110 protein-coding genes and 1 pseudogene (2 of these 111 cut by a window edge) are annotated in these 115343 nt (G+C 70.6%); 55 read left to right on the top strand and 56 right to left on the bottom strand.

Annotated elements, in window-relative coordinates; translation table 11 throughout:
- Positions 1–67, bottom strand: partial view of an MtrAB system histidine kinase MtrB gene (gene mtrB / locus MBA17_RS34920; protein ID WP_238501677.1) — the start only. The gene continues 1676 nt to the left of window position 1, outside the view; 67 of the gene's 1743 nt are visible here — the first part of the coding sequence; its start codon is at positions 65–67; the stop codon falls past the left edge of the window.
- A 26-nt stretch (positions 68–93) separates the two neighbouring features.
- The gene (mtrA, locus tag MBA17_RS34915) at positions 94–771 is read right to left on the bottom strand and encodes an MtrAB system response regulator MtrA (RefSeq protein WP_238501676.1); all 678 of its coding nucleotides are present in this window, start codon (positions 769–771) and stop codon (positions 94–96) included.
- Between the two features lie 309 nt (positions 772–1080).
- On the opposite strand from mtrA, the gene MBA17_RS34910 reads away from it, so the two are divergent.
- The 5 genes from MBA17_RS34910 to MBA17_RS34890 are packed head-to-tail and all read left to right on the top strand — an operon-like array spanning position 1081 to position 6406.
- A complete protein-coding gene (locus MBA17_RS34910; RefSeq protein WP_238501675.1) occupies positions 1081–2331 on the top strand; it encodes a DUF7544 domain-containing protein in 1251 nt (416 codons plus the stop codon).
- Positions 2328–2945 (top strand): DUF4129 domain-containing protein, encoded by a 618-nt coding sequence (locus MBA17_RS34905; RefSeq protein WP_238501674.1) that lies wholly within the window; start codon positions 2328–2330, stop codon positions 2943–2945. Before MBA17_RS34910 ends, MBA17_RS34905 begins: the two co-directional genes overlap by 4 nt.
- Positions 2942–4093, top strand: a complete 1152-nt coding sequence (locus tag MBA17_RS34900; protein WP_238501673.1) for a DUF4350 domain-containing protein — start codon at positions 2942–2944, stop codon at positions 4091–4093. Before MBA17_RS34905 ends, MBA17_RS34900 begins: the two co-directional genes overlap by 4 nt.
- The gene (locus tag MBA17_RS34895; protein WP_238501672.1) at positions 4090–5055 is read left to right on the top strand and encodes an AAA family ATPase; all 966 of its coding nucleotides are present in this window, start codon (positions 4090–4092) and stop codon (positions 5053–5055) included. Before MBA17_RS34900 ends, MBA17_RS34895 begins: the two co-directional genes overlap by 4 nt.
- Before the next feature lie 7 nt (positions 5056–5062).
- Positions 5063–6406 (top strand): DUF58 domain-containing protein, encoded by a 1344-nt coding sequence (locus tag MBA17_RS34890; protein ID WP_238501671.1) that lies wholly within the window; start codon positions 5063–5065, stop codon positions 6404–6406.
- 125 nt (positions 6407–6531) lie between these two features.
- Here MBA17_RS34890 and MBA17_RS34885 read toward each other — a convergent pair whose 3' ends face one another.
- Positions 6532–7527: a stage II sporulation protein M gene (locus tag MBA17_RS34885; protein ID WP_238501670.1), complete on the bottom strand. Its 996-nt coding sequence runs from the start codon at positions 7525–7527 to the stop codon at positions 6532–6534.
- Positions 7528–7801: 274 nt separating this feature from the next.
- Between MBA17_RS34885 and MBA17_RS49845 the strand changes: the two genes are divergently transcribed.
- Positions 7802–8995, top strand: coding sequence for an RDD family protein (locus tag MBA17_RS49845; RefSeq protein WP_455432919.1), 1194 nt, complete (start codon positions 7802–7804; stop codon positions 8993–8995).
- 449 nt (positions 8996–9444) lie between these two features.
- On the opposite strand, the gene MBA17_RS34875 is transcribed toward MBA17_RS49845, so the two are convergent.
- On the bottom strand, positions 9445–10836 hold the full coding sequence (locus MBA17_RS34875) for an LVIVD repeat-containing protein (protein ID WP_455432918.1): 1392 nt from the start codon (positions 10834–10836) through the stop codon (positions 9445–9447).
- A 183-nt stretch (positions 10837–11019) separates the two neighbouring features.
- Between MBA17_RS34875 and MBA17_RS34870 the strand changes: the two genes are divergently transcribed.
- On the top strand, positions 11020–11640 hold the full coding sequence (locus MBA17_RS34870) for a DUF305 domain-containing protein (RefSeq protein ID WP_238501668.1): 621 nt from the start codon (positions 11020–11022) through the stop codon (positions 11638–11640).
- Between the two features lie 231 nt (positions 11641–11871).
- Here the strand turns inward: MBA17_RS34870 and MBA17_RS34865 are convergent, their stop codons facing one another.
- The gene (locus MBA17_RS34865; RefSeq protein WP_238501666.1) at positions 11872–12465 is read right to left on the bottom strand and encodes an NADPH-dependent FMN reductase; all 594 of its coding nucleotides are present in this window, start codon (positions 12463–12465) and stop codon (positions 11872–11874) included.
- Between the two features lie 192 nt (positions 12466–12657).
- Positions 12658–13863, bottom strand: coding sequence for a hypothetical protein (locus MBA17_RS34860; protein ID WP_238501664.1), 1206 nt, complete (start codon positions 13861–13863; stop codon positions 12658–12660).
- 85 nt (positions 13864–13948) lie between these two features.
- Here MBA17_RS34860 and MBA17_RS34855 point away from each other — a divergent pair, with 85 nt between their 5' ends.
- From MBA17_RS34855 to MBA17_RS34830, 7 genes and pseudogenes are all read left to right on the top strand, one after another.
- Entirely contained in the window at positions 13949–14209 is a 261-nt protein-coding gene (locus MBA17_RS34855; RefSeq protein ID WP_238501662.1) for a DegT/DnrJ/EryC1/StrS family aminotransferase, read from the top strand.
- 14 nt (positions 14210–14223) lie between these two features.
- Positions 14224–14277: pseudogene (locus tag MBA17_RS50670) on the top strand (hypothetical protein); the annotation flags it as partial.
- A gap of 64 nt (positions 14278–14341) precedes the next feature.
- Complete coding sequence (locus tag MBA17_RS34850; RefSeq protein WP_238501660.1) at positions 14342–14545, top strand: DegT/DnrJ/EryC1/StrS family aminotransferase; 204 nt, start codon at positions 14342–14344, stop codon at positions 14543–14545.
- Positions 14542–14928 (top strand): hypothetical protein, encoded by a 387-nt coding sequence (locus MBA17_RS34845; protein WP_238501658.1) that lies wholly within the window; start codon positions 14542–14544, stop codon positions 14926–14928. Before MBA17_RS34850 ends, MBA17_RS34845 begins: the two co-directional genes overlap by 4 nt.
- Positions 14929–15084: 156 nt before the next feature.
- A complete protein-coding gene (locus MBA17_RS34840; RefSeq protein WP_238501656.1) occupies positions 15085–15990 on the top strand; it encodes an amidohydrolase family protein in 906 nt (301 codons plus the stop codon).
- A complete protein-coding gene (locus MBA17_RS34835) occupies positions 15987–16742 on the top strand; it encodes an amidohydrolase family protein (RefSeq protein WP_238501654.1) in 756 nt (251 codons plus the stop codon). The genes MBA17_RS34840 and MBA17_RS34835 overlap by 4 nt, the downstream gene beginning before the upstream one ends.
- Positions 16739–17890 carry a DegT/DnrJ/EryC1/StrS family aminotransferase gene (locus tag MBA17_RS34830; RefSeq protein ID WP_238501652.1) on the top strand — a complete coding sequence of 384 codons (1152 nt, stop codon included), beginning with the start codon at positions 16739–16741 and terminating at the stop codon, positions 17888–17890. Before MBA17_RS34835 ends, MBA17_RS34830 begins: the two co-directional genes overlap by 4 nt.
- Positions 17891–17941: 51 nt before the next feature.
- On the opposite strand, the gene MBA17_RS34825 is transcribed toward MBA17_RS34830, so the two are convergent.
- Positions 17942–18913, bottom strand: a complete 972-nt coding sequence (locus tag MBA17_RS34825) for an acetylxylan esterase (RefSeq protein ID WP_238501650.1) — start codon at positions 18911–18913, stop codon at positions 17942–17944.
- Positions 18913–19722, bottom strand: coding sequence for an NAD-dependent epimerase/dehydratase family protein (locus MBA17_RS34820; RefSeq protein ID WP_238501648.1), 810 nt, complete (start codon positions 19720–19722; stop codon positions 18913–18915). Before MBA17_RS34820 ends, MBA17_RS34825 begins: the two co-directional genes overlap by 1 nt.
- A 133-nt stretch (positions 19723–19855) precedes the next feature.
- Here MBA17_RS34820 and MBA17_RS34815 point away from each other — a divergent pair, with 133 nt between their 5' ends.
- Positions 19856–21817 carry an NHL repeat-containing protein gene (locus MBA17_RS34815; protein ID WP_238501646.1) on the top strand — a complete coding sequence of 654 codons (1962 nt, stop codon included), beginning with the start codon at positions 19856–19858 and terminating at the stop codon, positions 21815–21817.
- 58 nt (positions 21818–21875) lie between these two features.
- Positions 21876–22670 (top strand): SDR family NAD(P)-dependent oxidoreductase, encoded by a 795-nt coding sequence (locus tag MBA17_RS34810; RefSeq protein ID WP_238501645.1) that lies wholly within the window; start codon positions 21876–21878, stop codon positions 22668–22670.
- Positions 22671–22706: 36 nt separating this feature from the next.
- Here MBA17_RS34810 and MBA17_RS34805 read toward each other — a convergent pair whose 3' ends face one another.
- The 3 genes from MBA17_RS34805 to MBA17_RS34795 are packed head-to-tail and all read right to left on the bottom strand — an operon-like array spanning position 22707 to position 25356.
- The gene (locus MBA17_RS34805; RefSeq protein WP_238501644.1) at positions 22707–23912 is read right to left on the bottom strand and encodes a 50S ribosomal protein L11 methyltransferase; all 1206 of its coding nucleotides are present in this window, start codon (positions 23910–23912) and stop codon (positions 22707–22709) included.
- Positions 23906–24514: a flavoprotein gene (locus tag MBA17_RS34800; protein ID WP_238501643.1), complete on the bottom strand. Its 609-nt coding sequence runs from the start codon at positions 24512–24514 to the stop codon at positions 23906–23908. The genes MBA17_RS34805 and MBA17_RS34800 overlap by 7 nt, the downstream gene beginning before the upstream one ends.
- Positions 24511–25356, bottom strand: a complete 846-nt coding sequence (locus MBA17_RS34795; RefSeq protein WP_238501642.1) for a protein kinase family protein — start codon at positions 25354–25356, stop codon at positions 24511–24513. The genes MBA17_RS34800 and MBA17_RS34795 overlap by 4 nt, the downstream gene beginning before the upstream one ends.
- A gap of 293 nt (positions 25357–25649) precedes the next feature.
- On the opposite strand from MBA17_RS34795, the gene tvaA reads away from it, so the two are divergent.
- The 7 genes from tvaA to MBA17_RS34760 all read left to right on the top strand — a co-directional run bounded on the left by tvaA (position 25650) and on the right by MBA17_RS34760 (position 31760).
- Positions 25650–25883 (top strand): thioviridamide family RiPP peptide, encoded by a 234-nt coding sequence (gene tvaA, locus MBA17_RS34790; RefSeq protein ID WP_238501641.1) that lies wholly within the window; start codon positions 25650–25652, stop codon positions 25881–25883.
- Between the two features lie 183 nt (positions 25884–26066).
- A complete protein-coding gene (locus MBA17_RS34785; protein WP_238501640.1) occupies positions 26067–27047 on the top strand; it encodes an aminoglycoside phosphotransferase family protein in 981 nt (326 codons plus the stop codon).
- The gene (locus MBA17_RS34780) at positions 27044–28057 is read left to right on the top strand and encodes a T3SS effector HopA1 family protein (RefSeq protein WP_238501639.1); all 1014 of its coding nucleotides are present in this window, start codon (positions 27044–27046) and stop codon (positions 28055–28057) included. The genes MBA17_RS34785 and MBA17_RS34780 overlap by 4 nt, the downstream gene beginning before the upstream one ends.
- A 20-nt stretch (positions 28058–28077) precedes the next feature.
- Positions 28078–29424: a YcaO-like family protein gene (locus tag MBA17_RS34775; RefSeq protein WP_274386405.1), complete on the top strand. Its 1347-nt coding sequence runs from the start codon at positions 28078–28080 to the stop codon at positions 29422–29424.
- Positions 29425–29440: 16 nt separating this feature from the next.
- Positions 29441–30127, top strand: a complete 687-nt coding sequence (locus MBA17_RS34770; protein ID WP_238501637.1) for a TfuA-like protein — start codon at positions 29441–29443, stop codon at positions 30125–30127.
- Entirely contained in the window at positions 30124–30984 is an 861-nt protein-coding gene (locus MBA17_RS34765; RefSeq protein ID WP_238501636.1) for a phytanoyl-CoA dioxygenase family protein, read from the top strand. Before MBA17_RS34770 ends, MBA17_RS34765 begins: the two co-directional genes overlap by 4 nt.
- A gap of 125 nt (positions 30985–31109) precedes the next feature.
- On the top strand, positions 31110–31760 hold the full coding sequence (locus MBA17_RS34760; protein WP_238501635.1) for a C1 family peptidase: 651 nt from the start codon (positions 31110–31112) through the stop codon (positions 31758–31760).
- Positions 31761–31781: 21 nt separating this feature from the next.
- On the opposite strand, the gene MBA17_RS34755 is transcribed toward MBA17_RS34760, so the two are convergent.
- On the bottom strand, positions 31782–32357 hold the full coding sequence (locus tag MBA17_RS34755) for a TetR/AcrR family transcriptional regulator (RefSeq protein WP_238501633.1): 576 nt from the start codon (positions 32355–32357) through the stop codon (positions 31782–31784).
- A 390-nt stretch (positions 32358–32747) separates the two neighbouring features.
- Entirely contained in the window at positions 32748–33323 is a 576-nt protein-coding gene (locus tag MBA17_RS34750; RefSeq protein WP_238501631.1) for a TetR/AcrR family transcriptional regulator, read from the bottom strand.
- Positions 33324–33493: 170 nt separating this feature from the next.
- Here MBA17_RS34750 and MBA17_RS34745 point away from each other — a divergent pair, with 170 nt between their 5' ends.
- Positions 33494–34333 carry an ergot alkaloid biosynthesis protein gene (locus MBA17_RS34745; RefSeq protein WP_238501629.1) on the top strand — a complete coding sequence of 280 codons (840 nt, stop codon included), beginning with the start codon at positions 33494–33496 and terminating at the stop codon, positions 34331–34333.
- Between the two features lie 23 nt (positions 34334–34356).
- Here the strand turns inward: MBA17_RS34745 and MBA17_RS34740 are convergent, their stop codons facing one another.
- On the bottom strand, positions 34357–35079 hold the full coding sequence (locus tag MBA17_RS34740; protein ID WP_238501627.1) for an NIPSNAP family protein: 723 nt from the start codon (positions 35077–35079) through the stop codon (positions 34357–34359).
- Between the two features lie 124 nt (positions 35080–35203).
- On the opposite strand from MBA17_RS34740, the gene MBA17_RS34735 reads away from it, so the two are divergent.
- A complete protein-coding gene (locus MBA17_RS34735) occupies positions 35204–36145 on the top strand; it encodes a helix-turn-helix domain-containing protein (protein ID WP_274386437.1) in 942 nt (313 codons plus the stop codon).
- Between the two features lie 83 nt (positions 36146–36228).
- On the top strand, positions 36229–36924 hold the full coding sequence (locus tag MBA17_RS34730) for a sulfotransferase family protein (RefSeq protein WP_238501624.1): 696 nt from the start codon (positions 36229–36231) through the stop codon (positions 36922–36924).
- A 22-nt stretch (positions 36925–36946) separates the two neighbouring features.
- Here the strand turns inward: MBA17_RS34730 and MBA17_RS34725 are convergent, their stop codons facing one another.
- The 3 genes from MBA17_RS34725 to ahcY form a co-directional block, all read right to left on the bottom strand.
- Positions 36947–37396, bottom strand: coding sequence for a hypothetical protein (locus MBA17_RS34725; protein WP_238501623.1), 450 nt, complete (start codon positions 37394–37396; stop codon positions 36947–36949).
- A 94-nt stretch (positions 37397–37490) separates the two neighbouring features.
- The gene (locus tag MBA17_RS34720; protein ID WP_238501622.1) at positions 37491–38744 is read right to left on the bottom strand and encodes an adenosylhomocysteinase; all 1254 of its coding nucleotides are present in this window, start codon (positions 38742–38744) and stop codon (positions 37491–37493) included.
- Positions 38745–38764: 20 nt separating this feature from the next.
- Entirely contained in the window at positions 38765–40195 is a 1431-nt protein-coding gene (gene ahcY, locus MBA17_RS34715; RefSeq protein ID WP_238501621.1) for an adenosylhomocysteinase, read from the bottom strand.
- A 99-nt stretch (positions 40196–40294) separates the two neighbouring features.
- Here ahcY and MBA17_RS34710 point away from each other — a divergent pair, with 99 nt between their 5' ends.
- Positions 40295–40636: a MerR family transcriptional regulator gene (locus tag MBA17_RS34710; RefSeq protein ID WP_238501620.1), complete on the top strand. Its 342-nt coding sequence runs from the start codon at positions 40295–40297 to the stop codon at positions 40634–40636.
- 61 nt (positions 40637–40697) lie between these two features.
- On the opposite strand, the gene MBA17_RS34705 is transcribed toward MBA17_RS34710, so the two are convergent.
- Complete coding sequence (locus MBA17_RS34705) at positions 40698–42560, bottom strand: glycoside hydrolase family 15 protein (protein ID WP_238501619.1); 1863 nt, start codon at positions 42558–42560, stop codon at positions 40698–40700.
- Positions 42561–42779: 219 nt separating this feature from the next.
- On the opposite strand from MBA17_RS34705, the gene MBA17_RS34700 reads away from it, so the two are divergent.
- A complete protein-coding gene (locus MBA17_RS34700) occupies positions 42780–43349 on the top strand; it encodes a hypothetical protein (RefSeq protein WP_238501618.1) in 570 nt (189 codons plus the stop codon).
- Positions 43334–43534, top strand: coding sequence for a hypothetical protein (locus tag MBA17_RS34695; RefSeq protein ID WP_238501617.1), 201 nt, complete (start codon positions 43334–43336; stop codon positions 43532–43534). The genes MBA17_RS34700 and MBA17_RS34695 overlap by 16 nt, the downstream gene beginning before the upstream one ends.
- Positions 43535–43547: 13 nt before the next feature.
- Here the strand turns inward: MBA17_RS34695 and MBA17_RS34690 are convergent, their stop codons facing one another.
- The 5 genes from MBA17_RS34690 to MBA17_RS34670 are packed head-to-tail and all read right to left on the bottom strand — an operon-like array spanning position 43548 to position 47585.
- A complete protein-coding gene (locus tag MBA17_RS34690; protein ID WP_238501616.1) occupies positions 43548–44480 on the bottom strand; it encodes a cation diffusion facilitator family transporter in 933 nt (310 codons plus the stop codon).
- 41 nt (positions 44481–44521) lie between these two features.
- Entirely contained in the window at positions 44522–45646 is a 1125-nt protein-coding gene (locus MBA17_RS34685; protein WP_238501614.1) for an SIS domain-containing protein, read from the bottom strand.
- A complete protein-coding gene (locus MBA17_RS34680) occupies positions 45643–45816 on the bottom strand; it encodes a Trm112 family protein (protein WP_238501612.1) in 174 nt (57 codons plus the stop codon). The genes MBA17_RS34685 and MBA17_RS34680 overlap by 4 nt, the downstream gene beginning before the upstream one ends.
- Positions 45813–47171, bottom strand: a complete 1359-nt coding sequence (locus tag MBA17_RS34675; protein WP_238501611.1) for a phosphomannomutase/phosphoglucomutase — start codon at positions 47169–47171, stop codon at positions 45813–45815. Before MBA17_RS34675 ends, MBA17_RS34680 begins: the two co-directional genes overlap by 4 nt.
- 45 nt (positions 47172–47216) lie before the next feature.
- Positions 47217–47585, bottom strand: a complete 369-nt coding sequence (locus tag MBA17_RS34670) for a DUF3499 domain-containing protein (protein WP_238501610.1) — start codon at positions 47583–47585, stop codon at positions 47217–47219.
- A gap of 190 nt (positions 47586–47775) precedes the next feature.
- Between MBA17_RS34670 and MBA17_RS34665 the strand changes: the two genes are divergently transcribed.
- A complete protein-coding gene (locus MBA17_RS34665; RefSeq protein WP_238501609.1) occupies positions 47776–48171 on the top strand; it encodes a metallopeptidase family protein in 396 nt (131 codons plus the stop codon).
- A gap of 232 nt (positions 48172–48403) precedes the next feature.
- Here the strand turns inward: MBA17_RS34665 and MBA17_RS34660 are convergent, their stop codons facing one another.
- The 4 genes from MBA17_RS34660 to MBA17_RS34645 all read right to left on the bottom strand — a co-directional run bounded on the left by MBA17_RS34660 (position 48404) and on the right by MBA17_RS34645 (position 56086).
- Positions 48404–49822 carry a DUF5719 family protein gene (locus MBA17_RS34660; protein ID WP_238501608.1) on the bottom strand — a complete coding sequence of 473 codons (1419 nt, stop codon included), beginning with the start codon at positions 49820–49822 and terminating at the stop codon, positions 48404–48406.
- Positions 49819–52962 (bottom strand): glycosyltransferase, encoded by a 3144-nt coding sequence (locus MBA17_RS34655; RefSeq protein ID WP_238501607.1) that lies wholly within the window; start codon positions 52960–52962, stop codon positions 49819–49821. Before MBA17_RS34655 ends, MBA17_RS34660 begins: the two co-directional genes overlap by 4 nt.
- Before the next feature lie 440 nt (positions 52963–53402).
- Entirely contained in the window at positions 53403–53660 is a 258-nt protein-coding gene (locus MBA17_RS34650) for a WhiB family transcriptional regulator (RefSeq protein WP_238501606.1), read from the bottom strand.
- A gap of 314 nt (positions 53661–53974) precedes the next feature.
- Positions 53975–56086, bottom strand: a complete 2112-nt coding sequence (locus tag MBA17_RS34645; RefSeq protein WP_238501605.1) for a hypothetical protein — start codon at positions 56084–56086, stop codon at positions 53975–53977.
- 194 nt (positions 56087–56280) lie between these two features.
- On the opposite strand from MBA17_RS34645, the gene cofD reads away from it, so the two are divergent.
- Both cofD and MBA17_RS34635 read left to right on the top strand, forming a co-directional pair.
- Positions 56281–57216: a 2-phospho-L-lactate transferase gene (gene cofD, locus MBA17_RS34640; RefSeq protein WP_238501604.1), complete on the top strand. Its 936-nt coding sequence runs from the start codon at positions 56281–56283 to the stop codon at positions 57214–57216.
- Entirely contained in the window at positions 57213–58490 is a 1278-nt protein-coding gene (locus MBA17_RS34635) for a coenzyme F420-0:L-glutamate ligase (protein ID WP_238501603.1), read from the top strand. Before cofD ends, MBA17_RS34635 begins: the two co-directional genes overlap by 4 nt.
- A gap of 97 nt (positions 58491–58587) precedes the next feature.
- Here MBA17_RS34635 and MBA17_RS34630 read toward each other — a convergent pair whose 3' ends face one another.
- The 4 genes from MBA17_RS34630 to MBA17_RS34615 form a co-directional block, all read right to left on the bottom strand.
- A complete protein-coding gene (locus MBA17_RS34630) occupies positions 58588–60345 on the bottom strand; it encodes a substrate-binding and VWA domain-containing protein (protein WP_238501602.1) in 1758 nt (585 codons plus the stop codon).
- Between the two features lie 108 nt (positions 60346–60453).
- A complete protein-coding gene (locus tag MBA17_RS34625; protein ID WP_238501601.1) occupies positions 60454–63051 on the bottom strand; it encodes a bifunctional FO biosynthesis protein CofGH in 2598 nt (865 codons plus the stop codon).
- A gap of 74 nt (positions 63052–63125) precedes the next feature.
- Positions 63126–64079, bottom strand: coding sequence for a DNA-3-methyladenine glycosylase family protein (locus MBA17_RS34620; protein WP_238501599.1), 954 nt, complete (start codon positions 64077–64079; stop codon positions 63126–63128).
- 463 nt (positions 64080–64542) lie between these two features.
- Positions 64543–65529 (bottom strand): LacI family DNA-binding transcriptional regulator, encoded by a 987-nt coding sequence (locus tag MBA17_RS34615; RefSeq protein WP_238501598.1) that lies wholly within the window; start codon positions 65527–65529, stop codon positions 64543–64545.
- Positions 65530–65684: 155 nt separating this feature from the next.
- Between MBA17_RS34615 and MBA17_RS34610 the strand changes: the two genes are divergently transcribed.
- Genes MBA17_RS34610 through MBA17_RS34565 form a run of 10 tightly spaced genes read left to right on the top strand, consistent with a single transcriptional unit; the run spans position 65685 to position 76960 of the window.
- Positions 65685–67616, top strand: a complete 1932-nt coding sequence (locus MBA17_RS34610) for a primary-amine oxidase (RefSeq protein WP_238501597.1) — start codon at positions 65685–65687, stop codon at positions 67614–67616.
- Positions 67617–67636: 20 nt separating this feature from the next.
- Positions 67637–69253: an ABC transporter substrate-binding protein gene (locus tag MBA17_RS34605; RefSeq protein ID WP_238501596.1), complete on the top strand. Its 1617-nt coding sequence runs from the start codon at positions 67637–67639 to the stop codon at positions 69251–69253.
- 4 nt (positions 69254–69257) lie between these two features.
- Complete coding sequence (locus MBA17_RS34600) at positions 69258–70229, top strand: ABC transporter permease (protein WP_238501595.1); 972 nt, start codon at positions 69258–69260, stop codon at positions 70227–70229.
- A complete protein-coding gene (locus MBA17_RS34595; RefSeq protein WP_238501594.1) occupies positions 70226–71047 on the top strand; it encodes an ABC transporter permease in 822 nt (273 codons plus the stop codon). The genes MBA17_RS34600 and MBA17_RS34595 overlap by 4 nt, the downstream gene beginning before the upstream one ends.
- Positions 71044–72012, top strand: coding sequence for an ABC transporter ATP-binding protein (locus tag MBA17_RS34590; protein ID WP_238501593.1), 969 nt, complete (start codon positions 71044–71046; stop codon positions 72010–72012). The genes MBA17_RS34595 and MBA17_RS34590 overlap by 4 nt, the downstream gene beginning before the upstream one ends.
- Complete coding sequence (locus MBA17_RS34585; protein ID WP_238501592.1) at positions 72009–72746, top strand: ATP-binding cassette domain-containing protein; 738 nt, start codon at positions 72009–72011, stop codon at positions 72744–72746. The genes MBA17_RS34590 and MBA17_RS34585 overlap by 4 nt, the downstream gene beginning before the upstream one ends.
- A 29-nt stretch (positions 72747–72775) precedes the next feature.
- Positions 72776–73762 (top strand): P1 family peptidase, encoded by a 987-nt coding sequence (locus MBA17_RS34580; RefSeq protein WP_238501591.1) that lies wholly within the window; start codon positions 72776–72778, stop codon positions 73760–73762.
- On the top strand, positions 73759–74412 hold the full coding sequence (locus MBA17_RS34575; protein WP_238501589.1) for an FMN-binding negative transcriptional regulator: 654 nt from the start codon (positions 73759–73761) through the stop codon (positions 74410–74412). Before MBA17_RS34580 ends, MBA17_RS34575 begins: the two co-directional genes overlap by 4 nt.
- Complete coding sequence (locus MBA17_RS34570; protein ID WP_238501587.1) at positions 74409–75476, top strand: C45 family autoproteolytic acyltransferase/hydrolase; 1068 nt, start codon at positions 74409–74411, stop codon at positions 75474–75476. The genes MBA17_RS34575 and MBA17_RS34570 overlap by 4 nt, the downstream gene beginning before the upstream one ends.
- Positions 75461–76960 (top strand): aldehyde dehydrogenase family protein, encoded by a 1500-nt coding sequence (locus tag MBA17_RS34565; protein WP_238501585.1) that lies wholly within the window; start codon positions 75461–75463, stop codon positions 76958–76960. Before MBA17_RS34570 ends, MBA17_RS34565 begins: the two co-directional genes overlap by 16 nt.
- Positions 76961–77164: 204 nt before the next feature.
- On the opposite strand, the gene MBA17_RS34560 is transcribed toward MBA17_RS34565, so the two are convergent.
- The 3 genes from MBA17_RS34560 to MBA17_RS34550 are packed head-to-tail and all read right to left on the bottom strand — an operon-like array spanning position 77165 to position 79046.
- Positions 77165–77959 carry an ABC transporter permease gene (locus MBA17_RS34560; RefSeq protein WP_238501584.1) on the bottom strand — a complete coding sequence of 265 codons (795 nt, stop codon included), beginning with the start codon at positions 77957–77959 and terminating at the stop codon, positions 77165–77167.
- A complete protein-coding gene (locus MBA17_RS34555; protein ID WP_238501583.1) occupies positions 77956–78687 on the bottom strand; it encodes an ABC transporter ATP-binding protein in 732 nt (243 codons plus the stop codon). The genes MBA17_RS34560 and MBA17_RS34555 overlap by 4 nt, the downstream gene beginning before the upstream one ends.
- Positions 78684–79046, bottom strand: coding sequence for a hypothetical protein (locus tag MBA17_RS34550; protein WP_238501582.1), 363 nt, complete (start codon positions 79044–79046; stop codon positions 78684–78686). The genes MBA17_RS34555 and MBA17_RS34550 overlap by 4 nt, the downstream gene beginning before the upstream one ends.
- A 55-nt stretch (positions 79047–79101) precedes the next feature.
- Here MBA17_RS34550 and MBA17_RS34545 point away from each other — a divergent pair, with 55 nt between their 5' ends.
- Positions 79102–79503: a GntR family transcriptional regulator gene (locus MBA17_RS34545; protein WP_238501581.1), complete on the top strand. Its 402-nt coding sequence runs from the start codon at positions 79102–79104 to the stop codon at positions 79501–79503.
- Positions 79500–80567, top strand: coding sequence for a DUF1648 domain-containing protein (locus tag MBA17_RS34540; RefSeq protein ID WP_238501580.1), 1068 nt, complete (start codon positions 79500–79502; stop codon positions 80565–80567). Before MBA17_RS34545 ends, MBA17_RS34540 begins: the two co-directional genes overlap by 4 nt.
- 151 nt (positions 80568–80718) lie before the next feature.
- On the opposite strand, the gene manB is transcribed toward MBA17_RS34540, so the two are convergent.
- The 4 genes from manB to MBA17_RS34520 form a co-directional block, all read right to left on the bottom strand.
- Positions 80719–81822 carry a mannose-1-phosphate guanylyltransferase gene (manB, locus tag MBA17_RS34535; RefSeq protein ID WP_238501579.1) on the bottom strand — a complete coding sequence of 368 codons (1104 nt, stop codon included), beginning with the start codon at positions 81820–81822 and terminating at the stop codon, positions 80719–80721.
- A gap of 17 nt (positions 81823–81839) precedes the next feature.
- Positions 81840–82961 (bottom strand): glycosyltransferase family 4 protein, encoded by a 1122-nt coding sequence (locus MBA17_RS34530; RefSeq protein ID WP_238501578.1) that lies wholly within the window; start codon positions 82959–82961, stop codon positions 81840–81842.
- 101 nt (positions 82962–83062) lie between these two features.
- A complete protein-coding gene (locus MBA17_RS34525) occupies positions 83063–83995 on the bottom strand; it encodes a lysylphosphatidylglycerol synthase domain-containing protein (RefSeq protein WP_238501577.1) in 933 nt (310 codons plus the stop codon).
- The gene (locus MBA17_RS34520; RefSeq protein ID WP_238501576.1) at positions 83992–84828 is read right to left on the bottom strand and encodes a class I SAM-dependent methyltransferase; all 837 of its coding nucleotides are present in this window, start codon (positions 84826–84828) and stop codon (positions 83992–83994) included. The genes MBA17_RS34525 and MBA17_RS34520 overlap by 4 nt, the downstream gene beginning before the upstream one ends.
- Before the next feature lie 410 nt (positions 84829–85238).
- Here MBA17_RS34520 and MBA17_RS34515 point away from each other — a divergent pair, with 410 nt between their 5' ends.
- A complete protein-coding gene (locus tag MBA17_RS34515) occupies positions 85239–86207 on the top strand; it encodes a lysylphosphatidylglycerol synthase transmembrane domain-containing protein (RefSeq protein ID WP_238501575.1) in 969 nt (322 codons plus the stop codon).
- On the opposite strand, the gene MBA17_RS34510 is transcribed toward MBA17_RS34515, so the two are convergent.
- The 7 genes from MBA17_RS34510 to MBA17_RS34480 form a co-directional block, all read right to left on the bottom strand.
- Positions 86111–87172, bottom strand: coding sequence for a glycosyltransferase family 4 protein (locus MBA17_RS34510; protein ID WP_238501573.1), 1062 nt, complete (start codon positions 87170–87172; stop codon positions 86111–86113). The two genes, MBA17_RS34515 and MBA17_RS34510, sit on opposite strands and share 97 nt — an antisense overlap.
- 3 nt (positions 87173–87175) lie before the next feature.
- Positions 87176–88069, bottom strand: a complete 894-nt coding sequence (locus MBA17_RS34505) for a glycosyltransferase family 2 protein (protein ID WP_238501571.1) — start codon at positions 88067–88069, stop codon at positions 87176–87178.
- 136 nt (positions 88070–88205) lie between these two features.
- Positions 88206–88511 carry a hypothetical protein gene (locus tag MBA17_RS34500; protein ID WP_238501569.1) on the bottom strand — a complete coding sequence of 102 codons (306 nt, stop codon included), beginning with the start codon at positions 88509–88511 and terminating at the stop codon, positions 88206–88208.
- A 210-nt stretch (positions 88512–88721) separates the two neighbouring features.
- Positions 88722–89930, bottom strand: a complete 1209-nt coding sequence (locus MBA17_RS34495; protein ID WP_238501568.1) for a cytochrome P450 — start codon at positions 89928–89930, stop codon at positions 88722–88724.
- A 20-nt stretch (positions 89931–89950) separates the two neighbouring features.
- A complete protein-coding gene (locus tag MBA17_RS34490; RefSeq protein WP_238501567.1) occupies positions 89951–90535 on the bottom strand; it encodes an isochorismatase family protein in 585 nt (194 codons plus the stop codon).
- 154 nt (positions 90536–90689) lie between these two features.
- Positions 90690–91448 (bottom strand): SDR family oxidoreductase, encoded by a 759-nt coding sequence (locus MBA17_RS34485; RefSeq protein WP_238501566.1) that lies wholly within the window; start codon positions 91446–91448, stop codon positions 90690–90692.
- Between the two features lie 14 nt (positions 91449–91462).
- Positions 91463–91960, bottom strand: a complete 498-nt coding sequence (locus MBA17_RS34480; RefSeq protein ID WP_238501565.1) for a carboxymuconolactone decarboxylase family protein — start codon at positions 91958–91960, stop codon at positions 91463–91465.
- Between the two features lie 173 nt (positions 91961–92133).
- Between MBA17_RS34480 and MBA17_RS34475 the strand changes: the two genes are divergently transcribed.
- Positions 92134–93060, top strand: coding sequence for an RNA polymerase sigma-70 factor (locus tag MBA17_RS34475; protein WP_238501564.1), 927 nt, complete (start codon positions 92134–92136; stop codon positions 93058–93060).
- Positions 93061–93235: 175 nt separating this feature from the next.
- Here the strand turns inward: MBA17_RS34475 and MBA17_RS34470 are convergent, their stop codons facing one another.
- Positions 93236–93703, bottom strand: coding sequence for a peroxiredoxin family protein (locus MBA17_RS34470; protein WP_238501563.1), 468 nt, complete (start codon positions 93701–93703; stop codon positions 93236–93238).
- Between the two features lie 48 nt (positions 93704–93751).
- A complete protein-coding gene (locus tag MBA17_RS34465) occupies positions 93752–94333 on the bottom strand; it encodes an RNA polymerase sigma factor (RefSeq protein ID WP_238501562.1) in 582 nt (193 codons plus the stop codon).
- Positions 94334–94745: 412 nt separating this feature from the next.
- On the opposite strand from MBA17_RS34465, the gene MBA17_RS34460 reads away from it, so the two are divergent.
- A complete protein-coding gene (locus MBA17_RS34460) occupies positions 94746–95126 on the top strand; it encodes a hypothetical protein (RefSeq protein ID WP_238501561.1) in 381 nt (126 codons plus the stop codon).
- Between the two features lie 104 nt (positions 95127–95230).
- Here MBA17_RS34460 and MBA17_RS34455 read toward each other — a convergent pair whose 3' ends face one another.
- Positions 95231–97366: a hypothetical protein gene (locus tag MBA17_RS34455; protein ID WP_238501560.1), complete on the bottom strand. Its 2136-nt coding sequence runs from the start codon at positions 97364–97366 to the stop codon at positions 95231–95233.
- Positions 97367–97806: 440 nt separating this feature from the next.
- Here MBA17_RS34455 and MBA17_RS34450 point away from each other — a divergent pair, with 440 nt between their 5' ends.
- From MBA17_RS34450 to MBA17_RS34430, 5 genes are all read left to right on the top strand, one after another.
- Positions 97807–99255 carry a hypothetical protein gene (locus MBA17_RS34450; RefSeq protein ID WP_238501559.1) on the top strand — a complete coding sequence of 483 codons (1449 nt, stop codon included), beginning with the start codon at positions 97807–97809 and terminating at the stop codon, positions 99253–99255.
- Positions 99256–99539: 284 nt separating this feature from the next.
- A complete protein-coding gene (locus MBA17_RS34445) occupies positions 99540–101240 on the top strand; it encodes an LCP family protein (protein WP_238501557.1) in 1701 nt (566 codons plus the stop codon).
- Between the two features lie 168 nt (positions 101241–101408).
- Positions 101409–103343 (top strand): acyltransferase family protein, encoded by a 1935-nt coding sequence (locus MBA17_RS34440; RefSeq protein WP_238501556.1) that lies wholly within the window; start codon positions 101409–101411, stop codon positions 103341–103343.
- 68 nt (positions 103344–103411) lie between these two features.
- Complete coding sequence (locus MBA17_RS34435; RefSeq protein ID WP_238501555.1) at positions 103412–104539, top strand: glycosyltransferase family 4 protein; 1128 nt, start codon at positions 103412–103414, stop codon at positions 104537–104539.
- Between the two features lie 35 nt (positions 104540–104574).
- The gene (locus tag MBA17_RS34430; RefSeq protein ID WP_238501554.1) at positions 104575–105312 is read left to right on the top strand and encodes an acetoacetate decarboxylase family protein; all 738 of its coding nucleotides are present in this window, start codon (positions 104575–104577) and stop codon (positions 105310–105312) included.
- 94 nt (positions 105313–105406) lie between these two features.
- Here MBA17_RS34430 and MBA17_RS34425 read toward each other — a convergent pair whose 3' ends face one another.
- The 6 genes from MBA17_RS34425 to MBA17_RS49835 form a co-directional block, all read right to left on the bottom strand.
- On the bottom strand, positions 105407–106282 hold the full coding sequence (locus tag MBA17_RS34425) for a glycosyltransferase family 2 protein (protein ID WP_238501553.1): 876 nt from the start codon (positions 106280–106282) through the stop codon (positions 105407–105409).
- Between the two features lie 196 nt (positions 106283–106478).
- Positions 106479–107246: a CDP-alcohol phosphatidyltransferase family protein gene (locus MBA17_RS34420; RefSeq protein WP_238501552.1), complete on the bottom strand. Its 768-nt coding sequence runs from the start codon at positions 107244–107246 to the stop codon at positions 106479–106481.
- Complete coding sequence (locus tag MBA17_RS34415) at positions 107224–108264, bottom strand: iron-containing alcohol dehydrogenase family protein (protein ID WP_238501750.1); 1041 nt, start codon at positions 108262–108264, stop codon at positions 107224–107226. The genes MBA17_RS34420 and MBA17_RS34415 overlap by 23 nt, the downstream gene beginning before the upstream one ends.
- Before the next feature lie 5 nt (positions 108265–108269).
- Positions 108270–109004 (bottom strand): phosphocholine cytidylyltransferase family protein, encoded by a 735-nt coding sequence (locus tag MBA17_RS34410; protein ID WP_238501551.1) that lies wholly within the window; start codon positions 109002–109004, stop codon positions 108270–108272.
- Positions 109005–109103: 99 nt separating this feature from the next.
- Positions 109104–109733 (bottom strand): DUF5941 domain-containing protein, encoded by a 630-nt coding sequence (locus MBA17_RS49840; protein ID WP_455432916.1) that lies wholly within the window; start codon positions 109731–109733, stop codon positions 109104–109106.
- 16 nt (positions 109734–109749) lie between these two features.
- Positions 109750–111246, bottom strand: a complete 1497-nt coding sequence (locus tag MBA17_RS49835) for a CDP-alcohol phosphatidyltransferase family protein (RefSeq protein ID WP_274386400.1) — start codon at positions 111244–111246, stop codon at positions 109750–109752.
- 118 nt (positions 111247–111364) lie between these two features.
- Between MBA17_RS49835 and MBA17_RS34400 the strand changes: the two genes are divergently transcribed.
- Positions 111365–112096, top strand: coding sequence for an IspD/TarI family cytidylyltransferase (locus tag MBA17_RS34400; RefSeq protein WP_238501550.1), 732 nt, complete (start codon positions 111365–111367; stop codon positions 112094–112096).
- Here MBA17_RS34400 and MBA17_RS34395 read toward each other — a convergent pair.
- Complete coding sequence (locus tag MBA17_RS34395; RefSeq protein ID WP_238501549.1) at positions 112080–113099, bottom strand: glycosyltransferase family 2 protein; 1020 nt, start codon at positions 113097–113099, stop codon at positions 112080–112082. The two genes, MBA17_RS34400 and MBA17_RS34395, sit on opposite strands and share 17 nt — an antisense overlap.
- A 60-nt stretch (positions 113100–113159) precedes the next feature.
- Between MBA17_RS34395 and MBA17_RS34390 the strand changes: the two genes are divergently transcribed.
- On the top strand, positions 113160–114635 hold the full coding sequence (locus MBA17_RS34390) for an LCP family protein (protein WP_238501547.1): 1476 nt from the start codon (positions 113160–113162) through the stop codon (positions 114633–114635).
- 59 nt (positions 114636–114694) lie between these two features.
- Positions 114695–115042 (top strand): STAS domain-containing protein, encoded by a 348-nt coding sequence (locus MBA17_RS34385; RefSeq protein ID WP_238501546.1) that lies wholly within the window; start codon positions 114695–114697, stop codon positions 115040–115042.
- A gap of 145 nt (positions 115043–115187) precedes the next feature.
- Here MBA17_RS34385 and MBA17_RS34380 read toward each other — a convergent pair whose 3' ends face one another.
- Positions 115188–115343, bottom strand: partial view of a cold-shock protein gene (locus MBA17_RS34380; protein ID WP_238501543.1) — the 3' portion only. 48 nt of this gene lie beyond the right edge of the window; 156 of the gene's 204 nt are visible here — the last part of the coding sequence; the start codon falls outside the window, past its right edge — the gene reads right to left on this strand; its stop codon occupies positions 115188–115190.

Here is a 115343-nt window from a genome sequence, read left to right as displayed (position 1 = left end):
TCCTGCGGACGCCGCGCACGATCTGCATCGGCGTCCGGCGCTTCGGCTTTCCCTTCGGCGGTGGCATGTCGGGGTCCAGGGGGGGACCGGCCGTCAGGCCGGGCCTGCCTTGTAACCCACGCCGCGCACGGTCACCACGATCTCCGGATGCTCCGGGTCCTTCTCGATCTTGGCGCGCAACCGCTGGACGTGCACGTTGACCAGCCGGGTGTCGGCCGCGTGCCGGTAGCCCCAGACCTGTTCGAGCAGGACCTCGCGGGTGAACACCTGCCGCGGCTTGCGGGCCAGCGCGACCAGCAGGTCGAACTCCAGCGGAGTGAGGTTGATGGTCTCCTCGCCGCGTTTCACCGAGTGCCCCGCGACGTCGATGGTGACGTCGCCGATCTGCAGTATCTCGGGCGTCGGCTCGTCCGTACGGCGGAGCCGCGCGCGCACCCTGGCCACGAGCTCCTTCGGCTTGAACGGCTTGACGATGTAGTCGTCGGCGCCGGATTCCAGGCCGAGCACCACGTCGATGGTGTCGCTCTTGGCGGTCAGCATCACGATCGGCACACCGGACTCGGCGCGGATGCGGCGGCACACGTCGATGCCGTCGGCGCCGGGCAGCATCAGGTCGAGCAGTACGAGATCCGGACGGGTGTCGCGGAACGCGTCGAGCGCCTTGTCACCGTCGGAGACGAAGGATGGTTCGAAACCCTCCCCGCGCAACACGATGCCGAGCATCTCAGCGAGAGCGGCGTCGTCGTCGACGACCAGCACGCGTCCTTTCATGGCCCCTCATTCGTTTTATGCAGTTTGGGAGACTTTGGGCGAACCCGTACGATCGTCGAAGGTTACCCTTGTCCAGCGGCCGGGCGATACAAGGCCATAAGACCGAGCAGCCGTAAACCGAATTTTAGGCGTACACGACGTCAACGTGCCCGGCATTCCGTCCCCAGTGGCTTGACAGCCCCCGATCCGGCCCCGCGCCGGGCGAACTGTCAGCACCCAGTCTGCGGTAAGCGACCGGTTTCTGCCATCCCCGCGCACCGGTCGGCCGCGATCACGCCATCGGCTCACGCATCATGCCAGGATTGAGATATGTCAGACGGTCACGGTTCCCCTCCCGAGCAACCACCTGGGTGGGCGGCTGAGCAGCCCCCTCCCTACGGCGGCCCCGGCGTCTCTCCGTGGACCGTCCCAGGTGCCGCCCCGGGGGCCGACGCGCCGGCTCCGCCCCCCGGCCCGCCCCACCGGCAGGCCCCGCCGTACCCGCCGTATCCTCAGCATCCCGATCCCCGGTTTCCGCCCCACGGCTTCCGCCCGCCGCCGCCCGCGCTGCGGCCGGGCATCATTCCGCTGCGCCCGCTCGGCCTCGGTGACATCCTCGACGGCACGATCAAGCTGATCAGGTCCAACCCGAAGGCGGTGCTCGGGCTGTCGGCGATCGCCGCGGCGCTGGGCGCGATCCCGGTGGGCATCGGCCAGGCGGTGCTGCTCGGCACGGCCGGCGACCTGTTCGCCGATCCCGCGCTGGCCGAGCAGGCGCCGTCGGTCTCCTCCGTGCTCGGGGTGTACGCCGGCACGTTCGTCTCGCTGATCGTCCAGTTCGTGGCGGTGACCCTGCTCAGCGGGGTGCTCACCCGGATCCTCGGCCGTGCCGTCTTCGGCGGCAATATCACCGCCGGTGAGGCGTGGCGGCTGACCCGCTCCCGGGTGCCCGCGCTGTTCGGGCTGGTGCTGCTCACGGGGCTGCTCACACTGGTGCCGCTGGTGCTGCTCGTCCTGCTGATCATCGCGGTGGCCGCGGGCGGCGGGAGCGTGCTGACGGTCGCCCTGCTGTCGTTCGTGTCGATCGTCCTCGCCATCGGCTACACCCTGATCATCACCACCCGCTTCGCCTTCGCCGCCCCCGCGATCGTGCTGGAACGGCTCGGCGTGATCGCCGGCATGCGGCGGTCGTGGCGCCTCGTCACGGGCGACTTCTGGCGGGTGTTCGGCATCCTGCTGCTCACTTCGCTGCTGGTCGGGATGATCGGGTCGGTGTTCACCATTCCGTTCACGATCGCGGGCACCCTCATCGGGGCGACGGGTGGGGGAACCGCGGTGGCCGCGGTGCTCACCGCGGTGCTGATCGCCGTGGGCGGCACACTGGGGTCGATGATCGTCTATCCGGTCCAGGCCGGGGTCAACGGGCTGCTCTACGCCGACCGGCGGATGCGCGGCGAGGCGTTCGACCTGGTGTTGCAGACCGCCGCGATCGAGCAGCAGCGCCAGGGCTGGGTCCCCGCCTCCGCGGACGACCTCTGGGACCCCGGCTACGCGGCAGACCGCGACCAGCGCCGACCGTGAGTCCCATCGACATCGGACGCGACGAGGCGCAGCGCCGGGCCGTCCAGGAGATGCTCGACGAGAGCTACCAGCGTGAGCCGCTGGCCGAGCGCGTGCTCAGGACCTTCCAGCAGTTCGTCGGCGACCTGCTCGACAGCGCGCCCGGCGGAGTGATCGGCGGCGTCCTGGCCGCGATCGTGATCTTGATGATCGTGCTGGCGATCGCCGGGCTGCTCCTCTGGTACGGCAGGAAGGCCACGGCGGGCGGCGTCGCGATCACCGAGGGGATCTTCGGCGGCCGGGTGCTGACCGCGGCGGAACACCGCGCCGAGGCCGAGCGGCTGGCCGAAGCGGGCGACTTCGCCGGGGCCGTACGCGAGCGGATGCGGGCCATCGCGCGCGGGCTGGAGGAACGGGCCCTGATCGACCGGCAGCCCGGCCGCACCGCCGACGAGCTGGCGGCGGCGGCCGGCCACGCGCTTCCCGACTTCGCCGCCGACCTGGGCGCGGCGGCGCAGGCGTTCGACGACATCGCGTACGGCGAGGTCCCCGGCACCCGTGCCCACTACGACACCCTGCGCACCCTCGACGAACGGCTGCGGACCGCCAGGCGGCGGCAGGAGGCGAGCCGGTGACGGCCACCTCCCCGACCGTGCGAAGCATCTGGCGCGGCGGGCGGGGCCCCCTGCTGGTCGGCCTGATCGTGCTGGCCGTCGCCGTCGGCGGTGTGCTCCTGGCGGGCATCGGCGGCGGTGGCCGCAGCCTCGACCCCGGTGACTCCACCCTGGCGGGTTCCAGCGGGCTGGCCGAGCTGCTGCGCCACGAGGGAGTCCGGGTGGAACGCGTGACCAGTGCCGACGCGGCGGCCAGGGCGGCCACGGCCGGCTCCCTGCTGCTGGTCACCGACCTCTCCTTCCTCAGGCAGGACGAGGTCGATCGGCTGGCCGGGCTGCCGGGCGACCGGCTCCTGATCGGGCCGGGCGCCATGCATCCGTCCCTCGCCCCCGGCCTCGCCCCCCTCTCCGGCACCGAGGACACCGCCCGCGTCCGCTCCCGCGAGCCGGAGTGCGCGCTCCCCGCCGCCGTCCAGGCGGGCAGCGCCTACATGGGCGGATACTCCCTGCGCGGCCCGCCGGGCGCGATCGGCTGCTACCCGGCGGACGGCCGTCCCACGCTGGTCTCCTACCAGCGCGACGGCCGCACGATCACCGCGGTGGGCGACGGCCAGTTCCTGACCAACCTGAGGCTCACCGAGGACGGCAACGCCGCACTCGGGGCGAGCCTCGCGGGCACCAGACCGACGCTGGTCTGGCTGACGGCCCCCGAGACGCTGCCCGAACTCCCCGGGCCCGAGGGGAAGAGCTTCACCGAATTGATGCCCGCCGGGGTCAGCTGGGCGGTGATCCAGCTCGTCATCGCGGTCGCGCTGGTCGCGTTCTGGCGTGGCCGCAGGCTCGGTCCCGTGGTCGCCGAACGGCTGCCCGTCGTGGTCAGGGCGGCCGAGACCGTGGAGGGCCGCGGCCGCCTCTACCGGGCGCGCCGGGCCAGGGACCGCGCGGCGGCCGCACTGCGGGCAGGAGCGCTGCACCGGCTCATGCCGAGGCTGGGGCTGGTGGCCGATTCGGGGCACGATGCGATCATCACGGCGATAGCCGTACGGACAGGGCAGGATGCCGGTCAGGTCGGAACCGCGTTGTACGGCGGGCCGCCCGCGGACGACGCGGGACTGGTCGCCCTGGCCGCATACCTGGACACGCTGGAGAGGCAGGTTAGGGATTCGTGAGCACACCAGACAGCGGGGCCGAGCACGCGCTGGCGGCCCTCGGGGCGTTGCGCACCGAGGTGGCCAAGGCGGTGGTCGGCCAGGACGCCGTGGTCACCGGCCTGGTCATCGCGCTGCTCTGCCGGGGGCACGTGCTCCTCGAAGGCGTGCCGGGAGTGGCCAAGACCCTGCTGGTCCGCACCCTCTCCGCGGCGCTGTCGCTCGGCACCAAACGGGTGCAGTTCACGCCCGACCTGATGCCGGGTGACGTCACGGGGTCGCTGATCTACGACGCGAGGACGGCGGAGTTCGAGTTCCGCGAGGGGCCGATCTTCACCAACCTGCTGCTCGCCGACGAGATCAACAGGACCCCGCCGAAGACGCAGGCCGCGCTCCTGGAGGCGATGGAGGAGCGGCAGGTCACGGTGGAGGGCTCGGCCAGGATGCTGCCCGATCCCTTCGTGGTGTGCGCGACGCAGAACCCGATCGAGTACGAGGGCACCTACCAGCTTCCCGAGGCGCAGCTCGACCGGTTCCTGCTGAAGCTGACCGTGCCGCTGCCGGAGCGCCAGCAGGAGATGGTGGTGCTGGAACGGCACGCCCTCGGCTTCGACCCGCGCGACCTTTCGGAGATCAAACCGGTCGCCACGGCCGCCGACCTCGCCGCCGGCCGGGCCGCCGCCGGCGAGGTGCACGTCGCGCCCGAGGTGATCGGCTACATCGTGGACCTCGCCCGGGCCACCCGCCAGTCCCCCTCGCTCCAGCTCGGGGTCTCCCCGCGTGGCGGCACCGCGCTGCTCGGGGCCGCCCGCGCCTGGGCGTGGCTCTCCGGCCGCCAGTACGTGACCCCCGACGACGTCAAGGCGCTGGCCAGGCCGGCCCTGCGGCACCGCGTCCAGCTCCGCCCCGAGGCCGAGCTGGAGGGCGCGACCGCCGACGGCCTGCTCGACGGCATCCTCGCCTCCGTCCCGGTGCCCCGGTGATCGTCTCGTGGCGCTGACCGGACGGGCCGGCCTGCTCGCCGCCCTCGCGGCCGTGGCCGTGCTGCTCGCGCCCCGGCCGGGCCTCGCGCTGGCCGGAGCCGGGCTGGTGCTGCTCGCGTTCATCCTGACGGACCTGGCACTGGCCGGCGGGGTCCGCCCGCTGCGCTTCGAACGCGGCGGCGACCGGCTCGTACGGCTGGGCCAGACCGCCACGGTCGAGCTGGTCGCCACGAATCCCGGGCGCCGGCGGGTCCGCGGCGTGCTCAGGGACGCCTGGCCGCCCTCCGCCGGAGCCGCCCCCCGGCAGCTCGTGCTCGACGTGCCACCGGGAGAGAGCCGGCGGCTCGCCGTGACGCTCTCCCCCACCCGGCGCGGCGACCGGGAGTCGGTCAAGGTGACGGTCCGCTCGCTCGGCCCGCTCGGCGTGGCGGCCAGGCAGGGCTCGCACGAGGTGCCGTGGTCGGTGCGGGTGCTGCCGCCGTTCCTCAGCCGCAAGCACCTGCCCGCCCGGCTGGCCCGGTTGCGCGAGCTGGAGGGCCGGCATCCCGCGCTGGTGCGGGGTCAGGGCACCGAGTTCGACTCCCTGCGCGAGTACGTGTACGGCGACGACGTGCGCTCCATCGACTGGCGGGCCACCGCGCGCCGCCACGACGTGGTCGTCAGGACCTGGCGGCCCGAGCGGGACCGCCGGCTGCTCATCGTCCTCGACACCGGCCGCACCTCCGCCGGCCGGGTCGGCACCGCCCCCGTCCCGCCGGCCGGGACGCCCGAACACGCGATGCCGCCCGGCTGGCCCAGGCTCGACTGGTCCATGGACGCGGCCCTGCTGCTCGCCGCGCTCGCCGCCCGCGCCGGGGACCGGGTCGACTTCCTCGCCTACGACCGGGCGGTGCGCGCCTGGGTGTCCGGCGCGAGCCGTACCGAACTGCTGTCGTCGCTGGTCAACGTGATGGCGCCGATCGAGGCCGAGCTGGTCGAGGCCGACTCCGCGGGGATGGTCGCGGCGGTGCTCGCCCGCGCCAAGCGGCGCTGCCTGGTGGTGGTGCTCAGCGACCTGAACGCCGCCTCGCTGGAAGAGGGCCTGCTGCCGCTCCTGCCGCAACTCTCCTCGCGCCACCTGGTGCTGCTGGCCGCGGTGTCGGATCCGCGGGTGGCCGCGATGGCGGCGGGCAGGGGTACGGCGGAGCGGGTCTACGACGCCGCCGCCGCGGAGCGCCTGATGGCCGGGCGGCGGGCGATCACCGCCCGGTTGCGGCGGCACGGTGTGGAGGTCGTGGACGCGCCCCCCGAGGACATCGCTCCCGCCCTGGCGGACGCCTACCTCGCCCTCAAGGCCGCCGGCCGCCTCTGACCCCGCGGCTAACCGGCTGAGGAGGCCGGGACCAGCTTCGCGGTGGGCGCCGACCTGGCCGACAGCCTCACCGGCTGAGGGGGCCGCGTCCGGACCAGCTTCGCGGTGGGCGCTGACCTCACCGGCTAACCGGCTGAGGGGGCCACGTCCGGGGCGCGTTCGACGTCGCCGGTCTCGTGGGCGGCCACGGCGCGGCGGCCGAGCACCAGCACGTAGGCGAGGAAGAGGGCCTCGGCGATGACCCCGATCGCGATCCTGGCCCAGGTCGGCAGGCCCGACGGGGTGACCAGCGCCTCGATGAGCCCGGACACCAGCAGGACCACGATCAGGCCGAGCGCGACGCTCATCACCGCGCGCCCCTGCTCGGCCAGCGCCTCCCCCCGCCTGCGCGGGCCGGGAGCCAGGACCGTCCAGCCCAGCCGCATGCCGACCGCCGAGGCGAGGAACACCGCCGTCAGTTCCAGCAGACCGTGCGGCGTGATCAGGCCGAAGAAGATGTCGAGCTTGTCGCGGGACGCCATCAGACCGGCGGACGTCGCGACGTTCGCGGCGTTCTGCCAGAGGATCCAGGGAATCGGCAGCCCGAGGAAGATCGAGAAAATGATCACCTGCATCGACACCCACACGTTGTTGATCCACACCAGTCCCGCGAACGACGCGGCGGGGTTCTCCGAGTAGTAGTCGGCGAAGTCGTGCTCGACAAGCTGGGTGATCTCCTCGGGTGACGCCAGCGACGCCTGGACCTCGGGGTTCAGCGCCACCCACGTGGCGAGCACGGCGGAGACCGCGATGAACACGAGCGACGTGCCGAGCCACCACCAGCGCGCCCGGTAGGCCACCACGGGGAACGAGACGGCGAAGAACCGCGCGAACTCCCGCCAGGCGGGCGTGTGCGCCCCCGTCACCGCCGAGCGCGCCCTCGCGACCAGCGACGAGAGCCTGCCGACCAGCACCGGGTCGGCAGACCCCGAGCGCACGATGGACAGATGGGTCGCCACCCGCTGGTAGAGGTCGACCAACTCGTCGACCTCGGCCCCGCTCAACGACCTACGGCGCCGGACAAGCTCCTCCAGCCGATCCCAGACCGGCCGATGCGCCATCACGAATGCGTCGATGTCCACCCGCCGAGCCTAGCCCCGCTCCAGGAGCCGTTCATGCGCGGACGAGGCCCGCCTGCGGAACACCCGCCCGGACCACAGCCCCCGGGCAGTACCCACCCATGGCCGTCCCGCCGCTTGACCATGGCCACCGAGCGGCGGCCATCGGCCGTCCGGGCGGTCACGTGCCCGTACACCGCACAACCGCGTCCCCCTGAATCGGCCGCACCCACCCGGCCGCACCCCCTGGGCCGGCTCTGTGCGGATCGAGCCGCCGGGGAGTCGGTAGGCTGCGGGGGTGTCTGATGTCGTGACCGGCGAGGCCGTGGTCGTCGAGGTCCGGGTGGCCGAGTTGCCCAGCAGGGCGGTCGCCCTGTTCATCGACATGCTCGTGCAGGTCACGACCTTGCTGGGCGCGTTCTGGTTGATCGCCCAGTTCTCGCTGATCGCCGACGCCGCGCTCAGCGGCGCGGTCAACATCCTGCTCACGGTGCTGGTGATGGCCGGTTATCCGGTCGCCTTCGAGACGCTGAGCCGGGGTCGCAGCCTCGGCAAGCTGGCACTCGGGCTGCGGGTGGTGAGCGACGACGGCGGGCCGGAGAGGTTCAGGCAGGCGTTGTTCCGGGGGCTCGCGGGGGTGCTGGAGGTGTGGCTGCTCACGGGCGCGCCCGCACTGATCACCTCGCTCATCTCGGCGAAGGGCAAACGCCTGGGCGACATCTTCGCGGGCACGATCGTCATCTCCGAACGCGGCCCGCGCGACCGGAACGCGCCGCTGCCGATGCCGCCCGCCCTCGCCGGCTGGGCGTCCCGGCTGGAGTTGTCGCGGCTCCCGTCCGAGGTCGCCGACACCGCCAGGCAGTATCTGTCCCGCCTGCAGGCCCTCTCGCCCGCCGTACAGCACGAGATGGGCGTCCGGATCGCCGCCCAGGTCGCCTCGTTCGTCTCGCCACCGCCGCCGCCCGGCGTCCCCGCGCACGCCTACCTCGCCGCCGTCCTCGCCGAACGCCGCCGCCGCGAGGGCCTCCGCCTGGCCCGCCAGGCCGCCCAGTCTCCCCCCTCCGCGTACGGCCCGCCCCAGCCGTTCACCCCCCAGCCCGCGTACGGCCCACCGTCCCCGTCCCCGCGGTACGCCCCGCCCACGCGCGACGCGTCCCCGTACGCTCCCCTCGCCCAGCCCGCGTACGGCCCGCCGCCACGACCGTCCGCTTTGCAGGACGCCCCGCCGCGCGACGCGCCCCAGTACGCCCCGCCGTACGACGCGTCCCACTACGCCCCGCCCGTGTCTGGCGGGCCCCGGTACGCCCCCGTGTACGGCGGGCCGCCGCCTCCGGTGAACGCCGGGCCTTATGTGCCGGATGGGGTGCCTGCGCCGCCGCCGGATCTGCCGGTTCGAGAGGGCGCGGGCTCGCCGTACGCGCCACGGGATGGGGGCGGTGTGCCGACGGAGGAAGCGGGGCCGACGCCAGGAGGATTCGTACCTCCGGCGTGAGATGAGTTGAGGTTTTCTGCATAGAGAACCTAAAGCGGGGCACTTGAGGTCGAAGCGGGCGATGGGGCATTGCTCGCCGCAAGGGGGATCGGGGATCGCTCGCGTATGAGGGAGAGGTACGCGAGCGGTCCCCGTCCATGCGCCGATCCATGTGCCGGTCCACAGCTCAGGTGACTGGCCTGAGGAGAGCCGGGGACCCAGATTGGTTTCCGCTTGGATCACAAAACCGTGCCGACGGCTCACTGTCGAGGCTCAGGCCCTGTTGGTTATCCAACTGTTGAGATGACGCGATCGCATGGTGATACCGACTGCATGCCGACATGTCACTGAATCACGATGCAAAAGAGGCGGAACCTCTACACAAACGCCGACGGCGGGCCCTCTGCTGAGAGCCCGCCGTCGTTCCGCACCTGCCGCCGGTCAGCGATGGCGACCGGCTCCGCCGCCTGTCACCAGTGGTGACCGTGGCCGCGGTAGGACTCCTGGGTCTGCGCGTTCAGACGGTCGGTCCGGACGCCGTTGGCCGGGTTCGTCCGCCGGTCATTGATCTTCAACACCTCGAGGCCGTGGTTGAAGTCGCTGCCGTAGACGTAGCCGTTGTAGTAGTAGGCCGACCAGATGCCGCCGCCGCCCGTCACGGAGGGACCCCGCTCGAAGTAGCCGAACTCCCGGGGGTTGGCCGCGTCGCTGAAGTCCCAGAAGGAGACGCCCCCCTGGTACCACGCCTGCACCATGATGTCCTTGCCCTTGACCGGGATCAGCGAGCCGTTGTGCGCCACGCAGTTCTCGGTGTCGGCCTGGTGCCGGGAGATCTTGAAGTAGCTCTTGAAGACGAACTGGCCGCGCGAGATGTCGTAGATCGCGTTCGCGCCCCGGTGCGGGCCGACGACCTCGTTGCAGGTGGCCGCGCCTCCGCCGCCCAGTTCGTCGGTGAAGACGACCTTGTCGGCCCGGTTGGTGAACGTCGCCGAGTGCCAGAAGGCGAAGTTCGGGTCGGTGATCCTGGCCGTGACGACCGGGTTCTCCCTGTCGGAGATGTCGAACAGCACGCCGTCGCCCATGCAGGCGCCCGCCGCGATGTCCTTCTCGGCGTAGACGGTGATGTCGTGGCAGCCGGTCGTCGGGACCAGCAGGCCGGGCTGCGTCTCGTTACCGCCGTCGGGGAACACGACGGGCATGCTCACGATCGCCGCCGCGCCCGGGTTGTCGAGCGGCACCTTGATGATCGAGATCTTGTCGTGCGGCGGCTGGCAGTTGGGGAAGTTCGCCGCGGGGAGGTAGGACGAGACGTAGATGTAGACCGCCTTGCCCTGCTTGTCGGGCACCAACGTGTTCGTGTGGGAGCCGCAGTCCGTCTCGACCGACTTGATGTACTTGGGGTTGGCCTTGTCGCGGACGTCGAAGATCCGCACGCCCTCCCATGACGACTCGATCGAGGCGCTCTGCGCGGTGCTGGCGCAGGAGTCGTCGTTCCTGGAGGCGTCCACGGAGCCGAAGAGCAGGTCGCCGTAGACCGACACGTCCATCTGCCCGCCGGGACACAGGACCGAGCTGACCGCCCTGGCCTTCTTCGGGTTCTTGATGTCGTAGATGGAGAAACCGCCGTAGTTGCCGACATATGCGTAGTTGCCCTGGAAGGCGATGTCGGTGTTGATGGTGCTTGCGATTCCTGCCGGTTTCGGTACATTCGTCACGTGTGTGACGTTCCCGCTCATGACCATCTCGTCCGGTCCGGGAATGTCCGCGGCCTGAACCGGCATCCCGGCGAGCGTCAGCGCCAGCGCCGCGCTCGCCACGACGAGAATCCGGCCCGCCAGGCCGACCCGTCTGAGGGTGAACACTCAGAACCTCCTTGCTCCGCTACCCACCGAATAGGGTGCGCGTAAACGAGCGTAGTCTCCTCCCCAACCGCTGAATCGCCTAGACATCAACATGTCAAGATTAGTGACCGTTTGCCGTCTTTACTCGGCCCGCGTTCCCGGGTTACCGTGCACGCTGGCGCCACGACCCGCTCAGGAGGCCCGGTGCGACCCGCGCTCATCGTCATCGCCGGCGCGGCCGTACTCGCCCTGGCCGGGTGCACCGGCACCCCGGAGACTCCCGCGGCGGCGCCCAGTGTCCCCGTGATCGCCCCTGGTGAGCCGGGCGAGCAGGCCAGGACCCTCGCACCGGGCGAAGCCACCACCGCCATCCCCTCCCCCGCCGCGAACGCGGCCGACGTCCGCTTCATGCGGGACATGGTGATCCACCACCGCCAGGCGCTCGACCTCAGCCTGCTGGCCCCCTCGCGCGCCGAGTCGGGCGCGCTCAAGCGGCTCGCCGCGCGCATCACGGACGTCCAGGGTCTGGAGATCTCCATGATGACCACCTGGCTCCGGGAGCAGGGCCAGAAGGTCCCCGAGCACCACGCCGCCCATGGGGACATGCCGGGAATGGCCACCCCGGAGCAGATCGAGGCCCTCAAGGCCGCCGACGGCGCCGACTTCGACCGCCTCTACGTCAAGCTCATGACCGCCCACCACCTGGGCGCGATCACCATGGCCACCGAGGTCCTCACCAAGGGCTCCCACTTCCGGGTCCTGGAACTGGCCGAGGACGTCTCCGTCAGCCAGGCCGCCGAGATCAACCGCATGCGAGCCTTCTAGCATTCATCGCCCTTGGCGAGCAGCTCAAGAACGCCCTCGTCAGTGTCAGTACGGCGAAGGCCACCCCTGACCTCGGACCCTACGACGGCGGCCGCGGGCGTCCGGACATCGCGAAGACGACCGAGAGCACGCTGTTCGCCACCGCCTACGTAGGCATCCACCCGGTGGGCGACGAAACGGCCGGCGAGGCCGAGCAGGAGGTGACCTACACCAACACCTCCGACGCCCGTGTCAGACCGCGTAAGGGCGGGCCGCGCGGGCGTCCCGGAGCGTCCACGCCCACCAGGCGAGCTGGTCGAGCAGGACCTTGGCCGCCGCGTCGGCCCCCGCCGGGCTGGCCGGCTCGTGCTGGTCGCCGAACTGGCCCCAGGCGCCGTGGAAGCTGACGGTGTCCCGGACGGTGACCGCGTGCAGTTCGGCGAAGACCAGGCGCAGGTGCTCGACCGCCCGCAGACCGCCCGATAGGCCGCCGTAGGAGACGAAGCCGACGGGCTTGGCGTGCCACTGCCGGTCGTGCCAGTCGATGGCGTTCTTCAGGGACGCGGGAAAACTGTGGTTGTACTCCGGTGTCACGATCGCGAACGCGTCTGCCGCCGCCAGCCTCGGCGTCAGCCCTTCCAACGCCTCCGCGGTCTCCCGGGGCGGTGCGGCACCGAAGTTGGGCAGCATCACGGGGAGGGGCGTCCCGGCCAGGTCGATCACGTCGACGTCCAGGCCGCCGTGCCGTACGGCCTGGCGGACGAACCAGTCGGCGACGGTCGGCCCGAATCTGCCCTCCCGGACGCTGCCGATGATCACTGCGAGCTTGAGCGGCTTTTCGGGCATGACGGTTCCTCCGATGGTGGCGCTTCCCCGTCCCCTGACCGGGAGCGGATACGGCAACCTTCGGACCTCAACCAAGGTTCATGTCAAGCACGGCCGACGGGTTCGCTAGAGCACAGGAACGGCCGACGGGTTCGCTAGAGCACAGGAACGGCCGACGGGTTCGCTAGAGCACAGGAACGGCCGACGGGTTCGCTAGAGCATCAGGCGGTACAGGGTGAGGGGCCGGCCGCTGGTGCCGCTGGTGAGATTGCCGGTGCGTTCGGCGAGGCCGGCCAGTTCCAGGCGGTGGAGCATGCGGCGGGCCGTACGCTGCTGCACCGCGAGGCGCTCGGCGATCTCCTTGGTGGTGAGCGGCTCGTCGCCGAGGGCGGTGCGGGCTTCGAGCAGCTTCTCCAGGGTCGGCACGGACAGGCCGACGCGGCGGGCGATGACCCGCAGGTTCTGTTCCGCGGCGGGCGGCGCGCTCACCGAGTCGAGCAGGATGTCGGTGTCGGCGCGCACCGACAGGACCGCGGCCACGTCGCCGATCCGGCGGGCGCGGGCGAGGGCCCGGCGAGCCAGGCTCTCCGCTTCGGCGGCGCTGCGGCCCAGGCCGAAGCCGACCCGGACGACCCGGCTGTGGCCGGCCAGGCGCGACAACATGGGCAGGCTGGAGAAGCCGCCGGTCGCGTCGTGCAGCGGCCCCCGGGTGGTGACCAGCAGGTGGGTGCCGCCGCGGAAGGCCGCGAGGGTGCCGCCGAGCGCGGTGGCCTCCCGGAGCAGGCCCTCCTCGGCGTCGATCTCGATCAGCCCGAGCACGATCTGCGCGTCTTCCTGGGCCTGCCCCTCGGCGGAGAGCAGGAGTTGCCGCAGGGCGACCCGTACCGAGTGGATCGACGGGACCAGGCGGAGCACGTGGATCTCGCCGCGCAACTCCTCGTGGACCGAGCTGAGGCAGGTGATCGCGGCGTGTCCCTTGCCGCGCCGGTGGAAGGCGACCGCCTGTTCGGACGTCATCCCGGCGCGGTAGGGGATGGTCCTGAGCTGGCTGGTGGGCAGGCCGGCCTCGGCGAAGGTGGTCATCACGTCGGCGGTGGAGATGGTGTCGATGGACAGCCGGGTGACGTCCTGGCCCTGGTGCTGCAGCCGTACGAGGGCGCTGAGCAGGGTCGCGCCGGAGTAGTCGACGAACGCGGCGGGGCGGGAGAGCACGTCGGCGTCGTGGCTGAGCATGTAGGGCACGATGCCGGTGAACAGCCAGCCCTCGACGGCGGTGGCGTGCGCCTCGACGACCGTGGGCGCCTGCGACTCGTGGTCGTAGTCCAGCCGGAGCGTGCTCACGCCCGGCTGTTCCTCACAGATGGCGGCCACCTCGTCAACCAGATCGTGAGGGCCGACCACTCCGATGAGGATCCCCACCCAAACCTCCTAGCTCCTGTCGCGGGCTGTCGTCAAGATTACGGTCAAGACCGTATATCAGACTCTACCCCCTGCGAAATATCCGTTGACCCCGACGTTTCCCAGTGCCACCGACTCGGGCGGGCGGACGCTGGGCGAGGAGGAGATGGCCGCCGTGGAACAGGTGATCCGCTCCAGGATGCTCAACTCCGTTTGGGGGACCGAGGCGCGTGCGCTGGAACACGAGACGGCGGAGCTGTACGGCTCCCGCCATGCTGTCGCGTGCAGCTCCGGCACCGCGGCCCTCCATCTCGCGGTCGTGCCGCCGCTCCCGACCCCGACGACGAGATCATCACGACGCCGCTGACCGACTTCGGGACCGTGGCCCCCATCTTGGCGCAGAACGCCGTCCCTGTCTTCGCCGATGTTGATCCTCTTATCGGAAACCTCGATCCCGACGCGGTTCGCAAGGCGATCATCGCCAAAACCAAGGCAAATCATGGCGGTTCACCTCTTCGGTGCGCCCGCACCTGTGGACGAGTTGCGCGAGATCGCCGACGAGCACGGCCTGACGCGGATCGAGGACTGCGCCCAGGCGTGGCTCACCGAACTGCCGGGCGGGCGACCGGTCGGCCGGGTCGGCGAGGTGGGATGCTTTCAGCCTCCAGCAGTGGAGCACATCACCCACGGCAATCACCGATGACGACCGGCCGGGTCGGCGAGGTGGGGTGCCTCAGCCTCCAGCGGTGGAAGCACATCACCCAAGACGACGACGGACCGCTGATCACCGATGACGACCGGCCGGCGCGGGTGGTGCGGCTGTCCTCCGATGTGGAGGGGTGGGAAGCCCGGTTTGTCGCCGGCGACGACGAGGAAGTCGCCCAGGTGGCAGAAGTGCGTGTCGAGGAAGATCACCCGGGTGCCCCGAGGTCATGGCGAGCACCTTGCCCCGAGATCATGGCGAGCACCTTGCCCCGAGATCATGTCGTAGATCGCGGCGCGCAGGCCGGCGACGGCACCGGCCGCCGTCTCCTGGTCCGCCAGGAGCGCCTGGACGGGACCGGGTGGCCCGGCACGGTCGGATAGGCGCCGGCGAGCACGTCGATGTCGAGCGTCACCCTGAGCTCGCCGATGAGGCTCCTCGCGTCGAACACGGTCACGACAGCCTTCCTGATCGCATACCGTGGCTGACCATAATGGATTCCCTTGACGCTCTGGAAGCCTATGGCTAGATTTCGGTCTGTGCCGAAACCAGGAGAGGTCATCGACGCCCACCGGCTGATCGGGCCCGTACCCATGGACGACCTCCCCGTCGACCCGAGGCCGGAGATGGACCGCCTGGGCGTCGCCGCCGCCTGCGTCACCCACACGCTGAGCCTCCACTCCGACGCGGCGGCGGGCAACGAGGCGCTGCTCGCGCTGAACGATCCCCGGCTGATCCCGGTGCCCGTCGTGGTGCCCGGCGTGCCGGGGGCGAGCACGCCCGGCGGCCCCGGCGAGGTGACGGCCTGGGACGTGCGCATGATCAGGCTCTGCCCGAAACGACACGGTTTCGAGCTGACCGGGCCGATCGCCCTGCGCTGGCTGGCCGCGCTGAACCTGCCCGTGGCGATCGACTTCGCGGAGACCTCGCCGGGCGAACTCCACACCCTCGCCCGCGAACTGCCCGGCCTGCGCATCCTGCTGCTGAATCCCGGCTACCGGCGACTGCGCGCGGTGGCCGAGCTGATGGCCGAGATCCCCGGCCTGTGGCTGGAGATGGGGACGGTCAACACCCAGGGGGGCGTGGAGTGGCTCGCCGGGCTGTACGGCGCGGACCGGCTGGTGTTCGGCACCGGAGCACCGGTGATGGACGACTGCGGACCCAGGTTCCTGCTCGACCATCTGGCCCTCAGCTCCGACGAGACGGCCGCCATCGCGTCCGGCTCGCTCCGAAGGCTGCTGTCCGCCCCCGGCTCCGACGCCCTCCCCCTCTTCGAAGGCCCCCACCCCGAGACGTCGTCCCCGCCAGAAGCCGCCGCCCGACCGGCAGCGCCGTCCTTCCTGAACCCGTCCGCCCGCCCGGAACCCGCGCCGCTCCTGGAGACGTCCACCCGTCCCGAGACGTCGTCCCCGCCAGAAGCCCCTGGATCGAGAGGTGTCCGATGATCCTCGACGCGCACGGCCACCTCGGTCGCTGGCCCGACTTCCTGATCCCCGACCCCTCCCCCGAGGGACTGGTCGCCACGATGGACCGGATCGGCGTCACCGCGATGGGCGTCAGCGACCTGCTCGCCGTCGGTCCCGACGCGGCCGAGGGCAACAGGCGGGCCGCCGAGGCCGCACGGAGGTTCCCCGGCAGGTTCGGCGTCTGGCAGGTCTACAACCCGCACCACCGCACGCCCCTCACCGGCGGGCCGCACGTCTGGGGTGTCAAGCTCCACCCCGACGTCCACGAATGCCGCCTCGACGACCCGCTCTACGAGCCCGCCTTCGCGACCGGGCTGCCCGTCCTCGCCCACGGCCAGACGGACTCACCGTGGAGCGACCCGTCGCAGTTCGCCGTGGTCGCCGCTCGGCATCCCACGATCCCCCTGCTCTTGGGGCACGCCGGACTGTGGCCGTACGGCTTCGCCCGCGCGGCGACGCTGGTGGCGGACCACCCGAACGTGCTCCTGGAGATCTGCGGTTCGAAGATGACCGGCCGCTGGATCGCCCGCCTGGCCGCCATGGTGGGCGCCGAACGCGTCCTCTTCGGCTCCGATGCCTGCTTCCTCGACCTCCGCGTCGGCCTGGGCCGGGTGACCCTCGCCCCGCTCACCGAGCCGGAACGCGCCCTGATCCTCGGCGGCAACCTCGCCGGAATTCTCGGCCTGCACCCCGACCACCCTGACTTCGATCATGGAGGACAGCGATCGTGACCCTCGCCATCCACGGCGGCACCCCCGTCAGATCCGCCCCGTGGCCGTCCTGGCCGCCGCCGCTCGACGACGGCCAGCGCAAACTGGTGACCGAAGTGCTGGACAGCGGCCTGTGGGGCGCCACCCAGGGCTCCGTCTGCAACGATCTGGCCGCGGCCTTCGCGGACCGATCCGGCGTGCCGTACGGCGTGACGGTGGGGAACGCGACGCTCGGCCTGTTCGCGGCGCTGCGCGGGCTCGGCGTGGGGCCGGGGGACGAGGTGATCATTCCGGCCTACACCTTCGTGGCGTGTGCCACCTCGGTCCTGCTCACGGGGGCGACTCCGGTGATCGTCGATGTGGACCCCGTCGATCTGCACCTGTCCGCCCAGGCGGTGGAGGCGGCCGTCACGAGCGAGACGGCCGCGATCATGCCGGTGCACCTCGCGGGCAGCCCGGCCGACATGGACGCGATCACGGCGGTCGCCCGGCGGCACGGCCTGGTGGTCGTGGAGGACTGCGCACAGGCTCACGGGGCCCTCTACCACGGCAGGCCGGTCGGCGGGCTCGGCGACGCCGGGGTGTTCAGCTTCCAGGCGAGCAAGGCGATGACCGCGGGCGAGGGCGGCGTGATCGTCTGCCGGGAGGCCGGCGCGCACGGGGCGATCTGGTCGGCGTGCAACCTCGGGCGGCGGCTCGGCGGCGAGTGGTACGGCCATCCGGAGGTGGGCTGGAACCTGCGGCTCACCGAGATCCAGGCCGCGCTGCTGCTCCCCTGGCTGGACCGGCTGGAGTCGGAGATCGCCCGGCGGGAGGCGTTCTGCGCCCAGCTGGCGACGGAGCTGGACGGGCTGCCGGTGACCTTCGTGCCCCAGCCCGCCGGCACCACCCGCGACTCCCGGCACCTGCTGATGCTCCGCCTGGAGACCCCGGTGGACCGGGAGTTCCTGCTGGCCGCGATGGCCGCCGAGGGGGTGCCGATCGACGGCGGCTATCCGCCTCTGGGCGGTATGGCCGCGCTGCACCAGGCCCGTACCGAGGCGTGCCCGGCGGCCACGGCCGCGGCCGCCGACGTCGTCTGGATCCGCCAGTCGATGCTGATGGCGGACCCGGCCGAGGCCACCCACGTCACCGAGGCCTTCGCCAAGGTCCTCACCTCGGTCATCTGACCGACCACGCCGCCCCGCCAGGCGACCCACCACCGGCTGGCGGGGCAGGGGTCAGAGGAGGCGTTTGAGCAGGGCCAGGTTCGCGGCCTCCTGCTCGCCGCCGCCGCCCTCGTGCCCGTTGTACGGCCAGACCCGCATGTGCTTCTCCCCCGCGTAGTGGTTGTACGCCGCGAAGATCGTCGACGGCGGGCACACCTGGTCCATCAGCGCGGCGGAGAACCAGGCGGGCACCGTCGCGCGGGCCGCGAAGTTGACCCCGTCGAAGTAGGAGAGCACACCGAAGACCTCCTCGATCAGCCCTCGGTGCGTGCGCAGGTACTCCGCGATCTCCGAGCGCGACCCGGCGTTGCTGATCTCGGTGGCCCGCCGGAACAGGGCCAGGGAGGGGACGTCGAGGACCACCGCGCGCAGCGCGGACGGCAGGAGTCCGGCCACGGCGAGCCCGACGCCGCCCCCCTGGCTGCCACCCGAGACCGCGATCCGCCCGGGATCGACGGCGGGGAGCGCCGCCGCGGCCTCCACCGCGCGCACCGCGTCGGTGTAGACCCGCCGGTAGTAGTAGCTTTCGGGAGCGGCCAGCCCACGGGTGAGGAACCCGGCCACCTCCGGCTGGGTGCCGCCGACGGGATCGGCGGTGAAGCCGGGCGCCCCCGAGCCGCCGCCCTGCCCCCGGGTGTCCATCACCAGGGTGGCGAGCCCGCCGGCGGGATGGGCGAGCCACTGGTGCGGGAACCCGCGTCCCACCGAGTACCCCAGATAGCGGACGACGCACGGCACCGGCCCTCGCCGCTCGCGGGGCGCGATGAACCAGCCGCCGATCCGGTGCCCGCCGAAGCCGGAGAACCGGATCTCCGACACCTCGAACAGGTCCAGCGCGGTGTCCTGCGGGGTGAGCACCGGGTCCAGATCGTGGCGCCGGGCCTCCTCCAGCGTCATCCGCCAGAAGTCGTCGAACCCGGCCGGTTCCTCGCGCTCGGGCGCGAAGGTCCGCAGCCGGTCGAGCGGCAGGTCGAACAGGGCCATCAGACGCTCCGACCGGTCGGCGCCCAGCCCAGCACGGCCGGCGTGTCGTCACCGGTGACGGTACGCGGGTCGCCGGTCACGGCGAAGGCACGGTACGGCCCGCCGTACCGGAGCGCGGCCTCGATCGCGGCGGCGGTGTCACTCCCGGCCAGCGCGACGACGGGTGTGCCGTCGTCGAACCGAAGCCGCACCGGCGGCCGGGCGACGAGCGGAACGCCCCCATCCGGACCGCGCGACGGGCCGGGAGGCGGGACGGCTTCGTCCTGGCCGGGAGGCCGGACGGCGGGCGGGCGCCACAGCGGCCAGTCGTCGTCGGGTGTGGGGTGGGCCAGCCGGAGGGACACGCCCGTGAGGTCGCCGGCCGTGGTCCGGCAGACCTCCTCGGCCATCCGCTTCGACAGGCCGTAGGGTTCGGTGGAGTCGGGCGGCAGGGAGACGTCGACCGGACGCCTGCCGTACTCGCTGAAGACCGACATGGTGCTCACGTGGACGAACCGGGGCACGTGGTGGCGGCGGGCGGCGACGAGGGTGGCGTAGACGGATCCGACGTTCACCCCGAAGGCGGCGGTCACCCTGGCGCTGTCCGCCACCTCCGGCCCGCGCGGGACCACCGAGGCGAGGTGGACGACCGCGTCCATCCCGGCGAGGGCGTCGAGGGCTCCGGGATCGGTCACGCCCGCGCGATGGTGCGTCACGCCGGGGTGAGCGGGCGGGGACGGGTCGAGCACGTGGAGGTCATGCCGTACGAGCAGGTGGGGGATCACCTGGCCGCCCACGGTGCCGCCGCCGCCGATGAGTAGCAGGCGCATGCACGCCCTCCTGATCGTCACGATTCGATGTCGGCCGTTGCCTGAGGGACCGCCACCATAGAGCCTATAACGGTCAAGGCCGAAATGTCCGCCTTGATTTCGGTCCAGACCGATATTTGGCCAGGAGGATCATGTGAGGATGCTCGCCCTGCTCGTGGTGTTCGTCATGGCGCTCGTCTCCGTACCGGGAGTCGCGTCCGCCGCCGCCGAGGAGGATCTCGGCTACCCGATCGCCGCCAGGATCCTGTCCCAGGACCAGTCACAGGGGGTCGACGCCGACGGACGTCCCCAGGCGTACTGGGTGACCGCCGGAAATCCTGAGATTCCCGGCATGTTCCAGGTCACCGACATCCGCACGGGGGAAGTGGTCTTCAAGGAACGGCTGCCCGCCGGCGTGAACAGCTGGGCCAGCACGTTCTCCACGGCCGACGGCACGGTCTACTTCGGCATGACCGAGGGACAGCTCTACCGCTGGAAGCCCGGCGACACGGCCGTCACCTCGCTCGGCGTGCCGTACCCCGGTGAGGGCATCTGGCGGCTCGCCGCCGCCCCCGACGGCGTGATCTACGGCGGCACCTACCCCGGCGGCAAGCTCTTCTCACACGACCCGCGCACGGGCGCCTTCACCGACCACGGCCAGGTCGTGCCCGGCGAGACGTACGCCCGCACACTCGCCGTCGACGACCGGCACGTCTACGTCGGGACCCAGCCCAGAGCCCGGCTCGCCCGATTCGACCGCGCGACCGGCACGATCGAGCAGATCCCGCTCCCCGCCGAGTACGGCACGCACGAGGTCGTCTACGACATGACCCGGGCCCGCGACCACCTGCTGCTGCGCGTCCAGCCCTCCAACGACCTGCTGGTCTACGACACCGTCGAGAAGACCTTCGACAACATCGTCAAGGGCATCTCCGGCCGCGCGATCTCCCCCCTCGACCCCTCGGGGCACAACGTCTACTTCAGGATCGCCGCCGAGGGGATCGTCCGCTACGACCTCGACACGCACACCTGGACCAAGACGGGCTGGGGCCCGAACGGGTTCCCCGGGTCGTGGGCGTGGATCGAGATGGACAACCCCGACTTCCCCGGCAAGTCACTGGCCATGACCTACTACTACGGCCGCGTCTACGTCTGGAACCCGGAGACCCGCAAGACCGCCTACCTCGGTGAGGACAAGCTGGAGGGCGCCCCCAACCTCATCCAGGCGATCGGCGCCGCCCCCGACGGCGCGATCCACGTCGGCGGCTTCCTCTCCCCACCCGGCATGGCCCGCCTCGACCCCGCCACCGGCGCCACCACCCTGCTGGCCGCCGCCGGCCAGATCGAGGGCTTCGGCTCGTACGGCAGGCACCTGGTCTACGGCCGCTACCCCGACGGCCTCCTCCTCGACTACGACCTCGACAAGCCCTGGGCCTACGGCACCAATCCCAAGGCCCCGGTCGCGATCGGCCACGAGCAGGACAGGCCGCAGGCGTTCGCGCAGACCGGCGACCTGATCGCGGTCGGCAGCGTGCCGAAGTCCGGCAGGCTGGGCGGGGCGCTGACCCTGTGGAACCCGGCGACCGGCGAGGTGGACGTGCACCGTGACGTCGTCCCCGCGCAGAGCGTGGTCTCGCTCGCCCAGCACCGCGGCCTCCTCTACGGCGGCACCTCGATCAACGGCGGCTACGGCATCGACCCCACCGCCAAGGAGGCCGAACTCTTCGTCTTCGACCCCGCCACCCGGCGAACCGTCTCGTCCGTCGTCCCCGTGCCGGGCGCGGCGACGGTCAACGCCCTCACGGTCGACGCGAAGGGCGTCATCTGGGGCCTCGCCGACGGCACGCTGTTCACCTTCGACCCGCGCAAGGGACACGTCACCAAGCAGCAGCGGCTGTTCCCCCGCGAGTCCTCGATGTACGGTCACGACCGCGCCCTGGTGCTCAGCGGCGACCGTCACCTCTACGCGACCATGGCCGGCTCCCTCTGGCGCGTCGACCGCCGTGCCTGGAAGGCCGTCAAGCTCACCTCGGACGGCGTCGCCTACCTGACCAAGGGCGGCGACGGCAACCTCTACTACGCCAGGGGCGCCCGCCTGTTCCGCTGGAAGCCCTAGACACCCCGGCCGGTTCCCCGCCGGATACGACCTGGTCAGGCGGGGAAGGACTGGTCGCATGAACATCGATCTCACTGGCCGGACAGCGCTCGTCACGGGTTCCACGCAGGGCATCGGCGCGGCCATCGCCACCGGCCTGGCCCGGTCCGGCGCCCGCGTGGCGGTCAACGGCCGTTCCCGGGAGACCGTCGGGAAGGCCGTCGACCGGCTGCGCGCCGAGGTGCCGGGCGCGCAGGTCGTCCCCGTCGCCGCCGACCTCGCCACCGAGGACGGCACGGCCCGCACCCTGGACGTCCTGCCCGAGGCCGACATCCTGATCAACAACCTCGGCGTCTTCGGCGCCAAACCGGCCCTGGAGATCACCGACGACGAGTGGCGCCGCTACTTCGAGGTGAACGTCCTGACCGCCGTCCGGCTCACCCGCGCCTACCTGCCCGGCATGATCGGCCGCGCCTGGGGACGCGTGCAGTACATCGCCAGCGACTCCGCCATCGTCACCCCCGTGGAAATGATCCATTACGGCGTGTCGAAGACGGCGCTGCTCGGCGTCTCCCGTGGGTTCGCGAAGCAGGCGGCCGGCACCGGCGTGACCGTCAACTCGGTGATCGCCGGCCCCACCCACACCGGCGGCGTCGAGGACTTCGTGTACGAGCTGGTGGACCCGAGCCTGCCGTGGAAGGAGGCGCAACGGGCGTTCATGCGCGAGCACCGGCCCCAGTCGCTGCTGCAACGCCTCATCGAACCCGAGGAGATCGCCAACATGGTCGTCTACCTCAGCTCGGCGCAGGCCTCGGCCACCACCGGCGGCGCCGTCCGCGTCGACGGCGGCTACGTGGACGCCATCCTCCCCTGACCACCGAGCCCACCCGGTACGGCGAGCGGTGCGCCGCTAGTCATCCGCCAGCGCCAGGCTCGCGCGCCCGTCCCCTTCATAGCGGTAACGAAGGCGGACCTCGTCGCCGGGAACGAGTTCGATCTCGGAGTCGAGGGCCCAGCAGGCGGTGAACCAGTGGCTCGCCTCGTCGCCGTCCCAGGGAGCGGTCGACATCGACACGCCGGGAGACATCTGCGCGTCGAAGAAGAGCACGGCTCCTGACACGGTTCCGCCCCGGGAGGCGGTGAGGGTGGTCTCGCCTTCGAAGACCCGGGCGTCCTCCCGGAGGTCGATCCTGCTCAGCGTTCGCGGCTCCGACATCCGCCGCCATTGCCGTACGACCTCCGGCCTCTCGTAGAATCCGGCGACCCGCCCCCGGTCGGCGTCCAGCATGGGCGAGAAGTCGATGCCGTAGCGGCTCTGCCACCGCTTGATCTGCGGGGCGATGATGCGCTGCTGGCCCACGGTCCGCTCGGGCATGTCCACGAGGTAGAGGTAGGTCTGGAAGGACGACGGGATGAGCCGTGCGTCCGGAGTGAGCAGCCGCTTCCTGGCGTCCTGGACCGACTCCCAGATGACCATGTCCAGCGCGTCGTTGCCGACGATGTCGGTCGTCAGGACCGTGGCCGGTTCGGGGAGTTCGGTGGTGCTGGACCAGCCCTTGATGAAAGTGATGCGGTCCGCCACACCGTTGACCTTGGCCACCTCCGCGGCGATGTCACCGCTTCTGGCCGGCTCCACCGCGTAGACGTGCCTGGCGCCGGCCTTGGCCGCGGCGATGGCCAGGATTCCGGAGCCGGTGCCGAGGTCGAGCACGACGTCGTCAGGAGTCACCACCTCGTTGATCGCCCGGATGAAGGTGGCCTTCCTGATCGGGTCCTCCAGGATGCGGATGTTCAGATGGGCCAGCCCGTAACCGCCGGTCGGGAACATCAGGTCGGCGAAGCCCGTCTGCGGTTCCTCGGTGAGGATGCCCGCGCTCACCAGCATGCTCAGTGTCGTGAGCACCTCCTCCATCGCGCGCCGGCCCTTGAGCCGGGGCCCGAGGCGGCGCATGCACTCGGCGACCGAGGTGGGGGTGTAGAAGACGTCGAGCAGCGCGAGCGCGTGCTGGTCGAACTCCCACACGCGCCGATCGTGATGGATCCGGACCAGGTTGGCGCTCTCCAGCTCCATGATGAGTTCGGGGACACGCCGCAGTGCGGTATCGGCCTTCAACATGAGTCAGCTCCTTGCTCGGGTGATGTTCTGTCGCGGTTGGCCAGCGCCTGCGCGACCGCCATGACCAGTGGCCGCCGGAAGTCCCCGAGGGATCCGGGTTCCGCCTCACCGGTGGCGAAGGCGACGCCTTCGCCGGGTTCCACCACCTGGTAGCCGTCGTCACGGAGCCGGGCGACATTCCTCCTGACGGCGGGCTTCTCCCACATGACCTTGCTGGTGGCCGGGACGAGCACGACCGGGCAGGCGGCCGCCAGGAGGATCGAGGTCAGCAGGTCGTCGGCGATGCCGTTGGCGACCTTTCCGAGGAAGTTGGCCGTTGCGGGGAGTACGGCGATGACCTCGGCCCAGTTGGCCATCGTCACGTGCGAATCCCGGCCGGGAGGCAGGTCGTCCCAGCCGGAGAACGTCTCACAGGCCGCGACCGCTCTCAGCGACTCCGGGGTGACGAACCGCCGGGCCATCGGGGTCAACACCACGCGGACGTCGGTCACGCCCAGCTTCAGGCTGAGCCAGGGCAGCAGGTGGGGGACGGTCAAGGACGAGACCGATCCGCAGACGCCGAGCAGGAGTCTCAACCGCCCCGGCTCTGGAGGAGAGGTCATGAACCCGTCACTTCGCGAAGGATCAGCCACTGCTTCTCCACCTCCGGCAGCACGTCACGCAAGGCGTCGTCCGGCCCGAGAGCCCACGTCGCCTGGGCGTAGTGGTCGAACACTCGCCCCGCCGCGAGCGCGCTCAGCCGTCCGCACTCGGCCGGGTCGAGCGAGCGGCCCAGCGAGGCCTGGTACTGGGTGAGGAACGTCTCGATGCGGATGTGGAGCACCTGTGGCGTGACCCCGGTCAGGGCGGCGGCCTCGAGGACCTCGCCGATGAGATACGCGACGTCCCCCAGCGGGTCGCCGATGCCGGCCTCCCGCCAGCCGAGAACGGCCACCGGTGCGGTGAGGGCGCATATTCCGGTGGAGAACCTGCCATGGACGATGGTGACGTCTCGCGGCGGTGGTCCGGGGCGCCGCGCCTCCTCCGCCATCAAGGGCGTCAGGTGCGACGGCAACCTGTCCCTGGCCTGCCGTACGCCGGCCGAGGCTTCGTCGTCCGACGCGAGCCAGGCGCTCCCGGCGCTCCGGTCCGGCAGGACGTTCACGAGGGTGTCCACCGGAAGCCGGTGCAGAGTCCCCAGAAAACGGGCCAGGCCGCTCAGCACGCCGTACCACCAACCGTCCTCCCCGATGAACGCGGCGTCGAAGACCCGGTCGCACAACAGTGCCGGGGTGGACACCGCGTTCCACACCGCCAGCGCGTGATTCTCGACGCGTGGCGGCACCGCGGCGGCGCCGACCTGCGGCATGACGCGGAAGAGGGCGGCGATGCGGGCGTCGTCGAGGTAGGTCCCGCCGGATCGCTGGACGTGCTCGATCCATCGATATCCATGCGCCGTTCGCATGCAGATCCTGTGCACGAAAGGGCCGCGTATCGACCGCACCACGTTTTCGTCGGCCACGGTCATGGGACTTTCGACTCGCGAAAAACCTGTGTCCCGATCAATTCCTGATGGCATCTCGCCTCTCTTGCCGCCCTCAGCATGTCGCCAGACTAAATGTGCAGCGAGGAAGCGATCAAGCGACACATTTCGCAATGTGTCGCTTATGCGACTGGCTCGGCGTAGTGCTCGTTGTGGCCTCTGGCGGCTCAACTTAATCTTGCTCCGAGGTCGCACACCGAAAGAGGAGGATCTCAATGCCAGAAGTGCTAGCCGACGAAGCCCTCATCGCAGAACTCATGGACCGGGTCAAGGAGGACGATTTCCAGGACATCGACCTGGGATCGATCGACACCTCGTTCTCCGAGCTCGCCGGGATCAGCGCCGAGGAGTTGCAGCAGTTCCTGGAGGAGAAGGTCGGGATTTCTCCCGACGAGAGCATTCAGGGCACTTTCACCGGAATTCTCGTCACGCCCGCGACCCACTGCTGAGTCGAGTGCGACGGCTGAAAACCGATGAAACATTCGCCTGAAGATCTACTGCGTGCCCGGACGCTGGGATTCCTGATCCCCCGTCCGGGCATGCGCCCCTCGCCACGCACGGAAGACGAGGAACTGGTTTCCCGTGCCTCGGTCGGCCGGATTCTGCGTGCCGTAGGGCATCGTGTTCACGAGGTGACCTCCGTCACGCGATGCATCTCCCGGCGACGCGTGGTCCTGGCGCGGCTGGCGGACGATTCCTTCGTCCTTCTCAAGTGGCCGGACGAGGACATCGACGTCGACAACGACTACGAGACCACCATGCTCGGACTGCTGGACGAACTGGGCCTCCCCGCTGAGGTCAGGGCGGCCATCCCGCGCATCCTGGCGGTGGACCGGGAGACGCGCGTGGTCGTCGTGGACGCGATCCCACCGTGTCTCAGCCTGCACGATCTGCTGACGAACGAAAGGCTGGTCCCGGAGTCCCACCTGCGGGCGCTGGCCCGAATCCTCGCGTCCCTGCACAGCAGCCCGGTGGAGGGGATCCGGGAGAGACACGGCGACCGGATGCTGGGGCCACCGGTGCCGCGGGACACGATCGTGAGCACGCGGGAGTACGCCAACGGCTGCGGTCTGGATTTCGACGAATATCTGCGGTCCATGCAGGGGCTGGAACCGAGGTTCCGAGAACTCCACGACCGGTGGGCTCCGACCAGTCTGATCCATTTCGATCTGGGCGGCGACAATATTCTCTTCCCGGCCGAGCCGCAGGGCGACGCCTTGCCGGTGAGGCTCATCGACTGGGAACTGGCGGGATTCGGCGACCCTGTTTACGACGTCGGTTTCCTGGTCGGCCAGCTCTTTCTCGGCGAAATGCGGCGGGTCCGGTTCACCGTCGGGTCCGCCGACTGGCTGGCGCCCGTACAAACCAATTCGCGTAACCTCCTGAACGCCTACTCGGATGCCAGGGCCGTGTCCGACGAGGACATGGAGCGCCTGGTGCAGTACGCCGGAATAGCGCTGCTGGTCCATTGCACCGTCCGGCTCCAGCAGATCGGCGCGCTGGGCAGGATCGGTCACCTCTGCCTGCATTTCGGCAAGCGTTTCGTTCAGCACCCTGACGTCGTGTCCGCGCTGCTCCTCGGCGGGCCTCGAAGAGAGAGGCGGGTTGGATGAACAGCTACGAAGGCGTCTTCTGGCGAATCGCCCAGGAGATCGAGATCCTGGACTCCACCACCTTCCGGCACCCGGAGCTCGGCACCCTGGAGCCGCCGAGGGATCTGGACGTCGATCCGGCGCGCCCGGTCCTGGGATACCTGCACCGCGTGCTCTATCTCACCTACTACGCCGGTGACTACTTCGCCGCGGAACTCTTCCTCCGCGGCGGCCGCCGCGCCGCGTCCCTGCAAGGACATGAGGACTACGACCTGGTGAGCCGTATCGAGGCGGCCGGCGTGGGCCGGGGACAGCTGAGACACGGCTGGACCATCCGCGAGAAACAAGGCGACCACTACCTCGTCACCAGGGACGGCCTGACCCTGCGAGCCCAGGCGGAGGAGCTGTACGGGCCGCCGGTCGAGGGAGGGACGGTGGCACTGCGCCTGCCTCCGGGCCGGCCCTACCTCCTCCTGGGCTGGTACACGATCTTCGGTGACCACGGGGGGCCGGACGGGGAGGACGGCGGGCTCATCCGCCTCTATCTCACCCTGGCCGACTCCGGCGCGGCGCCCGAGCTGGTGGGTTCCATCACTTCGGCGCTGAACGACCTGGAGGTCCCGTTCCAGCTCAAGGTCGTCAACCACCCGGAGGCGTTCAAGCGCCGGGACGCTTTTGTGATCTACATTAGCGCCGGGGCGTGGGAACGTCATCGGGCCGTGCTGGAGGAGATCCACCGCGGTCAGGCGGACCGGTTCAGGGACGATCATCCCTGCTTCGCGCTCAGGCTGGCGCCCGGCTTCTCCTTCGCACAGGAACCTGAGATCGAGGGCGGGCGCACGAGCTTCGGCCTGCATCGGTGCCAGCTCGTGGCCGAGGGACTCGTGCGCGCCTACGAAGAAGGGGCCGACACGCCACGCGATCGTTTTCTGGCGATCAAGAACAGGTACCTCGAGGAAGGTCTCGACATCCGCCACCCCTACCTGAACGCACCGGCGGGACGGACGGCATCCGGCCTTGTCGGCGTGTAGCGCTATCCAGAAGGAGAACCATGCACCTTCGGCACCATGTCGCGAAGATCAACGGAACCGGCGCCCACCGCGAAGTGAGTTCGGAAGTCACCTGGGAACGCGTGCGACCGCACCTTCGGCGGGCCGGCATCACGCGCGTGGCGGACATCACGTGGCTGGACCGCATCGGGATACCGGTCTACAACGCCATCTCTCCGCGCTCGCATGACGTGATATCGGTCTACAACGGGAAAGGCGCCCGGCCGATCGATGCCATGACCTCAGCGGTCATGGAGGGGATCGAGCGGTTCTCCGCCTGGCTGCCGGTCCGTCCGGCGGCCATCGCCTCCTATGAGGAGCTCCTTTCCCAGGGGCGGGCGGTGCTCAATCCGCGGGACTACAACCTCGAACTCTCCCGCCACTACCGGGACGACGCGCCCCTCTCCTGGGTGGAAGGCTACGACCTGCTCAACGAGGAACCGGTCCTGCTGGCGCAGGACTGCGCGGTCTACAACATCAAGATGCACGAGCCGCCCACCTACGAGATCTCCACCACCAACGGCCTGGCGTCGGGCAACAGCCTGGAGGAGGCCATCTGCCACGCGCTCTGCGAGGTGATCGAACGCGACTCGATCACCATCGCCGAACTGCTGAGCAGCCAGCTGGCCCAGGTGCTGGAGAAGGGCATGCACGTCGAACGCCAGCCGGCCGCGGTCTCGGAGCGGCTCAAAGGTCTGCACCCGCACATCGACCTGGAGAGCCTGCCGCCGCGCGCACAGGCCCTCGTCCAGCAGGTCCGTACGGCCGGCATCGAGATGCGGGTGATCAATATCACCACCGACATCGGCATCCCCAGTTTCATGGCGGCGACCGCCGAGGACCTGGGACCGACCGTCTCGAAGGGGCACGGCGGGTTCGGCACGCATCCCGACGCGGAGGTCGCGCTGCTGCGAGCCATCTCGGAGTGCGCGCAGGGCAGGGCGGTGGACATCCAGGCGATGCGGGAGGACATCAGCCTTCCCGGGGAGAACGTCCCGAAGAACCAGTACCACGTGCGGCGGTCGTCGACCCTCGACAAGGGCAGCTGGGCCTGGCGGCCGGTCGGCAAACTCATGCCCGTCTCCGCCGTTCCCTCCCACGAGACCGACGACATCGTGGCCGACATCCGGTTCATGGTGAGCCGGCTCCGCGCCTGCGGCATCGATCGCGTGGTGGCGGTGGACCTCTCACCGCCGGGAATTCCGGTCAGCGTGGTTCGCGTGGTCGTCCCGCACCTTGAGTCGTGGGGGGTCGACTACAGCAAGCTCGGGCCTCGAAGCGCGCAGGCCTGGACCCGGGCGCTGACAGACCTGGCGGCGAAGAAAAGCGAGTCCAAGATCCCAGCGTGATGTGAGGAGCCATCCTGTGACAGCCGTGGTTTTCGCCGGCCCCAGTCTCAACCCGGAGCTGGTGACGCATCGGCAGGACATCGAGATCCTGCCCCCGATCCAGCGGGGCGACATCGACGCCCTTCTCGCTCGGGACAAGCCACCGAGCGTGATCGGCATCATCGACGGCCGCTTCATGCAGAGCCTCTCGATCTCCCCGAAGGAGGTGCTGAAAGCCATCGATCTGGGGATCAAGGTGTTCGGCTCGTCGAGCATGGGCGCGCTCCGGGCCGTGGAGTGCGCGCCGTACGGCATGGAGGGTGTCGGGAAGATCTTCGATGAGTACCAGTCGGGGCGCAACGACGCCGACGACGAGGTGGCCATGGTCTATTCGGACGAGGATTACCAGGCGGTCTCCGAGCCCCTGATCAACATGAGGTTCGCCATCGCGGCGGGAGTGTCGGCCGGCGCGTTCGAGGAAGCCACGGGTGAGTCCTTCCTGCGGACGGCCAAGCGGCTCTACTTTCCCGAGCGGACGGTCGCCCAGGTGCTTCGGCTGCTCACCGGGGAGATCGACGACGCGGAACACCGCCGCGTCAAGGCGTTCTTCGCCACCTCCGCGCCGGACACCAAACGTGACGACGCGACCGAGCTGATGTCCAGGGTGGTGGCCTTCATGGCCATGGCCGGGACGGTCGCCCCGGGAGATGGGCGCGCCGCGTGACCGGGCCGCATCGCGAGGAGCTCTCGCGGCTCCACGGGGAAGGGTTCTGCTTCCCCGTGGAGCTGCTGGGTCGTGATGAGGCCGCGGAGATCCTCACCGACGTGCGCCGATACGAGAAGATCGCCAACAGGGTCGGCGGGGTCCTCGGCCACCACTGGATGTACCCGAAGAGCCATCTGGTCGCCGCCTGGGCGGATCGGCTGGTGCACGACAGCCGCGTTCTGGCGGTCGCGGAGAGCGTGCTGGGACCCGACCTGCTCGTCTGGGGGACGAATCTGTTCTTCAGGAAGGCGGGAAGTCCGGGAGAGCTCGCCTGGCACCAGGACGCGCCGTACTTCGGCTGGGAGGGCTTCCAGGGCAGGACCGTGCGCATGTGGATAGCGCTGACCGACACCGATCGCGACAACGGCACGATGCGCTACGCCCCGGCGACGCACCACGACGGGCTCATGCCCCACCGGTTCCGGGGGTCCGGGGTTTCCGCTCTCCTACGCGGCGAGGAGGTCGAGTTCGACGTGGACGACGAGAGCGCCGTCGACGTGACGCTGGCCGCAGGTCAATGCTCGCTGCATCTCCCCACGACGATCCACAGCTCCGGTCCCAGCGTGAGTACGACGGACCGGGTGTGTTTCGCGATCGATTTCATCCATCCGGAGGTGCGGCCGCTGGCCGGTCCCGACAGCGCCCTTCTGGTGCGCGGATCGGACGGCTCCGGCCACTACGAACATGAATCCCGGCTCGGCGAGGAGTTCGATTCGGCGGCACTCCGGGCGTTCACCCGGGCGACGAGGATCCGGCACGATCGATTGATGAACGTCATGCGCGCCGGTCACATCACCGCCGCCCACACACCGTGATCGTTCCTCGGACGCCGTGGGCCGCCGAGCCTGCCGGTGAACTCGTCGCACCGGCTTCATATGACCTCACTCCCTGGTTTCCACCGGTGGTGGACCAGGGGAACATCCCACTGTGCACGGCCGCCGTGGTCGCCGGTATCGCCGGCTACTACGCGCGCCGGGGCGGGGAAGATGATTTCGTCGCCTCCTTGCTCTTCAACTACCGCACGTCCCGGCGCCTGCTCGGGCAGGTGGACAGGGCCGGATCCAACCTGTTCCGGAGTTTCGAGGCGTGGGACACGTTCGGGATGGCCGAGGAAGAGGAATGGCCGTTCACCGCCGGCCGGGAGAACATCGACCCGCCGCCCTGCTGTTTCGCTCGGGCGGCGGGTCGAAAGGGAATAATCTATGATCGGATCATGCGGGAGGGAAATGGACCCGCCGACGATCTGAAGGTGCTGAGGAAGCACATATTCACCGGCATTCCGGTGGCCGTCGACATACCCCTCCACCCCGTTCAGGTGTCCTCCTTCTGGACCCACGTCCTGGCGCTTCCGCCAGTCGGTGCGGCGTTCGGACGGCACGTGGTGGTGCTCGCGGGGTATGACGACCACCGGCCGTGCGGCGAGGGGAAGGCGGCCGGCGCGTTTCTGGTGCGCAACAGCTGGGGATCCAGATGGGCCGCGCACGGCTACGGATGGCTGCCGTACTCCTATATCGAAAACGGCCTGGTCAAGGAGGCCTGGATCGCGGCCGAGAAGAAATGGGTGGAGTCTGCCATTGACCCGTGGGGGTAGGTTCGGCGAGCCGATTCGATGTCAGTGGGCGGCGGACGGGCAAGGGGTGACGGTCCGCGAGAATCCATCCATTATGTGCCGCACATACCAGCACGCCATCTGCCCAGAGGTCAGTCGATATTTACTCTGGATCCACCACTTCAGCATGGTGAACGAGGTGTCAACGATGATCCGGGCCCTGAGGTCGACGATGGCGTCGTTGACTTTGGGCGGATCGGCCGAGGGTAACCTGGCGTATATCTGGTGAATCAGTTCGGTCCAGCGCGCGCCAAGCCACTGTTCGAACCAGACGCTTCTCCGGTGCGTCAGAAGTGCGTGGTAAAGGTCCCTGTGCGCAGCGAAATGATCCAGTATTTCAGCGAGGGCCGCCACTGATCGATAGGTTTCAGCCGGACGGCCCGCGGTCACGAGAAGCGAATCAACGCTTTTCCGGGTGCCGTCCTCGTACAGCGTCTCGATCATGTGGAACTTGTCGCGATAGTGCCGATAGAAGGTGGACCGGTGAACGTCGGCTGACTTCGTGATGTCCGACACCGTGATCGCGTCGAAGCCCGTGGCGAAGCTGAGCTCCTCAAGCGCGGCGTGCAGTGCCCTCAAAGAGCGAATCGTTCGCCGATCCTGGGACCGGATCTCAATATTCGGACGAGGGGGAGACAGTGCCATTGCGGCGCTTGGCCCTCTGGCGGCGGAAACGGCCGGCGACATGCATGACCTTTCGGCTGCGGGCGATGGGGACTGCACACAGGCAACCTTCCGGTTCGGCCGGGGACTCGACAAGATCGGACGCTGTTCGGAACAGTTCCGAACAGTCGGGCCCGTCAAGCTCGGGGCGAACACGCGCGGTCCCGCCCGGCGGATCAGCGATCTGGGGCAGAACGCCCCCGCGCCACCTGCGGTGGATGACTGCCGGCCGAGCAGGGCGGCCGAAGCGGTGCGGAGAAGCCTGAGTTTCTGGAAAGCGCCGTCACGCCGTGGCCGCTGGTGCGATCAGTCCAAGATCTTGGCCGTGTAGTTCGCCAGACGTGCGCTCATGTCGTCGGCGGTCATGCCGCCCTGGCCGGCGAGATATTCAACGAGGTCGGCGCGGGTGGCGGCGAGCAAGGCGTGTGCGGTGAAGTCGCCGTCCGGAATGCCGGGGATCTTTAGCAGTGTGTCCCGGAGCGTGCGGTGCCACCACACGTAATGGCCCGCCTGGTAAGGGCTGCCGCTGCCGGCTTCTTCCAGGGCCAGGGAGAGGTGGCGGTTGTCGAGCTTGAAGCGGAGCACGGCGTCGAGCACAGCCAGAACGCGCTCGCGAGGTGGGCCGGCGGGGCCGAGAGGTGCCGGCCCCGTCTCCACGGCCTGGCGCAAGGGTTCGATACGCGCTTCGACCAGTGCCTGGATGAGGCCGGTCCGGTCGCCGAATCGGCGGAAGAGGGTGCCTTTGCCGACCCCGGCCGCCGCCGCGACGTCGTCCATGGAAACGCTCCGGGGGCTTTGACTGCGGGCGAAGAGATCGTCGGCCGCGGCCAGCACGGCCTCGCGGTTGCGCAGGGCGTCCGCGCGCTCTTTGCGCTGGGTCATGGCTCCTCCACTTGCGAAACGGACCAACGGTCCATATAGTCAAAACGGACTCGTGGTCCACATATTAGAGGATGGAGCACCCATTACCGCGACTACTGGCACCCACTCGCGATCCCTGGCTCCCCGGACGACGCGAAGTTCTTCCCCTCCGCGCGATGAGAGAAGATCAAATGACTGACCCCGCCATCTTGGTCACCGGAGCCACCGGCAACACCGGCAGCCGCGTCGTATCCCAACTCGCCGCACTCGGCCACCCGGTCACGGCGGCCAGCCGGCGCGCCACCGCACAGGGCGGCGCCCAGGCGATCCGCTTCGACTGGTATGACTCCACTACCTACGGCGACGCACTGCACGGTGCGGACCGGGTCTACCTCGTTCCGCCCATCGGCGACCCGGACCCGGCCGCCGTCATGGTGCCCTTCCTGGAGCAGGCCCGTGTCACCGGGGTGCGGCGCGTGGTACTTCTCAGCTCCTCGGCCATACCCGCCGGAGGGCCCGGAGTCGGCCAGGTACACGGCCTGCTCGCCGGTCTGTTCGACCAGTGGGCGGTACTGCGGCCGTCGTGGTTCATGCAGAACTTCACCGATCAGCACCTGCACGCGGACAGCATCCGCAGCGACGGCGCCATCCTGACCGCGACCGGTACGGGCCGGGTCGGCTTCATCGACGCCGACGACATCGCGGCGGTCGCCGTGCGCGCCCTCACCGACGAGACGGCACCCGGTACCGATCTGGTGATCACCGGGCCCCAGGCGTTGAGCTACGACGACGTCGCGGACATCATCACCCAGGTCACCGGCAGGACCATCACCCATCGGCCGGTCACCTACGAGCAGCTGCGTGACCGCCTGGCCGCCGCCGGCATCCCCGCACAGTTCGCCGCGATGCTGGCCGGCATGGACCGCGCCATCGCCGAGGGAGCGGAAGACCGCACCACCGACACCGTCGAGCGGGTGACCGGCCGTCCGGCTCGCAGTTTCCGCGAGTACGCCGAGAAGGTGCTGCGGTGATCCAGAGCATCGCGCTGTGGGCGTCAGCGCAGGTGCGACCTTGCCGTCGGAGCCAGCCTCAGGTGTTGGGTCGGAGCGCTCAGCCTCGCCGACAACTCGGGCAGCACGCCCTCGTTCCACTCTGCCGACCGCGCCAGCCGTTCGGTGTGCTCGCGGTGGTGAGCGGCGTCGGCGAACAATGAGAACCAGACGAAGACGTTCTCGCCGGCCCTGACGGGCAATCGGGGAAATGTGTTCTCGGCGTGCTCGGTCTGAAAGCCGGCCAGGGGCGGGCTGCCCTTCTCGGTCATCAAAGGGGTGACACGGTCGGAGAAGAAACGGATGAACTCCTGGTCAGCCGACGCGTTCACGTGGTAGATCGTCGCCACCACACGGGACGAGGGAAGAGCGTCAGCGCCTCTCGGTGGCCGGGCTGAGACCGGCTCCGGGAATCCGGAGTGCGGGCCGGTCAGACGTAGCAGGAGAACGTCCGAGGAGTCCAGCATGGTGGCGTTGGCAGCGGGTCCGTGCGCCTTCCAGGCATCGCCGTCGACGTAGAAGGCGGTCAGCGCCGCACGTCGGGCCTGCATGGTCGAGAATCCACGAATCCAGACGAAACGGTCGGGATCGTCCTCGTCGCGAAACTGTCCGACGACCCGCATTCCCAAAGCTTCCTGGCTCTCCACGAACTCCCTGTCGAACAGGTCGATCAGATGGTCCCGTTGGCCGGGACGCAAGGTGTACTGCCGGAGCTCGATGAGGTTCACACAGGAACGATGCCAACACCGAAGATGTCCGACGAGTGGCAGGAGTGTCACTGTTCGCAAATTTCCTGCCGTACGCTTGGGGCCCGTGAGCGCTGGTTCCGTCGCACTGGCCCTGGTCGACGACATGCCCCTGTTCGAAGTGGCGATCGCCTGCGAGGTGTTCGGCCCGGAACGGACCGACCTCGCCGAGCCGTGGTACGAGTTGCGACGGTGTGCGGCGAACCCGGCCGGCACTCGAAGCGAGTTCGGCTTCCTCCAGCACGCACATCATGGCCTGGACGCCCTGGCCGAGGCGGACACCGTGATCGTCCCGGCCCTGCCGTACGCGTGCGTGCAGTCCGGCCGGCCCATTCCCGAGGCGCTGATCGAGGCACTCCGCGAGGCCGGAGCCGCAGGCGCGCGCATCGTCTCGTTGTGTACCGGCGCCTTCGCCCTGGCCGCCGCCGGGCTCCTCGACGGCAGGCGGGCGGCCACGCACTGGATGTACGCGAGCACGCTCTCCCGGCTGCATCCGAAGGTGCGGGTGGACGCGTCAGTGCTGTACGTGGACGACGGCGACGTGCTGACCAGCGCCGGCCGAGGCGCAGCGCTGGACTTGTGCCTGCACGTGGTACGCGAGGACCTCGGTGCGGAGGTCGCCAACCAGGTCGCCCGCCGTATGGTGATGCCCGCGCACCGCACCGGCGGCCAGTCGCAGTACGTCGACCTGTGCATGCCGGAGACCGATGACGCCAGCCTCGGGCCGTTGCTGCAATGGGCCGGCACCTGTCTCGACCAACCGCTGACCGTGGATGAACTGGCTCGTCGGGCCGGGATGAGCGCACGGACGTTCGCCCGGCGCTTTCACGCCGCGCTCGGCACCACGCCGTTGCAGTGGCTGCTCCATCAGCGCCTCATCCGCGCTCGACGCCTGCTCGAATCAACCGATCTGTCGATAGACCAGGTCGGCGAGCACAGTGGGCTGGGTTCCGCGGCCAACCTGCGCCGGCATTTCAGCATCCACCTCGGAGCGACTCCCACGGGCTACCGGCGCACCTTCCGCCGAGAGCGGCCCGCCGAGCCATGACGGCGGGAAAGCCCGCAGCGCCAGGAAATCTGGACACTCCTGGTGAACCACGATCGCGAAGCAACAGCCGGAGGAAAGATCTGATGCGAGTCATCGGCGCGGGATTCGGCCGGACAGGGACGATGTCGCTCAAGGCCGCTCTCGAAGGGCTGGGCTTCGCGCCCTGCTATCACATGGCCGACGTGTTGAGCGAGCCACGCCGGATCTACCAGTGGCTCGACATCGCCGAGGGCCGATCCGACGACTGGGACGCGGTGTTCGAGGGGTACGGGGCGTGCGTGGACTGGCCGGCCTCGGCCTACTGGCGTGAGCTCGCGGCGCACTATCCGCAGGCGAAGGTCGTGCTCAGCGTCCGCGATCCGGACCGCTGGTACGACAGCATGCAGGCCACGATCTTCAAGCAGGCGAAACGGGTCGACAGCGGGGCGGGCCGCCTGGCCGCGAAGGTGATGTTCCGCCTGAGCGGCGACATGGAGGCGTATACGCGGATGACGAGCACCATCGTCGGCCAAGGTGTCTTCGCCGGTGAGACCGCCGACCGGGCGTACCTCACCAAGGTCTTCAACGATCACGTGGAGGCCGTGAAGCAGGCGATCCCCGCCGAGCGGCTGCTGGTCTTCAACGTCAAGGAAGGCTGGGAGCCGCTCTGCCGGTTCCTCGACGTGCCCGTCCCCGGCGAGCCGTTCCCCCGGGTGAACGACAGCGCCGACTTCAACCGTCTCGTCCGTAAGACGATGTTCCGCTTTCTGACCCACCGCTCCTCGGCGCCACGCCCGTAGCGGTGACGGCGCCCAGCGGCGGCTATTTCCTTCCGACGCCCGACTTCCAGCCCGAGGTGAAGACGGCCGGCGGCTGGCACCTGCTGTCGGCGTAACAAATATAGGTGTAGACCCGAGTGCGGTGCTTGTATTTGGTGGGCGCGTAAGTGAGTTTGAACTTACCGCCCTTCAGGCAGGTGCGATAGGTGTCGTACTTCACGGCGGTGTCCTGGCCGCTGGACACGGACTTGATCTGACCATCACCGCTCTTGCTCGCCTTGACCACGTACCATGACGAAGTGATTTTCCCCGGGCGCACGGTGTACGACCCCGTCTTGGTGGTCTTGCCCGTTGCGCCACACGGACCGGACCCGATCGTCGACCAGCCGAGATGGACCCTGATCTCGTCGGCGGCCGCGGGCGAGCCCACGAGAAGGGGAATTCCAAGGGCGATTCCCACCGCCACACCGGCCGCTTTGGTGAACACTCTCATATTCGTCTCCTCCATCGAGCGATGACATCGACGGTATCGACGCTCGTTATGGGTCGGATTTATGAGAGATAAAGAAAGCGCGGTCTCCGGTTCTCTACGAGCCGACGCGCCAGGAGTGGAGATAGTCCTCCTGGTCCGGGGTGAGCGAGTCGACCTCGATCCCGGCGGCGGCGAGTTTCAGCCTGGCCACCTCGGTGTCGATCTCGCCGGGCACGTCGTAGACGCCGGGCGTGAGCCGTACCCGCTCCCTGGCCAGCCAGGTCACCGCGAGCGCTTGGGCGGAGAAGGACATGTCCATGACCGCGGCGGGATGCCCCTCGGCGGCGGTCAGGTTGACCAGGCGGCCCTCGGCGAGCAGCAGCAGACGCCGGCCGTCGGCGAGGACGTACTCGTCGGTGTTGGGGCGGATGCCGGGGTTGACCGCCTGCGCGAGCTCCTCCAGGGCGCGGACGTCGATCTCCACGTCGAAGTGGCCGGCGTTGGCCAGGATCGCGCCGTCCTTCATCGCCGCCAGGTGCTCGCCCCGGATGACGTCGCGGTTGCCGGTGACGGTGATGAACACGTCGCCGTGCTCGGCGGCGGCGGACATGGTCCGCACGTCGTAGCCGTGCAGGATCGCGTCGAGGCCCTTCACCGGGTCGATCTCGGTGACGATCACCCGCGCGCCCAGCCCCTTGGCCCGCTCCGCGACGCCCCGGCCGCAGTAGCCGAACCCGGCCACCACCACGGTCTTCCCGGCGAGCAGCGTGTTCGTGGCCCGCATGATGCCGTCCATCGTGGACTGGCCCGTGCCGTACCTGTTGTCGAACATCCGCTTCGTCCGGGTGTCGTTGACCGCGACCACCGGGAACCGCAGCGCCTGCTCGGCCGCCATCTGCCGCAGCCGGATGATCCCCGTCGTGGTCTCCTCGCAGCCGCCCGTCACGCCGGGAAGCAACTCCAGGCGCTCGGTGTGCAGGATGTTGACCAGGTCGCAGCCGTCGTCGAGGACGATCTCCGGCCCGAGGTCGAGCGCGCTGTTGATGTGGCGGTAGTAGGTCTCCCGGTCCACCCCCGCCCTGGCATGTACGGCGACGCCGTACGCGCCAAGGGCGGCGGCCACGTCATCCTGGGTGGACAGCGGGTTGGACGCGGCCAGCGCGATCTCCGCGCCGCCGGCCCGCAGCGCGCCCATGAGCACCGCGGTCTCGGCGGTCACGTGCAGGCAGGCGGCGATCCTGATGCCGTCGAGCGGCCGCTCCGCGGCGAACCGCTCGCCGATCGCCCGCAGCACGGGCATCGCCCGTGACGCCCACTCGATCCGCTGCTCCCCCGACGCAGCGAGGTCCGCACCGTCCGCGCTGCCCATGGCCCGGTGAACGATCACTGTCAGTAGCGGTAGTGGTCGGACTTGTAGGGGCCCTGGATGTCGACGCCGAGGTAGTCGGCCTGGGCCTTGGTCAGGTCGGTGAGCTTGACCCCGAGCGCGTCGAGGTGCAGGCGGGCGACCTTCTCGTCGAGGGCCTTGGGCAGCGTGTAGACGCCGAGGGGGTACTCCTCCGTCTTGCTGAACAGCTCGATCTGCGCGATCACCTGGTTGGCGAAGGAGTTGGACATCACGAAGGACGGGTGCCCGGTGGCGCAGCCCAGGTTCATCAGGCGGCCCTCGGCGAGCACCAGGATGGAGTGCCCGTCGGGGAAGACCCACTCGTCGACCTGCGGCTTGATGGTGTTGCGCTGGACGCCCTCGGTGCGGGCCAGACCGGCCATGTCGATCTCGTTGTCGAAGTGCCCGATGTTGGACACGATCGCCTGGTGCTTCATCTCGGCCATGTGCGCGGCCGTGATGATGTTGAAGTTGCCGGTGCAGGTGACGAAGATGTCGGCGATCCCGACGACCTCTTCCAGGGTGGTCACCTGGAAGCCGTCCATGGCGGCCTGGAGGGCGCAGATCGGGTCGATCTCGGTCACGATCACTCGGGCGCCCTGGCCGCGCAGCGCGTCGGCGCAGCCCTTGCCCACGTCGCCGTAGCCGGCGACGACGGCCACCTTGCCGCCGATGAGCACGTCGGTGGCGCGGTTGAGACCGTCGATCACCGAGTGGCGGCAGCCGTACTTGTTGTCGAACTTCGACTTGGTGACCGAGTCGTTGACGTTGATCGCCGGGAAGAGGAGCTGGCCGTTCCGGTGCATCTCGTACAGGCGGTGCACGCCGGTGGTGGTCTCCTCGGTCACGCCCTTGATGGCGGCGGCGACCGTGGTCCACTTGCCGGGCTTCTCGGCGATCGAGCGGCGGAGGGTGTCGAGGATGATCTTCCATTCCTCGGGGTCGTTCTCGTCGGCGGTGGGCACGGCCCCGGCCGTCTCGTACTCGGCGCCCTTGTGGACGAGCAACGTGGCGTCGCCGCCGTCGTCGAGGATCATGTTGGGGCCCGCTCCGTCAGGCCAGCTCAGCGCCTGCTCGGTGCACCACCAGTACTCCTCCAGGGTCTCGCCCTTCCAGGCGAAGACCGGGACGCCCTTGGGGTCCTCGGCCGTGCCCTTCGGCCCGACGACGGCGGCGGCAGCCGCGTGGTCCTGGGTGGAGAAGATGTTGCAGCTGACCCACCGGACGTCGGCGCCGAGCTCGACGAGGGTCTCGATGAGCACCGCGGTCTGAATCGTCATGTGCAGCGATCCCATGACCCGGGCGCCGTTCAGCGGGCGGGTGCCGGCGTATTCACGGCGGATCGCCATCAGGCCCGGCATCTCGTGCTCGGCGAGCCGGATCTCCTTGCGACCGAAGTCGGCAAGCGACAGGTCAGCGACCTTGAAGTCCATCTGTTTCCCCTCTACCGGAATGTCAACGCCTGCGAGTTTATGACCCTCGTACGGCAAGCCGCACCTTGACGCGTGCGAAGTTCACACAAGAATGTAAGGATGCGTATCACCGAAGCGGCCAAGCGGCTCGGCATGTCCCCTCGCATGCTCCGCTACCGCGAGGCCCTGGGTCTCCTCCCACCCATCCGCGACCGCGGGGCCCACCGGCGCTTCGGTGAACAGGAACTCGCCGCCGTCGCCCAGGCGATGGAGCTGGAGCGGCGCTTCGACGTCTCCCCGGCCGAACTCGCCTTCGCCCTGCGCGTCCTCACCGAGCCCGCGGTGGCCCGGTCCGTCCGCGACCTGGGCCTGCGGATCGGCCGCGTGCAGGCCCCCCGCCGGGCCCTCGACTTCGAGAAGGAGAAGGCCCTGCGCCTGTTGCGCGGTCGCTCGAAAGAGTGACGACGCCTCAGAATCATCCGGCGCTTCAACCGCCCCGACGGGGCCCGCGGCCTCAAGGGCGTCAACCCAGCGCCCTGTCGAGGGTGAAGGCCGCGCTGATCAATGCCAGATGGGTGAACGCCTGCGGGAAATTGCCGCTCTGCTCGCCCGTGCGGCCGATCTCCTCGGCGTACAGACCGAGGTGGTTGGCGTAGGTGAGCATCTTCTCGAAGGCCAGCCGCGCCTCGTCCGGGCGCCCGGCGCGGGTGAGCGCCTCCACGTACCAGAACGAGCAGATCGAGAACGTGCCCTCCGCACCCCGTAGTCCGTCCGGGCTGGCCTGCGGGTCGTAGCGGTAGACCAGAGAGTCGGAGACCAGGTCCTCGCCCAGTGCGTCCAGTGTGGACAGCCATTTCGGGTCGGTCGGGGAGATGAGCTTGGCCATCGGCATCATCAGGACGGAGGCGTCGAGGACGTCGCCGCCCTGGTGCTGGACGAACGCCTTCCGGTCGGCCGACCAGCCGCGCCGCATGATCTGCCGGTAGATCGTGTCGCGTTGCCGCGCCCAGCGCGCCATGTCGGCGGGCAGCCCCCGGTGCCGGGCCATCCGCATGGCCCGCTCGATCGCCACCCAGCACATCAGCCGCGAGTAGAGGAAGTTCTTGCGTCCACCGCGGGTCTCCCAGACGCCCTCGTCGGGCTGGTCCCAGTTCTCGCACACCCAGCCGACCAGCTCGCAGACCGTGTCCCACTGCGCGCTGGAGATGGGCTCCCCCCACTTGTCGTAGAGGTAGATCGAGTCGATGAGCGCGCCGTAGATGTCCAGCTGCAGCTGGTCGACGGCGTTGTTGCCGACGCGTACGGGGGCCGAGCCCAGATAGCCCTCGAGATGGGACAGCTCGCGCTCGGGCAGCTTTCGGCGGCCGTCGATGCCGTACATGATCTGCAGCGGTCCCGTGCGGGTGCACGAGGTGCAGACGTGCTCGATCAGGAACTGGATGAAGGCCTTGGCCTCGTCGGTGAAGCCCAGCCGGAGCAGCGCGTAGACGCAGAAAGCCGCGTCGCGTATCCAGACGTACCGGTAGTCCCAGTTCCGCTCGCCGCCGATCTGCTCGGGCAGGCTTGTCGTCGGCGCGGCCACGATGGCGCCGGTCGGCGCGTAGGTGAGCAGCTTGAGCGTCAGCGCCGAGCGGTGCACCATCTCGCGCCAGCGTCCGCGGTAGCGCGATGTGGACAGCCACCGCCGCCAGTACCGCACCGTGGCCTCGAACAGCTCCTCCGCCTCGGCGACAGGGCAGGCCCGCGGGGCCACCTCGCCGCTCATCCGGTCGAGCGCGAAGACAGCCGTCTCCCCCTCGTGCAGTTTGAACAGGGACCATACGTCCCGGCCGTCGCTCTCGACCGGCACACTGGAGGTCAGCGCGAGGGTGAGGTCGGGCGACTCGAAGACCGGATGGCCGTGCTCGGTGCGTACGGTGTGCGACCGGGACCCGTAGTCGAAGCGCGGTGCCACGCAGACGCGGAACGCCAGCGATCCTCGGACGCAGACCACCCGGCGGATCAGCCGGTGCCGGTCGGCCTCGCGCGAGTCGTCGGTGATCGGCATGAAGTCCTGGACCTCGCCGACCCCGTCCTCCGCGAAGAAGCGGGTGATGAGCACATTGGTGTCGGGGAAGTAGAACTGCTTCGTCCGCGTCGGCACGTCCGGGGCGAGCTCGAAGGAGCCTCCCTTCTCGGCGTCGAGGATCGAGGCGAAGACGCTGGGCGCGTCGAAGCGGCCGCAGCAGTACCAGTCGATCGTGCCGTTCGTCCCCACCAGCGCGGCACTGCGCAGATCCCCGATCAGCCCGTGATCGGATACCGGCAGATACCGGGGAGTGCCTGGGCTCCCGAGGCCGCGAGCCACACCGGGGACCTTCTTGGTCACGTTGACCTGAGCAGTCACAGGTCCTCCCTCTGACCTGGCGGTATATGCGCCTGTGTTTCCTGCAATTAGACCGCCCGTCGTCACGGCGCAGGACTAGGATTCGGCCACTCTTTTCCAGATTTTTGATGAGTTTTGATGAGAACGCCCTAATGTCCCTCTCACAAAACAGCCACAGCCGGTCGAGATCCTTCTTGTGGCCGGGCAGACAGCCCGGCCGGAGCCGACGGAGGATACGACATGAACAAGATCAAGCTGACTGTGGCCGGCGCCGTCCTGGCCACTGTGTTCGGGGGGCCGGTCATGGCCACGCCGGCGTTCGCGGACACGCGCACCTGCAAGGGAACGCTTCGTGCCGTCTCCGTTGATGACGTACGCGTGCCGAAGGGGGCGACGTGCACCCTCGTCGGCACCCGCGTTGACGGCAACGTCAAGGTGGGGCGGGGCGCGACCCTGGTGACCCGCGCGGTGCGGGTCGACGGCGACATCCAGGCTGAGAGCGCCCGCTCGGTGTCGGTGACCGGCGGCTCGAAGGTGGGCGGCAACATCCAGCTGAAGGACGGTGGCTCCGTCACGGTGACCTCGACGCGGGTCGACGGCGACATCCAGCTTGAGGACAACGGCCGCTACCTGCGGGTCAACGGCAACCGGGTGGACGGCAACATCCAGCTGAAGGACAACCGCAAGGGTCTGCAGGTCTACCGCAACTCGGTCAAGGGCAACCTGGAGTGCGAGGACAACCGCTCGAAGGTGACCGGCGGCAACAACTCGGTCAGCGGCGACAAGGAAGGCCAGTGCCGCCGCTTCTGACGATGAGCTCGTTTCATCCTGAAGTTCGGTGGAAGGAGACCGGTCGCTACTTCCACCTGTCGGCGCCGGACCACCTCCGCAAGGTCGGGGAGGTCGCGCCCAACGGCTTCTACCCGCCGCGTCGTCCAGGAGGGCGCGGGCCCGCCCACGATCCGCGTCACACCGCGGTGTGGACGGTCCGCTGAGCCGTCGTAGCCGTCAGACCGGGTCCTGCACCTGCTGCCGCTGGTAGATGTCGGGCTCCAGGTAGATGACCCTGGCGATGGGGACCGCCGCGCGGACCCGCTGCTCGGCGGCGTCGATGCCCCTGGCGATCTCCTCCGCCGTGTCGTCGTGCTCGATCGCGATCTTGGCGGCCACCAGCAGTTCCTCGGGGCCGATGTGCAGCGTGCGCAGGTGGATGACCTTGGACACCTCGGGGCCGCCGGTGAGCGCCTCGACGATCTGACGCTCGGCTTCGGGGTCCGCCCCCTCGCCGATCAGCAGCGACTTGGTCTCCACGGCCAGGATGACCGCGATGATCGCCAGCAGCACGCCGATCGACAGCGTGCCGTAGGCGTCCCAGGTGCTGTCACCGGTGACGACGGCCATCGTCACACCGAACAGCGCGAGGATGAGGCCGACCAGCGCGCCGAGGTCCTCAAGGACGATGACCGGCAGCTCCGGCGACTTCGACCTGCGGATGAACTGAACCCACGACTGCTTGCCCCGCACCGCGTTGGCCTCCCGGATCGCGGTCCGGAAGGAGAATATCTCGGCGATGATCGCGAAGATCAGCACGGCGAAGGCCACGACCGGAGTCCCGATCGGGTGCGGCGAGGTGAGCTTCTGGAAGCCCTCGTAGAGGGAGAACAGCGAGCCGACCGTGAACAGCACGACGGCTACGACGAAGGCGTAGAAGTAGCGCTCCCGGCCGTAGCCGAACGGGTGCTGCGGGGTGCGCTCGCGGGCCGCCCGCTTGCCGCCGACGAGCAGCAGCACCTGGTTGCCCGAGTCGGCGAGCGAGTGGATCGACTCCGCCAACATCGAGGAGGAGCTCGTGATCAGGAAGGCCACGAACTTGGCCACCGCGATCGACACGTTCGCGATCAGTGCCGCAACGATTGCCTTTGTACCGCCAGCCGCGCTCACTTACCGACTCCACTCTTGGTCGCTGAAAGACTTATGGGATCTTATTGGGTAATCCGGGCCTTGAGTTCTGTGATGGCTGTCACAGGAGACGGGTCGATACCGTACCCCAGCGCGAGGTAGACGCTCCCGTAGTCGACGAGACCGATCAGCGCGGCCAGCCGTTCCAGCGGGTGCTGTCCCTCGGCCAGCAGTTCGGTGACCGGGACGTCACGGTCGCGGGCGAGCCGCATGGAGACCTCCCTGCGCCTGGCCACCTGCGGGTGCTCGTCGGAGTCTCGCAGCACGAGCAGGCGCAGCGACCGGCCCGCCTCGTCGGCGAAGATGTCACGGGTGGCGAACGGCCCGTCGAAGGCGACCACCTGGTTGTGGTTGGCCTCCGGGATCTCCCCCCAGATGGCGGGATATTTGGCGTTCTCGTTGAGCTGGGAGGCCAGCCGGTGGGCCGCCACCGCCGTGAGCGGTGACGACCCCCAGATCATCGGCACCGTCTCGGCGAGCTCCAGCGCCAACGTCTTGCCCGGGTTGATGAACGACTCGCTGGACGGACGGCAGCGGTTCGCCATGTCCTCGAGGCGCTCGGCCGTCGCCTCGAACACCTCGTCGGTCACCTGCACGAGCTGCACCGCCTGGGCCGCGATGACCAGCGGGATCGCCAGACCCCATAAAGCGGCCCTGGGCTGCCCACCGGCCTGGACCGCGACGAACGGCGCGCCCGCCTGACGGGCGATGGCCTGCAGCGGGGAGTTCTCCGCGCCGACGGCGACCAGCCGGCAGCCCCTGCGCACGGCCTCCGCCGCGACCGCCGTGGTCTCCTCGCTCTTCCCCGAGCAGGAGACCGCCATCACCAGGTCGGTCGCGCCCACCCAGCCGGGCAGCCGGTAGGAGCGGACGGTGATGATCGGCACCGGCGCGCCCGGACCGCACACGGCCGCCAGGACGTCACCGGCGATGCCGGACCCGCCCATCCCGGCGACGATCACCGCACGGGGACGGCCGTCGGCGGCGAGGCCCGCGAGGTTCGCCTCCGCGGCGGCGCGCCTGGCGATGCGGATCTGGGCCGCCGAGGAGGCGACCGCGGGCAGCATGCCCCCCGGATCCGCCTCCACCAGATGGCTCTGGTCGTCGAGCCGGTCCGGATCCCACTGCCGGCCGGGCGCCTCACTCACGGCTTACGGGCCTCGTCGACGAGCAGCACGGGGATGTCGTCACGCACCGGATAGACCAGCCCGCAGGCCGCGGAGGTGCAGATCAGCTCGTCGTCGTGGGTCTCCGCCCGCAGCGGTGACTTGCAGGCGGGGCAGGCCAGGATCTCCAGCAGCCAATCGTCGATCTTCACAGCTGTCTCCTCACGACGGCCAGGACCTCGTCCCGGACCGCCACCATCAGGTGCTCGTCGGCCGCTTCGGCGTTCAGCCGGAGAAGCGGCTCGGTGTTGGACGGACGCAGATTGAACCACCAGTCCGGGCCGTCGACCGTCAGACCGTCGAGCTCGTCGAAGGTCACGCCGTCGCGCCCGGCGAAGCGCTCCCGGATCTCCTCCAGGGCCGCGGCCTGGTCGGCGACGGTGCTGTTGATCTCGCCGGAGGCGGCGTAGCGGGTGTAGCGCGCCAGCATCTCCGACAGCGGCAGCCTCTGCTCGCCGAGCGCGGCCAGCACGTGCAGCGCGGCCAGCATCCCCGAGTCGGCGAACCAGAAGTCGCGGAAGTAGTAGTGAGCCGAGTGCTCGCCACCGAAGATCGCGCCCGTTCTGGCCATCTCGGCCTTGATGTAGGAGTGGCCGACCCGGGTGCGGACGGGCACGCCGCCGTGCTCCGACACGATCTCGGGCACGCTCTTCGACGTGATCAGGTTGTGGATGATCGGTGAACCGGGGTGCCCGGCCAGCTCGCGGACCGCGATCAGCGCGGTGATCGTGGACGGCGAGACCGACTCGCCGCGCTCGTCGATCACCCAGCACCGGTCGGCGTCGCCGTCGTAGGCGAGGCCGAGGTCGGCGCCGACCTCGACGACGGCCTTCCGCAGGTCGACCACGTTGGCCGGTTCGAGGGGATTGGCCTCGTGGTTGGGGAAGGAGCCGTCGAGCTCGAAGTAGAGCGGGGTCAGCTCGATCGGCAGCCCGGCGAAGACCGAGGGCACGGTGTGACCGCCCATACCGTTGCCCGCGTCGACCACGACCTTCAGCGGGCGGATGCCCGACAGGTCGATCAGCGTGCGCAGATGCCCGGCGTAACCCTTGAGCAGGTCTTCCCGCACCACGGTGCCGCCGCCGGACCCGCCGACGCCCGACCTCAGCAGCTCGGCGGCCCGGTCGCGGATCTCCGTCAGCCCCGTCTCACCGCTGATCGGCACCGCGCCCGGCCGGCACATCTTCATGCCGTTGTAGCGGGCCGGGTTGTGGCTGGCGGTGAACATCACGCCCGGCAGCCCCCGGCTCCCGCTGGCGTAGTAGAGCAGGTCGGTCGAGCCCAGCCCGGCGTCGATGACGTCGGCTCCACGGCTGGTCGCACCGCGCGCGAAGGCGGCGGCGAGCGGGCGCGACGACTCGCGCATGTCGCAGGCGACGACCAGCTCCCGGGCTTCGGTGATCTCTGCGAACGCCGCCCCCACGGCCTCCGCGATCTCCTCGTCTAGCTCGTCGGGAACGACGCCACGCACGTCGTAAGCCTTGAAGATACTGGCGAGGTCGCCCACTCTAAGCTCCGCCCTGGTGGTCGATTCCTGAACGCTTCGAGCCTACTAGCGGTCGCGCTTTGGTTGGGCGGAGCGCAGAACTCTCAGATGACCCCGGCGGCCGACCTCGACGCCCTGCCCCACCGGCTCCCCGCCGCCCGGGGACGCGGGCCTGGCCGCCTCCCGGACCGCGTTGGCGAGCGCTTCGAGGTCGTCGCTGCTCGGCTGGCCCGCCTCGCTGGGCAGGCGGACGACCTCCCAGCCGCGGGGGGCCGTGAGCCGCTCGGCGTGCTCGGCGCACAGGTCATAGCAGTGCGGCTCGGCGTACGTTGCCAGAGGCCCCAGCACGGCGGTCGAGTCGGCGTATACGTACGTGAGCGTGAAGACGGCGGGCTGACTGCAGGCGGTGCGCGAACAGCGGCGGACGGGGCTCACGGAGGGACCGTATCCGGTAAGAGTCCGAGGCGCCACTATCCGGGCACTCTTAACGAGCGTGTCGCCACAATTCGGACACGTGTCACAGCTTCCACCGTCTTGCCCCCCTAAGCTGGGCGCTGTGAGCTCGGCACCAGGAGGAGCGCCCCGGCCCCGCGGCCCGCGTCGGCGCGACAGACACGGGCGCGGCATGCGCGGCCCGCTCGCCCCCTCGAACGTGCCGATAGCCCGATCCAGGAGCGAGCGCTTCGACGATCTCGTCCTCGACGCGGTCGACCGGCTCAAGCCGCGCTGGGCGAGGCAGCTCGCCGAGGTGGAGTTCGCGGTGGAGGAGGTGCCGCCGCTCGCGCAACTGGGCGACGGTCCCGGCCGCCTCGACGGCGAGCCGATCCCCTTCGGCAGGACCCAGCCGGCGGCCGGCAAGAATCCCGCGGTGGTCGTCCTCTACCGCCGCCCCCTCGAAGCGCGGGCGCGCGACCGCGACATGCTGGGCGCGCTGGTGCACGAGGCCGTCGTCGAACAGGTCGCCGAGCTGCTCGGGCTCCCTCCGGAAACCGTAGACCCCGGCTTCGACGACCGCCGCTGACCACCGACCCAGCACCACCGCCGACCTCGGCTTCCACCACCACCGCTGAACCCAGCACCACCGCCGACCTCGGCTTCCACCACCACCGCTGAACCCAGCACCACCGCCGCTGACCACCGGCCCAGCACCGACGCCGACCACTGGCCCGGCACCGCCGCCGGCTACGACCACCGCCGCGCACTCAACGACCGCCGCTCGCCATCAGGCAGTCCCCGACACCGGCAGCCGCCGTTCAGGGCAGGACGGTGGCGGCCGAGTCGACCAGGTGGGGCACCAGCGCCCAGGTGCGCCCGGGGGCCAGTGGCTGGAGGGTGACGAGCAGCCCGCCCTTGGTCCGGTCGTCGAGCACCCGCCCGCCGTAGACCGGCCCGGAGCCCGGCAGCGGCGTGATCACCACACTGTACGGCCCGCGAGCCGACGGCAGCTTGACCTCCTCGGTACGTGAGGCGGGCACGGCCACCTCGGTCGCCTTGGGCGGCGTCCCCTGCCGGGGCAACACCTGGACGCGTACCTTGCCCGGCTTGCCCAGCGCCGACAGCACCAGCCGCGAGCTCTGCTTCTTGCCCGTGCGGTTGTCGGCAACCACGCTGCCCAGGTCGATCGGCCCCGCCCCGGCGCTGAAGGCCACGTCGCTCTGGGCGCCGGTCCCGGTCACCGTGACCCCGGCCACGACGGGGACCTCCGACGTGAGGACCACGGCCGACGGCTGACCGCCGACGCCGGTGGACAGGTCGAGGGTGGCGACGGAGCCGGCGGGGACGTCGATGGTCTCCCGGTTCTTGAGCGCGTAGAAGCCGTCCTCGGTCAGGACCTTGACCCCCACGACCGCGTCCATCTCGCCCGGCGCGGCGACGAGCAGCTCACGGTGTCCGCCGCCGCCGGGCAGACCGGGCACCACCACGTGCTTCGCGGGGGCGGTGGAGACGGGCAGCCAGTCGGCGCCCTTCCCCGTGCCCAGTTCGGCCCGGGCGGCGACGGCGACGCGACCGCTGCTCGTGCGCACCTCGACGGCCATCACCAGCGGCGAAGGGGCCAGATCCTTGAGCCTGATCTTGGTGAACTCCCCCGGTTCCACCACCAGGCCGTGGTCGGCGAGCACCGGACCCTCACCCGCGTAGACGGAGATCTCCACGGCGGCGGGGGCGCTCTCGGGGTTGGCGAGATGCAGCGTGATGTCGGCGGCCGCGGGTCCCGGGCCGATCACCCACGCCTCCGAGGTCGGCTCGGTGCAGCGCACCCCGACCAGCCCGCGGGTCTTGCCCGCGGCCTCCCTGACCGTCTGGGACGTCTCCAGGCCGGCGGCCATGGCCCCGACCCCCTTGACGACCAGGGGGTCGGATCGCTCGGCCGTCGTCTTCTGCCAGAGGACGCCCGGTTTGTCGAGCGTGACCAGCGGCTTGGAGTCCGCCTTGAGGGGAGTGATCGTGGCGGTGCCCACCCGCTCGCTCGCCTGCGGCACGACCACGCTGACCGCGTTGCCGGCGGGGTCGGGGCACACCGTCTGCACCGACTCCACGGCCACCTTCGCCGGAGGGGGCGGCGCCGGCTGCGCCCCGGCCGGCTGGGTCACGTACGCCACGCCGTACAGGGCGGCCAGCGAGATCATGATCAGGACGAGCAGGCCGAAACGGTTCTCGATCAGGGCCTTCATCGGGCACCCGCCTCGGCTCGGCGCCGGCCGCGGCGGCCCGGCGGTGGGGTGACGTCGCGTTCGCCCGGGGGTGGATCGGCGTAGTCGGGTCCGGCGTCCTGCTGGCGGGCGCCGGGCGCGGCGAGGATCAGCGTCATCAGCACCAGCGCCGCCTGGGCCCAGAGCCAGACGCCGTGCCAGGTGTCCTGGTGGGTGATCCGCACGGTGTGCTGCGCGGCGTCCAGCCGGAAGCCCTGCGACCAGCCGTCGACCGTGCTGCCGGGGAGTTCGGTGTCGCCTGCGGCCGCGGTCCAGGCTCCGGCGGGTTCGGCGAGCACCAGGGTGCGCTCGCCGCCGCCCGCGGGCACCTGAACGGTCAGCCCTCCGCCGGCGTCCCGTTCGACCGGGACGGGGGTGCGGGCGCCCGCCTTGTCCGCCACCCAGACCCGGCCGAGCGGCCGGGAAACGAGCCACACCCCGCTGGTGGGTGACAGGCTGAGCCTGGTCAGCGTGGGCTGGGAGTCGAGCGCGGCGCTGATCTTCGGGTCGACGGGGGCGACCACGACGACGAAGCGCACGCCGTACGTGGACAGGACTGTGGTGTCGTCGCCGCCGCGTCCCGAGGCGAGCCCCGCGGCGGCGATCGTGAAGCGGTCGCGGGCCTGCCGGGGGGCGGGCAGGTCCGTCTCCCCGACGAGAGGCGTACGGCCGCGCAGGACGGTGTAGGTCAGCCCGCCGCCGGGGCTCGGACGGAGCACGAGGGTGCGCTCGCCGTCAGCCGACTGGGCGGCGGCCAGCGCGGGCATGGTGTCGGGCACGTCGCCGCTGAGCGGTCCCGTGACGCCGGTCATGATCCAGTAACCGGCGGCGAGCACCGGGGTGGAGAACGCGATCGCCGCCGTGACCAGCGCGACCAGCCTGCGGAGCCCGCCGGCGGCCCGGAACTCGGCCAGCCGGTGTGCGGTCAGCGCCGCCACGACCAGCATGCCGGTCGCCGCGAAGGCCATCGGCACGCCCGGCCAGGCCGGCGCCTCGGCACTGCCCGCGACGGAGGTGACCGGCACCCGGCTCACCAGGATCGCGACCAGCACGCCGAACAGCGCGACGCCCCAGCCGACGGCCACGACCATCCGCCGGCGGCGCAGCAGCAAAGCGGCCAGCGCCGCCGCGATGAGCCCGGCGGTCACCCACAGCGGCGGCAGCCCCGGCCCTCCCGGGCTCAGCGTCAGCAGTGACGCCGGATGGAGCCTGCCGTCGACCAGCGACGGCTGGTGCAGCCCGGCTTCGAGGAGGATCTGGCCCGGATGCCGGGCGAGCTGGAGGAACCAGGGGAACAGCAGCACGATCGGCACGCCGAGCGCGATGCCCACGGACACGCCGACGCCCCGCCGCGCGCCGCCGAAGGCCGTGGCCCCGAGCGCGCCGATGATCGCGGTGAGCACGTAGACGAGCGGTACGAACGCGGTGCCCACGGCGAGCAGCAGGCCGAGCCCCCACGCGGCGCGCCTGGCCCTGCGCCCGCCGCCGGCCAGCAGCGCGGTGGCCAGCGACGCGTAGACCGGCAGCAGCACCAGCACGACGGCGGTGCCGATCCGCCCGGCGGAGACCGCGCCGGTGGCGACGGGCAGCAGCGCGTAGGTGGCGGCCAGCCAGACCCGCGCCCCCGTGCTGGGGAGCATCGAACGCGTCGCCAGGTACGCCGACAGCCCGGCCAGCGGCACACAGCCGAGGAGGAGCACCGACACCGCGAGCCACGTGTTGCCGAGCAGGATCGTGGACAGCGCGGCCAGCACCGCGACGTACGGCGGCGCCCAGGCGTCGGAGCCGAGCCCGCTCGGATGGAAGCTCTCGGTGTACAGACGCCACAGGTCGGAGGCGCCGCCGGTCACCGGCACCAGCGCGCCGCCGCCGAGCCTGACGCCGCCGAGCAGGGAACGTTCGGCGGCGATCGTGATCGCGAGCAGGGCCAGCGAGAGCAGCACGCCCGGGTTGCCGAAGATCCGCTGCAACACCCCCGTGTCGGTGAGCAGTTCCTCCCCGTCGTCAGGGGTGGGACCGGCCGAGGCGGCGTGGTGGCGGCCCGCCGACTCCACGGGCCCCTCGCCGGACAGGTAACCCTGGACCATGTCGGCGAGCCGCCGGTAGGCCGCGCCCGGTGGCGTCAGCAACTTCTTGACCTGGTCGTACTGCTGCTTCCTGCCCTTGGTGCGCGCCCTTCGCGCCTTGATCATGCGGCCGGGGTGGGCGAGCACCGAGCCCAGCGCGCTGATCTCGTCGAGGGCGGTGGAGGGCTGTTTGGCCAGCACGAACAGGATCGTGCGGAAGATCGAGCCGAAGATGTTGCGGATCAGCGCCCACAGCAGCGACCGGAACGGCAGGTTCGCCATGATCACGAACATCGCGTTGCGGCGGTCGAGGCGGCGCGGGTGGTGCTCGCTCGCGGTGATCCTGCGGCGGCGTCTGCTGGCCGCCTCCGCGTGCCAGGCCACGGCATGGGTGACGTTGAGCACCCGGTGCCCGGCGTTGCGCACCCGCCAGCACAGGTCGAGGTCGTCGCGGAACAGCGGCAGGTCCGGATCGAGGCCGCCGACGGCGTCCCAGACGTCACGGCGGATCAGCATCCCCGCCGTGGAGACCGACAGCACGTCGTGGATGCCGTCGTACTGCCCCTGGTCGTACTCCCTGGCCTCCAGCCCCGTGTCCCTGCGTCCCGTCCTGTCGACGGTGACGCCCACCTCCAGGAGCAGCCTGCGGTCCAGCCAGTCGCGCAGCTTGGGGCCGAGCACCGCCGCCTTGGGATCCTGCTCGGCGGCCCACAGCAGCGCCTCCAGGGCGCGGACGTCGGGTGCGCAGTCGTCGTGCAGGAGCCAGATCCACTCGGGCCCTTCGCCCGCGGGAAGCCGGGTGAGCACCTCGGCCACCGCCTGCCCGAACCCGGTCGAGCGCGGGAGCGCCAGCACGTTGCCCTGGCCGAGCGCCTGGGCCAGCACGTCGGCGCAGCCGTCGCGGCTGCCGGTGTCGACTCCCACCAGGCGGTCGACGGGTCTGCTCTGGCGCAGCACCGCGGCGAGTGTGTCGCCAAGCCAGCGCCCGCCGTCGTGGGCGACGACGATCGCGGTGACGGCCTGGTGCGGCCTGGGGGTGGGGATTGGGCTTGCCATCTGCTTCGCGGGTCGGGGGAACATGCGTGCGTCGGTGATCGGTGCCCGACAAACATACGGCAACCCGGGACCGGCCCGTCTGGGTGCCTGTCCGGGACGACCACGACCGGCCACGGGCGGCCACGCTCACCGGCGCGTTCACCGCTCCGCGCGCACCGGCGTTCCCGATTGGCCGACGCCCCGGAGACGAGCCGATCCGGGTGGGTGCAACCAGCGAGACAGGCGGGTGGAACCGGCGGCACAGATGGGTGCAACCGGCGAGACAGGCGGATGGAACCAGCGGAACGGGTCGGTGCAACCGGCGAGACAGGCGGATGGAACCAGCGGAACGGGTCGGTGCAACCGGCGGGACAGGCGGATGGAACCAGCGGGAGGGGCCGCGCGGTTCGCGCGGCCCCTCCCTCAATATTCTTCAGATCTCCGGCCGTCAGCCGGAGGCCCTACCCCGCCTCACGTTTGATCCGGCGGCGTTCCCGCTCGGACAACCCACCCCAGATGCCAAACCGCTCATCATGCTCAAGCGCATATTCAAGGCATTCAGCCCGCACCTCACAGGTACGGCACACCTTCTTGGCCTCTCGGGTCGAGCCTCCTTTTTCCGGGAAGAACGCCTCCGGGTCGGTCTGCGCGCACAAGGCGCGCTCCTGCCAGCCAAGATCTTCAGCGCTGAGCGCCTGTGCATCGACCAGGTCGGCCACTGCACACCTCCCTGCCGCCCGCCCGCAATGGAGCCCCCCTTGGACGCCCTCCTCATACCCACCCTGCGGAAGGCGTAACAACACGCTTGTAATTACACTCACGCGCCGGGTGCGACGTCAAGCGGCATGCCGCTATCCCGGGGAAAGACCTGCTCGCCCCGGTTAGCAGCCGTGTGCTCTCCCAACATGGCGAACCCGCCACGCGGTGGGAGTCGCCTGCCCTGTTCAGCGCTGTCAGTGGTCGGGAACGTACCAGGACGTGTGCCGACCGTGACCCGGGCTCACCTGCTTTCTGTCAAACGATGGCCCGGTCATTACCTGCGTGGTTCACCCGGCGTGTATATGGCCGTCGGGTCTATCGGCTCGTCCCCCTGGTAGGCCTTCGGGTCGAAACGCACCGTCGACTCGCCCAGCGGCGCGTCCTGCGGGGGATACGTGGGCGACTGCGGGTGGCCGAAGGGCCCGTCGTAGGCCGGCTCGGCGGGATAGTCGAGGTGCGGCTGGGTGCCGGCCTGTGCCTGGTAGCCCTGGGCCTGCTGGTACGCCTGAGCGAGCTGGTGCGATCTGGGGTCGGCGCCGCCGTGCTCCTCGTAGTGGTTCGGCTCGGGCTGCTGCGCCTGGTAGCCGAACTGCTGACCGGCCTGCTGGTCGTACGGCTGGCCCTGCTGGTCGTACTGCTGGTTCGCCTGCGGCTGGTCGTACGGCTGGCCCGGGTACTGCTGCTGCGGGTAGCCCGGCCCCTCGGGCAGGGTCCCGTACTGGCCGGGCTGGGCGTCGGCCGCGCCGTAGCCGTAGGAGCCCGGCTGGCTGTCCGCCGGGGCGTACTGGCCGGCCGGCAGTTCGCCCGCGTAGGACGACCCGCCCGCGAACGCACCCTGCGCGTCGGGAACCGGCGGGAACGGCTGCCGGTCGGCGAACGCCCCTCGCTGCCCGTCGGCCTGACCGTACTGGCCGTCCTGTCCGTACTGTCCCGGCTGGCCGTCCTGCGGGTGCTGGTTCTGCTGGCCGTACTGGCCGCTCTGGTCCTGGCCGTACTGGCCGCTCTGGTTCTCCTGGCCGTACTGGCCGCTCTGGTTCTCCTGGCCGTACTGGGCGCCTTGGTTCTCCTGGCCGTACTGGCCGGGCGGGGGGTAGGCGTTCTGGCCGTACTGGCCGCTCTGGTTGTCCGCGGGAGGGTAGGCGCCGGGCTGGCCGGCGTACTGCTGGCCGTAGCCGGGGGTCTGGCCGTAGTCCGGGGGCGCGGGGAAAGGCGGCGTGGCCTGCTGCTGGCCGTAGGGCACGCCGTAGCTGTCGGGCTGCGGGCTGCCGTAGTCAGGCTGGCCGTACTGGTCCGGGGTGGCGGGGCTCTCCGCGGAGGGGAGCGCGGGCAGGGCCGCCAGGGTCGGGGAGTACGGCGCGGGCTGCGGTTGGGCGGCGGGCGGCTGCTGGGGAGCCTCCGCCTGGGGCTGCTGGTAGGGCTGGTGCTCCGGCTGCTGGCCGTACTGCTGCTCGGGCTGGCCGTAGGGGGGTTGCTGGCCGTACTGCTGGCCGTAGGAGGGCTGCTCAGGCTGCTGGCCGTAGGAGGGCTGCTCGGGCTGCTGGCCGTAGGAGGGCTGGTCGGGCTGCTGGCCGTAGGAGGGCTGCTCGGGCTGCTGGCCGTAGGAAGGCTGCTCCGGCTGGGCGAACTGCTGGTCCGGCTGACCGTACGAGGGCTGCTGCGGCTGCTGGCCGTACTGCAGGTGCTCCGACTGGCCGTACTGCTGCTCGGGCTGGCCGGGCTGCTGGCCGTACGCCGGCTGGTCGGGCTGCTGGCCGTAGGGAGGCTGGTCGGGCTGCTGGCCGTACGGGGACTGCTCGGGCTGGGGCTGGTAGGGGGGCTGCTGGCCGTACTGCTGCTGGCCGTACGGCGCGCCGCCCTGGACGGGTGGCTGCTGGCCGTACGGCGGCTGCTGCTGGCCCGGGTTGTAGCCGAACCCCTGGCCCGGGGGTGGGGCGTGCGGCGTCGCGGGGATCACGTCGGGGAGGAGGTAGAGCAGGCCGACGCCGATGAGCGCGAGGCCGGGCAGCCCGTTGACGAAGAGCTCCAGCCCGCTGCGGAAGCCGAGGTCACCCGAGGCGACCGCGCCGATGAGCGCGACCAGGCCGAAGAGCCCGGAGATCCCCAGCCCGCCGACCGCGCCGAAGGTGATCAGCTTGGCCCTCGGGGTCACCACGCCGAGCTTGCTCGTCAGGACCACCGCTCCGATGAGGAGGGCGATGTTCACCGGCGAGAGCAACTCGCCCACGCTGCCCGCGGCGCGCCAGCCGAAGCTGCCCGCCGAACCTCCGAAGGGAGACGACTCCCCGATCAGCAGCCTGCCGACCCCGACGAGAATGCCCGTGGCCGCCGCCGCGAACATGATCCATGCGGCCGGTTCTCTGAGCCGGTTCGCCTCGATTCTGATCACAGCTTGCCCCCATTAGCTCCATATGGCACCCGGGAAGTTTTGCACAAGGTCGACTTCAGTGTCGGGAGACTCATCAACCTCATCAAACCCATAAGTGCCCTATCGCGCACTTTTTGATGATTTTTCGAGGCCTTCTGGGTGGACACCGAGCCCGCGCGGACGTGCTCCGCACCACCAGTGGAAGACTGGTCACCATGCGCATCGTCTCCCTCGCCGGCGGCATCGGCGGCGCCCGCTTCCTCCGTGGCCTGCAGGTCGCGGAGCCGGAAGCGGGGATCACCGTCATCGGCAACACCGGTGACGACATCACCCTCTTCGGCCTCCGGGTCTGCCCCGACCTCGACACCGTCATGTACACCCTCGGCGGCGGCATCGACGAGGACCAGGGCTGGGGCCGGGCCAAGGAGTCACACACGGTCAAGGAAGAACTCGCCGCGTACGGCGTGCAGCCCCAGTGGTTCGGCCTCGGCGACCGCGACTTCGCCACCCACATCGTCCGCACCCAGATGCTCGGCGCGGGGTTCCCGCTCTCCCAGGTGACCGAGGCCCTGTGCGACCGGTGGCAGCCAGGGGTCCGGCTGCTGCCGATGACCGACGACAGGGCCGAGACCCATGTGGTGATCAACGACGCGGACGGCAGGCGGGCGGTCCACTTCCAGGAGTGGTGGGTGCGCCTGCGCGCCTCGGTGCCCGCCGAGGAGATCGCGCTCGTCGGCGCGGCCGACGCCGCCCCCGCCCCGGGCGTGCTCGACGCGATCCGCGAGGCCGACCTGGTGATCCTGCCGCCGTCGAATCCCGTGGTCAGCATCGGTACGATCCTGCAGATTCCCGGCATCCGCGAGGCGCTGTCGGAGAAGACCGTCGTCGGCGTCTCACCGATCGTCGGCGGCGCGCCCGTGCGCGGCATGGCCGACGCCTGCCTGACCGCGATCGGCGTGGAGACCAGCGCCCAGGGCGTGCTCGAACACTACGGAGCGGGACTCATCGACGGCTGGCTGGTCGCCGAGGAGGACGCGGCAACCCGGCTCGACGGGGTCGAGGTCGCGGCCCGGCCGCTGATCATGCACGACGTGGCCGCGGCGGCCGACATCGCACGGGCCGCGGTCGCACTGGGACGGGAGCTCGCGTGATCACCATCGAAGGCGTGAACGGCATCCCCGAGGTGCGCCCGGGCGACGACGTCGCCGGGCTCATCGCGGCGGCCTCGCCCGGCCTCGCCGACGGCGACATCGTCGTCATCACCTCGAAGATCGTCAGCAAGGCCGAGGGCCGGATCCAGACCGCCGCCGACCGTACCGAGGCGATCCGGCAGGAGACGGTCAGGGTGGTCGCCCGGCGCGGCGAGACCGTGATCTCCCAGACCCGCCACGGGCTGGTGATGGCCGCCGCGGGCGTGGACGCCTCCAACACCGATCCCGGTACCGTGCTCCTGCTCCCCCACGACCCCGACGCCTCCGCCCGCCGCATCCGCGCCGGCCTGCGGAAGCGGCTCGGCGTCCGGGTGGGCGTCATCCTGTCCGACACCTTCGGGCGGCCGTGGCGGAACGGCCTGACCGACGTCGCGATCGGCGCGGCGGGCGTCGTCCCGATCGACGACTTCCGCGGCCTGTCCGACACCTACGGCAACCTGCTGTCGGCGACCGTCACCGCACTGGCCGACGAACTCGCCGCCGCCGGCGAACTGGTCAAGAGCAAACTGTCCGCGGTGCCCGTCGCGGTCGTGCGCGGGCTGCCCAACCTGGTGACCGACTACGACGGGCCCGGCGCGGCGGTCCTGGTGCGCCCCGCCGACGAGGACCTGTTCAGGTACGGCTCGCGCGACGTCGTCTTCGCCCGCCGTACGATCAGGCAGTTCTCGGACCAGGCCGTCGACGGCGAGGCCGTACGGCGGGCCGTCGCGGCGGGCATCGCGGCTCCCGCGCCGCACCACACGACCCCGTGGCGGTTCGTGCTGGTGGAATCGGCGGCGACCCGGGCCAAACTGGTCGACGCGATGCGTGACGCGTGGATCATCGACCTGCGCGGCGACGGCTTCAGCGAGGAGTCGATCGCCAAGCGGATCAAGCGGGGCGACGTGCTGCGCGACGCGCCCTACCTGGTGGTGCCGTGCCTGGTCATGGAGGGCTCGCACACCTACGCAGACGATCGCAGGAACGCCGCGGAGCGGGAGATGTTCGTCGTCGCCGCGGGTGCGGGGGTGGAGAACCTGCTGATCCAGCTCGCGGTGGAGGGCCTCGGGTCGGCCTGGGTGTCCTCGACGATGTTCTGCAGGCCCGTGGTCCGCGAAGTGCTCGACCTGCCCGCGAGCTGGGACCCCATGGGAGCCGTCGCCGTCGGCCACCCGGCGGCCCCGCCACGCGACCGCGCGCCGCGGGAGGCGGCCGACTTCATCCTGACCCGCTGACCGTCACCCGGGCGACAGCCGTTTCTCGGTGACCTCCGGCGCCGAGCGGGCGGGTATTGTCGCCCAACCCCCCACTCACCCGGGCGACAGCCGGGTCTCAGCTGGGGGTCGGGCAGGTGGGGTGGCACAGGCGTCTGGCGAGGGCGGCGAGGAAGACGTCGATGATCTCGCCGGGCTGCTGGGCGACGTGCAGCGAGCCGTTGGTCGCCGCGGTGACCTGGCCGAGGCCGTCCCGGTCGAGGTCGTCGCCGAAGGCGATCATCACGATCTGCACCGGCCGGTCGGGGTCCCACTCCCGCCTGAGCCGGTCGAGCAGTTCCTGCCGGGAGACGCCCTTGCCGTCGTCCCGGCCCGCCGTGATCACCACCAGGGTGTTGTTCCGGTCCTTGTCGTAGTCGTCGCTCACCGCGCGGAAGCCGGACAGGATGGCGTCGTAGAGGGAGCTCGGCAGCTTCGGATGCGGTTTGAGGGTGCGGGTCAGCTCGTCCAGCAGGCTGCGCCGTACGATCTGGCCGCTCGGCGGCTCGTTGATCGGGCCGAGCCGCACCCGCTCCACGTACGGCCGGCCGGGCGCGAGGCCGTGGGCGAACTCCCAGAAGCCCACGTTGGTCGAGGCGGAGAAGAGCTGCAGGCCCGTCCTGGCCGCCTGGAGCGCCACCGTGGAGCGGGTCGCGCCCTGCCCTCCCTTGATCTTTTCGGCCATGTGCTTGGAGGAGTCGGCCAGCACGAGCATGTTGGTCGGCGGGGCGAGCCTGCTCCACGCCTCCAGCGCCTCGTCGATCACCAAGGGCGAGATCGACGGACGGGTCCGCGGCCGGTCGGTGGGGATGTCGGGGCCGGGCTCGAACGGCGGGAGGGAACCGTCGGCGGACCTGAAGCCCGTCCTGCGCACGATGTCGCGGACCCCGGCGGAGCGCAGCCAGTCGGCGAAGGCGCGCGAGCCGGCGGCCTCGGCGGGGTCGGCCGCCGTGACGACGTACGGGTAGTCGAGGTTGATGGTGCCCTCGCGGGGGTGCAGCGCGACCACCGGGTCCTGCGCGGGCCGCCGGTTGTGCTCCCAGACCGACTGCTCGGGGACGATCACCACGGGACGGTTCCAGAACGACCGGTCGTCGACGGCCGCGAGCATCGTGCGGTAGTCGGGCGCGGAGCCCGCCTGCGCCCACCTGACGAACGCGGTCAGCGACTTGTCCGCCTCGGGCCCGGTGCCGACGATGTCCCTGGCCGCGGCCACGGTGGCGATGCCAGCGCCGGCGAGCGAGGGGTCGGGCACCCGGACCACGTCGGGCTCGTCGTCCGTGGGCGCGACGCGGCCCCTGATCGTGGCGGGGAAGACCATCCGCCAGTTCATCTCGGTCCTGCCGTCGGTGAACCGCTTGGCCAGCGAGCGCCTGGTCGCGAAGACCAGCGGCGAGGTGGCCAGCACGACCTCGCCGTCGGCCACGTCCCTGGCGCCCTGCTTGCGGGCCAGCCGGATCCAGGCGGAGGAGTCGGCGACCCAGCCGTCCGGGCGTTCCTGGAGGACTCCGGCGCGGTCGCCGATCAGGGTGCGCAGCACGGTCGCGGGCGGCTCCTCGGCGACCTGCACCAGCACGCACCGCCCGTCGACGGCCGCCCTGCTCCGGTTGAAGCCGGCCGCCGCCTCCATCACGGCGGGCGCGACGTCCACCGCCGCGGCGACCGCGACCAGAACAGGTTCCCGTGTGCTACACGGCCCGCTCGCCCGGTTGTAGACGATCGCCACGCAGCTCGCCGCCGCCACCAGCAGCGCGAGCACCGCCAGGACGACGCGGACCCGCGCCTGTCTGCGCCGTCCCGCCGAGTCGAGGGCGGCACGGTGTCGGCCCAACGGCACGATCCACCTCTTGTGATCTCGTCCGGAACAGCGGGGTGACGATTCCCCCAACGGTCACCATAAATGCGGCGGGTGGTCGCTATCCGAGAATATAGAACTCGTTATAATTCATGCCATCGGCAGTACCCTTCTGACGCTCTGGCACACCCCGTCACTCAGCTCCGCCGCCGCCCGCCGCTCCTCGTCCGGCGCGCCGTACCCGGTCAGCCGCTGGCGCAGCGGCCTGCCCGTGGGCGCGACCATCGCGGCGATGTCGCTGATCGTCTTGTAGGAGCCGTTCTCCGAGCCCGCCATCCGGCTGATCGTCTCCTCCATCAGGGTGCCGCCGAGGTCGTTCACCCCGCCGTCGAGCACGACCCGGCACAGATCGTCCTGGAGCTTGACCCACGAGCACTGGATGTTCTTGATCGCGCCGTGCAACATGATCCTGGCCAGCGCGTGCACGGCACGGTTCTCCCGCGCCGTCGGCCCCGGGCGCGCCACGCCCGCGAGGTAGATCGGCGAGCTGTGGTGCACGAACGGCAGCAGCACGAACTCCGAGAACCCGCCCGTCTCCTCCTGGATCGTACGGATCAGCCGCAGGTGCTTCACCCAGTGCGCGTGCGTGTCGACGTGCCCGTACATCATCGTGGAGGTGGTCGGCAGGCCCACCCGGTGCGCGGTGGTGATCACGTCCACCCACTCCCTGGTCGGCAGCTTCCCCTTGGTCAGCACCCAGCGCACGTCGTCGTCGAGGATCTCCGCCGCCGTGCCCGGCAGCGAGTCCACCCCCGCCTCCCGCGCCGCGTGCAGCCAGTCCTCGATCGACAGGTTCGTACGGCTGGCCCCGTTCACGACCTCCATCGGGGAGAACGCGTGCACGTGCATCTCCGGCACCCGCGCCTTCACCGCCCTGGCGATGTCGAAGTACGCGTCGCCGGGCAGGTCCGGGTGGATGCCCCCCTGCATGCACACCTCGGTCGCGCCCGCCTGCCACGCCTCGTGCGCCCGGTCGGCCACCTGGTCCAGGGACAGCGTGTAGGCGTCGGCGTCGCTGCGGCGCTGCGCGAACGCGCAGAACCGGCAGCCGGTGTAGCAGACGTTGGTGAAGTTGATGTTCCGGTTGACCACGTAGGTGACGTCGTCCCCCACCGCCTCCCGGCGCAGCCCGTCCGCGATCCGGCACAGCTCGTCCAGGCCCGCGTCGTCGGCCCCCTGACCGGCGGGATCCCCTGCCAGCCCGAGCAGCACCAGCGCCTCGTCGTCGGTGATCCCCGCGGGATCGACCTCGGCCTTCCGCAGCGCCTGCCGTACCTCGGCCTTCGCGGGCGTCGTCGTCCGTACGGCGGCGAGCCGTTCCTTCAACGCGTCCCAGTCGCCGTACACGTTGTCGAAGTCGTCACGCCGGTCCGCGGACCGCCCCTCCCGGTCCACCCCGACGTGCAACTCCGTACGCCCGCTCGCCACGAACCCCCCGTCGGGCTCCTGCCAGGGACGCCCGGCCACGACGGCCGCCTCGACCGCCAGGCCCGTCTCCGGGTCGGCGAGCGCCGCCACGTGCCCGCGCAGCCGCGGATCCAGCCACGGCTCCCCCGCCAGCACGTACTCGGGGTAGATCGTCAGCCTCTCCCGCAACGAGAACCCCTCGCCCGCCGTACGCTCCGCGAGGTCCTCGATCTGCGGCCAGGGGCGCTCCGGGTTGACGTGGTCGGGCGTCAGCGGCGACACCCCGCCCCAGTCGTCGATCCCCGCCCTGATCATCAACCCGTACTCGGAGTCGACCAGGTTGGGCGGCGCCTGCACCCGCATCCGGGGGCCCAGCACCAGCCGGGTCACCGCGATCGTCGCGGCCAGCTCCATCAGATCGGCGTCGGGCATGCCGCGCATCGCCGTGTCCGGCTTGGCCCGGAAGTTCTGCACGATGACCTCCTGGACACCGCCGTACTCCCTCGCCACCCGCCGGATCGCGAAGATCGACTCGGCCCGGTCCCGGATCGTCTCACCGATCCCGATCAGAATCCCCGTGGTGAACGGCACATTGCTCCGCCCGGCGTCTTCGAGCACGCGCAGCCGTACCGCGGGGTCCTTGTCGGGCGAGCCGAAGTGCGCCTGCCCCTTCTCCTCGAACAGCCGCCGCGAGGTCGTCTCCAGCATCATCCCCATCGACGGCGCGACCGGCTTGAGCCGCTGGAGGTCGCGCCAGGTCATGACGCCCGGGTTGAGGTGCGGGAGCAGTCCCGTCTCCTCCAGCACCCGGATCGACATCGCCCGCACATAGGAGAGCGTGTCGTCGTATCCGTGCGCGTCGAGCCACTCGCGGGCCTGGTGCCATCGGTCCTCGGGCCGGTCGCCCAGCGTGAACAGGGCCTCCTTGCAGCCCATCGCCGCCCCCTGCCGGGCGATCTCCAGGACCTCGTCGGGGCTGAGGAACGGGCTGTCCAGCTTGTGCGGCGCGGTGGCGAACGTGCAGTAACCACAACGGTCCCGGCACAACCTGGTCAACGGGATGAACACCTTGCGGCTGTACGTGATCACTCCAGGACGCCCGACGGCGGTCAGCCCGGCGTCGCGCACCCGGCCCGCGTGGTCGAGCAGCGTGTCCAGGTGCTCGCCCCGGGCCTGCAACAACACCGTGGCCTCGGTGAGATCCAGCGTTTTGCCGTCTCGCGCTCTGGCCAGGGCACGCCGGAGGGAGGAGTCACTGACCTTGGGCTCGGGCTCACTCATACCCGGCACACTACGATGGCCTGAGTACGGCACGCGCACCCAGCCCCACACTTGGCGGGAAGGGGCGGAAACGGTCAGAAAGCTCGATAGTCCCGCGCCGCCATACGCGGCCCCCGGGCGGGGGGCCGACGGCCGCTCAACTCGACGAGCCGCACCACCCGGTGCCGGTGCCCCCGGTACGGCGCGAGCAGCCGCAACATCCCCGCGTCATCCGTCTTCGCGCCGGTCAGCGCCCAGCCCACCAGCGCCGGGATGTGATAATCGCCGACCGACACCGCGTCCGCGTCGCCGTACGCCCGCTGCCTGATCTCGGCCGACGTCCACACGCCGATCCCCGGCAACGCCCGCAGCAACCGGTCCGCCTCGTCGCTCGACGCGGCGGCCTCCAGCTTCCCCGCGTGCCTGGCGGCGTTGACGATCGTCCGGGCCCGCACGGCCTCGGCCCCGGCGCGGTGCCAGTCCCAGCTGGGGATCCGCCGCCACACCTCGGCCGCCGGCATCACCCGCATCCCCTCGGGCGCGGGCCCCGGCGCGGTCTCGCCGTACTTGCGCAGCAGCCACCGCCACGCCCGCCACGCCTCCCGCCCGACCACCTTCTGCTCCAGTACGGCAGGCACGAGCGACTCGAAGACCAGGCCCGTCCGCCCGATCCGCAGCCCGGGATGCCGCTTGGCCGTCTCCCTGATCACGTCGTGGGATGTCGAGGATTCCGAGGACGTCGAGAATGCTGATCCGGCCGCGCCGATTATCGCCTCAAAGCCCGAAATATCGTCATCGGCACCGAGGAGCTCCGGCAACCTGTCCAGCATCCACCCGGCCCCCGCCCCCCAGGCGTTGCCGACCACGACCCCCTCGGCCGCGCTCACCGACACCCGCAACGTGACGGCCCCCTCGGGCGTCGGCGACGTCCGCCACACGGCTCCGTCGACCGTCACCCGGCACGCCGGATCCCCGCTCCCCCGCCGGAAGTCCGACAACACGAGCCCCACGTCCACCGGCCCCTCCGGCCGCCACCGCCGCTCCCTCACCCGCCCAGTCTGCCCTCTCCCCCGACCCAACCGGTCACGCGTTCATTGGATGTGGACCCGCCCCTTCAGCTCTACTCATGCGCAGAATCATCTCGCCCGACCACGATCGTCTTCGACGGTGATCGCGGCCCGGGAACCGCCTCGATCGACCATTCCCGATATTTACCTGATTGGTAGTCACGCACTGTTTTGACACCTGGCCGGCGGCCAAATGCAACTGAGGCCGGTTACATTTGCAGAAACCTGCCAACTCCAGCGAATCACCTGGTCAAAGGCATCACTAGCGGCTTCGGGGTGAGATCCCGATGCTCTAGGCGGCGCAATGTAACTGGTGCGAGTTACATTTGCTGGACGGCCTTCGCTCCCCGGCTGACGCGATCATTGGCACGTGGTGCGGCTCAGCAGTGGCGGGTGATGCAGGTGACCTCGTCGGGGGTCAGCGGGGGTTCGAGGCGGGCACGGCTCAGCGCCCGGTGGACGCGCGTACGGTCAGCTCTATCGGATGGACCCGGGTGATTCCCGCCGGGCTGCCGCCCTTCAGCAGGTCGAAGAGCAGTTCGGCGCAGCTCGCCCCGGCCTCGCGGGGGCGCAGGTCGATGGCGGTGATGGGCGGGTCGGACAGGCGCATGGCCGGGCTGTCGACGCACGAGGCCAGCAGCAGGTCACGCCCCACGGCCCGGCCGGCCTCCTTCACCACGGGCATGATCTCGGCCGCCGATCCGGCCGGCGCGCAGATCAGGGCGTCGAGGCCCGGGTCCGCGGCGAGCAGCGAGCGGGCGGCGGCGCGGACCTCGTCGGCCGCCGCCTCGAAGGCGACCGTGCGGACCACGGGGGCCGGCCCGTGCCGCTCGCACCAGGCCCGGTAGCCGCGGTGCACGCTGGCGGCCCAGTCGCTCTCGTCACCCGCCACGATGAGGGCGGGTCTGCGCGCGCCCGCCTCGTACAGGTGGTCGAGGAGTTCTCCCACCATGTGGGCGTGCTCCGACCACACCACCCCGTCGGCCTCAGGACCGCCGGAGAGGCGCTCGCAGGTGACCGTGGGGAGGCCCGCGTTCATCAGGGTGTCCACGACCGGGTCGCCGGCCAGGGGATCGCCGAGCACCAGGCCGTCCACCCTCGGCGGGCGGCGGCGACGGCCCGAGGTGATCAGCGTGACGTCGTAGTCGTTGTCGGCGGCCCGTTCGACGACGCCGAAGACGAATGACATGTAGTAGTTGGACCGGGTGAGGACCTCGGGCACGTGCAGCCCGATCGCGCCGGTGCTGGCCCGGCGCAGGTGGCGGGCCGATCCGTTGGGCACGTAGCCGAGGGCGTCGGCCACGCCGAGCACGACGGCACGGGTCTCGGCGGACACCCGCCCGGAGCCCCGCAGGGCGTCGGACGCCGTCGTCTTGGACACCCCCGCCCTCGCGGCGACCGTCAGGAGGGTGACCGGTTCGTCTGCGCGCACGCCCTGATGCTAGCGCCAGCGGCGAACCGGTCGATCTGTTAAGTGCATGTATCGGCGAGCCGTGAGGTCTTGTCACCACCCGTCGTCGAAAGTATGTTGACCCGCATGCCGGAACGTTCCGGCACGCGGGCACTGGAGACGGGAGCACACCTTCCATGGAAGCGGCGGAGCACGGCCGGCGGGTCCTGGGCGGGGGCGAGCGGCCGCATCCGCTCGACCCGCTGAGCGAGGCGGAGATCGTGGCGGCCCGGCGGATCATGGCGGAGGCCGGCGTGGTCACCCCCTCGACCCGGATCGCCTACCTCGGGCTCCTGGAGCCTCCCAAGGACGAGATCGACCGGTCGCCCGAACGCCGGGTGCGGGCGCTGCTGCTCGACATCGCCGACGGGGCGTCGCAGGACGTGATCGTCTCGGTCACCGGCGGCCAGGTGGTGGCGCGCACCCCGATCGACCCGGTCACCGACGGGCAGGTGCCGCTGCTGGGCGAGGAGCACGCCCTGGTCAGGCGGGTGCTGCGGGCCGACCCCGAATGGGCGCGGGCACTGGGCCGCCGAGGCGTCACCGACCTCTCCACGGTCTACCTCGCGGCGCTCACCGCCGGCCACTACGACCTGCCGGGCGAGGAGGGCCGCCGCATCGCCCGGGTGCTCGCGCACGTGCAGCCCACGCCGGAGAGCCTGCCCTGGGCCCATCCCGTGGACGGCCTGGTGGCCTACGTCGACCTGATCAAGGCCGCCGTCCTGGAGATCGTGGACACCGGGACGCTGCCGATCCCCCAGGAGTCGGGCGACTACCACGACCCCGAGGTCTCCGGACCGCACCGCACCTCGCTGCGGCCCATCGAGATCACCCAGCCGGACGGGCCGAGCTTCACGATCGACGGCTCCCTCGTCACCTGGGAGAACTGGAGCGTACGGCTCGGCTACGACATGCGCGAAGGGCTGGTCCTGCACCAGATCGGCTTCGACGACGCCGGCCGGACCAGGCCCATCGTGCACCGCGCCTCGATCGCCGAGATGGTCGTGTCGTACGGCGACCCGAGCCCGGTGCGCTTCTGGCAGAACTACTTCGACACCGGCGAGTACCAACTCGGCAAGCTGGCCAACGCCCTCGAACTCGGCTGCGACTGCCTCGGCGAGATCACCTACTTCGACGTCACGGTCACCGGCGACGACGGCTCCCCCCGGACGCTGCCCAACGCGATCTGCATGCACGAGGAGGACTACGGCGTGCTGTGGAAGCACACCGATCCCGCCAACGGCTCCCGGGAGACCCGCCGCCAGCGCCGGCTGGTCATCTCCTTCTTCGTCACCGTCGGCAACTACGACTACGGCTTCTACTGGTACCTCTACCTCGACGGCACCATCGAGCTGGAGGTCAAGGCCACCGGCATCGTCTTCACCGGCGCCTACGACGAGCGGGCCGCGCCGCATGCCTCGGAGGTCGCGCCGGGGCTCGCCGCGCCGTACCACCAGCACCTGTTCAGCGCGCGGCTGGACATGACGGTGGACGGGGTCGCGAACGCCGTGGAGGAGGTGGACGTGCGGCGGGTTCCGATGGGAGAGGGCAACCCGTACGGCAACGCGTTCGGCCGGGCCGTCACCCGGCTGCGTACCGAGGCCGAGGGACGGCGGGACGCGGACACCGGCCTGGACCGGACCTGGCACGTGATCAACCCGGCGGTGCGGAACCGGCTGGGCGGGCCGGTCGGCTACGCCCTGTTCCCCGAGGGCAAACCGGTCCTGCTCGCCGACGAGGCGTCCTCGATCCGGGCCCGTGCGGCCTTCGCGACCCGGCACCTGTGGGTCACCCGACACCACGCGGAGGAGCGTTATCCTGCGGGTGACCTGGTCAACCAGCATCCGGGCGGCGCAGGTCTGCCCCACTACACCGCGGCGGACCGCGACATCGACGGCCAGGACATCGTGCTGTGGCACACGTTCGGGCTGACCCACTTCCCGCGTCTCGAAGACTGGCCGATCATGCCCGTCGACACCTGCGGGTTCACTCTGCGACCGGTCGGGTTCTTCGACCGCAACCCCACCCTCGACGTCCCGCCGAGCACGGGCCGCCACTCCTGTCACTAAGCACCTGAAAAGGGGCCCCCATGCGTCACCCATGGCTGGCTTGCAGTCTCACGGCTCTGGCGGTGATCACCACGGCCTGCGCTCCCGGCGCGACCGCGCCCACCGCCGCCGCCCCCGAAGCCGAACCCGGATACGCCGCCTCCGCCGACGGCGCGCTTCCCGCGGGCGGCACGCTGAACCTCCAGGTCCACGTGGACACGGGCGCGGCGAGCGGGCTCGACCCCCAGCTCGCGGACGTCGCTTCGTCGTGGCAGGTGATGTCGCTGGTCTACGAGACCCTGGTCACAGTGGGGCCCGACTTCACGGTCCAGCCACTGCTGGCCGAGAGCTGGGAGACCCCCTCGCCCACCACCTACGTCTTCAAGCTCCGTGACGACGTCGTCTTCTCCAACGGGCGGCGGATGACCGCCGACGACGTGGTGGGGAGCCTGAAGCGGCTGCTCGACTCCAAGTCGGTCTGGCGCGGCCAGCTCGGCCCGGTCAAGTCGGTGACCAAGAGCGGAGAGCACGGCGTCAAGATCACCCTGGACACGCCGTACACCCCGTTCCTGAGCGCGCTCGCCAACGTGCCGGCGGCGGTCCTGCCCATGAAGGAGGTGCGTGACGGCTCGGTGGATCCGGCGGTGAAGATGGTCGGCACCGGCCCGTTCACGGTCGAGGACCACCGGCAGGACGTGTCGTGGAGCTTCAGGAAGAACGCGAAGTACTGGGCTCCGGGCAAGCCCGCGCTGGACGCGGTGAACATCACGGTCGCGCCCGAGGAGACGGCGCGGATCGCCGGACTGCAGAACGGCGGCGCGTCGCTGGCCACGCTGGGCAACGTCGACTCGGCCGGCATGCTCGCGGGCGCCGCCAACGTCGAGGTCGTCACCCAGGCCACCACCGACTTCTACTACCTGATGCTCAACACCAAGGCGGCGAGCTCGAAGTTCGCCGACCCCCGGGTGCGCCAGGCGATCAACATGGCCATGGACCGCGGGCAGATCGCCGACGTGGCGGTCGGCGGGCAGGGCAAACCCACCGGCGCGACCCCGGCCGGCCTGCCGGGCGCCTGTGACCCGGCCCGCCTGCCCTCGGCCACCGGCGGGCCCGAGGGGGCGAAGAAGCTGCTCGCCGCGGCGGGCGTCCGGGACCTGTCGTTCACGCTCAGCATCTACTCCACCGAGCCCGCCCCCGCCGTCGCGCAGGTGATCCAGCAGAACCTCCAGCAGGCCGGGATCAAGGTGAACATCGAGCAGATGGACGAGGCGAGCTGGGCGGGCAAGGTCTACGGCAAGGCGCCCGCGACGTTCGACGCGGCCCTGTCGTGGTTCGCCGGGTACGCCGACCCGGGCATGGTGGCGAAGTGGTGGAACCCGGACGTGGCGGGCTTCAACTCGGGCTTCATGAAGTCCGACAAGGAGCTGAACGAGCTGATCGACGCCGCCAACACCGTACCCTCCGGAGCCGGGCGGACCGAGGCCCTGGCCAAGGTCTGCGCCAAGGCGGACACCGACGCGCAGATGATCCCGCTGGTCACCCGCCCCGCCACGATCGGCTACCGGAGCGACGCGCTGAGCCCGAGCCTCTACGCCACCGAGGGGTACGGCAACGCCCTGCGGCTGATCGCCGACACCCGGGCGAAGGCGGTCCGGTAAAGCCATGCGCCTGGCATTGTGGTGGTCCGGCCGGGCCCTGAGCTCCGCGGCCACGCTGCTCGGGGTGTCGATCCTGATCTTCGCGGCCGTCCGGATGATGCCGGGCGGCTTCGCGGAGACGATCCTGGGGCCGTTCGCCACCCCGGAGCAGAAGGCCGAACTGGCCGCGCGCTATGGGCTGGACCAGCCGGTCTTCATGCAGTACTGGCACTGGCTGACCGCCGTCGCCGGCGGTGACCTCGGCACATCGATGATCAGCCGTGAGCCCGTGTCGCTGGAGTTGCTGGCCCGGCTGCCGGTGACCGCCGAGCTGACGATCCTCTCGGTCGCCGCCGCGATCCTGCTCGGGGTGCCACTGGGCGTGCTGACCGCCGTACGCGCCAGACCGGACGGCGGCGCCGCGGTGGGACGGCTGCTCAGCGGGCTCGGGGTCAGCGTCCCCGAGTTCGTCCTCGGCAGCCTGGCGGTGTTCCTCTTCTCCCGTTACGCGCTCGGTCTGAGCGTGGGCGGGTACGTGCCCGTCACCGTCGATCCGGCGGCCAACCTGCGCTCGATGGTGCTGCCGGCGGCGGTGCTCTCGATCTTCGCGATCTCCGCCACGGCCAGGACGACCAGGGACGCCGTGCTGGGCGTACTGGTCGAGCCGTACGTCACGGCCGCGGTCGCGCGGGGCGAGTCGCCGTGGTTCATCATCACCCGCCACATTCTGCGCAACGCGGCGGCCCCGGTCGTCACCCTCACCGCGACGATCACGGCCTACCTGCTCGGCGGGGCGCTCGTCGTGGAGTACGTGTTCAATCTGCCCGGCATCGGGTCCTACGTCGTCCAGGCCGTGGGGCGGCGCGACTACGCGGTGGTGCAGGCGGGGGTGCTGCTGGCGGCGGCCGTGTTCATCGTGATGAACGTGCTGGTCGACCTGATGGTGGGGACGCTCGACCCCCGGCTCGGCGTCACCGCGAAGGGAAGGCGCGCATGAGGAGACCACTTGACCTGCTGTCGAAGGGTGGCCTCGGCTGCCTCCTGGCGCTGGTCGCCTTCGCCCTCGGCTCCACGGTCGACCTCGCGGGCGACCCGGACGCGATCGTCGGCCCCCGCCTGGCGCCGCCCGGCCCGGAGTGGTGGATGGGCACCGACAACCTCGGCCGCTCGATGCTGCCCCGGGTGATGGAGGGAGTCGGCACCACGCTGCTGCTGTCGTGCACGGCCGTCCTGCTCACGGCGGCGGTGAGCGCGGCGTTCGGCATTCTCGCGGGCTACCGGGGCGGCTACCTGAACGAGGTGGTGCTGCGCCTGGTGGAGGTGTTGTACTCCTTCCCCGCCATCGTGCTGGCCGTACTGGTCGCGGCGGTGCTGGGCCCCGGGCAGTTCGCCGCGCTGGCCAGCATCGTTCTGGTGACGATCCCGCTGATGACCCGGCTGGTGCGCGCCGCCGCGGTGGGCGTGTCCCAGCGCGACTACGTCACGGCGGCGGTCATCAGCGGCGCGCGGCTGCCCCGTATCCTGGGCCGCCACGTGCTGCCCAACGTCGCGGGGACCATCGCGGTCCAGGGCACCTACGCGTTGTCCGTGGGCATCTCGGTGGAGGGCGGCCTGAGCTTCCTCGGGTTCGGCGTACAGCCGCCGCAGGCGTCGCTGGGCGTGCTCATCCGGCAGGGCGGCAGTTACATGATCGCCGCGCCCTGGCTGATCATCGGTCCGGGCACCGTCCTGGTGGTCGCGATCCTGGCGATCAACGTGTTCGGCGACGGGCTGCGGGACCGGCTCGAACCCAGGGAGACGAGGTCACTGACATGAGCCCCTTGCTGGTCGTGGATCGGCTCGCCGTCGACTACCGGGCGAACGGCCGCACGGTCCGCGCCCTCGACGGCGCCGACCTGGAGGTGGCGGCGGGTGAGACGGTCGGGATAGTCGGCGAGAGCGGATCGGGCAAGTCCACCCTCGGCGCCGCGATCGGCAGGCTGCTGCCGCGTACGGCCCGCGTCGACGGCGGCGTGATCCGGGTCGCGGGCGAGTCGCTGTTCGAGCTGGCGCCCGCCGACCTGCGGCGGGTCCGCCGCGAACGGCTCGGCTTCGTCTTCCAGGACCCGATCGCCTCCCTCGACCCGACCATGCGCGTCGGCAGGCAGCTCACGCTGGTGCTCGGCCGGGGAACGGGTTCCGGCGACGTCGCCGCCCACCTCGACCGCGTCAAGCTGGACGCGCGGACCGCGCGCTCCTACCCGCACGAGCTGTCCGGCGGCATGGCGCAGCGGGTGGCCATCGCGATGGCCATGGCGGGCGAGCCGGAACTCCTGGTGGCCGACGAGCCGACCGCCGCGCTGGACAGCCAGGTCCGCGAGGAGGTGCTCGACGTGGTGTTCTCCCTCGCGGCCACCACCGGCACCGGCATCATCTGGCTGAGCCACGACCTGGCGGCCGTCGCCCGCCGCTGCTCCCGCGTCGCCGTCATGTACGGCGGGCGGGTCGTCGAGCAGGGCCCGGCCGCCGAGGTGCTCGGCCGCCCCGCGCACCCCTACACCGCCGCGCTGGCCGGATCGGCCCCCGCCACCGCGGCGCGCGGCACCCGCCTGGAGCCGGTACCCGGCCGGCCGCCGATGCTGACCGGCCCGTCCGACGGCTGCTCGTTCGCGCCGCGCTGCGCGTTCGTGATCGACCGCTGCGCCCACGAGCGGCCCCCGGCGGTCAGGGTCGGCGACCAGGACGTACTGTGCCATCGCGCGGGCGAGCCGGCCACGATCGGACAAGGAGCGACCACGTGATCCTCGAACTCGACCAGGTCACCGTGACCTTCTCCACGGGACCCCCGCTGCGGCGGCGGGCCCTGCACGCGATGCGCGACGTCTCGCTGCACGTCGGCGAGGGGGAGACGCTGGGGCTGGTGGGCGAATCCGGCTCGGGGAAGACGACGACCGGCAGGGTGGCGCTCGGGCTGCGGCGTCCCACCTCGGGCACGGTCAGCTTCGAGGGCCGCCCCTTCGGCCGCCGCCGCCGCGAACTGGCCGGGCGGATGCAGGCCGTACTCCAGCATCCGCACTGGTCGCTCAACCCGAGGATGCGAGTGGGTCGAAGCGTCGCCGAGCCGTTGGTCGTGCTGGGGCGGGCGGAGCGGGGCGAGGTGCGCGAAATGCTGGAACAGGTGGGGCTGGAGGCGGAGCTGGCCGATCGCTACCCGCACGAGCTGTCCGGCGGGCAACGGCAGCGGGTGTCGATCGCGCGCGCCCTGATCACCCGGCCCGGGTTCATCGTCTTCGACGAGGCCGTCAGCGCCCTGGACGTCTCCGTGCAGGTGCAGATCCTCAACCTGATCAAGGACCTGCAGGCCGATTTCGGGTTCAGCGCGCTGTTCATCTCCCACGACCTCGGCGCCGTCCGCTACGTGGCGGACCGGATCGCCGTCATGCGCGGCGGCGAGGTCGTCGAGACCGCCGACACCGAGACCTTCTACACCTCCCCCGCCCACGACTACTCGAAGCAACTCCTGCGAGCCCTGTGACCTCGCGGGATCCGACCCTTGGAGACCATGTGACCAGCCACCTCGCGGCCGTGTCCGCCTTCGCGCCGGACGTCGCCGCCAACGCCGGCACACCGCTCAAACCACAGCCCAGCCCCGGACGCGGCAGCGTCCGCTTCGACTTCCCCGGCGTCCTGGTCGGCACCGCGGAGTACGGCGAGGGCCCGACCGGCTGCACGGTGGTGCACGTCCCCGCCGGAGCCAGGACCGCCGTGGACGCCCGGGGCGGCGCGGTCGGGCTCAGCGGCGGCTACGACTTCAACCACGCGATCTGCCTGGCCGGCGGCTCGGTCTACGGCCTGGGCGCGGCGGCGGGAGTCGGCGAGGAACTGCTGGCCCGGACCCGGAACCGGGTCCGGTGGGACCACCTGTGCCTCGTCTCCGGCGCGGTCATCTACGACTTCTCCGCGCGCGACAACGCGATCCACCCCGACGCCGAGCTGGGCCGCGCGGCCTTGCGCGGCGCTGTAGAGGGCGAGTTCCCGGTCGGCAGGTGCGGCGCGGGCCGGAGCGCCACGGCCGGCAAGACCGACTTCGCCAGGGCGGAGTTCACCGGCCAGGGAGCCGCCTTCGCCACCTTCGGCGAGGTCAAGGTCCTGGTCGCGACCGTGGTCAACTCCGTGGGCGTGGTGGTCGACCGGGACGGCTCGGTCGTGCGCGGCAACTACCACGCCGGGGCGGGCGAGCGCCGGCACCCCAGCGCCGACTACGCGGCGGCGATCGGCGGCCCCGGTCCGGCCACCGCCGTCAACGGCAACACGACGCTGACCGTGCTGGTGACCAACGCCAGGCTGGCCGACCGCGAGCTCACCCAGCTCGGCCGTCAGGTGCACAGCTCGATGCACCGGGGCATCCAGCCCTTCCACACCGAGACCGACGGCGACGTGCTGTTCACGATGACGACCGACGCGGTGGACCTGACCGGCATCAAGCCGACCGGCCTGGGCACGCTGGCCTCCGAGGTCGCCTGGGACGCCATCCTGAGCAGCGTGGCATGAGGATGCACACCTTCCAGCGCTTCGCCACCGAGGACCCGCGGCACGCCGTCGACCTGGTGCGGGAGAACCCGTTCGCGATCGTCGTCAGCGCCGGGGACGGGGCTCCCGTCGCCACCCACCTGCCGGTGATCATCGAGTCTCCCGTCGAGACCACCTTCGTCGGCGCGACCCTGCTGGGCCATCTGGCCAGGATCAACCCGCACTGGCGGTCGTGGGAGGACTCGCCGGAGGTGCTCGCGATCTTCACCGGGCCGCACGGCTACGTGTCGCCGACCAGCTACGCGACCGACCCCGCCGTACCGACCTGGGACTACGCGGCGGTCCACCTGACCGGCACGGTGGAGCTGATCACGGATCAGGACGGCGTGCTCGGCGTGGTGGGCGAGACCGTGCGGGAGCTGGAGTCGGCGCGGTCTCCCTCCTGGGGTCCGACCCCGGCCTCGCGGGAGGTGTTCGACAGGCTCGCCCCCGGCGTGGTGGCGTTCCGGATCCGGGTGCGGACCGAGCAGAGCCTGTTCAAACTCAGCCAGGACGACGACGACCGGACACGCGGACGGGTGCGCGACGACTTCGCCGCCGGGCCGTACCGGAATCCCGAGCTGGCCCGGCTGATGAGCCGGGTCGATCCGCGAGGCGGCGAGCGCGTATGAGTTTTCCCGCATTCACCTCGACGGAGATCGGCCCGAACGCGCGGGGCAGGGAGTTCGGCGCGCGGTGGCGGACGGCCGTGGCCGCCAACCTGACCGGCTACCTGGCGCTGTTCGAGGCCGGCGGCGCAGGCGAGGCACGGTTGCGCACCTGGGGCGAACAGTCCCTCGACCGTACGGCCGGCTGGGCGCCCGCGCTCGCCGAGGAGATCACCGGGATCGCCGCGGGGGCCGGCCTCGATCCCTGGCAGGTCTCCGTGCTCAACGCTCGCACGGAGATCCTCGCCGCGCTGCGGACCGGCGGCGAGGGCGAGTGCTCGACCTCCGTCGTGCTGCCGGGCGGCGGACGGCTGCCGCGCACCATCCAGACCTGGGACTGGCACGACCACCTGAGCGAGGCCCCCGTCCTGTGGGGGTTCGAGCCCCGGCCGGGCCACACCGTCCGCACCTTCACCGAGTACGGCGTGCTCGGCAAGATCGGGGTGAACGGCGCCGGGCTGGGCGCCCACTTCAACATCCTGCGGCACGCCTCGGACCACGCGGACATGGGCGTGCCCGTGCACATGGTGGCCCGCCGGATCCTCGACGAGGCGGCGACCGTCGAGGAGGCCACCGAGATCGCCAGGTCCGCGAGGGTATCGGCGTCCACGGTGATCAGCGTCGTCACCTCCGGCGCGGCGGCGGCCATCGAGGTGTGCCCCGCCGGGGTGGCGGTGGTGCCGGCCGGCCCCGACGGCGTGCTGCTGCACTCCAACCACTTCCTCGACCCCGTCCTCGCCCCCGGTGAGCGGCTGGGCACGGAACGGGCCGGAACCTACGCCAGGCTCGACCACCTGCGCACGCACACCGGCGAACTGGCGGACGCCGATCCGACCCGCAGGGCCCGCGCGATGCTGAGCCACGCCCCGCAGGCCGCTCCGGTGTGCGCGCACGCCGATCCCGCCCTGCCGATGCAGGAGCGCTGGACGACGCTGGCCACCGTCGCCCTGGACGTCGCCGCCGGGCGCATGCTCGTGCACCGGGGCGGCCCCTGCCAGGTGGAGGCGGCGACATGGCAGACGTTCTGACGACCTCGTACCTCACCGAAGGCAGGGCACCCATGGACCTTCCGCACCTGATCGACGGCCGGTGGGCCGAAGGAGAGGGCGAGGCGTTCACCGACACCAACCCGGCTCGTCCGGCGGAGGTCGTGGCGAGCGGACGTCTCGCCTCGGCACGGCAGGTCGAGGCCGCGATCATGGCGGCGCGCGAGGCCGCCGCCGGCTGGGCGGCCACCCCGCACCACGAGCGGGCGGCCGTGCTGGCCACCGCCGCCGGCCTCATCGACCGGGACGCCGAGGCGTGGGGCCGCGAACTGAGCCGCGAGGAGGGCAAGACCCTCCCCGAGGCCGTGGCCGAGGTCCGCGGCGCGGCACGCGTCCTGCGCTACTACGCCGCGGAGGCCGACCGGGACAGCGGCGAGATCTACGCCTCCCCGCGCCCCGGGGAGAACGTCCTCGTGGTCCGCAGGCCCGTCGGGGTGACGGGCATGATCACCCCGTTCAACTTCCCGATCGTGATCCCCGCCTGGAAGATCGCTCCCGCGCTCAGCTACGGCAACACGGTCGTCTGGAAGCCCTCCACGCTCGTCCCGCTGCTGGCCCTGCGCCTGGCCCAGGCCCTGACGGAGGCCGGTCTGCCCGCCGGCGTGCTCAACCTGGTGTACGGCGAGGCCGAGGCGGGGTCGGCGATCGTCGGCCATCCGGCCGTGGACGCGATCTCCTTCACCGGGTCCACCGAGGTCGGGCGGGCCCTCATCGCCCGCTGCGGCGCACTGGGCAAACCGGTCCAGACCGAGATGGGCGGCAAGAACGCGTCCGTCGTGCTCGCCGACGCCGATCTCGGCCACGCGGCGGAGCAGGTCTGCGCGGGGGCGTTCCGATCCTCCGGGCAGAAGTGCACGGCGACGTCCCGGCTCATCGTGGAGGAGTCCGTCGCCGACGAACTGCTGCGCGAGGTCGCCCGCCGGGCCGAAGCCCTCGTCGTCGGCGATCCGCTCGGCGAGGGCGTGGAGATGGGGCCGCTCATCACCGGGGCCGCCCGTGACCGGGTGTCGGCGGGCGTCCGCCGTGCCGTCGAGGAGGGCGCGACCCCGCTGGCGGGCGCCGAGCCGTACCGGGGCGGGGAACTGGCGGCGGGCTGGTTCGTCCCGCCCGCCGTACTCGACCTGCCGGGGACCGGGGTGGACTTCTGGCGCAGGGAGCTCTTCGGTCCCGTCGTGGGAGCCGTCCGCGCGTCGAGCCCGGAGGAGGCGCTCCGGCTGGCCGACCAGAGCGACCACGGCCTGTCGGCGGCCATCTTCACCAAGGACCTCGGCGTCGCCCTGCGCGCCGTCGAACACATGGAGGTCGGCGTGCTCCACGTCAACTCCGAGTCGGCGGGCACCTTCCCCTGGGTCCCCTTCGGCGGCCACAAACTCAGCGGCTTCGGCCCCAAGGAGCAGGGCCGCGCCGCCCGCGACTTCTACACCCGCACGGTAACGGTCTACCTCGCCCCACCTCACACTTCCTGAGTACGGCAAGCCACCCACCTCACGCATCATGAGTACGGCAAGCCCCCCCGGCGCCACCCGCCGTAGCCACGCAGCGTCCGTGGGCCCACGCTTCTCCGGCGTGGACGGCCGGCCGCCGTATCGACTCGGCCCTTGACCATCCGGGTGGTCGAGGACCCGAGGTCGGTCAACCCTGCCGGGAGGTGCTCATCCACATCTTCCCCGTCAGGTGACGTCGCGGCGGAGGGGGAGGGCGATGGCGAGGGCCGCGGCGACGAGGGTGTAGGCGAGGAGGACGAGTGCGCCCGCGGGAGGGGACAGCAGGCCGGCGCCGATGCCCACGGCCTGGTCGGCGGCGTCGGCGAGGAGGGTGAAATCGGTGAGGGCGGAGGTGGCGCCGCCGGGGAGGAAGGGGTAGATCGTGTTGACGCCGGGGATGAAGAGCAGCAGGCTCTCGCCCATGTAGAGGTAGAAGCCGATCACCGCGAGGGCGGCCACCTGGTTGCGGAGGAGGGCGCCGACCCCGACGCCGAGCACGGTGTAGACGGCCATCGTGACGGCCACCCGCAGCAGGAGCGCGGCCAGGGTGCCCGTGGACACGCCGAGCTGGACCCCGTTGGCGATGGCCCCGGCCTGCAGGGCGACTCCGGCGGACAACGCGGTGACCAGGCCGTACACCAGCCCGGCGACGGCGTAGACGAGGAGTTTGGCGGTCAGGACGCCGCCGCGGCGCGGGGCGAAGAGGAAGGTCGGCGTGATCGTGCCGTGCCGGTACTCCGAGGTCACCGCCGTCGCGCCGAACAACGCCGGAATGATCACCGTCAGGCTGACCAGGCCGAGCACCATTCCGGCGCCCTCGGCGGTCTCCAGACCGGGCAGCGGCGGGTCGGAGTTCTCCGGGCCGATCAGGGCGATCAGCCCGACGAGCCCGCCGCCCACACCGGCGGCGCCCAGCAGGGCCCACTTCCAGGCCGCGGTGCTGAGCAACCTGCGGAACTCGGCTCGGACGAGTGCGATCATCGCGGGGCTCCTTCTGGTCCGGGCGTCGCGTTCGAGGTCAGGCGCAGAAATGCCGCTTCGAGGGTCGAGCCCTCGGGGGTGAGTTCGGCGAGGGTTCCGGTGGCCGACAGGCGGCCGCGTCTGATGACCACGGCCCGGTCGACCAACTGCTCGACCTCGCTCAGCACGTGGCTGGAGACCAGGATCGTGCGTCCCTGGGCGGCGAGCCCGCGCAGGAAGCGGCGCAGCCAGGCGATGCCTTCGGGGTCGAGGCCGTTGCCGGGCTCGTCGAGCAGCAGCACGCCGGGGTCGCCGAGCAGGGCCGTGGCGAGGTTGAGCCGCTGCCGCATCCCGGTCGAGAACCCCCGAGTCGGACGGCGGGCGAACTCGACGATCTCCAGTTGCCGCATGACCTCGTCCACCCGACCAGCCGAAACGCCGATCATGTCGCCATATATCCGCAAATGGTCGCGCGCGCTGCGGCCGGGATGAAACCCGGAGGTGTCGAGGACCGCCCCCACGGTGCGCGCCGGACGCGCCAGCCGGGCGTACGGCACGCCGCCGATCGTGGCGGTGCCCGAGGTGGGCGTCACCAGGCCGAGGATGGCCCGCATGGTGGTGGTCTTGCCCGCGCCGTTCGGCCCGAGGAAGCCGGTGACCATGCCCGGCTCCACCCGGAAGCTGAGATCGGTCACGGCCTCCACCGCCCCGAACCGCTTCGTCAGCCCGCGCACCTCGACGAGAGTCATGCCCGCACCCCCTTGAGGGTCCGCACCAGCGCGGCGGCGTCCGGAGTGCTGATGATCAGCTCGTCGAACGGCAGCCCCGAGACGGCCCGATCCACCTCGACCCGCAGGCCGGGCACATCGTGCCGCGCCGAGACGAGTTGCCTGATTCCCACCCCCAGGCCCCAGACCCCGACCTTGAGAACACCGGACACGGAGATCCCCGACCGGGCGCCCCGGACCGCCCTCAACGGCCGTTCGACCAGGTCAGCCTCCCGTACGGCCCGCATCGGCACCTGCACGTCGCCCCGCCTGGCGAACAACCGCTCCCATCCCTCGAACCTGACCACGAGCATTCCCCGGTCGATGATCACCGCTGCCATCTCGCACCTCCTTGGCTATCTGTTATACGACATCTATATCAGATAGACTTCCGGCGTGCTACTGACGATCGACCTCGACAGCGAGGTGCCGATTTACCAGCAGATCCGCGACCGGGTGGTCGAGGCGATCGCGAGCGGCGACCTTGAGGCCGGATCCGCGCTGCCGTCCACCCGGCAGCTCGGCGCCGACCTGGCGATCAACTTCCACACCGTGAACAAGGCGTATGACCTGCTCAGGCAGCAGGGCATCATCCGGATCAACCGGAAGAGCGGCGCGGTGGTGCGGCGCGACAGGCGGTCGGGGCCGCCGGAGCCGGGGATCGCCCAGGAATGGGAGGAGCGGTTGCGCACCCTCCTCGCCGAGGCCGTCGTGCAGGGCATCCGGCCGGACGAGGTGCTCGGCAGGAGCAGTGCCGTGCTGGAGACGTTCGCGAGCAGTGAGGAGCTGCCGACATGATCATGCAGATCGTCCACGTCGTCCTGGTCACGGCGGTGGCGTGGATGGTGCCCAGGCTGACCAGGCCCGAGCTGCCGTTCGGGGTGCGGGTGCCGCCCGGCCGGGTGGACGATCCGGCCGTCACCGGGCACCGGGCGGCGTACCGGCGCAGGGTGGCGCTGCTCGGCGCCCTCGCGGTGCCGGTCACGGCGGTCCTGACCACGACGGTCGTGCCGACCGCGCTGACACTCGCCGACGCCCTGCTCTACTACACCGCCTACCGTTCGATCCGCGCCGCCAAGCACGAAGGACGCTGGTACGCAGGGGAGCGACAGGCGACCACCGCCGACACCACGCTGCGCACCGACCCGATCCGGGTCCCGTGGCCCTGGCTGGCGCCCGCCGTCCTGCTCCTGCTCGGCACCGCCGCCACCGGCGCCTGGCAGTACGGCAGGCTGCCCGCGACCCTGGCCACGATCGACGGGTTCGGCATCGACACGGCCCAGCGGGAGCCGACCACCCTCGGGAACGCCTTCGCCCCCGTCATCGCCCAGCTCGCGATCACGCTGATCATGCCCCTCGTCGTCGTCTCCCTGCTGCGCGCCCGTCCCGACCTGGACGCCGCGGACCCCGCGGGCTCCGCCCGCCGGTTCCGGGTCTACCTGGGCGGCGTGGCACGGCTCTCCTTCTTCACCACCGCCTGCCTGAACCTGAGCATGCTCCTCGTCGTCCTGGGAGTCTGGGACCTCCTGCCCCTGCCCGCCGTCGTCCCGCACCTCCCGTGGGTCCTCGCGCTCGCCGCCTGGCTGGGCTTCGAGATGCGCGTCGGCCACGCCGGTCACCGACTGCCCGCCGCGGAGGGAGCGGAACCCGCGCGGTACGTGCAGCGGGACGACGACAGGTACTGGCATCTGGCAGGCCTGATCTATCTCAACCGGGATGACCCGGTGATCTTCGTCCACCAGCGGCTGGGCGTCGCCTGGACGATGAACCTCGGGCACCCCGTCACCTGGGTCACCCTGGGACTTCTCGCGGTTCTGCTGCTCCTGGCCGCCACCGGCGTGATCGACCTGCCGGCACGGTGACAGGTGATCCCTCAGGTCGAGGGCGCCCGGACCGCCTCGGCGGCACCGTTCGCGCGACACGGACAATGAAGATCAGGAGAACCAGCGTGCCGAGCGCGCGGCCGGCGGCACCGATCACCCCGATCGACGGCCGTGCCCGAGCCGTCGGCGGCTAGGCGCCCGCGGAGAAGCGGATGGCGTCCGGCGGGAGGACGATGCCGGGCCACAGGCGGGTGCCCGCGAGCAGTTCGTTGCCCGAGCCGACCTCGGCGCCGTCGCCGATCACGGAGTCGCGGACCACCACGCCCGAGGCGATCCTGGCGCCCGCGCCCACCACCGAGTCGGTCACGGTCGCCCCGGAGCAGACCACGGAGTCGTCGCCGAGGACGGTGCCGCAGACGTTCGCCCCCGACTCGACGACCGCGCGGGCGCCGACCACGGAACCGCCGGACACCTTGGCCTCCGGCGAGACGCGGGCTCCGGGCAGGGTGAGCAGCTCGCCGGTCGGACCGGGCAGCGCCGACGAGGCCAGGCGGCCGAGCACCAGATCACGGGAGCCCTGGACGAACGCGGCGGGGGTGCCGACGTCGAGCCAGTAGGAGCGGTCGGCGTAGCCGAGCACGAGCGCGCCCGACTCGATCAGGCCGGGGAAGGTCTCCCGCTCGACCGAGACGACCTCGTCCGCCGGGATGGCGTCGATGACCGAGCGGGTGAAGACGTAGCAGCCGGCGTTGATCCGGTTGGTGACCGGGTTCGGCGTCTTCTCCAGGAAGGCGGTGACACGGCCCGAGTCGTCGGTCGGCACGCAGCCGAACCGGGTGGGGTCGTCGACCTCGGTGAGGTGCAGCGTCACCGCGGCCTCCCGCTCGACGTGCCGCCTGACCTGGTCACCGATGTCGTGCCCGGACAGGATGTCGCCGTTGAGCACGAGCACGGGGGCGTCGGGACCGCAGGTGAGCGCCTGGGCCGCGTTGCGGATCGCGCCGCCGGTGCCGAGCGGGGTCTCCTCGGTCATGTAGGTCAGCGACAGGCCGAACGCCGAACCGTCGCCGAACGCCTCGCCGAACATCGACGCGCGGTAGGACGTGGCGAAGACGATCCTGCGCACTCCGAAGGAGCGGGCCCGCGCGAGCTGATGAGCCAGGAACGGGACTCCAGCGGTCGGAAGCAGCGGCTTGGGCACGCCGAGCGTCAACGGACGCAGGCGTGTTCCCTGGCCGCCGACGAGGAGAACAGCTTCGAGTTCACCTGTGTCAGGCGGGAAAATCTCCGTCACTCCGCGAGGCTAGCTCACTATTCGACCGCGCGTTGATAAGAAACCAGATGAGCTTCCGCCGAAGCCTCCCAGGTGAATTCCTGCGCCCGGCTGAAGCCGGCGGAGGACAACTGTTCGAGCCGTTCGGGTGAGGCGAGCAGGTTCCGCAGCGCGTTGCCGATGCTGTCGGCGTCGGGTTCGGTGTAGGCGACGGCGTCGCCGCCGACCTCGGGCAACGAGGTGCGATGGGTGGTCAGCACCGGGGCGCCGCAGGCCATCGCCTCCAGGACCGGCAGCCCGAAGCCCTCACCCCGCGAGCAGAAGGCCACCGCGAGCGCGCCGCCGAGGAAGCCGGGCAGGTCGGCCGGGGAGAGGTAACCGGGGTGGACGACCCTGACCGTGGCGGGCACCTGCCTGATCACCGCGTCGACCTCGGCGGTGTGGAAGCTGCCCGCGAGCACCAGCGCCGGCGCGTCGTCGAGACCCTCGACCGCCCTGGCGAACCCGCGGATGAGGTTGGGCACGTTCTTACGCGGTTCGAGCGCGCCGAGAAAGGCGACGTACGGCTGGCCGTGCAGGCCCAGCCTGCCGGCCACCCGCTTGACCTCCGGCTCGCTGGGCTGGTGGAAGAGCTCCTTGTCGACCCCGTGGTAGGCGACGTCGATCCGGGTGGGGTCGGCCGCGAGCACCCGGACGAGTTCCTCGCGGGTCGCCTTCGACGGGACGATCACCCGGGCCGAGCGGCGTACGGCGGTGCGGGTGGCCGAGCGGAAGAACGAGGCCTTCACCGCGCCGTGCTGGTCGGGGTCGGTGAACCAGGTGACGTCGTGCACGGTGACCACGGTCGGCAGACCGGACCGCAGCGGGATGGAGTAGTAAGGAGCGTGGATCACCTTGGCGCCGACCTGCTGCGCCAGGACCGGCACGCTGGTCTGCTCCCAGGCGAGCCGCGCGGCCCGGTTGGTGATCGAGGGCGGACCGGACAGGATCCGGGCGGAAGGCGCGAGATGCTGGTAGCGCTCCGCGTCGGCGCGCTGGCAGGCCACCGCCAGGTCAGCGCCCGCCCGGTCGAGAGCGGCGATGAGTCCATCGACATACCTGATCAGCGCACCACGATCGGCCGGAACGGCAGCCGCGTCGACGAGCACTCTAGGCGTCAAGAAGGATCGCTCCCCTCATGGTCGCATCAAGGTCACGCGGGACTGACCGTCCCCTTCTCCAGATAACTCTATTGCCAGGCCCCTTGAAATCGTGGGGTAAATCACACGGCATTTCGCCCGGCTTCGCTCGCCTCGGGATCGACCGCCGATCGAGCCGCGAGTGCGGCGGTTCCCGCACAGATCAGGTCACCCAGCACGATGACGATCCGCGACACCAGCGCCGCCGCGATGGCCGGCCCCTGGCCGAGCATCGGCGCCAGCACCGCCACCATCGCCACCTCCCGGACCCCGGCGCCCGCCGGGACCACGAACGTCATGATGCCCAGGCACCACGACAGGGCGAAGGCGCCGATGGAGAAGGCGACCAGCCGGCCGCTCGCGGGCTCCAGCGACACCATGATCACCGCCAGGTGCAGGCCGTACGCCACCCAGCCGCACAGCGCCCAGCCCAGCGCGCCGAGCATCCCGCGCCTGGTCAGGGCCCGCTCCAACGGCTCCCGCCGCAGCCTGCGCAGACCGAACCCGATCACCGCGTTGATCACCCGCGGTTCGAGCAGTACGGCGAGCACCGGCACCAGCAGCAGCACCCACGCGTACGGCGCGATCGACCCGGGACCGGCGGCGAGCAGCGTGCCGGCGGCGACCAGCAGACCACTGCCGAGCTGGACGGGCAGCGTCAGGAAGAACGCCGTGGCGCTGCGCGGGCGCGGGATCCCGAGGTCGCGGCCCATCTCCATCTGGGCGACCACCGGCCACAGGGAACCGGGGATGTACTTGCCGAGCTGGCCGACGAAGAAGACCTTGGCCGCCTGCCGTACCGGGAGGGGGGAGCCCAGGTCGGCGAGCAGGGCGCGCCAGGTGAGCATGCCGCAGCACAGGGCCGCCACGACGGCGACCAGCGAGAGGGCCAGCGACCACCAGGAGATCTGCGCGAACCCGGCCGCCACCTGGTCCCACTGGCGGGCCACCGCCCACGTGCCGAAGCCGAGGGCGACGACCAGGAAGACGACCCTGACGAGCGTGCGGGTGCTCACAACGGGCGGACCGGATCGGGCGGCTGCGGCAGGACGGGCCCCGCCGGGACCCGCCCGCCCTTGGTCGCCACCCACAGGTAGGTCGGCACGACGGGCAGCAGCAGGCGCAGCACCCCGCGCGGGATGGCGGCCAGGACCTTTTGCACGATCCGCCCGGCCACGCCAGGGAACAGCTCGCCCCCCGCGAAGCGCGCGGGCGTGGCCAGCACCGGGAACGTGTAGTCGTGGACCTGGAAGCCGCGCACCATCCGCCGCAGCCCACGGCGGGTGCGGTAACGCTCGTAGTAGTTGTCGGCCCGGCCGAACAACCGGACATAGCGGTCGGCGAGCGCGGGCGGCAGATAGGAGAGGAAGGGCAGCTTGTAGTGCGGCTCCATGACCCCGAGCCGGTTGCCCAGACCCAGGTAGAGGACCCCGTCGTCGGCGAGCACCCGGTGCATCTCGGCCATGATCGCGTCGGGGTCGACCACATGCTCGTAGATGTGATTGAAGACCAGCACGTCGAGCGAGCCGTCGGGGAAGGGCAGCGCGGTGCCGTCGGCGCAGACGAACTCCACCCGCTCACCGAACCGCGTCGCCGCCTTGCGCAGCCCGGGAACGTCGATGTCGACCCCGAACGTGTGCCGAGCCCCCGCCGCGGCCAGCTCGTCGGCGATGAACCCGGCCGAGCACCCGATGTCGGCGACCGTCAGACCCGCGAGCGAGCCGTCGGTGCCCAGATAGTGCCCGAGCACAGCGATGATCTTCGCGGCCTTCCGGCGGCGTTTCTCCTCGTCCAGCATCGCGGCCTGGAACTCGGAGTATTCGAGCTGCGCTACGCGTTCCTTTCCCACGCCGACCAACAGTACTCGGCGCAGGGGGGAAGGGAGGCCCGCTCGCCCCTCCTCCCGCGAACGACCCCAGCGCCACGCCGTACAACCGCCAACGCCCTACGACGTGGCCCGCCCAACCGCCTCCCGCGCGACCCGCCGCCACGCCCTACAACGTGATCCGCGCCCTACCGTCTCCCCGCGCGACCTCGGCGCCACGCCGTACGACGTGGTCCGCCCAACCGCCTCCCGCGAACGACCCCAGCGCCGCGCCCTACAACGTGGCCCGCCCAACCGCCTCCCGCGACCCGGCGCCACGCCGTACGACGTGGTCCGCCCAACCGTCTCCCCCGCGCGACCTCGGCCGGCACGCCGTACGGTGTGCCCGGAAGTCGGCCCTACCGACGAGTAGCCTTCATGCGTACGCTGGGCGGATGTTCAGCCGCCTGCGTTCGAGCCGCCTGTTGCGCGTCGCGCTCGCGCTGGTCGCCCTGGGCTTCGTGGGGTACGGCCTGGCCAGGAACGGCGAGCAGACGCTCGCCGCGCTCGGCCGGCTGTCCTGGACCTCCGTCCTGGGAGCCCAGGTCGTGGTGCTCGCCGGGCTGTTCTGCATGCTGAAGGCGTGGCGCGTCCTGCTGGCGGGACTCGGCACGCCGCTGCCGACCGGGGTGGCGGCGAAGGTGCTGTTCGTCGGCCAGCTCGGCAAGTACATCCCGGGGTCGGTCTGGTCCTACGCCGCCATGATGGAGCTCGGCCGCGACCACGGCTGCCCGCCGCGCCGCATGTTCAGCGCGGTCTCCATCTCCATCGTCGTCTCCCTCGGCTGCGCGCTGGCCGTGGCCGCCGCCACGCTCGCCACCCAGGAGTTCCTCCGCCAGGCGTGGTACCTCCTGGCGCTGATCCCCCTCATCGCCGTCGGACTGCACCCGCGCGTCCTGACCTGGGGACTCAACCTGGTCCTGCGGATCGCGCGCAGGGAACCGCTCGACACGGTGCTGCCCGGGCGCGCCGTGCTCGTCGCCGCGGCGTGGACGATGGCCGGCTGGCTGATCTACGGCGTCCACCTGTGGCTGCTCGCGCCGGGCGCGCCGTACACCGTCGCGGTGGGGGCGTACGCGATCGCCTGGGCGACCGGCATCCTCACCGTGGTGGTGCCCGCGGGGGTCGGCGTGCGCGAGGGCGCGATGGTGCTGGCCCTCGCCCCCGTGCTGGCCGCGCCGCAGGCGCTGGTGGCCGCGGTGGTGTCGCGGGTGGTGTTCACGCTCGCCGACGTGATCTGGGCGGGGCTCGGGTTCCTGTGGGCCCGTCAGGCGAGCAGGCGCTCGATGTACGCCGCCCAGAACGGGTCGGCGTCGACCGCCTTGACGCCCGACCGCAACCGCTCGGGCTCGCCCGGCTCGTAGAACCGGACGATCGCCTCGCGCAGCGCCTCCGCCGACCCCGGCGGAACGAGCAGGCCGTCGACGCCGTCGGTCACGTTGTCAGCGAGCGCGCCGACCCGGGTGGCGATCACCGGCACGCCGTGCTCGTGCCCCAGCCAGACGTTCTGGCTGGCCGTGGCGCTCCGGTAGGGCAGCACCAGCGCGTCGGCCGCCGCGAACAACCCCGGCACGTCCGCCGCGGCGACGTACCCCGGCCGCAACTCGACCCGGTCGCCGATCCCCAGCTCCCCGATCAGCCGCCGCGTCTCCTCCAGCCCGCCCCAGAACTCCCCCGCCACCGTCAGCGCCACCCCGTCGGGCAGCGCCCGCAGCAGCAGATCGAGCCCCTTGTACGGCCGGACGATCCCGAAGAACAACAACCGGTTCCTGATCCCGGTGCCGGCCTCCCCCGCCTGCCGCGCGGGAAGGTGCGGCGGCAGCCCCGCCACCGCCACCGGCGCCGGCGCGAGCCCGCCGGCCAGCGCCGCCTGCTCCTCGGAGTGCACCAGCACCCGGTCGACCCGCCGGAGCAGCGCCTTCATCAACGGCGTGTCGTACGGCTTCCGCTCGTGCGGCAACACGTTGTGACACAGGGCCAGCACCGGGACCTTGCGGCCGATGCCGTACAGGATGCCGAGGTAGGCGGGGACCTGCACCGGGCTGAGCACTGTGAGGACCACCAGGTCGGCGCTCCGCAGCCGCCGGCCGCAGCGCACCCAGCCGTCGGGGCGGCGCCAGTCGAGCACCCGGCGGGTGTTCGGGAACGGCGTGCCCTCGGGGCTGTCGATCGTCTGCTGCCCCGGGTAGAGGAACGACGGGTACTGCGCCCGCCACGACTCGATCACCACGTCGTGGCCCAGCGCGCGGAGCCGGTGCGCGAGCTCGGTGGTGTGCTGCGCGCCGCCGCCCTTGTAGGGGTACGTCGGGCCGACGATGGCGATCCGCATCGGCTACTCGCCCCGGGAACGGACGATCAGGTCGGACAGCAGCGCCAGCGATCCGATCAGCATGCCCGACAGGAAGACCACGATCGCGTTGCTGGTCAGGTAGAAACCGTAGTTGAAGACGTCGACCACGCCCTTGACCAGGCCGATCCCGATCAGCCACAGCGCCGGGGGCATCAGCACCTTGAGCGGGTTGAAGTACATGACCATCCGCAGCACCTGCAGGATGTAGCGGTACGCGTCGGAGACGAAGCCGAACTTCGACTTGCCCGCCCGCTTGCTGTAGTCGATCGGCAGGAAGTAGACGTCGTGCTGGTTCGACAGGAAGGCCAGCGTGATCGTCGTGGTGCAGGAGAAACCGGGCGGAAGCAGCCGGAGGTACGGCTTGGCCACCGTCGCGCGGAAGGCCCGCAGCCCCGAGTTGAGGTCGGGGATCTTCTGCCCCGCGAGCCGCTCGGCGATCTTGCGGATGAACCACTTGGCCGGCACCCGCAGGAACTTGTGCGATCCCTCCTCGCTGGTGCGCGCCCCCACCACCTGATCGACCGTCTCGTCCTTCTCCAGCACCGCCACCAGATCGGGAATCCGCTCATTGGGGTAGGACATGTCGGCATCGGTCCACACGACGATCTCGCCGGTGGCCTCCTGCGACCCGATCCTCCGCACGGTGCCCGACCCGCCGTTCCGATGGAACGCCCGGATCCGCATGTTCGGAAAACGCGGCGCCGCCTCCTTCAGCCTCGCCAGCGTCTGATCGCTCGAACAGTCGTCGACCGCCATCAGCTCATAGGTGTAACCGCTGTCGTCCATCGCCTTGCAGATCCGCTCGACCTCGTCGATGACGTGATCCTGCTCGTTGTAACAGGGCAGGACGATAGTGACGTACGGCTTCGCTTCCACAGCTGATCCAGTCTCAGGGGGAATAGGGGTTCGACGGGCGAGGATACCTTTCCCAGCCTAGAGCCGAACGCACATCGGGGGTTCACGACCACAAGTCGCCCCTGCCAGACGCTCCGGAACGCGTCCGACTGATCGGTCAGACGGCGATGAGAGCCGGACGAAGAGACGAGTCCGCGGCGACGACCAGAGCAGCCAGGTCGTGGGGGTCGGAGGTAAGGATGGCGGCGGAGGCGTGGATCGCGGTGACGACGACCGCCGCGTCCACCACGTCCGGCTTTCCCGCCCTGCCACAGAGGATTCCCGCCTCCCTGCCGACGTGCTCGGTCATGTCGGCGATCTCGCAACCGAACAGCAACCGTGCGAGCGACGCCTGCCTCGCCGATCCCCGCCAGACCTGGGCGAGCACGGGAACCGGGACGATTATCCGGCGGCGCTCGTCCAACGCCTGACGGTGCAGATGTATGACCACGAGATGGCGAGCGGAAGTGGCGGAGCCCGCCGAGACGCTCTGAGCTCCCGACGGGCCCCTTGATCGCACGTGCAGGTACGACCTATGGGTAACTCCGGGGCGAGACACGCGACCGGGATGGTGCGATCTCAACTCCGTACACGCCCTGGTTTCGGGCGGTGTCAGCTCTCAGCGGCCGTCCGCTCACCAGGTCACCCGCAGCGCGTGCAAGCCGTACACGAGGCTGAAGACCCGGAAGTCCAACTGCTCGTCCGGGTCGGCCAGGGCGAGGCCGGGGAAGCGCCGCAGCAGGGCCGGGAAGGCGATGCGCATCTCCATCCGCGCCAGCGGCGCCCCGAGGCAGTGGTGCACCCCGTGGCCGAAGGCGACGTGGCCGGTGGCTCCCCGGGTGATGTCGAGGGTGTCGGGATCGTCGATGAAGGCAGGGTCGCGGTTGGCGGCAGGAAGCGAAAGGAGCACGAGCGAGCCCGCGGGGATGGCATGCCCGGCGATCTCCACGTCCGTCGTGGTCGTGCGGGGCGGCAGCGACTGCACGATGGACAGCCAGCGCAACAGCTCCTCGATGGCGGGCTCGATCAGCGCCGGATCCTCGCGGATCAGCGCGAGCTGGTCCGGGTGCCGCAGCAGGGCCAGGGTGCCCAAGCCGAGCATGTTCGAGGTCGTCTCATGCCCGGCCAGCAGCAGCAGTGCGGCGATGCCGATCAGCTCATCGGCACGGAGATCGTCGCCATGCTCGCGCACCAGCATGCCGAGCATGTCCTCGCCCGGGTCCGCCTGCGCGCGGGCCACCAGGCCGGCCATGTAGGCGCGGTCCTCCCACTGCGCCGCGACGCGCTGCTCCATCGGCACCGAGGTGTCCAGCAGGCGCACGGAACGTTCTTGGAACTCGGCGCGGTCGGCATACGGCACACCCAGCAACTCACAGATCACCAGCGACGGCACCGGCAACGCGAAGTGCGCCACCAGATCGGCCGGCTTACCGGCCCGCTCCAGGTCGTCCAGGGCCGTCTGGACGATCTCGGTGATCCGCGGCTCGAGCCGGCGCATCCGACGCATCGTGAACTCCGGGGTGAGCATCCGGCGCAACCGCGTGTGCTCGGGCGGGTCGAACCCGATCAGTTGCCCGGCCTGCATCTTGGCCTGCTCGTCGGCGTTCATCTGCCCAGATCCCGGGAACGGTGTCAGGGCGCTGCTGAACCGGGCCGGATCCGACAGTACCTGGCGAACGTCCTCGTGGCGGCAGACCAGGTACGCGGGCGAGCCGAACGGCGTCTCGACCCGGACCACACCCTCGCCGTCGCGTGCCCGGGCCAGCTCCTCGACCGGGTCGAGCCCGTTCCGCCGCATGTGCAGCGGCAATTCCGGCGTTTGCGTCATCATCTGTCCATTCATCCTGTGATCGTGTGAGATCGTCAGGCGCGGGTCGTGGCCAGCAGGTCGATGATCTCGGCGGTGGTAGCGCTCTCGCCGAGGAGTGGGAAGATCCGTTCAACGCTGTTGCGATGCGCCTCCGCGTCCAGGTCGGCCATGGCGTCCGTCACCAGCGTGACGTTGTAGCCGTGTTCGTAGGCGGCGCGGGCGGTGGACTCCACGCCGATGCTGGTAGCGATCCCGGCCAGCACGACCTGTGTGACGCCGCGGCGGCGCAGCTGCAGGTCGAGATCGGTGCCGTAGAAGGCGCCCCAGGTGCGCTTGGCCACGTTGATGTCGCCGGGGTGGCCGGCCAGGTCATCGACGATGACGTCCCAGCCCGCGGGCAGAGGGCCAGGCGGGCGCGGAATCTCGGTGCGTCCTGGAGCAGCATCCGATCTGTCCGCGCGGGCCGTGACCCGAACCAGGACAACCGGAGCGCCGTGGTCGCGAAAGGCGTCAGCCAGTTCGACCGCACGGGCCACCACCTCAGTGCCGGTGAGGGGGGTTGCGGGGCGGCCGACGACGGCGTTCTGCAGGTCGATGAGGACGAGTGCGGTCGTTGTGTCGATAGTGGTGACGGGCATAAGTGAGCCCCTTTCCCAAAATGCGGTGATGAGTCCAGGCGTCAAACTGAGCCCCCGAACGCCGCCGGCGAGCGAGGTTCGGAGGAAGCCTTGTTCTCGGAGCCCAGTGCCGTGGAGCTCCGAAAACAAGGTCAGGCCGTGCCGTACGGCCGGCTCAGGGTTGGGTGTCGAGCCACTCCTGGAAGGTCGGGCCGGCGAGCTTGGCGTGCGGGCTGGGCAGGAACCCGCCCTCGGCGGCGATCTCGGCATCGGGCATGCCCGAGCCGTCAACGCCGACGACCTTGATGCTTCGGCGGGCGGCCAGGAGTGCGGCCGCCTCCGCCAAGGTCTCCTTTCGGGGTCCGGCGATCTCGGGGATCGGCGTTCCTGGAGTGGGCTCGCCGGGGTCGAGGGCCAGGTCGACCAGTTCCTCGGCCACGGTGCGGCAGGCTACGAGCTGGGTGGGCAGGGCCGGGATGTAGGCGACGTCGCCCTGCTGCCAGTCCAGAATCTGACCGACGAACTCGTGGAACTGCGCGGCCCGCAGAATGCGGACAGGGAGCGGGCCGGACAGGAGGAGTTCCTCATGCGCCTTCTTGGCGGCGAGGAAACCGGCGGTGGCCTTGTCGACGCCGATGATGGACGCCACGGTGATCTGGGCGACCTCGGCCTGCTGACCGTACTCGTGCAGGTTGCGGGCCGACGTGCGGAAGAACTCCGTCGCCGCCTCCTGCTCGGAGGCGTGCCACGAGGCGACGTCGATGATGACATCCACCTCGGTGAGCGCCTCGGCCAGGCCCTCACCGGTGATGATGTCCACGCCGGTGGCTCGGGACATCGGCACGACCTGGTGCCCCCGTTCGGTGAGGACGTCGACGACGTGGCGTCCCAGCCGCCCGGTCGCTCCTGCCACCGCGAACTTGGTGATGCTCATGCTTCATGCCCTTCTTACTCGCTGTAGTTCTGGCCGGGGGGCATGCCGGGGATCGGCTTGGCGATGAGAGCGGCGGGGGTGAAGAAGCCGATGTGGGCGATCGCCATGATGAGCGTCCAGAGCGCCTTGTCGTCGTAGTGCGCGGACGCCTTGGCGTACAGCTCGTCGGGGACTCGCTCCCCGGACGGGTTCGCGGTGAGGACGGCCTCCACGAGCTCCAGAGCGACCCGTTCTGCGTCGGTGAAGTAGGGGGCGTCCCGCCAGGTCGCCACGGCGGTGATGCGCTCCTCTGGTTCCCCTGCCTGGCGGAGACTGCCGGTTTCCCTGATGGTGAAGTACGTGCTGCCGAGCATCTGCCCGGCGCGCAGCTGCAGCAGGTGGATGGTGACCTGCGGAATCGAGCCGTTCTTCATGACCTTGTGCAGGCCTTCGGCGACTACCGCCATCTCGGGGACGAACGGGAGGGGGTTGGGCATGCGCGACCTGAGGTTGGTCGTCGTGGGTGTGGCCATGCTGGGACTTCCTTACTCGTGGCGTTGCGTCGTAACGAGCAAGAGATCCCGGCGGCCCGCTCCTTGTGACAGCTGGGCCTTTGTGACATAGACCACCGAACGTCGGTGTCACAAAGCGGCGGGGGCCGGGATCGTATGGGCACGGGGCGCGAACGAACAGGCGGGAACCAGCGATGAGCGAACGAACTGAGCAACCGACGGCCACAGCTCGTGGCAGTCGTATGGACGCGGCCACCGAGGCGTTCGTCGCCCACCGCAACCTGCTGTTCACTCTCGCCTACGAGATCCTCGGCTCCGCCACCGACGCCGAGGACGTCCTGCAGGAGACCTGGCTGCTGTGGGCGGGCGTCGACCTCGGCACGGTGCTGGACCAGCGCGCATACCTGATCCGGATCGCCACCAGGCAGGCGCTGAAACGACTGCGCACACTGGGCCGGCGCAAGGAGACCTACGTCGGGCCGTGGCTACCCGAGCCGTTGCTGACCGCGCCGGATGTGGCCGAGGACGTCGAACTGGCCGACAGCGTCTCGATGGCGATGCTGCTGGTGCTGGAGACGCTCGGGCCGACCGAGCGGGCGGTGTTCGTGCTGCGTGAGGTGTTCGATCTGGACTACGACGAGATCGCCCAAGCCGTCGGCAAGAACCCGGCCGCGGTACGCCAGATCGCCCACCGGGCACGGGCGCACGTCGCCGCGCGCCGGCCACGCGGCACCGGTTCCCCGGCCGAGCACCGAGCCGCCCTCCAGGCTTTCCAACGAGCGGTCGAAACCGGCGAGCTGCAGAGCCTGCTCGACATCCTCGCGCCGGACGTCGTCGCCCTGAGCGACGGCGGCGGTGTCAAGCATGCCCTGCTGCGGCCCATTGTGGGGGCTGACAACGTTGCTCGCCTGCTGGCCGTCGGCTGGTGGAAGCGCGACGCCGAAAGGTCGGTCGAGCTGGTGCAGATCAATGGCGGCCCGGGGCTGCTCGTCCGAGTCAACGGCGAGATCGACGGCGTGGTGGCGGCGCGAGTGGAGAACGGCTACGTCACCGGCGCCTACCACGTGCGCAATCCCGAGAAGCTGTCGCGCATTGAACAGGAGACCGCCATGAGCCGCTGACCGTCGGCGACTCGCCAGGGGCCGCACCCGACACCTGGCGCCCGCCCCCGGGCGGACTCTCAGTGAGCTTGGCGGCGACCGCGGCCATCTCCTGGGGTGGGACATCAGCCGCCGGTAGAGTGGTTTGCTGTCGAGTTCCAACTCCGTTCCCCTCGAAAGATCGCCCTAAAGTAGATCACCCACCGGTGCGGAGGGCCTGGACGGCGGCGGTGATTCCCTTCCTGTGGTAGCCGCTGGTGGGCATGGCGGCGCCGTGGGCGTGGCGGACGATGCCCTGGGAATCAATGAGGATGCTGCCCGACTGCTGCAGCGAGCCGAAGACCTTTCTGCTCAGGCCGATCACTTCGTGCGGGGTGGCGTGGCGGCCGATGAGGACGGGAAACGGGATCTGGCGCTTGGCCTTCCACGCGGCCGCTGCTTGGCGGTCCTCGGGAACCGCGACAAGCACCTGGACGTCGTCGGCCGCGAACTCGTCGCGGCGCCGGATGAGGTCCTGGACGTGCCTGTTGCAGACCGGGCATGACGTCGCCCGCATGAAATAGATCAGCACGGCATGACGGCCTTGGTAGTCGGACAGGCGGACGGTCTTGCCGTCGGTGTCTTCCAGCACTACGTCAGGCGCGGGCGATCCGGTTTCAAGCATGGCGGAACTCTCCTTCGAACTCGGGCTGTGGAATACGGCCTGCTCAGGTCAGGCGCTGGTGGCTCCGGGGTCGGGCGGGCCGCCGGTGGCGTCGGTCTTGCCGTCCAGGCTGAGCCGGACCCTGCTACGGGCCCGGTGTAGCTGGGACTTCATCGCGGCGTTGCTCAGGCCGAGCGTCTCTGCGACCCTCCGCCCCGGATAGCCCAATACATCCCGCATGATCAGCACTCTGCGCTGAACGTCCGGCAGCTCCCTGATCGCTTGTGCGACGAGCTCGGCTTCCAGACGCCGGATGACCTCGTCCTCGGCCGAGGTCGCCAGGCCGGTATCGGCCTCGTCATAGTGGTCGAAAAGCAGCCGGGCACGGCGCAGGCATTCGTTCCGCACGATTCTGAACATCCACGAGGCCAGCGCCCCGGTGGCGCGCAGTGAGCCGATCTTCCGATAGAGGATGATCAGCGCTTCCTGCGCGGCGTCCTCGGCATCCTGTGGGGACGCGCAAAGATGATCCGCGAAGCGTCGCACGTGAGAATGGGCACCGTGCACCACCGCAGTGATCGACTCGCGATCACCAGCCTGTGCGGCCTCGATGAGCTGCTTGCTCGCCCAGCCGGGATCAGCCACGTCCATGCCCTTGTCGTCGCGAGGTCCTGAAGAGTACCTGCCGCGCAGTCGGCATCATGGCGTCACTCATCCGCGTCTCCTCCCCGGCATAACCGTCCACTCCATAAGAGGCCCCCACACCGCAAAAGGATTCACCCTTTTCAGGACCGACCTCGCCGGCGCACACCGAGCAGCGGGCCAAGGCCGGGCGCGGGCTTCGCTCGGCCGCCGACGGAGGCGACGCCCAAGCCGCCTAGCTATAGCTAGAGAGCCGCTAGAGAGCCGCTAGAGAGCCGCTAGTTTTTCGACGAATCGGCGACCAGCGATCTACGTGTGAGTGACCAGCCGGCGAACTGTGCTCAGAAGATCTTTCGTCGGATTCGGTCTTGACCCAGGCTCCCTTTCGGGCGGTATCAGGACCGTCCAAACGGAAGGAACCATGAAAAATCTGCTCAAGACCGCTGTGGTCGGCGCTGCCTTGGTCGCGTCGAGCCTTGCCATGGCGCAGCCGGCGATGGCCAGCACGTTCTCGTGGAACGTCAGCGATGGCGTCATCTCCTACGACGATGCCTCGAACAAGTTCTGCGTGCGGGCGTACGACTCCGAGGGCGCCCGCTCGGTGGAGGTGACCCTGACCAGCAGCAGCGGCCTAAAGTACACCATCACCGATCTCAACAACTATTACGGCAAACCGGGCGGCACGTGCAGATACCTCAACAACACTTACAGTGAGAACACTTCCCTCAGCGCGACCGCCAGGTCGTACTGGGGCGAGCGCGGCACCTGGGTGAGTCGCGGGAGCAAATCGTTCACCACCTGACCAACCTGCCGGCTCCCCGCACGCCGTCCAGGGCGCGGGGAGCCGACTCGGTGAGGAGCCGGCAACAGCGTCTCCCACAAGGCGCTGGATGTCGGGACCTTCCGCTACGGGATGCCGAGCCAGACGTCGATGGAGAGGGACCAGGTGGCGTTGGGCGGGGTGGTCAGGGAGCGCTCGTCCTGGCGGGTGCGGAGAGTCATGATCTGGCGGGGGTCCCGCACGTAGGGGGTGAGCTGGGAGCGGGCGGCGGCGAGGAGGACGGGGCGGCGCCCGGCGGCGCGGGTGCGATCGATGAGGCGGGTGACGTCGGCAGATGGTGGAAGATCGTCGCCTTCGCGAAGGAGGCGGACCTGGGCGGCAGGGACGCCGCACATGCCCCTGACGAGCTGGGTGAAGCGGTCGCCGGTGACGCGCTCGACGACGAGGACCGAAGCGTCGGGCGGGATGGCGGCGCACAGCCGGGAGACCGCCGCCGCCTCGCCGTGGCCCACGGGGGTGAAGGCGGTACCGATGGAGATCACGGCCGGCGGCACCAGGACGAGCAGGCCGCCCACCGCCACGACCATGCGGCGGACCCGCAGGCCGTAGCCCATGCGGCGGGCCTTGTCGCGCACCCAGCGCAGGCCCCAGACGCCGAGCAGGACCATTCCGGGGATGATCACTGGGACCAGCCGCCGCGCGGCGAAGGGGTGGTCCGGGGTGATCGCGGGGAGGATCAGCGTGGTGACCGTGGTCCAGCCGACGATCGCCAGCGGAAGCAGCCAGACCAGGCTCGTGCCCTTGGCCAGCCTGCGGGCGAGGACGGCCGCGGCCAGCGTGGCGAGCAGCACGACGGGGACGCCGACGTACCACATGACCCAGGAGAGGGAGTCTTCGTAGTAGAGGCGCTCGCCGTCCAATGGTAGGCCGTTGGCCCGTTGGATGGTCGCGATGAAGGTGGAGGTGAGGCGGTCTTCCGGGGTCGTCGGCGTCCGGCGAACGGTCTGGAGGAACGGCCGGACGGCGAAGGCCAGCATGACGAGCACCACCCCGAGGGCGGCCATCTCGGGCAGCCGGACCCGGCCCGGCCGTGGGGTCGACCGAGGGTCGAGCCGCTGGGCGAGCCGCTGGGCGAGCCGTGGTGCCAGCATCGCGCCGACGGCGGTGAGCAGGAGCACGGCCGCGCAGATCAGCAGCAGCGGCACCAGCGACCCGCGCAGGTAGTCGAGGTACGGCCACGCGACGAGTTGCGCCGCCGCGAAACCCACGCCTATCCCCGCCGTCACCCCCGCGAGCAGCGGCAACCCGAGAACCCCGTCCCGTGCGCCAGCGACCGCGCTCGCCCTGGCGAGGCGATGCAGGGCGATGAGCAGGCCCGCGTACGCCAGGACGGGGAGCACGTCGCGCAGGCCGTCGATGCGGACCAGGGTGGCCAGCCCGAAGACGAGACCGGCCAGCGCCGCAGTGCCCCTCGCACCACCGCCTTGGCCGCCACCGGTGGCGGAGGTGCGGAGGCGTTCGCGGGCGTCGAGGAGCAGGGAGACGGCGCCGAAGATCAGGATCAGGGAGGGGATCTCGCTGAAGGTGGTGCGGGAGGTGTAGAGGATCGGCAGGCTGACCGCCATGGTCAGGGCGGCCAGGGGCGCCCAGCGGGGCCCGATCAGACGGGCGGCGACGCCGCTGAAGGTGAGGACGGCGAGTGCCCCGAGGACGGGCGGCGTCAGGAGCAGGCCGGGGACGCCGCCCAGCCAGTGGCCGACCGCCAGGATCAGCGGCGGACCGGGCATGAACTGCGGGACGACGGCGCCCTGGAACTCGTAGAACCCGACGCTGTCGAAGACGAGGGACGGGTCGGGCCCGCCGAAGGCCGCCTCCTGGAAGGGGATCGGCAACGAGCCGTGCTCCGCCAGCCAGGCGGCGTACTGCGCGTAGGTGGCCGGGTCGCGGCGGACGATCAGTTGCTCGGCGTGGAACACCCCGTTGAACACCCCGGAGGCCAGCGCGATGCCGGCGACCGCCGCCGTGTGCCGGCCGGTCGCCTCGATCAGCGAGGGCAGCCGGCGCAGGCCGTACCAGCACAGGGCGGCGATGATCGGCAGGCCGATGACCAGCGCGGGAACCGGGTGGAACCAGCCGAGGAGCAGCAGCGGCAGGGCGGTGAGCAGCCACCCGGCCAGCGCGAGCGCGGGCACGGCGGACCCGACGGCCAGCACCCTGCCGGCCGACGGCCACCGCGAGAGATCGAAACCGGTACCTTTCATCACCTGGGCGCGAGCCTAACGGGGTTGGGATCTGGAGGTCGCGTGGGCCGGATCCGGGGTGGACGACGAGGACGGGGTCGAGTGGAGAGCTGGATCCCGGTGTGGCAGCGACGAGGGTGGGTTCAGCGGAGGACATGGGTCCCACTGTGAGCGACCAGGACGGGTTCGGCGGAGGACCCGGACCGCCCTGTGGACAACGGGGAGCGAGCGGAAGCCCTTGTGGACAACGGAGCCGGACTCGGCCGGTGACGTGGACCGATACCCCGTCCCAGGGGACCAGGATTGACCCACAAGCCGCGCGAAACCGTCGACGACGGAGACGGACTCGGCCGGTGACCTGACTGGTGTGCCCGCCAGGCAGGATGGTCAGCGGGCGTTTGAGGGTGGATCTCACTGTGTATGACGGCGCGGGAGGTGGCGTGGAGCGGGTTCGGAGGTGGGTGCGTCGGCATCCGTGGTTCACCGGGGTGGTCGCGGCCGGGGCGGTGTTGCGGGTGCTCGCGATGCTGGGCTATCGGCCCGCGTTGTGGTTCCCCGACACCTACACCTACGTCGTCACCGCCCTGCGGCCACGCCCCGACCTCGTCCGGCCCGCCGGTTACTCGATGTTCCTGCGGCTGTTCGAGCCCTTCCACTCGTTCGCCTTCGTCGCCTTCGTCCAGCACCTGATCGGCCTGGCGACGGGTGTCCTGGTCTATGTGGTCGCGCGCAGGCTGCGCGCGCCTTCGTGGGCGGCGGTGACGGCGTCGGCCGCGATCCTGCTCGACGCGTACCAGATCGAGCTGGAGCACCTGCTCGTCTCGGACACGCTGTTCACCTTCATGGTCACGGGCGCGGTGTCCCTGGCCCTGGCGAGGACGATGCGGTGGCGTACGGCGTGCGCGATCGGCCTCCTGGTGGCCGCCGCCACCCTGACCAGGACCGTCGGGCTGCCGTTGCTGGCCGTCCTGGCGGCGTGGCTGCTGATCAGGCCGGTCCGGATGGGCGAACCGGGGAAGCCGGGCGAACCGACGGCGAAGCCGGTACGGACGCCCGAGGAGACGAAGGCGCGGGCCGTACGGGCGGGGGTGTTGCTGGCGGCGGCGGTGATCCCGATCATCGCGTACGGGGGCTGGTTCTACGCGACCTACCAGCGGGTCGGCATCGTGGGGGCGAACGGCGTGTTCCTCTACGCGCGGGCGATGTCGTTCGCCGACTGCGCCGTGATGAAGCCGCCGCCGGACCTCGCGGTGCTGTGCGACCCCCGGCCGCCCGCCCTGCGCCCGCCCTCCCAGGAGTACGTCTGGGCGGCGGACTCCCCGCTGGTCAAGCTCCCGGGGATCACCTTCTCCCAGGACAACGACTCCCGGGCCGGGCGGTTCGCGACGCTGGCGATCACCAGCCAGCCGCTCGACTACGCGGGCTCGGTGGTGTCGGAGTTCGCGCGGACGTTCACCCTGGGCCGTCCCGTCTACCCTGACCAGGAAATCTACGACTACTACCAGTTCCCCACCGTGACGCCGGCTCCGCCTGGGCGCTATCCGGCGCGGGAGAGCATGCGGTCCGCGCTCAGCTACGAGCGGGGGGAGATCGCGACGCGGGTGGTGGAGCCGTTCGCCGGCTGGCTGCGGGGATACCAGAGCGTGGCGCGCTTGCCGGGTCTGGTGCTGCTGGCCGTGCTGCTGGTCCCGCCGGCTGTGCTGATCGTCCGCAGGCGGGAGCCGAGGTCGGGGGTGCCGTTGTGGACGCTGCCCTGGGCGACCGCGTGGGTGCTGCTCGTGATGCCGCCGGCGGTCGCCGTGTTCGACTATCGCTACGTCCTGCCCGCCGTACCGCTCGCGGGGCTGGCGGCGGCGGTGGCGCTCGGGCGGAACGGGCCTGCATCCGGCAAATCGGTTGAGACCGGATAGATCGACAAACTCAAACATTCCCTGAAATATCAGTACCTGAGTATGCTGTGCCTCCGGATCATCGCGATGTGGTCGCAGGTGATCGGGGCCCAGTTCCTCCGATCACGGTGCCCGGCACTCGATGCGTGACCTAGTCTTTTTCGCGATGACCGACTGAGACGGCACGAGGCGTTCGCGGCTGCGAACCTCGCACGACCAGGGAAGGGGCCCTTGAGCGAGCGAGCGGGCAGGCATCGGAGCGAGCGCGGCGGCGCTCGGCGTACGAGGCGGCACAAGGAGTCCCTGTGAGCGACCACCGGCATCCCACCGCCCAGGACCAGCGGGCTCTTCCGGCCGAGTCAGGCCGCCGCGCCTCTCGCCGGGCCATGCACGCGCCGCCCGACCAGGAACCCGACCTGTACGAGGACCAGCGTTACGCGCCACGCGCGGAGCCGCCCGCACCACCGGATGACGAGCCACCGTACGACGACCCGCCACGCGGCCGGCGCCGTAAGGGCGGCGGCGACGGCGGGAAGCGGATGAAGCTGCTCGCCTGGGGCAGCATCGCGCTCACCGGCATCCTGGTCGCCGTCACGCTCACCGGGTACGGGCTCTACCGCGTCGCCCTGAGCGGCATCAACACCGAAGACCTCAGCAAGAAGCTCAGCAAGAACCGCCCGGTCAACGACACCGGCGCGCTCAACATCCTGATCGTCGGCTCCGACACGCGCGAGGGCGACAACCTCAGATACGGCCAGAAGATGGCCAACGCGGGCAAGCGCACCGACACGATGATCCTCATGCACATCTCCCCCAACCGCGACAACGCGACGCTGGTGAGCTTCCCGCGCGACTCGGTGGTGCAGATCCCGCAGTGCACGGGCGACAACGGCGCGCTCTACCCGCCGAAGATCGAAATGATCAACGCCGCCTACAACCAGGGTGGCATCGCCTGCACGATCAACACGCTCGAAGCGCTCACCAAGATCCGCATCGATCACCACGTCGAGGTCGACTTCACCGGGTTCAAGAACATCGTCGACGCGCTCGGCGGCATCCGGGTCTGCCTCAAGCAGCCGGTCGCCGACAAGAAGGCCAAACTCGAACTCGCCGCCGGATGGCACAACCTGAAGGGCGAGGCCGCCCTCGGCTACGTACGGCTGCGCAACTACGGCGACGGCAGCGACACCCAGCGGATCAAGCGCCAGCAGGTCTTCCTCAGCCAGGTGGTGAAGAAGGCCACCAGCAGCGACCTGATCAGCAATCCCGGCAAGTTGCTCGACCTCATCCAGGCCGCGGGCGCCTCGGTCACGATGGACACGGAGCTGGCCAGCAGCACCGACACCCTCCTCCGGATCGCGCAGAGCGCCCGCGCGCTGACCGCCAGCGGCGTGAAGTTCACCACGGTCCCCGGCGGCCCCCACCCCGACGACAAGAACCGCGTGCAGTGGCGGCAGCCCGACGCGAACAACCTGTTCGACTCGATCCGCAGAGACATCGAGATCAAGCCCACCGCGGCCCCGAAGCCCTCCACCAGCACCAGCACCGCCCCCAAGCCGACCATCAAGGCGGGCGACGTCAAGATCCAGGTCCTCAACGGCACCAACGTACCCGGCCGCGCCAAGGAGGTCGCCGACGCGCTCACCGAGCAGGGCTTCAAGGTCACCCAGGTCGGCAACGGTTTCCTCCCGGGCGGCGTGGAGCAGCCGAAGACCAAGCTGCTCTACGCCAAGAACGCCGCCGACGGCGCCGACTACGCCGCGCCGATCGTCGGGAAGCTGATCAACAAGGTCTCCGCCCAGGCAGGAAAGATCAAGCCGGTCTCGTCCGAGCCGTACATCGCGACTTCGGCCACCCCGGCGCCCCGTGGAGCGGCGACGGCCACCAAGGGCCCGGTGATCCAGCTGGTCATCGGTGCTGACTGGGAAGGCGTCAAGGCTCCGGTCAAGATCCCCGACAGCGTCAAGGACAGCGTGGTCGACGCCAAGACCGACCCCTGCCAGTAACTGTTTCGGCCCAACCGCGACAGGTGATCTATAGGGCCGTTAGGGTGGACGGGTCGGTGAGGCGGACCTTGGCAGCCGTTCGCCGAACGCTGCTGTCAGCGCGTCCGACCATGCCCCCGCATGCCCCCCATGTCCCCCGGTCTCCGACAGATAGCCGAGCATTTCCTCGTGAGTGACACCCGATCCTCTTTCCAGGTTCCGGGCCGGCGGAGTGAAGGCTCCGCCGATCCCGGCGACGAGCAGAACAAGGCTCCCGAGCCTGCTCCGGAAGAGGAGGGTGCCGGCGAGGTGACCGCCTGGGGCTACCCGGCGTACGGCACGGCACACCCCGAGCCCCCCGCCGGTCCGCACGGCACGGCTCACCCCGGTGACCCGGCCGGCGACCGGCCCGGCACACCACGGCACGGCGCGCCGCAGCCCGCCCCCCCGCACGGAGCCCGCCCCAGTACGCCGCAGTACGGCACGGCCCAACCCGGCACGCCGCCGCACGCCGCCGCACAACACGGCACGGCGCAGTCGGCCACGGCCCGGCCCGGCAGCTCGCCCGAGGCACAGCACAGCGCCGCGCACTCCGGCACAACACACTCCGGCGCAGCGCAACCCGGCACGGCTCGGCGCGGCGGCTCACGGCGCAGAACGTCGCAACCCGCCGGCCCGCCCGGCGAGCCCGAGGAGCGGCGGGCGGCGGAGCCCGGCAGCGTGATCGGGCGGTTCGAGCAGACGCAGACGCCCGACAACGGCATCACCGAACCCGACGCGCCCCCCGGCTGGCACCCCGCCCCGTACGCGGGCCGGGACGACGAGCCGAGCGAGCTGTGGAAGCGGCAGGAGGCCTTCATCCGCGACCGCCGCAGCGAGGGCGGTCAGACCCCGTGGCCCGCCCCGGGGCCCGAGCACACCGGCGCCCCCCCAGTCTGGGAGCGGCGGCGCCAGCCCTCGCCGGACGACGAGGGTGGCCACTTCTCCTTCTGGAACGAGCCCGACCGCGCCCCCGAGCCGCGACCGGCCCCACAGCGGACCGCAGACGGCCCGGAAGCCCCCGCCTCGCCCGCCACCGCCACCGAGGATGCGCCGGAGCCCGCCGCCAAGCGGAAGCGCGAGCCGTACCTGGACAACGTGAAGTTCCTGCTGATCGCGCTGGTCCCGATGGGGCACGCGCTGGTCCCGACGCTCGACGCCGACTCCGCCAGGGCCGCCTACATCTTCATCTACACCTTCCACATGCCGGCGTTCGTGGTCGTCAGCGGTTATCTGAGCCGGAACTTCTGGAACTCCAACGCCAAGACCAACAAGCTGGTCGACACGTTCCTGATCCCGTACGCCATCGTCGAGGTCGGTTACGCCGTGCTCCGCTTCTCCCTCGGGCAGAAGTGGAGCCTCACCATCATCGACCCGGCCTGGCTCAACTGGTATCTCCTGGCCCTGCTCCTGTGGCGGCTCTCCACGCCGGTGTGGAAGCGGATGAAGCAGCCGCTGCTGGTGGCCGTGGTGATCTACCTGCTGTCCGGCTTCTCGGAGATCTCCGGCGACTTCAGCTTCGACCGGTTCTTCGGCCTGCTGCCCTTCTTCGTGCTCGGCCTGATGCTCCAGCCCGAGCACTTCGACCTGCTCAACCGCACCTGGGTCAAGATCGTGGCGGGCTTCACCCTGGTCGGCGGCGCGGGCGCGGCCATCCTCCTCGCCGAGCGCGGCGTCAAGCTGGAACCCGTCTACTTCAAGGCCAGCTACAAGGACCTGGACCTGTCCTGGTGGATGGGCCTGAGCCTGCGCGGCGCGCTGCTGGTCGCCGCCCTCGCCCTGACCCTCTCGGTGCTGGCGCTGGTCCCCCGGCGCGAGACCTGGTTCACCGACCTCGGCACCCGCACGCTCTACGCGTACCTGCTGCACGGCATCCCCGTGATGATCGCCAAGGAGATGGGCTGGCTGAGCCTCCCCTGGCTGTACGGCCCGCTCGGCATGCTGGCGATCATGACGAGCAGCTTCGCCCTGGCGATCGTGCTCTGTCTGCCGGAGACGCGCACGGTCTTCAAGTGGGTCCTCGAACCCCGGTTGACCTGGTTGTACCGGCGTCCGTCCGGCAAGTCGCGCACGCCACGAAGTTAAGCGGCAGTTCCCCCATCATTCACGCAACACATCCGGACATGACGGCAACGCCGCTCAGCATCGTCTATATGAGGGTTTGCGTGGGAACCATCGTCCACCATCCTGAGGACGCCCGGATCATGCACAGGCAGATCCGAGCGCTCCTCGAGGCCGGGCACGAGGTGACGTATGTCGCGCCCTTCACCCACTGCAACGTCACGGCGTCCACCCGCGTGCGGGCCATCGACGTGCCGCGGGCGGTCGGCCGCAGGCGGCGCAGGGCGATCAGGGCCGCGCGCCGGGCGCTGCGGCTCGGCACGCGGGACGCCGACCTGCTCATCGTGCACGACATGGAGCTGCTCTTCGCCCTGCCGTCCGCCCGTCGCCGGCCGCCGGTGGTGTGGGACGTGCACGAGGACACCGAGGGCGCGCTCGCCGCGAAGGTCTACCTGCCCGAGTGGGTGCGCCGGGTGCTGCCCCCGCTGATCCGGCGGGTGGCGGCGCGGGCCGAGCGCAGGCTGCACCTGATCCTCGCGGAGGACGCCTACCAGGAGCGCTTCGCCCGGCCCCACCCGGTGGTGCGCAACACCACCTACGTGCCCGAGAAGCCGCCCCAGCCGCCCGGCGAGAACAGGGTGGTCTACGTGGGACACCTCTCGGAGGTACGGGGCGCGGTGGAGCTGATCGAGGTGGCGCGCAGGCTCGCGCCGTACGGGATCAGGGTGGATCTGGTCGGGCCCGCGGACGTCGCGGTCAGGCCGTTGCTGCGCGACGCGCAGCGGGAGGGGCTGCTCGACTGGTTCGGGTACGTGCCCAACCGGCACGCGCTGCGGATGGCCGAGGGCGCTCTGGCGGGGCTGTCGCTGCTGCACGACCTGCCGAACTACCGGCAGTCGCTGCCGACCAAGGTGATCGAGTACATGGCGCACGGGATCCCGGTGATCACGACTCCGCTGCCGATGGCCGCCGCCATGGTGAACCAGGTGGGCTGCGGCACGGTCGTGCCCTTCCAGGACGTCGACGCGGTCGTACGGGCCGTGCTGCGGCTGCGGGAGGACCCGGAGAAGGCCGCGATGGGCGTGCGCGGCCACACGGAGGCGCTGCGCCGCCATCACTGGCCCGACCACGCCGTGGAGTTCGTGCGGCAACTGGAGGAGTGGGCCGCCGCCCCTGACGGCGTGCCCGCCCAGGCGAGGCGCAGAGCCGTCGCCGTGTAGTGACGGGCGGGCCGCCGGTTGGTGTACTGGATGCCATGGCACACCATCTGATCCAGGGGCGGGCCCTGACCATCCCGGTGCGTGTCCGGGACGCCACGGTCTGCAGCGCGATCTATCTCGTCCGTGCCGACGCCGCCCGCGCGGTGATCGCCTACTCAGGACTCGACGTGACCGAGTCGCTGCCCGGCAAGGCCGTCTGCGCGCTGGTTTTCGTCAGATACCACGACTCTGACCTCGGCTCCTACGACGAGTTCGGGGTCGCCTTCATGGTGCGCCCCCCGGAGGCCGGCCGCCCGTCCCGCCACGGCCTCCTGCCCGGGTTCGCCGACCTGCGACGCGCCGGGACCGGCGCCTTCGTCCACTGGCTCCCCGTCGACCAGGGGTTCACCATGGAGGCCGGCCGTACGATCTGGGGGTTTCCCAAGGAACTCGCCGACATCGACCTGCGGCTCGCCTCGCCGTACAAGCGGTGTGTCCTGCGCAAGGACGGGCGGCTGGTGGTCGACCTGCTGATCAAGCCGGGTGTCCCGGTGCCGGGCGGCGGCGCGCTGGCGCCCTTCGACGCCTACGCCCACCTCGACGGCGTGGGCCGCCGCACCTCGTGGTCCATGTCCCCGCGCGGCGTGCGCGTCCGCCCGGGAGGCGCGCTGGTACGGCTGGGCAATCATCCCGTCGCCAAGGAGTTGAGCGAACTCGGCCTGCCGAAGAACGCCCTGCTCTCCGCCACCGTCTCCCGCCTCACGATGAGCCTGGGGGCGTCCGCGGTGCTCTGACGGCCCGGTGCGTACTCCAGCCGCCTGGAGTTCCAGACGAGTGGTGTTCCAGGCGAGTGGTGTTCTAGACGAGTGGTTCTAGACGAGTGGTGTTCTAGACGATGGGCGGGCGACCGAGGCGGAGCATCCGCCACGCGGTGCGCCAGGCCATCGGGCGGCGCTCGCCCGCAGGCTCGCGCAGACCTTCGGAGAATCCCTTGAACCAGGAGCGCAGCGCGATGCCCGAACGTTCGCGGACCAGCGTGAGGATGACCCAGTCGAGCAGGTAGAGGCCCGCGAGGGGCCAGGGCAGGTTGCGGCGGGCCAGCCAGACGCGGTTCCGGGCGTTCAGCCGGTAGAAGTCGGCGTGGCGGGTGGGCGGCACCTGCGGGTGGTACATGACCGTGGCGGCGTCGTACTCGATGCGGTAGCCCTCGCCGAGCAGCCGCCAGGCCAGGTCGGTCTCCTCGTGCGCGTAGAAGAAACGCTCAGGCAGGCCGCCGACCTGGAGGAAGGCCGAGCGGCGGATGGCGCAGGCGCCGCCGAGGAAGGTGGTGACCGGGGAGGAACGCTCGGGGTCGCCGGCCCGGAGCCGGGGGACGTGCCGCCGCTGGCCGTTGCCGCCCTCGGGGTCCATCACCCGGAAGGAGATGACCGCCAGGTCGGGCTCGGTGGCGAAGCGCTCCCTGACGTGGGCGGCGACCTTCTGGTTGGCGTACCACCCGTCGTCGTCGAGGAAGAGCACGATGTCGCCGGAGCACTCCTCGACGCCGCGGTTGCGGCCGGCGGGGATGCCGCTGTTGCTCGCCAGCCGCACGGTCTTGACCGAGGAGCCCGGCGGCGGGCTGGCCGTCAGAGCGGGCACGTCCGCGCCGTTGCCGACGACCACCACCTCGATGTCGCCATCGATCTGGACCAGGGCGGACTCGACCGCCCGGTCCAGTTCGGCGACCCGGTTGCCCATGGTGAGGATGACGCACGAAATCTTCAACGCGTCATCGCCTTGGCGCGTTGATAGTAGGTGCGGAGCATACTTTCATGATCACCGAGTCTGCCTCTTAGGGCAATTCCGTCAGACCGCCCTGTCCATGATTTACCGGGAAATAAGCGTATCGGAACTGCCAGCAAACCCCCACCAAACAGTGAGTGTCTGCCACATACGACGTTCGCCACGGCCTTCCGGTTCCTCATGAAAGCCGCCGCGACGCCAGAATGCTGATCAGGTGCAGCACGAGCTGCACGACGGCGACCACCGCACACGCCACGGTGAGCACCCGGGTGGCCGTGAGGTCGCCGCTGAGCGCGTCCCAGACGGCCGCGATCACCACCAGGATCGACAGCTCGACCGCCTGGACGATCCGGTGGAAGCGCAGCATCGCGGCGGCCTTCCTGGCCAGCCCCAGCCCCGCCGACTGGAACTGCGACGCGGACGCCTCGGTCGCCGCCACCAGCCCGGAACGGGCCCTCGCCACGTCGACCAGGTCGGTCTCCGCCTTGATCAGGATCGCGCCGAGCGCGGCGGCGAAGCCGAGCACGACATACCAGTCGGGGACGGTCTCCGCGGCGCGGAAGCCCAGCCCGATCAGCAGTGCGGCCTCCGCGAAGTAGTGGCCGACCCGGTCGAGGTAGACGCCGGTGATCGAGGTGCGGCCGGTCCAGCGGGCCAGCTCGCCGTCGGAGCAGTCGAGCAGGAGGTAGATCTGTACGAGCAGCGCCGCGCCGATCGCCGCCCACAGGCCCGGCAGGGCCATCACCACCCCGGCCAGCAGGCCGCACAGGATCATCAGCCCGGTGGCCTGGTTGGGCGAGATGGGTGTCTTGGCGAGCGCCCAGGTGACGTAGATCGACAGTTTGCGCATGTAGAGCAGGCCGGCCCAGTGTTCGCCACTGCGCCGGTCCATGGTGCTCTGCGGCTGCGCGACCGAGCGGATCTCAGCGACCGACGGTCCGGGCATAGTCTTCCACCCGCTCCCGCACTTCGGTCGCGGACAGGCGGAGGTGCTCCAGAATCGTGTAGCGGCCGGGCCGCGTGGAGGGCGCGAGCATGACCGCCTCGGTGAACTGCTCGGTGCTCAAGCCGATGTCACCCGGCGTGACGGGCAGCTCATGGCGGCGTAGACAGGAGACCACCTGATCGAGCCGTTTGGGGTCCTCCCTGAGGAAGAAGCAGAAGGCGGCGCCGATGCCGGCTAGCTCGCCGTGATTGGAAGTGCCTGGATAAAGCTGATCCACGGCATGCAGGATCTCATGGTCGCCGCCACTGGAGGGCCGGGATGACCCGGCGATGACCATCGACATGCCAGAAAGAATCAAGCACTCGGCCAGAACGGTCAAGAAATCATCGGATTCGATGGAGTCGGTCCTGCCGACCACCGCCTCCGCCGCGATGCGGGCCATCGAACAGGCGAGGCCGTCGATGGGCTCGCCGCGCTCGGCCGCGCCGAGTTGCCAGTCGTCGATCGCCGACAGGTTGCTCACCACGTCGCCCACGCCCGAACGGACGAGCGCGGGCGGCGCGTCGTGCACGAAGTCGAGATCGACCATGATGGCCAGCGGCATCGGCACCCCGAAGGACCCTTTGCCGCCGTCGTGGACCAGCGAGGCCACCGGCGAGCAGATCCCGTCGTGCGACAGGTTGGTGGCGATCGCGACCATCGGGATGCCGGCCAGCGAGGCGGCGTACTTGGTCGCGTCGATGGTCTTGCCACCGCCGATGCCGACGACCGCCTCGTAGGCGCCCTTGCGCAGGTCGGCGCCGAGCGAGACCGCCGCGTCGACCGACCCGTCCAGCACCCGGAAGACCTGCGCCTCGCCCAGCGAAGGGGCGATGACCGAGGCGATCTTGTCACCCTGTGACGCCCCGACCGCCACGGCGACCCGGCCGGACGTCGCCACCCGGCTGTCGGCGAGCAGCGAGCCGAGCTGCGCGATGGCGCCCCTGCGCACATCCATCATCAGGGGCGCCGGCAGCATCCTGGCTAGTATCGGCATGCAATCTCCCTGGCCTTGGCCAGGTCGTCGTGGTTGTCGACCTCGACCCACTCGACCTTGCCGATGGGGGCGACGGCGATCCGCTCGCCACGCGCGACCATCTCGGCGTAGCCGTCCTCGTAGTAGAGCTGCGGGTCGCGCTCGAAGGTCGTCTGCAGGGCCCCGGCCAGCCGCTCGGCCGCACCCGGACGGATCAGGGTGGCCCCGATGTATTCGCCGGCGGCCTCCGCCGGGTCCATCAGCTTGGTGATCCGCCGCAGGTCGCCCTCGGGCGACAGGGTGACCTTCATCTCCTCGTCCGCCAGCGACTTGACGTCGTCGACGGCCAGCAGCATGTCGGTGTCGGCGGGCGCCTGGAGCAGCGTCTCCTCCACAGACACCGGATGCACGGTGTCACCGTTGACGAGCAACGCCCCCTGCGCGAAATAGTCGCGCGCGCACCACAGGGAGTAGGCGTTGTTCCATTCCTCGGCCTTGTCGTTGTGCACGAGGATCAGCTTCACCCCGTGCCGACGCTCCAACTCGGCCTTCCGATCATGTACGGCCTGCGCCGCGTAACCGACGATGACCACCACCTCACGGAGATCCACGGCTGCCAGGTTGCGCAGCGAGATGTCCATGATCGTGGTGTCTCCGTCGACCGGCACGAGTGCCTTGGGCAGCGTGTCGGTGTAGGGCCGCAACCGTCGTCCGGCCCCGGCGGCCAGCACCATTCCCAGCAACGTACACTCCTCATCCGAGCGTGACTTCGTAGGCCCAAAGGTTAGTTCCATTCCGGCCCTGATCGTGTAATCGCCCGTTGGCGAGCGCACCACCCGCCGTTAATCGGCGGCGTCCGCCTCGGCGGTGTCGACCCCCGTACGGGGAGCCACCAGCCAGCAGGTGACGCTCTCCCACAGGAACAGACCCCAAAGATAGAGCCCGAGCAACACGAACACCGCCGTCACCCAGCCCACCAGCCCGCCGAGGGCGACCAGCAGCATCCGCCCCTCCCACCCGAGCCCCGAGGTGGCCAGCCAGGGCGGCGGATAGACGTGCTGACGGAGCCGGTAGACGATGTCGTAGTGGTGGAAGACCATCGCGCCCAGCAACAGGGCGATCAACGCGGGCGGGACCTCGCGGGCGAACCCGACCGAGGCGATGAAGCCGTACTCGGTGAGACGCAGGGTGGGCGGCACCAGCCAGTCGAGCCGCCCGTCGTGCCGGTGGGAGCTGCCGGGGCCGGCCAGCAGCAGCGCGACGGCCGGCGCGAACACCGCCAGCCCTTGGGAGCCGGCCACGCCGACCGCCAGCAGGATGGCCGTCACGAACGCCCCGGCCAGCGCGGGAGGCAGCGGCGGGAGCTGGCCCGCCACGATCATCCCCATGCTGCGGGAGAGCGCGCCGTCGTCGCGGTAGGCCACGAGCGTGCTGGGCGGAACAGGCGTCATGTTCACCGAGATCACCGTCACGTTCTCCCTGTCGGGGTCAAGACAGCGACCTCGCGATCCGCCCGATGAGCGTGTAGAGGGCCGCCACACCGCCCCAGCCGAGCAGGGCGAGGAAGGTCACCCGGGCGTCGAACAGGCCCGCGGTGACCGCGATCAGCGCCATCCGCTCGCCGATGGGCAACACGATGATCTTCTTGAGCCATCGGGTGCGCCGGTCGTCCTCCAGACGCCTGGAGAGCCGCAGTACGGGCGCCTCGGTGCTCAGGCGCTGCGCGGGGACCATCTGCGGCGGGTCGGCGGGCGAGGTCAGCGAGCGAGGCCGCCGGGCGTGGGCGACGCTCACCCGGTGGGCGTCGGAGCGGGCCGCCCCGTAGGAGAAGTCGATCGAGTGGCGCAGCGACTGGAGCACCATGGCGGCGACGGCGAGCGCCCAGATGTCGCCGGAGGCCGGCGTGATCGCGGTGTATCCGGCCGCGAGCCCCACGTAGACGACGTACTCCTTCGCGCGGTCGGCGGTGCCGTCGAGCCAGGCGCCGAGCGGGGAGAAGGCCCGGGTGTAGCGGGCGAGCTGCCCGTCGACGCAGTCGAGCACGAAGGAGAGCAGCACCAGCGCCGCGCCGAGCAGCATCGCCCCCCGGGTGCCGGCCGAGAACCAGACGGCCGCCAGCAGGGCCAGCCCGACGGAGATGCCGGTCACCGAGTTGGGCGTGAGCGACAGGCGGGCCGCCAGCCGTACGAGGTGGGTGGACCAGGAGCTGACGAAGTGGGTGGTGAAGAAGCCGTCGTCGCGCTTCACCGAGGAGTCGAGCCGGACCGCCTTCTCGTCGACCTCGGCCAGGCCGCGCACGGCGGCGTCGGCGGCGGCCTGCCCGGCCACCCGGTCGGCCCGTAACGGCCCGAGCGGTATGGCGCGCACCGGCACGCCCACCCGGACCAGCCCGACCAGGATCAGGTCGGCCACCTCCGTGCCCGCCGCCGCGCCCAGCCTGCCGGTCTGGACGAGATCGGCGAGCTCCTCCGCGAGGTCGGCGAGGGTGCCGAGATCGGCCTCGCCCACCTGGAGCACGCCGCGGAAGGTGCCGGTGGGCTCGGCGACGTCGTGGAAGGAGCTGCCCGCCGAGGCGATCATGCCGCCCTCGGCTCTGACCGGCGGGTGCAGCGGCCCGGCGGGTTCGCCCACGTCGCTCACCAGGGCCGAGGTGCCTCTGGCCGGATGGGCGAGCACCGAGGCGAGCGCCTCGGTGTGGGCGACGAGATCACCGGGGATCACCGCGACCGGCCCGCCGGCGGCCCTGGCCACCTTGGCGACGCAGCGCAGATCGTCGGCCAGCCCTCTGGTCCCCTCGGCCGGGCCGGGGCCTACCGGAACGGCGGTGCGGGCCACCACGTGGACGTCACGCAACGGTAAGGTGTCGAGTTGTTCGGCCAGCCGGTCGAGGACCGTGCCGTCGGCGCACGCCAGTCTGGCCGAAGCGGTCGTGGCGAGCACCACGGCCGCCGTTTGTGGGGCCGGGTGGCCCGTGGACGCTGGCAAGCGGCTTATCTCCTTCACGTCGACGGGATCGCCGCACGAACGGGAAGCGCGCACCCAGCGTAGCGATATGTTGACCGGATATCACGTTCACCGCGTAGTGCTTGTGGAGGAGCCACCCGTGTCCGCACCCCGACGGCGTACCGTCGCCGCGATCCTCGCCGGCGGCGTCGGCCTGCGTGTCGGCCGGGACACGCCCAAGCAACTCCTGGTGCTCGGCGGCCGGACGATCCTTGAGCACTCCGTCGCCGTCTTCCAGGAGGCGCCGGAGATCGACGAGATCATCGTCCTGATGACGCCCGGTTTCACCGGCGAGGCGAAGGCGATCCTGCACGGCTTCACCAAGGTCGGCCAGATCCTCGAGGGCGGGGCCAGCCGGTCGGAGACGAGCCGGCGCGCGGTCGAGGCGCTCGGCCGCCAGGAGTGCGACGTGCTCCTGCACGACGCCGCGCGCCCTCTCCTCGAACGGCGGATCATCACCGACTGCGTCACCGCGCTGGAGCGCCACGCCGCCGTGCAGGTCGCCATCCCCAGCTCCGACACCGTCGTGGTGACCGCCGCCGGGCCGTACGGCGAGGTGGTCGGCGAGGTCGTCGACCGGGCCACGCTGCGGCGGGTGCAGACCCCCCAGTGCTTCCGGTCGCCGGTGATCAGGGAGGCGTACGACCGCGCGTTCGCCGATCCCGGGTTCGCCGAACGGCAGGCGACCGACGACTGCGGCGTGGTGTTGCGCTACCTGCCGGAGGTGCCCATCCACATCGTCCCCGGCAGCGAGCGCAACCTGAAGATCACCCACCGGCTCGACATGGACATCGCCGAGGCGCTCCTGCGGGCCTCTAACGAGGTCTGCTGAGGCTCGGCGGGCTGGTGATGAAGCCCCAGCCCCAGGCGAGGTGCATGGTGGCGTAGACGAGCGGCAGCCGGACCAGCGCGGCGGCGGGCAGGCCGCGCCCGGTGAGCGCCGTACCCAGCAGCACCGCCGCGGCGTACGCCCCGGGGACGAGCAGCGCGGGCCAGAAGAACGGCGAGGCCAGCAGCCCGGCCAGGATGGCGAGCACCGCGGCCGGCGGCGCGAGGTAACGCAGGTTGATCGTGCCCTGGTGGGTGCGGGCCACGACCCTGCGCCAGCGGCCGTAGTGGAAGTACTGCTTGGCGAGGGCCTTGACGCTGGGCCTCGGCCGGTAGGTCACCCGCATCCGCGGCTGGAACCACACCAGGCCGCCGGTCTCGCGGATGCGGTGGTTCATCTCCCAGTCCTGGGCCCGCTGGAAGTGCTCGTCGTAGCCGCCGACGCGGACCAGCGCCGAGCGTTTGAAGACCCCCAGGTAGACGGTGTCGGCCGGGCCCTGGCTGCCGCCCGTGTGGAAGCGGGCGCCGCCCACGCCGAGTTTGGAGGTCATCGCCCGCGCCACGGCCTGCTCGAAGGAGGTCACCCCCTCGGCCGCCATGACGCCGCCGACGTTGTCGGCGCCGGTCTCCTCCAGGGTCTCCACCGCCACCTTCAGATAGTCGGCGGGGAGCATGGCGTGCCCGTCGACCCTGGCGACGATGTCGTTTCGGGAGGCGCCGATCGCGGCGTTCAGCGCGTTGGGCGTGCGGCCCGTGGGGTTGGCCACGACGACCACCCTCGGGTCCTCGGCCGCGAGTGTGTCCGCGACCTCCTGGGTGCGGTCGTGGGACGGGCCCACGGCGAGGACGACCTCGATCGGGCCCTCGTACGCCTGTGCGAGCACCTGGCGTACCGCCTCACGAAGATGTCGCTCCTCGTTGAGGACGGGCATGACGACGGAGATCGGCGGCCAGACACGGGTCTCGGAAGACGCGTTCGCCGCGCGGGAGTAAGGGGACTGCTTCATGGCTGAGGTCACGCTACTGTACGAGCGGGTGGTGATGGAAACCTCGTGGGGGGACGGCGCATGAGCGACCCGGAAGAGGAGGACTCGGGGGTGCTCGTGGGCGGCGACGCCTACGGCGGGGTCCAGGTGGGTCCACGGCGCCAGAGCCGCGCCTCCAAGGGCGCCCGCAAGCGGCGCCGTAAGCTTCTGCTCGCGGGCGCGCTGTCGGGCGTGGTGCTGGCCGGCGCGGGCGCGTCGTGGGCGGCGCCCAACCTGGCGGCGGGCGCGATCAGCGAGGTCGACGCGGGAGTCGCCGGCTCGGAGGCGCGCGGCGCGATGAACATCCTGGTCGTCGGCGTGGACAAGCGCGACAACCTCACCCGCCGTCAGCAGAACATGCTCAAACTGGGCCGCGAGACGGGCAACCGCACCGACACGATGATGGTCGTCCACCTGTCGGAGGACCACAGCAAGCTCACCGTGGTCAGCCTGCCGCGCGACACGTGGACGACGATCCCCGGCAACGGCCAACACAAGATCAACTCTGCCTACCAGTTCGGCGGGGCCAAGCTGGCCGTGCGCACGGTGCAGAACGCGACGGGCCTGACCATCAACCACTACGTCGAGGTCAACGTCCTCGGCTTCATCGACGTGGTCGACACCATCGGCGGCGTCTCGGTGTGCACCCCCGTCGCGATCAACGACCCGAAGACCGCGCTCGCCCTGCAGCCGGGCACCTACGAGCTCGACGGCATCAAGGCGCTCTCCTACGCCAGGACCAGGGCCACGGCCCGCTCCGACCTCGACCGGATCGACCGGCAGCAGCAGGTCATCTCCGCCCTGCTCGACCGGGCGCTGAGCGGCGGGGTGCTGGGCAATCCGGTGCGGCTCACCGGGCTGGTCAACTCGGTGCTCAAGACCGTGACCGTCGACAGCGCCCTGTCCGAGGACCTGCTCGGCCTCGCCGGCCAGCTCAAGGACGTCTCGACCGACGACGTGTCCTTCGCCACCGTGCCGCTGTCCGACCCCGACTACACCTCGCCCACCGGGGAGTCGGCCGTGCTGTGGGACAAGGAGGGGGCCAGAGACCTGTTCCGGCGGATCGCCGCCGACGAGGAGCTCACCCCCAAGCCGTCGGCCACTCCCAAGGCCACCCCCAAGGCCACGGCCCCCGCGCTCACCGTGCCGCCGGAGCGCATCGCCGTCCAGGTGCTCAACGGCACCGGCATCACGGGCCGGGGAGCCGCCACGAAGGCCGACCTGATCAAGGCCGGTTTCCGGGTGCCCGGCACGCCCGGCAACACCGCGCGCACCGACTACAAGGAGACCGTGGTCAGATACGGCGCGGGCCGCGAGGATTCCGCCCGTACGGTGGCCGCCGCGCTGCCCGGCGCCGATCTGCGCCAGGTGGACGACCTCGGCGACCGGATCGAGGTGATCGTCGGCAAGAAGTATCCCGGAGCCAAGAAGGTCACGGTGAAGGAGGCGGCGCCGAAGCCCGATCCCACCGCGACGCCGACGACGAAGACCGCGACGCAGAACATCTGCAAGAAATAATCACTTGGGCGAATGATGACCACTTGGGGGGGTACTGCGCCTTCAATGGGGTGGTCATCTTGGAAGTCCTGGTTTGGCGTGACGGACCGTGTGTCGTGGTCCAGCCCGCGGGAGATCTGGATCTCGCGGCGACTCCGCGCCTACGGGCGCACCTCGACCGGGCGCTCAGCACGCCGCAGCCGCCCTGCCTGGTCATCGACCTGACCAAGGTGCCCTTCTGCGACTCCGTCGGCCTGGGCCTGCTCGTGCACACCCTGAACCGGGTCCGGGACGCCCGTGGACGCCTCGTCCTCGCCGTCTCCGCCGGCATGATCACGCACCTGCTGACGATCACCAACCTCGACCGGCACTTCGAGACGTACGACACCCTGCGAGCGGCCCAGGAGTCCTTGACCGCCGTGTCCTGACCGCTTGGCCGGGTCTGCCGGTCGGAGTCGACGAGCGACGCGCTCATGCGCTGCGGGAGCCCTTGGCCGCCGTCCGACCTGACCGCTTCGCCCCGGAAAGCGGAAAACCCGCACCGCCATGCGATGCGGGTTTCCTGGGAACCCCTTAGAGCGCCACGACCTGCTCGGCCTGCGGACCCTTGGGACCACGAGTGGTCTCGAAGGAGACACGCTGGTTCTCCTCGAGGCTGCGGTATCCACTGGTCGCGATTGCCGAGTAGTGGACGAAGACGTCCGGGCTACCGTCGTCGGGCGCAATGAA

Source organism: Dolomitihabitans soli (genome assembly GCF_022213955.1).
GTDB lineage: Bacteria > Actinomycetota > Actinomycetes > Streptosporangiales > Streptosporangiaceae > Streptosporangium_A > Streptosporangium_A soli.
The sequence above is the reverse complement of the archived record's forward strand: the minus strand, read 5'-3'. Positions and strand labels throughout refer to the sequence as shown.

Coding starts and splice junctions, on each gene's coding strand:
- mtrA (WP_238501676.1), bottom strand. CDS start 771: ATGAAAGGACGCGTGCTGGTCGTCGACGACGACGCCGCTCTCGCTGAG.
- MBA17_RS34910 (WP_238501675.1), top strand. CDS start 1,081: ATGTCAGACGGTCACGGTTCCCCTCCCGAGCAACCACCTGGGTGGGCG.
- MBA17_RS34865 (WP_238501666.1), bottom strand. CDS start 12,465: ATGCCCGAAAAGCCGCTCAAGCTCGCAGTGATCATCGGCAGCGTCCGG.
- MBA17_RS34850 (WP_238501660.1), top strand. CDS start 14,342: ATGGCGGTTCACCTCTTCGGTGCGCCCGCACCTGTGGACGAGTTGCGC.
- MBA17_RS34845 (WP_238501658.1), top strand. CDS start 14,542: ATGACGACCGGCCGGGTCGGCGAGGTGGGGTGCCTCAGCCTCCAGCGG.
- MBA17_RS34835 (WP_238501654.1), top strand. CDS start 15,987: ATGATCCTCGACGCGCACGGCCACCTCGGTCGCTGGCCCGACTTCCTG.
- MBA17_RS34825 (WP_238501650.1), bottom strand. CDS start 18,913: ATGGCCCTGTTCGACCTGCCGCTCGACCGGCTGCGGACCTTCGCGCCC.
- MBA17_RS34820 (WP_238501648.1), bottom strand. CDS start 19,722: ATGCGCCTGCTACTCATCGGCGGCGGCGGCACCGTGGGCGGCCAGGTG.
- MBA17_RS34810 (WP_238501645.1), top strand. CDS start 21,876: ATGAACATCGATCTCACTGGCCGGACAGCGCTCGTCACGGGTTCCACG.
- MBA17_RS34805 (WP_238501644.1), bottom strand. CDS start 23,912: ATGTTGAAGGCCGATACCGCACTGCGGCGTGTCCCCGAACTCATCATG.
- MBA17_RS34800 (WP_238501643.1), bottom strand. CDS start 24,514: ATGACCTCTCCTCCAGAGCCGGGGCGGTTGAGACTCCTGCTCGGCGTC.
- MBA17_RS34795 (WP_238501642.1), bottom strand. CDS start 25,356: ATGCGAACGGCGCATGGATATCGATGGATCGAGCACGTCCAGCGATCC.
- tvaA (WP_238501641.1), top strand. CDS start 25,650: ATGCCAGAAGTGCTAGCCGACGAAGCCCTCATCGCAGAACTCATGGAC.
- MBA17_RS34780 (WP_238501639.1), top strand. CDS start 27,044: ATGAACAGCTACGAAGGCGTCTTCTGGCGAATCGCCCAGGAGATCGAG.
- MBA17_RS34775 (WP_274386405.1), top strand. CDS start 28,078: ATGCACCTTCGGCACCATGTCGCGAAGATCAACGGAACCGGCGCCCAC.
- MBA17_RS34750 (WP_238501631.1), bottom strand. CDS start 33,323: ATGACCCAGCGCAAAGAGCGCGCGGACGCCCTGCGCAACCGCGAGGCC.
- MBA17_RS34745 (WP_238501629.1), top strand. CDS start 33,494: ATGACTGACCCCGCCATCTTGGTCACCGGAGCCACCGGCAACACCGGC.
- MBA17_RS34735 (WP_274386437.1), top strand. CDS start 35,204: ATGCCCCTGTTCGAAGTGGCGATCGCCTGCGAGGTGTTCGGCCCGGAA.
- MBA17_RS34730 (WP_238501624.1), top strand. CDS start 36,229: ATGCGAGTCATCGGCGCGGGATTCGGCCGGACAGGGACGATGTCGCTC.
- MBA17_RS34725 (WP_238501623.1), bottom strand. CDS start 37,396: ATGAGAGTGTTCACCAAAGCGGCCGGTGTGGCGGTGGGAATCGCCCTT.
- MBA17_RS34720 (WP_238501622.1), bottom strand. CDS start 38,744: ATGGGCAGCGCGGACGGTGCGGACCTCGCTGCGTCGGGGGAGCAGCGG.
- ahcY (WP_238501621.1), bottom strand. CDS start 40,195: ATGGACTTCAAGGTCGCTGACCTGTCGCTTGCCGACTTCGGTCGCAAG.
- MBA17_RS34710 (WP_238501620.1), top strand. CDS start 40,295: ATGCGTATCACCGAAGCGGCCAAGCGGCTCGGCATGTCCCCTCGCATG.
- MBA17_RS34700 (WP_238501618.1), top strand. CDS start 42,780: ATGAACAAGATCAAGCTGACTGTGGCCGGCGCCGTCCTGGCCACTGTG.
- MBA17_RS34665 (WP_238501609.1), top strand. CDS start 47,776: ATGCGCGGCCCGCTCGCCCCCTCGAACGTGCCGATAGCCCGATCCAGG.
- MBA17_RS34660 (WP_238501608.1), bottom strand. CDS start 49,822: ATGAAGGCCCTGATCGAGAACCGTTTCGGCCTGCTCGTCCTGATCATG.
- MBA17_RS34655 (WP_238501607.1), bottom strand. CDS start 52,962: ATGGCAAGCCCAATCCCCACCCCCAGGCCGCACCAGGCCGTCACCGCG.
- cofD (WP_238501604.1), top strand. CDS start 56,281: ATGCGCATCGTCTCCCTCGCCGGCGGCATCGGCGGCGCCCGCTTCCTC.
- MBA17_RS34625 (WP_238501601.1), bottom strand. CDS start 63,051: ATGAGTGAGCCCGAGCCCAAGGTCAGTGACTCCTCCCTCCGGCGTGCC.
- MBA17_RS34610 (WP_238501597.1), top strand. CDS start 65,685: ATGGAAGCGGCGGAGCACGGCCGGCGGGTCCTGGGCGGGGGCGAGCGG.
- MBA17_RS34605 (WP_238501596.1), top strand. CDS start 67,637: ATGCGTCACCCATGGCTGGCTTGCAGTCTCACGGCTCTGGCGGTGATC.
- MBA17_RS34600 (WP_238501595.1), top strand. CDS start 69,258: ATGCGCCTGGCATTGTGGTGGTCCGGCCGGGCCCTGAGCTCCGCGGCC.
- MBA17_RS34595 (WP_238501594.1), top strand. CDS start 70,226: ATGAGGAGACCACTTGACCTGCTGTCGAAGGGTGGCCTCGGCTGCCTC.
- MBA17_RS34590 (WP_238501593.1), top strand. CDS start 71,044: ATGAGCCCCTTGCTGGTCGTGGATCGGCTCGCCGTCGACTACCGGGCG.
- MBA17_RS34575 (WP_238501589.1), top strand. CDS start 73,759: ATGAGGATGCACACCTTCCAGCGCTTCGCCACCGAGGACCCGCGGCAC.
- MBA17_RS34570 (WP_238501587.1), top strand. CDS start 74,409: ATGAGTTTTCCCGCATTCACCTCGACGGAGATCGGCCCGAACGCGCGG.
- MBA17_RS34565 (WP_238501585.1), top strand. CDS start 75,461: ATGGCAGACGTTCTGACGACCTCGTACCTCACCGAAGGCAGGGCACCC.
- MBA17_RS34560 (WP_238501584.1), bottom strand. CDS start 77,959: ATGATCGCACTCGTCCGAGCCGAGTTCCGCAGGTTGCTCAGCACCGCG.
- MBA17_RS34555 (WP_238501583.1), bottom strand. CDS start 78,687: ATGACTCTCGTCGAGGTGCGCGGGCTGACGAAGCGGTTCGGGGCGGTG.
- MBA17_RS34550 (WP_238501582.1), bottom strand. CDS start 79,046: ATGGCAGCGGTGATCATCGACCGGGGAATGCTCGTGGTCAGGTTCGAG.
- MBA17_RS34540 (WP_238501580.1), top strand. CDS start 79,500: ATGATCATGCAGATCGTCCACGTCGTCCTGGTCACGGCGGTGGCGTGG.
- MBA17_RS34515 (WP_238501575.1), top strand. CDS start 85,239: ATGTTCAGCCGCCTGCGTTCGAGCCGCCTGTTGCGCGTCGCGCTCGCG.
- MBA17_RS34510 (WP_238501573.1), bottom strand. CDS start 87,172: ATGCGGATCGCCATCGTCGGCCCGACGTACCCCTACAAGGGCGGCGGC.
- MBA17_RS34495 (WP_238501568.1), bottom strand. CDS start 89,930: ATGAATGGACAGATGATGACGCAAACGCCGGAATTGCCGCTGCACATG.
- MBA17_RS34490 (WP_238501567.1), bottom strand. CDS start 90,535: ATGCCCGTCACCACTATCGACACAACGACCGCACTCGTCCTCATCGAC.
- MBA17_RS34485 (WP_238501566.1), bottom strand. CDS start 91,448: ATGAGCATCACCAAGTTCGCGGTGGCAGGAGCGACCGGGCGGCTGGGA.
- MBA17_RS34480 (WP_238501565.1), bottom strand. CDS start 91,960: ATGGCCACACCCACGACGACCAACCTCAGGTCGCGCATGCCCAACCCC.
- MBA17_RS34475 (WP_238501564.1), top strand. CDS start 92,134: ATGAGCGAACGAACTGAGCAACCGACGGCCACAGCTCGTGGCAGTCGT.
- MBA17_RS34470 (WP_238501563.1), bottom strand. CDS start 93,703: ATGCTTGAAACCGGATCGCCCGCGCCTGACGTAGTGCTGGAAGACACC.
- MBA17_RS34465 (WP_238501562.1), bottom strand. CDS start 94,333: ATGGACGTGGCTGATCCCGGCTGGGCGAGCAAGCAGCTCATCGAGGCC.
- MBA17_RS34460 (WP_238501561.1), top strand. CDS start 94,746: ATGAAAAATCTGCTCAAGACCGCTGTGGTCGGCGCTGCCTTGGTCGCG.
- MBA17_RS34455 (WP_238501560.1), bottom strand. CDS start 97,366: ATGAAAGGTACCGGTTTCGATCTCTCGCGGTGGCCGTCGGCCGGCAGG.
- MBA17_RS34435 (WP_238501555.1), top strand. CDS start 103,412: ATGAGGGTTTGCGTGGGAACCATCGTCCACCATCCTGAGGACGCCCGG.
- MBA17_RS34430 (WP_238501554.1), top strand. CDS start 104,575: ATGGCACACCATCTGATCCAGGGGCGGGCCCTGACCATCCCGGTGCGT.
- MBA17_RS34420 (WP_238501552.1), bottom strand. CDS start 107,246: ATGCCCGGACCGTCGGTCGCTGAGATCCGCTCGGTCGCGCAGCCGCAG.
- MBA17_RS34415 (WP_238501750.1), bottom strand. CDS start 108,264: ATGCTGCCGGCGCCCCTGATGATGGATGTGCGCAGGGGCGCCATCGCG.
- MBA17_RS34395 (WP_238501549.1), bottom strand. CDS start 113,099: ATGAAGCAGTCCCCTTACTCCCGCGCGGCGAACGCGTCTTCCGAGACC.
- MBA17_RS34390 (WP_238501547.1), top strand. CDS start 113,160: ATGAGCGACCCGGAAGAGGAGGACTCGGGGGTGCTCGTGGGCGGCGAC.